Here is a 111,551-nt window from a genome sequence, read left to right as displayed (position 1 = left end):
GCGCGGCCAGTGTCGCCATCGCCGCGCGGGATTCCTGGCCTTCGCCCACGCATTCGAACGGCTTGTGGTCCTGGAATTCCAGCAGCGCGTCGAAACCCGCGGCCTGCCCCGCATCATCCAGCAGGTTGCGGCCGAAGATGCCGACCAGTCGCGGCTTGGGCATGAACGGCGCCAGCGCCAGGAACACGAAATGGCATTTGGGACAGACGCCGCACCAGCGATTCACCGGGCGCTCGCCCATGATGTGGAAGTTGCGGTTGCAACTGGAAAAATGCGCGTCGTAGCGGTCGGTCCTGGCGAACTGGCGGGCAACGGCCAATTCACTCAGCGAACGCAGCAGCGAGTAGTAATGCAGGTCGGCGGCAACCTGCTTGTGCACGTGCTCGCCGAATGCATGCTCGAACTGCCAGCCCTTCGACCATTGGTGGTTCACTTCGCCGGTCCCGGCAATCATGCTGCCGTAACTTGCAGAGCGTTCATTGGAGAACACCACCTGGTCGGCGTCCTGCAGCAATGCGGCAAGCACCAGGATCGCCGAATTGATCGCAGTCACCGGGATGTGCCCGTTCCAGGCGCCCTGCCGGTTCAACTCGAACAGGCCCGGCGCCAGCGCCCGCCCCAGGTTGAGGGTTGGCAATTCGGTGCGCGCGGCACAGGCGGCGATCAGCTGCGAATTGCCGATCCAGGTGACGGTCTGGTCCACGCCTGCCGACCGCAACGCCTCGATCGAAACCAGCGAATCCTTGCCGCCGCCGATGGCGACCAGTGCATGGTGGCGCAGGCCAAGCGAAGGTGCAGCGCTTGACGTGCCACCCGCCTCCGCAACCGGAAACCGGATACGACCGTGCAGGTCCAGCCCGTTGCGATAGGCGAATTCCCCGAGTCCGTTCACATAGATGCTTTCAAGCAGCGCGGCGGTATCGGCATTGATCGCATAACTTTCGATGCGGATCTCCGAAGGCACCGCCGCCTTGTAGTAACTGACGCCGGCGATCAGATGCAGCAAGCGCAACGCATTTTCAACAGCCAATGCGCGCGTACCTTCCAGCACAAACGGCGCACCGGGCACGCTGACGGTTTCAACCAGCTCGGGGCCTTCGTCGAAGGCGTAGACCAGCTCCGCCACGCCGGTTTGCGCATCCAGGCCGCAACGGACGAAGCGGAAAGCCCTTACCTCGTCGCGCTGGAATTTCCAGTCAGACATCCAGCACCTCTTCTTTCGGCAATGCCCGCAGGTTGTAGGCATTGGCCATGGTGAAACCGTAAGCGCCCGCATCGGCGACCAGCACGACGTCGGCTTCGGTCGTGGCGACGGTCAACCTGCGGCGCTTGCCGAAGACATCGCTGGACTCGCAGATCGGTCCGACGATGTCGAAAACGCCTTCCGCCGCCTCGTCAATCCGGCTGAGGTTGACGATGTCGTGCCAGGCGTCGTACAGCGCGGGCCGGATCAGCGCGTTCATTCCGCCATCCAGACCGACGCGATGCACGCCGTCCTTCTCCACCACCTGGGTCACCGACAGCAGCAGCGCGCCGGCCTCTGCCACCAGGTAGCGCCCGGGTTCGATGGCGATGCGGTAGCCAGGATAGGCGGCCTTGATCTCGGCCAGACCCGCACCCCAGGCGTCGAGATCAAAAGGCTCGTCGTCCGCGGTATAGGGAATGGGAAGACCGCCACCGATATCGATGATCTCCACGCTGCCGATACGGTTGGCAATGCCCCCGAGCTCATCGCAGATCTGCTTCCAGTGCTGCGGTGTTTCCACGCCGCTGCCCAGGTGCGCGTGCAAGCCGATGACGCGCGTGCCCAGCTGGCGGGCCCGGGCGACGAAGGCCTCGACCCTGGCCACGGGCAGGCCGAACTTGGATTCCTTGCCACCGGTACGCACTTTCTCGTGGTGGCCGTCGCCACGACCCAGGTCCACGCGCAGCCACAGGTCGCGGCCGCGGAAGACCTCAGGCCAGCGCTGCAGGGACTCGATGTTGTCCAGGGTCACCGTGACCCCCAGGCCGTAGGCGTGTTCGTACTCGGCACGCGGCGCGAAGCTGGGCGTGAACAGCACCCGCCGCGGCGAGAGTTCGGGAATGACTTCGAACACGCGCTGCAATTCACCCAGCGACACGCATTCCAGGCCGAAGTCTTCCTGCACTAGCAACTTCAGGATCGCCGGATGCGAATTGGCCTTGATGGCGTAGTAATGCTGGTCGATGGACGATAGCTGCTTCAGCGCCCGTGCCCGCGCGCGCACCGTGGGCAGGTGGTAGGCGTAGCGCGGCGTGCCCGCTGCAGCCATGGCCAGCAGGCGTTGGCGCTCGCCCTGCCACCACGGCGTGTCGCGCTTGCGGATGCCGTGCGCGATCTCGCGCCAGCGCGGCCCGAATACGCTGGTCTCTTCCACCGGCATCGCGCCGCTGTCGATCAGCGCGGCATGCAGGACCGGAAGCAGGCCGTCGGCGTCGGCTTCGTCGATGACGAAGGTCAGGTTGAGGTCGTTGGATGACTGCGAAATCATGTGCACGCGTTCGCGGCCGAACGTCGCCCACACGTCCGACAGCTTGTGCAGCAGCGAGCGCATGCCACGCCCGACCAGGGTGATGGCCGCGCAGGGCACGATCACCTTGACCCGGCAGATTTCCGACAGATCGGCCGACAGCGCCGCCAGCACGTCGGTGTTGACCAGGTTCTCGCTGGGGTCCAGCGACACCGTCACGTTGGTTTCGGCCGAACCGATCAGGTCCACCGACAGCCCGTGCTTCTTGAAGCGGGCGAACACATCGGCCAGGAAGCCCACCTGCTGCCACATGCCGATGCCTTCCATCGACACCAGCACGATGCCGTTGCGGCGGCTGATCGCCTTGACCCCGGGCACGGTCGCCGCGCCACCGTCGATGCTGGTGCCAGGCAGCTCGGGCCGCTCGGTATCCAGGATCGCCATAGGCACGCTGGCATCGCGGCAGGGCTTGATCGAGCGCGGATGCAGCACCTTGGCGCCCGTGGTGGCGATTTCTTGGGCTTCGTAATAATCCAGCCGGGTCAGCAGGCGCGCATCGGGTACTTCGCGCGGATTGGCGCTGAACATGCCCGGCACATCGGTCCAGATCTCCACCCGTCGCGCGCCCAGCAAAGCGCCGAAGTAGGCGGCCGAGGTGTCCGAGCCGCCGCGGCCCAGCACCGCGGTGCCACCGTCCTCATGGCGGGCGATGAACCCCTGGGTGAGCAGCATGCGCGCGGGCTGCTGGCGGAACGCGGCACTCCAACCCTCGCTCGGCGAGGTGCTGCAGGACACCGAGAGCCGCTGCGCCCAGGGACTCTGGTTGGGCAGCAGGCTGGCCTGCAGCCACTGGCGTGCATCCATCCAGCCGAAATCGAGCCCGGCCGCGCGCAGGTAGGCAGCCCCCAGCGAGGAAGAAAGCAACTCGCCCTGCGCCAGCAGTTCGGCCTGCCAGGCCAGGTCGCGGCCCCCGGCGCGGGGGTCGACACCCAGCGCGCGCAGCGCGGCGAGGCGTTCGCCCAGCACCTGCTCCGGATCCAGACCGAGTTCAACGGCGAATTCGCGATGTCGCTGCTCCAGTTGCAGCAGGCGCACGTCGCTGTCGGCCGCGCCGTCGGCTATCGCGGTCAGCTCGTTGGTCACACCGGACAGGGCCGACACCACGACCAGCACGCGCGCGTCGTTTTCCCCGGCGCGGCGTTGCGCCAGCCGCCCTATGGTGTCCCAGCGGTGGCGGCGCGACACCGAAGTGCCGCCGAACTTCAGGACTATCCAGCGATCGGACGCAGGCGGGGCAGGAGGCATGGACACGTTGGGGGACTGCCCGACCATTCGGGCGTGAACCCTGAATTCTAGACGATGGTCGCGCCACGTGGGCCGTGGGTCCAAAGGCCTGCGCGGGCGGCTGGCAACAGGCGCGGCGTGGGTTGCTAAGCTGCACGGCCCCCATCGCCTGCCCAGCCATGACCTCACGCCGTTACCTGCAACTCGATGTCTTCGCCGATCGCCCGGGCGCCGGCAATCCACTGGCGGTCGTGCTGGATGCCGAAGGCCTGGACGATACGGACATGCAGGCCATCGCCCGCTGGACGCGGCTGCCCGAAACGACATTCGTGTTTCCGGCAAGTTCGCCCGCTGCCAGTTACGGCCTCCGCATATTCAGCCCGAGGCGGGAAGTGCCTTTCGCGGGCCATCCCAGCGTCGGCACCGCGCATGCGGTGATCGAAGCGGGCCTCGCCGAGCCGCGCGACGGCTTGCTGGTGCAGGAGGGCATCGCGGGCCTGCTGCCGCTGCGCGTGACCGGCAGCGGCAGGACGCGCACCATCGCGGTGCGCACGCCACGGGCACGCGTCATGGAAGTGGCGTCAGCGGACGATGCGCGGCTGCAGCAGGTCCTGGATGGCTTGCCACTGGGCAGCTTGCCGCCGGCACTGATGGATGGCGGTCGACGCTGGTGGCTGGCCGAACTGCGCGACGAAGCCGCTTTGCGCACGGCCATGCCCCCATGGGACGCCATCGGCAAGCTGGCACGCGACACCGACAGCATGGGCATGTGCGTGTTTGCCCGCAGCGACGACCCGGTCTACTTCCTCGCCGTACGCGCCTGGGTTGGCGCGCCCGCCCAGTTCGAGGACGCGGCGTCGGGCGCGGCCAACGCCACACTCGCGGCCTGGCTGGCCTCGCGTAATGCACTGCCCGGCCCCGATGGACGCTACCGAATCAGCCAGGGCCGGGAAATCGGCTATGACGCGATCATTGAACTGTATGTCGACCCGGAAGGAGAGGTCTGGTCCGGCGGCAGGATCTGCAATGTGGTGACGGGGAAGATCGACTGGTAGGAAGCCAGCCGCCGGACTATCGATCGGCATGCCTCGCTGGTGAATGCCGGATCGAGTACTCAGGTTTGTGCGGAAACGCTGCGTCAGTTGATGGCCGGATCCGGGTATTTGCCGGAATGGTGGTGTGTGACTCACAAGCGCCAAAGAAAAAGAGCCTTGCGGCTCTTTTTCTCATTAGTTAGGCGGGAAGGCGAACCTTAGTCGGCCTGCACATCCACGCGGACCCTGATGCGGTCGCCAGGATGATAGTTGGTACGCGTGTGGTAGGTGCGGTTGGCGTATTCATAGGTCACGTCGTAACCCTGCACGGAGTCGTCATCGTAGGTGTTCTGGTTGTACGAACCGTTGCGGCTGGTCACCGGGACGGGGTCGCATACGCTGACCGTACCGCGGCGCTGGTATTGCCGGTTGCGCACCGAACTGTCGTAGATGGATCGCCCTGCCATGCCACCGACCATGGAACCCACCGCAGTGCCCACGTAGCGGCCGCTGCCCTCGCCGATCTTGCTGCCCAGCACCGCCCCGGCAATGCCGCCCAGGACGGTGGCCATGGTGCGAGTGCCTTCGTTGCCGCGTACAACCCCATCGTCGCGGCCGCTGTATGCGCCGTTGCCGTAATAGCCGTCATTGCGGCCGTAACGATCGTCATTGCCGTAGGAGCGCTCGTTGCCGACGTAGACGTCGTCGTCGGACTGGCTTTCGTAGCACCGGGTCCCGTCGCGATTGCTGCGTGCGTAACCGGATCCGATCACCGGATCGACGCGCACGACGCGTGCGTAGTCGTAGGTGGCCCCCTGCGACGCGTATTCATTGGTATTGCGATAGCCATCGTCCTGCGAAGGGTAATAAGCGGATGATTGCGCTGCGGCATTGCCGGCGAAGACGAGGCTCGCGGCGAGCAGGCTGGCGGTAAGGCGTTTCATCGAGGGGGCTCCCAGCGCCGGAGTAGCGCCGGGGCATCGTTGATTCGTCAGGGTTAAACGAGTCTGAATTCAGCCCTGCAGGCCAAGCCGGTTTAGCCATGCGACAGTTTCACCCGCGTCACGAGCGGCCTGCCGACCCAGCAAAGGCCCGACATGGCTGGTTGCAAGCGATTCCAGGGTGTCGGCGCCCCAGGCCTTGGCCCAGTCAAAAATAATGGCCGGTGGCACGTCTTCGTCCCGCTTGGAGATGACAAACAGCGCAGGACAGCCGGGCTTGGCTGAGGGGATGCCGGCCTGCGCTTCACGCATCACCTGGCCTGATTCATCGCGCCAGTGCCGGAACGCGAACAAGGCGCTGGCCTCGTCCGCATCGGCCATTGCGTCGCGCGTGGAAGCCAGCCGCGCATGGCGTTGCCAGGGGATGGTGTCAGCCCATTCCCGTTGCGACAAGGCTTGATTCCAGGGTGCAGGAGGCAGTGGATTGACCAGAACCAGCGCATCAGCCGCGTCGGCGTACAGCACCGACAACAGCCCGCCGAGGCTTGCCCCGATCAGCACGCGCGGATGTGGCAAGCGCTCCAGTTCCGTGCGCAGTTGCAGCGCGTAGTCCTGCAGGCAAGTGGACGCCAGGCCTGCATGCGCTGCTTGCAGTTCGATGGCATGCGCTGATACGCCGTGAGCCTGCAGTACCGCCGCCCATGCCTGCCACTCCCACGCGCCGCCGCCCGCGCCATGCACCAGCAGTGCGGAGAGCTTGCCCTCCGCAACACGGACAGCAGCAACCATCAGGACTCAGCCTGCCAGCTCAGCCTCCAGGCTGATCGGCACGGCGCTCAGGGCCTTGGACACCGGGCAGTTCTTCTCTGCGTCCGTGGCCAGTTCCTGGAATTTGGCTGCATCAATCCCTGGCACGACACCCTTGACCTTCAGGCGGATCTGGGAAAAAGCCGGGCCATTCTCCATCGACAGATCCACTTCGGCGCGGGTGTCGAGGGAAGTCGGCGGAAACCCGGCCTCGGTCAACTTCGCAGACAGCGCCATGGTGAAGCAGCCAGCGTGCGCAGCGGCGATCAACTCTTCGGGGTTGGTGCCCTTTTCGTCGCCGAAGCGGCTGTTGAAGCCGTAGCGGGTGTTGTCCAGCAATCCGCTTTGCGGCGTGCTCAGCTGGCCCTTGCCGGCCTTGAGGTCGCCTTCCCAGTGTGCGGTGGCGTGGCGCGAGATACCCATGCGTGTTCTCCTTCGGTTGGGGGAGCGCACAGCGTAGTCCGTCAGGCGTTACAGGTTTGTGCGCCGCAACGGGACGCCGCGTTTGCATGCGCGCTATGGTGACCGCCCGCCATGACCGCCCGCCGGTCAGCACGCTCGCCACCGGTCGCAATGCCCGGCCCGACAGCCATGACGGCCCTCTACTCCACTTAGCTGGGAGGAACGGCCTCATGCCTTATTCGACAGCACAGATCCGCAACGTGGCCCTGGCAGGCCACCCCGGCGCCGGCAAAACAACCTTGTTTGAAGCCCTGCTGCTTGCCGGCGGCGCCCTGCAGGCGGCAGGCAGCATAGAGCGCGGCACCACCGTCTCCGATCACGATCCGATGGAAAAGGACCGCGGCCATTCGATGGACAGCGCCATCGCCAGCACCGAACACGCCGCCGCCGATGGCCAGCTGGTGCACCTAAACCTGATCGACACCCCCGGCTACCCCGACTTCCGTGGTCCGGCCCTGTCCGCGCTTGCGGCGGTCGAAACCGTGGCGATCGTGGTGGATGCCGACACCGGCATCGGCTACGGCACGCGCCGGTTGATGGCACATGCCAAGGCCCGGAACCTGTGCCGGGTGCTGGTCGTCAACAAGATCGACCATCCGGGCGCCAAGCTGGGCGTACTTCTAGACACGCTGCGCGAAACCTTCGGGCCCGAAGTGCTGCCACTCAACCTGCCGTGCGAAGGCGGACGGCAGGTCGTCGACTGCTTCTGGAAGACGACCGGCGAAAGCAACCTGGGGCCTGTCGCTGGCTGGCACCAGAAGATCATCGACCAGGTCGTCGAGGTCAACGAAGCCGTGATGGACCACTACCTGGAGCAGGGCGAATCCGGCCTGCAGCGACAGGAGCTGCACGACGCCTTCGAGCAATGCCTGCGCGAAGGACACCTGGTGCCGGTCTGTTTCGTATCGGCGCGCAGCGGCGCCGGCGTGCGCGAGTTGCTGGACATCGCCGAGAAGCTTTTCCCGCATCCCGGCGAGGGCAACCCGCCCCAGTTCCTCAAGGGCAGCGGCGACGACGCCGTGCCGATCCAGGCCAGGCCGGACCCCGAAGCCCACGTCATTGCCGACGTCTTCCGGGTCGTCAACGACCCGTTCGTGGGCAAGCTTGGCATCTTCCGCGTCTACCAGGGCACCGTGCGCAAGGACACGCAGCTTTTCGTCGACGACGGCAAGAAGGCGTTCAAGGTGGCGCACCTTTTCAAGTTGAAAGGCAAGGACCACGTCGAGATCGCGCGGGCCGTGCCGGGCGACATTGCCGCCGTGGCCAAGATCGAGGACCTGCATTTCGATGCGGTGCTGCACGACAGCCACGATGAGGACGGCATCCGCCTGGCCCCGCTCGCCTTCCCGAAACCCATGTTCGGCCTGGCCATAGACGCCACCCGCAAGGGCCAGGAACAGAAGCTGGCCACTGCGTTGCAGCGGCTGTCGGAAGAGGACCCCTGTTTCCAGGTCGAACATGAGACCGAAACCAATGAAACCGTCATCCGCGGATTGTCCGACCTGCACCTGCGCGTCAACCTGGAACGGCTGAAGGATCGCTACGGCGTGGAAGTGAGTTCGCGGCCACCGCGTATCGCCTATCGGGAGACGATCGGGGCTGCGGCCGAGGGCCATCATCGCCACAAGAAGCAGACCGGTGGCGCCGGCCAGTTCGGCGAAGTGTTCCTGCGCATCGAACCGTTGCCGCGCGGCGGTGGCTTCGAGTTCATCGATGCGGTGAAGGGCGGCACCATTCCAGGGCAATTCCTCCCTGCAGTGGAGAAAGGCGTGCGCCAGGTGCTGCACGGCGGTGCGCTGGCCGGCTACCCGATCCAGGACGTGCGGGTCACTGTCTACGACGGCAAGCACCATGCGGTGGACAGCAAGGAAGTGGCCTTCGTCGCAGCAGGCAAGAAAGCCTTCCTCGATGCCATCGGCAAGGCCCGGCCACAGGTACTGGAACCGATTGTCGACCTGGAAGTCAGTGCGCCCGAGGCACAGGTCGGCGACATAACCGGAGGGCTTTCCTCCAAGCGTGCCCGCATCAATGGCACCGACTCGGCACGCGGCGAGATCCTGGTCAAGGCGCAGGTGCCACTGTCGGAACTCGAGGCGTACGCGGCCGAGTTGAAATCTGTGACTGCGGGCAAGGGCCGCTACCGCCTGGATTTCAGCCACTACGAACCGGTACCGGAGCACGTGCAGAAGAAGCTGGTGGAGGCTTACAAGCCGAGGCACGAGGACGACTGACGTAGCGGATCGCCTGTCGAGGCGAGCCGGAGTGCTTGCGCGATCCTTCCCGCGTCCGGGACCGTGTGCCCTCCTTATGCCGCCAAGATCGTGCCTGCTGCCCCGGCTTGAAGCCCTGGACAACGCGGGCCTTGCCACGCTGGCTCGGACCCCATCGCAAGCACAGCACATCACCGGCCGACCAGATCCCCGTGCGCGGGCCGTATGGGATACGGCCCGGCAACCCGCATGCTGCAAGTGCATAGTCGCCCCCGCTCACGCGAAACCTGCCGCCTGATCCGGGCGGTTATGAGCTGATCGCAAAAAAATACATGAAAAAGGGTGTTTTCGGTGTTTCCGGTATTGGCGTAGCGGATTAATTGCCCTACATTGCGCATGCCGACGTGGTCGGCCCGATTACCCACCATTGACTGTAAAACAGGACATTTATGGCAACGAGCAAGAAAAAAGTCGCGCCCAAGAAGGCCGCCCCGAAAAAAGCTGTCGCCGCCAAACCGGCTGCACCGAAGCCCATCAAGGAAGCACTGAGCAAGTCCGGCCTGGTCGCCCACATCGCCGAAGCTGCCGGCATCGCTGCAAAAGACGTCCGCGCCGTGCTGGCCTCGCTGGAAGCAGCGGTCCACGGTTCGGTCAGCAAGAAGGGCGCTGGTTCCTTCACCCTGCCCGGCCTGCTGAAGATCAGCGCCGTCAGCGTGCCGGCCAAGGCCAAGCGCAAGGGCATCAACCCGTTCACCAAGGAAGAGCAGTGGTTTGCCGCCAAGCCCGCCTCGGTGAAGGTCAAGGTTCGCCCGCTGAAGAAGCTGAAGGACGCCGCTGCCTGATCGCAGCGCGCCAGGTAACACCTGCTCGGGACGGCAATGCCGTCCCGAGTCGTTTCTGGCCTACCGGTTCGAACAGCTCCCGTCCGCATTTGCCTGCTTGCAGCAATGCCCGTGGCATTGGTCATGGTTGATGTCAGGCCCGGTCGGCCGCAGATAGTCATGCCACGCCATGCAGGAATACCGCACATGAAGATCCAGGGCTTTCTCGACCACTTGCTCAAATCTGCCCAAGGCGGCAGCAGCGCCGGCACGGACATCTCCACGCCCTCGCAGGGCGGACTCGGCGGCATGCTCAATGCCGATTTCGGCAAGGGCGCCCTCACCGGCGGCGCACTGGGCCTGCTGCTGGGCAAGAACAAGACCACGCGCAAGCTGGCGACCTACGGCGGGCTGGCCGCTATCGGGGTGATGGCCTACAAGGCTTATGGGGATTACAAGCAGCAGCAGGGTGGCGCAACGGCCGAACCACAGACCGTGGACCGCCTGCCACCACCACAGGCAGAACTGCACAGCCAGGCCATCCTCAAGGCACTGGTCGCCGCAGCCAAGGCCGATGGCCACATCGATGCGCGCGAACGGCAGGTGATCGAAGGCGAATTCACCCGCCTCAACCAGGATGCGGAACTGCAGCAGTGGTTGCATGCGGAACTGGAAAAACCACTGGATCCTGCCGAGGTGGCACGTGCTGCAAGCACGCCGGAGATCGCCTCTGAAATGTATCTGGCCAGCCTGATGGCTGCCGACCAGCAGAATTTCATGGAACGGGCCTACCTGGATGAGCTGGCGCGCCAGCTGAAGCTGGATGACAACCTGAAGCTCAGGCTGGAACAGCAACTCAGGCAGGGCTGACGTTCCCCGCATGGCCACCCCGCCGGTTCCACGGCGCCGCTATCTGCGAGCGGTGAAACCATGGCTGTGGTGGCCACTCATTCTGATGCTGATGTATTGGATTGCAGCCTGGTCGTGGGGCCAACCCTTCATGGCCATGCCGCGCACCACCTGGGAACTGGCCAGGCTGCCTCCCCCTGCCGCACTGCCCGTCCCTGTCGAAGGCGTGCGCGCGGCGCGCATCGCCGACACTTTCGGCGCGCCACGCGGTAAAGACCGCACGCATGCCGGCGTGGACATCTTCGCCAGGCGCGGCACGCCTGTGCTCAGCGCCACCCGTGGCATCGTGGTTTCGGTACGCGAAGGCGGACTGGGCGGACGCCAGGTCTGGGTGCTCGGCCCGGCACGCGAGCGGCATTACTACGCGCACCTCCAGGATTGGCAACCCGGACTGCAGGCCGGAGATGTGGTCGGCCCCGGCATGCAACTGGGAACGGTGGGCACTACTGGCAACGCCCGCGGCACCCCGCCGCACCTGCACTATGGAATCTATGGCGCCGACGGCGCCTACGACCCCCTGCCGCTGCTCCAGGCATACGCGTTGCAGGCCTCTCCGCGCTAACCGCATGCCGCCGGCATGGAACAGTCCATCGCGGTCCGCACCCTCGTTGCGGGCGCTTGGCGGACCTATCTTGTTTGCATCCCCCGCAAGCAGAAGTCCGCCCCATGGCAACCAACTCCCACCGATATCGCATTACCGTGACGCCCGTCGAGGACAACGGCCTGCAGTGCAACGGCCGCTGCACCATCGAGTTCGAGCACAGCTGCCATGACGACTGGATGCGGATACTGGAAGCCATGCAGGAGCAGCGTGGTCTGAGCGGGGACGAACGCGCGGCCCTCACCGTCGCTACCAAATTGCTCAGCGGGCTGATGCTGGACCATCGCAAGGATGCCGATGACCTGTTCTCGCCGCTGCGACCGCACATGGGCGAGTTCATCAAGAACCTCAAGCAGCGCAACAGCGCTGGAAACCGACCGGCCGTCGTGCATCCCCAGAGACGCCCGGAACAGGATTAGCCCAGAGCCTGAGAGTTTATGGCGAGTGAGGGCACTTCCTGCGGGCGGCTGCCTGGCTTCACTGCATTTATCCCACGCGGCAGCGGCAGTCCCCGTAAACTGGCGGGCATTGGTCATGGGGGAAATTCATGCGCGGATCCTGGATGCTGCCACTGATCCTGCTGGTGGGCGGGTGCTCATGCGAACGTCGACCTGACGCGGAGACGGTGCCTGCCGGCACCGACGTACAGGTGGTCGCCACCCCGGCTGTTGATAGCCAGGCCACTCCGGCCGCCGTTGCCGCACCAGCACCAGGACCGGCAAGCAGCGTATCGGACGCGGTTTCCACCGTGCATGCCTACCTTGCTGCGGTCGCGGCAAAGGACTGGCCCAAGGCCGACGCCTACTGGTCGGGAGGAAAGCCGCCGCCGCGGCCGGATGATTTCAGCGTCCGCGGGGTCGAGGACCTGCAGTCGATGCGCATCAACAATGAAAGCCCCACCCCGCTTGACCGTGACTCACCCCCGCAGAGTGTCGAAATTCCGGTGACCATCCGCGTCCGCAAGCAAACAGGTGTGTACGAGATCCGTGGCTGGTACCGACTGCGACGCAAGATAGCCGGTGATGGCTGGGAGATCACGTCGGCCTCGATGCAACCCTCGATGGGTTGAATCATTGGCGACGTGCCGCGTTGCATCGGTAGTGGCGGTGGCAGGCATCGTCACGAATGACATTGGTCTTTCGCTGATTTCAGGGAACGGGGGCGATCGAAGCCTTGCATTGAAGTCGCATTCACTTCGCCCGGCTAAGGTGGCGCTTGCTGCGTCCTGTTTACCCGGACGAATCACACCTGCAGAAAGCGTCCTTCCGCGCGCCCTTATCGAGACACTCAATGAAATTCCACCAGATGAACTTCCGCTCCGCCGCCCTGAAGTCGGCCTGCATGGCTCTTTTGCTCACCGGCCCACTCGTCGCCATGGCAGCCACGGCCGATCGCAACGAAATCGGCGTCGCCGCGCCACAGGTGCAGCAGTACCTGGATACGGCCTTTCCGCGGGAATACGAGGCGCTGGGAGGCTTGTTCACCCTGACTGCCCGCGATCTCAAGCTCAGCATCCCCAGCTCGGGCGAGCGTTTGAACATGGGTTTTTCCGCCAGTGCGTCTTCCGGAGGCGGCGCCGAGACACCTGTAGGCCGCATCGTGATGAGCAGCGGCCTGCGCTACGACGCCAACGACAACGCCTTGTACATGGACCAGCCTACGGTCGATGACGTGCAGCCGGCCTCTCCGGGGCAACGTGTCGACGAACAGACCCGCGTGCTGCTGAATCTCTGGCTCGCCGACTATGCCAGGAAGCAACCGCTGTTCAAGCTGGACCCCGCGTTGATGGCGAACCTGGGAGGCGTGAAGGTTGAATCCACCACCATTCGCAACGGGCAGATCGTGGTCCGCTTCAACCAACCCGTCGGCATGCCGGATCTGGACGATGCGCAGGAGTAATGCACTGCTGACCGTGGCGCTATGCGGCTGCCTCGCCGCATGCGCGGTGGAAGACAAGGCCGGCCCCAACGCGATTGCCGGCAAAGGCGAGGTCGCGACCGTGGAGGCGGCCGCAGCTCCCGCGCCGACGGCTGTTGCGGTGCCGGATGACACCACTCCTGGCAGGAACATCGCACCTTCGCCCGCCGAGGCTCGCCAGGTCGTGGTGGATTATTACGCGGCCATCAACGCGCGCGATTACAGGAAGGCCTACTCGCTGTGGAGTGGCGAAGGTGCAGCCAGCCGGCAGAGCTTCGAGAATTTCAGTGGTGGCTATGCCAACACCGAATCGGTTGAGGCGGATGTGGGCGAAGCCACCGGGCAGGAGGGAGCTGCGGGCTCACGCTACATCATGGTGCCGGTCGAACTGCAGGCCCGCCAGTACAACGGCGCACTGCACAGCTACAGGGGTCGCTTCGCACTGCGCGCCGCGGTTGCCGACGGCGCCAGCGAACAGCAGCGCCGATGGCACCTGGATTCGGCGGAAATGCAACGCTTGACTGACGATGCCCCGGCATCCGGCACCACCGAATAGCTGCCGGTCATTTTCCGCAGGCTGTCGCTTTCCGCCTTCTGATACAACTGAAACATCCCCATCCGTCCCGCCGATCCTGGCTTCAGAGCTCGAACCGGTAGGACAGCTTGACCAGCAATTGCTCGTCGTCCCGAAGATCGAAACTATCGGCCAGCAACTGACCGGTGTCCTGCGAGTAGCCTTCCTGCCTGTAGCCGCCCCGCCCGTACACGACGTACAGGTAGGAAAGCGGTGCCAGCTCATAGCGATAGCGAACCTGGAAGCCCAGGTTCCTCACGCTGAAATCGTCCACCTTCAACGGACTGACGAGGGCGTTGCCCGTGCCGTCCACCGAGTAGCTCTGGCTCGCGTTCGCATCCAGCGCGATGGCCTGCAGCTTGATGCGCAGCTCCTGCCTGTTGCCGATGTTCCAGTCCAGCCCCGCGTTGAGGTGCACCTCGCGCGCGTCGTAGCTGCCCAGCAGATTGCTGTCGCGATTCCATACCAGCCAGTCGGGCGTGTGGTCGGCATAGATCCCGGCCGTCAGGCTGAGCGCGTCGCTGATGAAATAGGTGGGCTCGTACTCCATGCTGTAGCCGAGCTTCGAGTTGCCCGCCAGGCCGCCGCTGTACAGCTGCATTTCCACCTCGTGGCCCCAGTTGCCCTTGCGAGGCCGCTGGTACTCGAAGTAGGAATTGAAACTGGCCGGCTTCTTCACCGGCCCGTGGCCGCGGGTGATCAGGTCGTCCACGCCCGCGCTGTTGATATTGATCTGCGCGTACTCGTAGCTTCCGTTGCGCAGTCGACCTTCGCGGCTGACCCGGAACTGGTCGTTGAGCTTGTCGCCATGGTCGTTGTGGTTGCTGCTCACGCGCCCACGCCATTCCTTGGAGGAATAGCGCGACTGCTCGGGCTGGACGGCGAAGCGCTTGCGCAATTCCCAGTGCAGGTAGTTGAGGCTGTTGCGCGCCAGGTATCCCGCGTCGTTTATCTGCAGGTCGTTGCCGAAATGCATGGCGATCCATTGCTGGCGCCAGCCGTCGTCCATTTCGTAGTCGGCCCAGAGCGTGCCACCCAGGTCGCCGGTGATCCTGCCCGACACTTCGACCTGGCTTCCAAAAACGCGGGTTTGCACGTTCCAGCGCTGGCTGGGCCGCCAGTTGTGATCCACGCCGAGCACGGTGGCGTCCCGATCGAGGTACGGCCGCTCCACGCGGGTCAGCATCACGCCCAGGTTCTGGTTGCCGAAGTCCCGCACCAGCCGCAAGGCCCCGAATGTGCGTCCCGCCTGGTCGGCCTCATCAGCGAGAAAAATGCCGTAGCTGGTGTTTCCCAAGCTGCCGTTGACCTTGACCGCGGCGGTGATGTCGCCCGAGCCATTGCCATCGTCGGCCGGTCCGCCGACACGCCGCGTGTACAGCAACTGGCTGAAGTCGGAAGGCGTCGTGTATTCGAACAGGCCCTGGTTCTCGGTGAAGAACGGGCGCTTGTCGCTGATGAAGGTTTCAGTGGCACCGAAGTTGACCACCAGGTCATCGCTTTCGACCTGGCCGAAATCAGGATTGAGGGTGGCTGCCATCTGCAGCTGGCCGTTAGGCTTCCAGAAGATATCGGCGCCCCCGTCGAAGTCGCCACCGCCACGCACGTTGTCGTACAAGCCTGAAACATAGGGGGTGACAGTCAGCAGGGACTGGCTGTACTGGGCCATTTCCACCGCGTTGAAATCGGACATGAATCGCGGACGCTCGAAACTGGCGGCAGGCCACGCCGAACGCTCGCCGGTGGACCCGATCACCCGGTCCAGGTAGATCTTCAGTATGCGCGTGCCGCCGCTGGCCTTGCGCATCGGCGTGATGTACCAGGGGATCAGCATTTCCACCGACCAGCCCTCCGCATCCTCGCTGACCGCATGCTGCCAGTTGCCGTCCCAGTCGTCGTTGAAGCTGTTCTGGTTGCTGATCACCGCATCGGAGATGCCATCGGTCGAAGACACCGTGAAGTTGTAGCCGGTGCGCCCATCGCCGTCGAAGTCCACCATCAGGTTGACCCGGTCCACCTGCTCTTCGAAGTCGCGTTGCACCCGCTGGCGCGTACGCGGGACGCTGGGCGGCTGGGTGTTGCGGAAGCCGACCGCCAGCCCCTCGGGGGTGGCCAGGATCCAGGCTTCGGTTGGCTGCGAGCCCGGCGCGCGGGTCAGCGGCTGGGTCATGCGGAAATCCTCGACATGACGCGCGCCAATCCACTCCTGCGGGTCGATCCTTCCGTCGATATCAACCGCAACGGCCGGCATTGCACCTGCCCACAGCCCCATGCCCACCACCACGCCCCAGACCTTGCCCATCGAATTCTCCTGCCGATGCGCCTAGGTTAGAGCGGCCGTCACGGCAAGGCCCGTCCCGTTAGTCATTGCAACCTTCGCGTGCTTGCCTGCATCAACGCCGGCAGGTCAGGCAGTGGCGTCGTGGGTAACGAAAGTGCTTTCGCCCTGTGGCAGTTCGAGCCATTCCGGATGGGCCAGCGCACGCCCGATGTCGGCCAGACCCGATTGCCAATGCTCGCGCATGGCCACGCGGCCAAACTGGTAGTCCTTGAAATGCCCGAACCGCGCGCGGTCGCGGTAGATCAGGTGGATCAGGCTGTAGCGGCGGTCGCAGGCCAGCCCCGCGGCGCGCTGGCACCATGGATTGTCCTTGCGCACGCTTTCCGGAATTTCCTCGAGCAGTTCGCGCAGCAGGCGCCGGTAGTGCTGGCCGAGTCGCTGCATGTCGGTGATGGTGCGGGTACGACTGGAGTACTGGATCTCCTTCTCGCGTTCGGCCACATCCAGCAGGTTCTGCGGAAGTTCGCCCTGCGCGCTCCACAGGTCCACCTGGAAAACCAGCGAGTCCTGGCGCGGCTCGGAATCGAATACCTGCGACAGCGGCGTATTGGACACCAGCCCGCCATCCCAGAAATAGCGCCCATCGATCTCGACGGCCGGGAACGCGGGCGGCAGCGCACCGGATGCCAGGATATGGCGCGCATCCAGGCGCATATGCGCATTGTCGAAATATTCCAGGTTGCCGCTGGCCACGTCCACCGCGCCGACCGACACGCGGATGCCGCCATCGTTGAGGCGATCGAAATCGACCATCCTTTCCAGCGTTTCGACCATCGGCTGGGTGACGTACCAGCTGGCACGCGTGGGGCCCGGAGCGGTAAAGGGATCCTCGCCGAACCAGCTGCGCGGCTGGTAGAAGCCACGCTGCCCTTCGACCATGGCGCGCCAGGCCTCCCACGCGTCCAGCCAGCCGCGCGCCTCTTCGGCGATGCCGGTCAGGCTTGCTTCCTGGCCCAGCGTGGTCGCGGGCAGAAGATAGGGCTGCGAGATGGTTTCCCAGAACTCACGCAGCGCATCGATCCGCCGCTCCGGGGCGTTGCCTGCGATCAGCGCCGTGTTGAAAGCCCCGATGGAGATTCCGGCGAGCCAGTTCGGCACGATGCCGGCTTCATGCAGTCCCTGGTAGACGCCGGCCTGGTAAGCGCCCAGCGCGCCACCACCCTGCAGGACCAGCGCGACATTCCTGGGCTCGCGACGGCGCGATGCGGTCCTGTGTTGTCCCAATGGCGTCACAGGCGACGCGGCAGCCTTTGCGGCGGAGGGGCTGGTGCGTCGAGTGGCCATGCCTGCGCTCCCGTGTTGCGGTTGAATTGATCCGCAGGCCTTGCGCCGCTACGGGCGGTCAGCCGACGGCCTTGCGGCCTACTGCATGTACCAGCCGTGGCTGACCACCACGCTTTGCCCGGTCAACGCATTGCTGGGGAATTCGCACAGGAACTTCACTGTCTGGGCCACGTCCTCGACCGTGGTGAAGATGCCGTCCACGGTCTGGCCCAGCATGACCTTCTTCACGACTTCCTCCTCGCTGATGCCCAGGGTCTTCGCCTGCTCCGGTATCTGTTTTTCCACCAGCGGCGTGCGCACGAAGCCCGGGCACACCACATTGGCGCGCACGCCATGCTTGCCGCCTTCCTTGGCCAGCACGCGGGCCAGGCCCAGCAAGCCGTGCTTGGCGGTGACGTAGGCGGACTTCAACGGCGAGGCCTCGTGCGAATGCACCGAGCCCATGTAGATGACCACGCCGCCGCGGCTTTGACCGGCATCATCGCTTTTGTACATATGCGGCAACACCGCCTTGGTGGTCAGGAAGGCGCCATCCAGGTGGATGGCCAGCATCTTCTTCCAGTCCGCGTAGGCGTAGTCCTCGATCGCGTTGATGATCTGGATGCCGGCATTGGACACCAGGATGTCCACGGGACCCAACTGCTCCACCACCCGCGCAATACCCGCGTTGACGGCTTCTTCATCGGTGACGTCCATGGCAACGCCCAGCGCCGTGCCGCCAGCCAGGGTGATTTCGTCAGCGACGGACTGGGCACCTTCCAGGTTGAGATCGGCGATTGCGACCCTGGCACCAGCCTTGGCCAGGGTGTGCGCGATTTCCTTGCCTATGCCACTGGCCGCGCCAGTGACCACCGCTACCTTGCCTGCGATCGGGGAACCCATGGGTTCGACTCCTGAGTGGGGAACAGGCCCAATAGTGTCGCAAACCGCGGGTTACCGCATCGTACTTGTGGCCGATGCGCTTACTTGGCTTTTGCCTTGGTCTTCGGCTGCAGCATGGTGCCGGTGCAGTTCTTCGAACCGCAGCGGCATTCCCAGATCTTCTTGAGCCGCGCGGTGTGCGGTTCGTCCAGGGTGATGCCGTAGTTGTAGGTCAGCTCTTCGCCCGCCTTGATGTTGCGGATGGCTTCGATCATCACCCGGTCCTTCTTGCGGTTCTTGCCATCGTGCTCGTCGATGGTGGCTTCGCAGTTCGGATCGCAGCTGTGGTTGATCCAGCGCGCCTTGTTGCCCTTGTGGTTGGCATCGATGACGTAATCATCGTTGAGGGTAAACAGGAACGTATGTCCGGAATCGACGTCGCCGGTGTCGTCTGCGTCCACTTCGGCATGCGTGCGGCGCTTGCCTTTGTATTCGACGACGTGCTCGCCCTTCTTGATGTCGGCGATGGCGAAAACGCCGTTGCCATGGATGTCGGACTGGCGGGCTTCGATCTTGCGGGGCATGGGAGGTTCCGGCGTGGGTTGCCTTCATTGTCGCCTGCGCAGGCATTCCTTGCCATCACTCGGGACCGGCGGATGTCCTGCCCGGGACGCGCATCGCGTTTGGTTGGCATTCCCCCCCAAAGCGAACCCTGTGCATGCGAACCGGACTCTTCCTGCTGATTTCCACCTTCCCGCTAACGGCCTGCCAGCCTTCCCCTGCCCCGCGTGCGCAGGACGAGCCGATCGCCACCCCTGACCTGATCGCCAAAGGTCAATACCTGGTAAAAATCGGCGGCTGCAACGACTGCCATACACCGGGCTACGCCCAAAGCGGGGGCAAGGTGCCCAAACAGCATTGGCTGACCGGGTCGGGCCAGGGTTTCATGGGCCCCTGGGGCACGACCTACCCCAGCAACCTGCGCTTGAACCTGTCGAAGATGAGCGAGGCCGAATGGCTGGTCTACAGCAGCACCTTCCATACGCGGCCGCCCATGCCTGATTTCACCGTGCGCGACATGTCCGACGACGACCGCCGTGCCCTGTATCGTTTCGTGACCTCGCTTGGCAGCGCCGGCACGGAGGCGCCCGCCTACCTGCCTCCTGATCAACAGCCCCCCGCACCTTATTTCCAGCTGGTACTGCCTGCGGCACCTGCCGATGCCCCCGGCCAGGAGCACGCAACGAAAGCGCCCGCGGCATCCTGAACAACGATGGCTTGGCCGGGCCGGGCGTAAAGCGTACAATTTCGGTACGCTTTTACGATCAACCGGCCCATGCTTCGCGTCACCAAGCTCACCGATTACGCCACCGTGGTCCTGACCGTGCTCGCCGCGCGTCCAGGTGACGTGCTGAGCGCCGCCGATCTGGCCGAGACTTCGGGTCTGGAGACGCCGACGGTCAGCAAGCTGCTCAAGCCGCTGGCCCAGGCCGGGCTGGTGGCCAGCCTGCGCGGCGTGCATGGCGGCTACCGCCTGAGCCGCGCGGCCTCGGCCATCACCCTGATCGAAATCGTCGAGGCCATGGAAGGACCCCTGGCCATGACCGAATGCAGCCAGCACGAGAGCCACTGCGGCATTGCCCACCAGTGTGGCGTCCGCAGCAACTGGCGCCTGATCAATGACGTGGTCGCCGATGCCCTGCGCGGAGTCACGCTGGCGCAGATGCTCAAACCCCCCACTTCCACCGACGATGCCAGGCGCCGACCCATCGCCCTGCACGTCGCATCCAGTTGAATGAGTAGGCAGCCCATGGCCACCGAAGCAGCAATCCCCCTCCAGTCAATCCCCGCGAAGAATGCCGGGATTGTCGAGCAGCTCGGCCGTCGCTATGACGCCGGCTTCATCACCGACATCGAATCGGACAGTTTCGAGCCGGGTCTCAACGAAGACGTGGTCCGCGCCCTTTCCGCGAAAAAGGAAGAGCCGCAGTGGATGACGGACTGGCGGCTGGCGGCCTACCGCCACTGGTTGACCATGCCGGTGCCGCACTGGGCCAAATTGAACATCGCCCCGATCGACCTGCAGTCGGTCAGCTACTACTCCGCACCCAAGGCCAAGTACGCCTCGCTGGATGAAGTGCCACAGGAGCTGCTGGACACCTACGACAAGCTGGGCGTGCCCCTGCACGAACGCGCCAAGCTCGCCGGCGTGGCCGTCGATGCGGTCTTCGATTCGGTCTCGGTCGGAACCACGTTCCGCAAGGAACTGGCCGAAAAAGGCATCATCTTCTGCTCGATGAGCGAGGCCGTGCGCGAACACCCGGACCTGGTCAGGCAATACCTGGGCAGCGTGGTGCCGACCGGCGACAACTACTTCGCCGCGCTAAACGCGGCGGTGTTCTCCGACGGCAGCTTCGTGTTCATCCCCAGGGGTGTGCGTTGCCCGATGGAGCTGAGCACCTATTTCCGCATCAATTCCGGCCATACCGGCCAGTTCGAACGCACCCTGATCATCGCCGAGGACAAGTCCTACGTGTCCTACCTGGAAGGCTGCACCGCGCCGATGCGCGACGAGAACCAGCTGCATGCCGCGGTGGTGGAGCTGGTGGCGCTGGAGGATGCCGAGATCAAGTATTCGACGGTGCAGAACTGGTACCCCGGCGACGAGAACGGCAAGGGCGGCATCTACAACTTCGTCACCAAGCGCGCCGAATGCCGCGGCGCGCGCAGCAAGGTCAGCTGGACCCAGGTGGAAACCGGATCGGCGATCACCTGGAAATACCCTAGCTGCGTGCTGCTGGGTGACAACTCCACCGGCGAGTTCTATTCGGTGGCGCTGACGCACCACCGCCAGCAGGCCGACACCGGCACCAAGATGATCCACATCGGCCGGAACACCAAGTCGAAGATCGTCAGCAAGGGAATCAGTGCGGGCCGCGGCCAGAACAGCTACCGCGGCCTGGTCAAGGTGGAAAAATCCGCCGCTGGCGCGCGCAATTACACCCAGTGCGACAGCCTGTTGATCGGCAAGCAGTGCGGCGCGCACACCTTCCCCTATATCGAGGTCAAGCATCCCGACGCCATCGTCGAGCACGAAGCGACCACCTCCAAGATTTCAGACGACCAGATGTTCTATTGCCGCGCGCGTGGCATCAGCCAGGAAGATGCCGTTTCGTTGATCGTCGATGGTTTCTGCAAGCAGGTGTTCCGCGAGCTGCCGATGGAGTTCGCGGTGGAAGCCAAGAAACTGCTTGAAGTGAGCCTCGAGGGTTCGGTCGGATAACCAGGACCTGTGACGCAGGATCGACGCCAACCGCGCCTCCGTCCCCACAACGCCATCGCGACCCAGGTCGCTCATACGCGTATATCGCAACTCCCTGAAACGGGAATCAAGAGATCCAGACAATGTTGAAAATCGAAAACCTGCACGCCAGCGTCGCCGGCAAGGAAATCCTCAAGGGACTCACGCTGGAGATCAAGGCCGGCGAAGTGCATGCGCTGATGGGCCCCAATGGTGCTGGCAAGTCCACCCTGGGTAACATCCTGTCGGGGCGCGACGGTTACGAAGTCACCGCAGGCTCGGTTACCTACCAGGGCAATAACCTGCTGGAGCTCGCCCCCGAACAGCGCGCCGCCGCGGGCGTATTCCTGGCCTTCCAGTACCCGGTGGAAATACCCGGCGTCAACAACACCTACTTCCTGCGCGCCGCGCTCAACGCCCAGCGCAAGGCGCGCGGCGAGGGCGAGCTGGATTCCATGCAGTTCCTCAAGCTGGTGCGTCAGAAACTCGCGGTGCTGCACCTGAAGGATGAACTCCTGCATCGCGGTGTCAATGAAGGTTTCAGCGGCGGCGAGAAGAAGCGCAACGAGATCTTCCAGCTGGCCGTGCTGGAACCCAAGCTGGCGATCCTGGACGAAACCGACAGCGGCCTGGACATCGATGCCCTGAAGAACGTCGCCGACGGCGTCAACGCACTGCGCTCGCCTGAACGCGCCTTCCTGGTCATCACCCACTACCAGCGCCTGCTCGACTACATCAAGCCGGACGTGGTGCATGTACTGTCGGACGGCCGCATCGTGGAAAGCGGCGGCCCCGAACTGGCACTGGAACTTGAAGCACACGGCTATGCCTGGCTGAAAGACCGGGTCACCCCGGAGAAGGCAGCCTGATGAGCGCCCTGCTCGACTCTCTTGCGGACGGCTTCCAGGGCGACGCCAGCCGGCGCACGGCACTTGACGACGTCCTGCGCGACGGCTTGCCTGGCCCACGCAGCGAAGCGTGGAAGTACACCTCGCTGCGTGCACTGGAACGTCGGCGCTTCGCCGCCGTCGAATCGGTCCCGGCCATCGACATGCAGGTGCTTGACGGCATACCGTCGCCGCGCATCGTCCTGGTCAACGGACGCTACTCGCCAGAGCTGTCCGCGCCGCACGACCTGCCGGCGGGCGTCAGCCTGAAGCTGCTGTCTGAAGTACTGGCAAGCGGCGACGACTCCGCACGTTTCCTCGCCCGCCGCTTCGAGCGCAATGACGAGATCTTCGCCAGGCTCAACGCCGCCCTTGCCAGCGAAGGCGTGCTGTTGCGAATGGAGGCAGGGGTGGCGTCGGCAGTGCCGGTGCACCTTGTGTTCATTGGCGCCGAAGACGGGACCGATCGGGCCTGGCATCTCCGCAACCTGGTCGAGCTGCGCGAGGGCGCGCGCCTGTCCCTGGTCGAGCACCACCTGTCCGCCGGCAGCCACGCCCATTTTTCCAACACGCTGACGCATGTGCACCTGGCCCGCGCCGCAACGTTGTCGCATGCCCGGGTGCAGCACGAGGGCGAGCGCGCCACCTCGTTCCTGCGCACCGACGCCGTGTTGGGCCGCGATGCCGACTACCAACGCATCGACCTGGAGCTGGGCGCCGCATTGTCGCGGCATGAACTCAATGTGCGCCTCGAGGGCGACAACGCGCGGTTGACGGCCAATGGCGTATTGCTGGCCAGCGGCAAGCGCCATGTCGATACGCGCCTGGGCATCGAGCATATCGCCCGCGACACGCGTTGCGAGCTTACCTGGCGCGGGCTGGGCACCGGACGCGGACGCGCGGTTTTCCATGGCGGCATCCTGATCCGCGCAGGCGCAGACGGCAGCGATGCGATGCTGTCGAACAAGAACCTGCTGCTGTCCGAGGGCGCCGAGATCGATACCCAGCCAGTCCTGGAAATCCATGCCGACGAAGTCAAGGCTGCGCATGGCGCCACGGTCGGCCAGCTGGATGCCAATGCCCTTTTCTACCTGCGCTCGCGCGGCCTGCCCGAAGACCAGGCCCAGCAATTGCTGACGGCGGCCTTCTGCCGCGAGCCACTGGCACTGCTGGAGGACCCGGCGATCTCGGCGGCGCTCGTTTCGCAACTGGACCGGGCATTGGCGACTGCCGGAGTGGCATGACCATGGTGGCCTCCTCCGCCATTGCAGACACGACCAACCCCGACTGGGCGCGCATCCGTGCCGACTTCCCATTGCTGACGCGGGAAGTACAGGGCAAGCCACTGATCTACCTGGACAGCGCCAACACCGGCCAGAAGCCGGCGTCGGTGATCGAGTCCGTGGACGATTTCTATCGACACCACAATGCCAATGTCAGCCGTGCCGTGCATACGCTGGGTACCGAAGCGACCGATGCCTACGAAGGCGCGAGAAACAAGCTGGCGGGCTTCCTGCGCGTGCGCGCCGACGAGCTGGTGTTGTGCAGCGGCACCACCTTCGCCCTCAACCTGGTGGCGTACTCCTGGGCCTTGCCGCGCCTGCAGCCTGGCGACAGCATCCTGGTTTCGCGCATGGAGCATCACGCCAACATCGTGCCCTGGCAGCTGGTCGCCGAGCGCACGGGCGGGCGCATCAAGGTCGCCGAGCTGATGCCTGATGGCAGCCTGGATCTGCCTGCCCTGTACGCGGCGATGACCTCTGAAGTAAAGCTGCTGGCCTTGGCCCACGTTTCCAATGTGCTGGGAACGGTCAACCCGGTCCGCGAGATCTGCCGCGAAGCCCGCAGGCGTGGCATCGTGACCGTGGTCGATGGCTCGCAAGCCGCGCCACACCGGTCGTTGGACGTGGCCTCCATCGGTTGCGATTTCTACGCCATCACCGGCCACAAGATGTGCGGACCGACCGGCACCGGTGCGCTGTGGGCACGCCGAGAGCACCTGCAGGCCATGCCGCCCTTCATTGGGGGCGGCGAGATGATCCGCGAGGTCAGTTTCGAAGGCACCGTATTCAACGATGCGCCGCACAAGTTCGAAGCCGGAACGCCGAATATCGCCGGCTTCATCGGCCTGGGCGCGGCGGTCGACTACCTGCAGGGGGTCGGCATGGACCATATCGAAGCGCGCGAGAGCGCACTGCTTGCCCACGCCACCGAGGAGCTGCAGAAGATCGAAGGCCTGCGCATCTTCGGCAATGCCCCGGAGAAGGCCGCGGTGATCTCGTTTCTCATCGAGGGCGCGCATTCGCACGACCTGGCCACGCTGCTTGATCTGGAAGGCGTGGCGATCCGCTCCGGTCAGCATTGCGCGCACCCTTTGCTGCAGTCGCTGGGCGTTGCGGCCACGTGCCGGGCCTCTCTGGCTTTCTACAACACCCATGACGAGATCGAGCGCTTCGTGGTGGCGTTGCGGAAGTCACGCAGTCTGCTGGCTTAGCGCTGCCTTTCCCAGGGTAAGGGGCGTCGAGAACGGAAAGAACCTAAAATTCCCGCATGACCACTCTCTCGTTCCGCCCCGCCACCGTTGCCGACATTCCCGCCCTGGTGACTCTGGTCACCTCCGCCTACCGTGGCGACGTCAGCCGCCAGGGCTGGACCACAGAAGCCGACCTGCTGGATGGCCAGCGCATCGATCCGGAAGTGCTACGGCAGGACATAGAACGTCCCCGCAGCCGCGTGATCCTCGCTGAATCGCAAGACCTCGACGGCCCGCTGCTGGCCGCATGCGTGCACGTGGCGGAAGAGGATGGCGCCGGCTACCTGGGCATGTTCTCGGTGCGGCCCGACAGCCAGGGCGGCGGCATCGGCAAGCAGGTGATGGCCGAAGCCGAACGTTACCTGCGCGAGGAGCTCCGGCTTCCCGCCATACGCATGACGGTGATCGATATCCGCGATGAACTAATCGCCTTCTATGAGCGCCGAGGCTATCGACGGACCGGCATCACCAAGCCTTTCCCTTATGGCGATGAGCGATTTGGCATTCCCAGGCGCGACGACCTGCGCTTCGAGATCCTGGAGAAGGTTTTCGAAGGAGACGCGGCATGAGCGAGAACTGGACCTTCGTCTGCGCGCTCAGCGAGCTGCTTCCGGGCGAAATGAAGACCGCCTGGGATGAAATGACTTCCGTGCCCATCGTGGTGTTCAACCATGACGGCCAGTACTTCGCGCTCGAGGATCGCTGCAGCCACGAGGATTTCGAGCTTTCGGCGGGCGGTTACGACCCGGGGTCCGGCTCCATCGAATGCGTATTGCACGGCGCCCGCTTCGACATCCGTGATGGCAGGGCGCTATGCGCACCTGCCTATACCGGGGTCGCCAAATTCCCGGTGAAGCTCGAACATGACGCCATCTGGACGCGAGACGACCGCGAATAGTCGGCCCCTTGCTAGCTTTGCAGCGACCTGAACGTTGCAAACACGAGTAATTCTCATTAACATGGAGCGCGTCGAAGGAGGGACACCCCGGCCACGCCAGCGCATCTCGGCATAGGCCAGGCCCCCATCGGACCTTTCACGCTCCCGCCAGCCTCTCGCCAATGGGATTTCCTTGTCACGTCACCATTGGAACCCGCGATGAGTCACATCAAGACGCGCAAATATGCTCCCCGCAGCGCCCGCCAGCCCGTCCTTGCCACAGCAACCCTGATCACAGGCTTTGCCTTTGCCCTGCCGGGCGCCGCGCAGGTGGCATCCGATGGCAACGACAGCTCCTCGAATGCAGCAACCACACTCGACAATGTCGAAGTGCATGGGGTGGCAGGATTCACGGCGGAAAAGGTCGCTTCGCCAAAGTTCACGCAATCCCTTCAGGACACCCCGCAGACCATCCAGGTGATTACCAGCGAACTGTTCAACCAGCAGGGCGCCACCAACCTGACCGAGGCGCTGCGCAACAGCCCGGGCGTGGGGACGTTCTATGCCGGGGAGAATGGCAACACCTCGACCGGCGACGCTATCTACATGCGTGGCTTCGACACTTCCAGCAGCATCTTCGTAGACGGGGTGCGCGACATCGGGTCTGTCGCCCGCGACCTCTTCAATATCGACCAGGTGGAAGTGACCAAAGGCCCGGCAGGCACCGACAACGGCCGCTCCGCTCCCACCGGCGCCATCAATCTGGTGACCAAGCAGGCTTCCCTGCGCAATGCCGTGTCCGGCACCGTGTCGGTGGGCACTGACGCCCAGCAGCGGGCGACCGCTGACTGGAACCAGACCTTTGCTGGCGCGCCAGGCAGCGCTTTCCGCCTCAACGCCATGTGGCAGGACAGCGACGTGGCCGGACGTGACCATGTCAACAACAAGCGCTGGGGCATCGCGCCGTCACTGGCGTTTGGCCTGGACAGCGCGACCCGCTATTACCTCAATCTGCTCTACGTCAAACAGGACAACGTGCCTGATGGTTTCGTGCCCACGATCGGCCTGCCGGGCTGGCAGCCGCAAGCGGGCCAAGCGGCCCTGGTGGGCCATCCGGTGGACCCCGAAAATTTCTACGGGACCACGTCGGACCACGACCACGTTGACGCGCAGATGGCCACCTTCCGTTTCGAACACGATTTTTCCGACACGCTGAAGCTGACCAACACCCTGCGCTGGGGCAAGACCGTCCAGGACTACCTGCTCACCGCCTTCATGTCCACGGGCGCCAACACGATCTTCACCGACGTCAATGACCTTTCCACGTACTCCATCCGACGTAGCAACCCGACTTTCAAGGATCAGGAAAACACGATCCTCACCGAACAGCTGAACCTGCGCGCCGACTTCAGCACCGGTTCTGTAGAACACAACCTCAGCACCGGACTCGAGTTCGCCCGCGAAAAGCAGGACGCTTTGACCCTGGCTGCTACCAATGGCAGCAACTGGCCGGCAGCCAACCTCTACAACCCCGAGTGGAACGTGAGCGGACTGACCTGGGCCTACAACGGCGCCAGCGCCGCCGGCGCCACCACCACTTCCTCGGCTTACCTGTTCGACACACTCAAGTTCGGCAGCCGCTTTCTGCTGACCGCCGGCCTGCGCATCGATCACTACCAGACCGAATACGAAACCGTGACCGCCGCCGGCGTCGCCACCCGGCTGGAAGATTCCGACACCCTTTTCAACTGGAAAGCCGGAGGGGTATACAAGGCGAGCGACGACGTCAGCCTGTACGCCAACTACGCTCTTTCCCAGCAGCCTCCAGGTGGCAGCAACTTCGCCCTGAGCACGGCCGCCAACAACGCCGGCAACCCCAACATGGATCCCCAGAAAGCCAGGACCCTCGAGGTGGGAACCAAATGGAACCTGATCGAGGAAGGCCTGGCCCTGAACCTTGCGCTGTTCCAGACCGAAGTCACCAATGAAATCACCGGCAGCGCGGCTGAAGGCTATTTCCAGGACGGCAGGAAGAGCGTGACTGGAATCGAGTTGTCGGCGGTCGGCAACCTCACCCCGAACTGGTCCATCTCAGCCGGCTACACCCATCAGCAGGCCCGGGTCGAGGAAGGAACTGCCGTTGCCGCGGACGGTACCAACAACCTCGCCTACACGCCGGAAGATGCATTCACCAGCTGGACCACGTACCGGTTTCCCTTCGGACTGACCGTGGGCGGCGGCGTGCGCTATTCCGGTGAGACCCACCGCGGCACCGACGGCGCAATTGGTACGCCTGCCTTCACCAAGTCCTATACGGTCTACGATGCCGTCGCTTCCTACGAAGTAAACGACCGTCTTGTGCTGCGCCTCAATGGCTACAACCTGTTCGACAAGCAATACGTGGCCGCCATCAACAAGAGCGGCTACCGTTACACCCCGGGCGCACCGCGCACTTTCCTGCTCAGTGCGGATTTCCGGTTCTGATCCGGCTTTTCGCCAGGAATGCCGACACTGCGGGGAGTAATCCTCCCCGCTGGATCCATTTGGGAACGACCCATGCTGCTGCACATACCTGAGGTCCTGACCAGCAACGAAGTCGCCACGATCCGGCAGTCACTGGACTCCACCAACTGGACGGACGGACGCGAGACGGTGGGCACGCAAGGCGCGCAGGTGAAACGGAATGAACAACTTCCCGATGCCTCGCCGCTGAAGCATCGGTTGGGGCTGACCGTGCTTGCCGCACTGGAGAGGAATCCTCTTTACTTCGCCTCCGCACTGCCTTTGCGCACCTTGCCGCCGCGGTTCAACCGCTACCAGGGCGGAGGCGAGTATGGATTCCATGTGGATGGATCGGTTATGCGCCTGGGCAGTGCAGAAGAACGGATCCATGTGCGTTCCGACGTTTCCTGCACGCTGTTCCTGTGCGAACCGGAAGACTACGACGGTGGCGAGCTGATCGTCAGCGACACCTACGGAGAGCATGAGGTCAAGCTACCGGCCGGGGACATGGTGATCTATCCGTCCAGCAGCCTGCACAAGGTCATGCCGGTTACGCGCGGGGCGCGCCTGGCGTCGTTCTTCTGGGTGCAAAGCATGGTTCGCGACGATGCCCAGAGACGCTTGCTGTTCGAGATGGATTCTTCAATAGAGCGGTTGCGCGCCAGCAATGCCGATGCGGCGGCGGTCCTGCAACTGACCGGCATTTACCACAACCTGCTGCGCAGGTGGGCCGAGGTATGAAAACCGACGTCTCCAGCAGCCAGCAGCAGCGCGGCTTCTGGCTGCGCACGCTGCATCAATGGCACTGGATCAGTTCGGCCGTGTGCCTGATCGGCATGCTGCTGTTCTCCATCACCGGCATCACCTTGAACCACGCGGCGAAGATCGAGGCCAGTCCCCACGTCGCCAATCGCAGCGTGCAACTGCCTGCGGCGCTACGCGGCAACCTGGGTGATCGCGTGGACGGCAATGCGCCATTGCCCGCGGCGACAGCCGACTGGTTGAGCGCCCGGTTGGGCGCGCCGATAGGTCGACGACCCGCGGAATGGTCGGAAGAAGAAATCTACCTGTCCATGCCCAGCCCTGGCGCCGATGCCTGGATGAGCATCGACCGGGCCAGCGGTGCCGTCGAGTTCGAACGTACCGATCGCGGCTGGATTTCCTACCTCAACGACCTGCACAAGGGCCGCAACGCCGGCGCCGCGTGGAGCTGGTTCCTGGACGTTTTCGCCATCGCCTGCCTGGTGTTCTGCATCACCGGGTTGTTCCTCCTGCAGCTGCATGCCAAGCAACGGCGTATGACCTGGCCCTACGTGGGGCTGGGCCTGATCGTGCCTTTGCTGCTGGCGCTGCTGTTCATCCACTGAATCCCTTCCCCACCGAGTAACCGCCATGTCCCGGATAACTGTCGTGACCACGCTGAGCATCGCACTGAGCGGCATGCTGGCCATGCCCGCCTACGCCGCCGAGCTGAATCTCAGCGTGGAATTGCCGCAATTGAACGTGGCCGAATACCACCGCCCCTATGTCGCCATCTGGCTGGAAGGGGCCGACCAGAAAGTCGCCGCCAACCTGTCGGTCTGGTACCAGAACAAGGACACCAAGGAAGGACACGGCACCAAGTGGCTGCCCGACCTGCGGCAGTGGTGGCGCAAATCCGGCCGCACGCTGAAGGTGCCGGTGGATGGCGTGACCGGCCCGACCCGCCCGGTGGGCAAACATGCATTGAAATTCTCCGACAGGCAGCCGGCGTTGGCGAACCTGGCGCCCGGCACCTACACCCTGGTGGTCGAGGCCGCGCGCGAAGTCGGCGGCCGCGAACTGGTCAAGATCCCATTCACCTGGCCGGCCAAGTCGACGCAGACGGCACAGGCAAAGGGCAGCAGCGAGATCGGCACCGTCAGTCTGTCGGTAAAGCCCTGACCTGCGCACCACCATTTTTCATCCACCCCACTTTTGCTGGAGCCCTCAATGAATCGCACCGCGCTTGCCCTCGTGCTTTCCCTGGCTGTCATTCCCTTCTCCGCTACCGCGCACAAGGCCTGGCTGCAGCCGTCGCAGACGGTCATTGCCGGCACTGATCCGTGGATCACGGTGGACGCAGCCGTGTCCAATGACCTGTTCTACTTCAACCACGTGCCGTTGCCGCTGGAGCGGGTGGCCATCACCGCCCCCGACGGCAGCAAGGTCGATGCGCAGAACGGCGCCACCGGCAAATATCGAAGCGTGTTCGACGTGCAGCTGAAGCAGCAGGGCACGTACCGCATCGCCATGGTCAACAGCGGGCTGTCCGCAAGCTGGGACGAGGCCGGCAAGCCCAAGCGCTGGCGCGGCACCGCGGCCACATTCGCGACTGAAGTTCCCAAGGACGCGAAGGACCTGAAGGTCTCGCAATCGGTGGGGCGCGTGGAAACCTTCGTCACCAACGGCACACCCAACGAAACGGCGCTGAAATCGACCGGCGAAGGCATTGAACTGGTTGCCGTGACGCATCCGAACGATCTGGTCGCGGGCGAGGAAGCCAGCTTCAAGCTGCACATCGATGGCAAGCCGGCCGCCGGCCTGGAAATCGAAATCGTCCGTGGCAATACCCGCTATCGAAATGCACAGGACGAGATCAAGGTGAAAACGGATGCCAACGGCCAGTTCAGCGTGACCTGGCCCGAAGCCGGGATGTATTGGCTGGAAACCGGCACCGAAGACGGCAAGACTTCGCTGCCGCAGGCCAAACAGCGCCGACTGAGCTACGTGGTAACGCTGGAGGTCCTGCCGCAGTAATGCCAGGACCCTGCGGGCCGCCTAGTTGCACGGCGCCGCAACCAGCGATGACGACCGTTTCCGCCACCACTATTACTGCCCGGGCCTTCCAGGAGCCGGGCGCGCTCCATACCCTGCATGGCGAGACCATGGGAACGTCCTGGTGCGTGAAGCTGGTGGCCCCGGCGCGCACGGACCTGCATGCGCTGCATGCCGCGATCCAGTCGCGACTGGATCGGGTCGTGGCCCAGATGAGCACGTGGGATACCACGTCGGACATCAGCCGCTTCAACCGTGCCGCCGCGGGCACGTGGCACGCACTGCCGGAAGACTTCTTCACGGTCCTGTCGTGCGCACTGGACATCGCTCGAGAGAGCGATGGCGCCTTCGACCCCACGATTGGTCCGCTAGTCGCTGCGTGGGGCTTCGGCGCTGCGCAAGGCGAGCAGGAAATTCCCGGCGACGCGGTGCGCGTCGATGCCTGCATGCGAGTGGGCTGGCGCAATGTGCTGCTGCAAGCGGATGGTCACGCCTGGCAGGCGGGCGGAATCCAGCTGGACCTTTCAGCAATTGCCAAGGGCTACGGCGTTGATCTGGTGGTCGACCACCTGCGGGAACTCGACATCGTCGCGGCCCTGGTGGAAGTGGGAGGGGAATTGCGCGGTTTCGGCAGCAAGCCGGATGGATCCGCCTGGCAGGTACTGGTGGAGGCTTCGCCGGATGCGGACGAGGATGGCGAGCCCTGCGTGATCGTCCTCGACGGCGGGGCGGTGGCGACTTCCGGCGATCATTGGCATGCCTTCGAGCAGGCGGGCGTTTCCTTCTCCCATACGCTGGACCCGCGCAGCGGCAAGCCGGTAGAGCGCGCGTGCTCGGCCGTGACCGTCATTGCGAGCGACGCGATGCGCGCCGATGCCTGGGCCACCGCATTCACGGTGATGGGCGCCGAAGCCGGCGTAACGCTGGCGAACGAGCGCAACCTCGCGGTCCGGTTCGTCACCCGTGGCGAACACGGGCCAATGGTGCACATGAGTGATCCGTTTCGCACACGGATGCCGGCGTGACCCGGCGGCCGACCGCATGGCGTTCGAAGGCGTTCTGGGGGAATGCACTGACCCTGGCAACGTTGATGCTCCTTGCCTGGGGCCTGTCCACACTGCAAGTCGACGACTGGTGGCCGGCAAGGCCGCTGGTCACCCGCTGGACAGGCGCGGGCGTGAGCCTGGCGGGCTATGCGTTCTTTTGCGGCGTACTGCTGTGGCGATCGAGGGCTGGCACGCGGCAGGACGAGGATTCCGGCGCAGCCAACGAGGAGGCCTCGGTACTGGTCGTCCACGCCAGCCAGACCGGTTTTGCCCGGCAACTGGCTGAAAGAAGCGCCGACAGCCTGCGCCAGTCCGGGATGCCGGTGAAGGTCCGCAACATCAGCGAGGTCGACCAGGCGATGCTGGCGTCCTGCCGGCGTGCGCTGTTCGTTGCCAGCACGACTGGCGAGGGTGACCCGCCCGACCAGGCGCTGTCCTTCGTGCGCGACGTGATGGCCCACCCCGCCTCGCTGCAACGATTGCGCTACGCCGTACTTGCGCTGGGCGATCGTGAGTACGAATCCTTTTGCAGCTTCGGCCACCAGCTGGACGACTGGTTGCGGCGCCATGGTGCACAAGCGCTGTTCGACCTCGTGGAAGTGGACAATGCCGACGAGAGTGCACTTCGTCACTGGCAACACCACCTGGGCCAGCTGGGCGGCGTGACCGACCTGCCGGACTGGACGCCGGCCATCTACCAACCCTGGACCTTGCTGGAGCGCCGCGAGCTCAATCCCGGCAGCGCAGGCGCTCGCGCCTTTCACCTGGCGATCTCGGCACCCGCAGGATCGGTCCCCCGCTGGGTAGCCGGCGATGTGGCCGAGATCGGCCCAAGGCATGCACCGGGCGCCATCGCCGGCTGGCTTGCCGAGGCCGGTATCGCCGATGCAACGGTCGCGGTCGATGGAAAATTGACGGCTCTTTCCCACCTGCTCGCTGGATCGCACTTGCCAGCCGTCGGTGAGACCCGCGGCATGGGAGCGCAGGCGCTGGCTGCGCAGCTGAAGCCCTTGCCGCACCGCGAATACTCGATTGCCTCCCTGCCCACTGACGGCAGCGTGCAACTGCTGCTGCGCAGGCAGTTGCGTGCCGACGGCAGCCCCGGCATCGGCAGTGGCTGGTTATGCGATTACGCCGAAGTGGGCGGCGAGATCGCCTTGCGCCTGCGCAGCAATCCCAACTTCCACGCACCCGACACCGCACGGCCGATGATCCTCATCGGCAACGGAACCGGCATGGCCGGCCTGCGCGCGCACCTGAAACAGCGCATCGCCAGCGGCGCGCGCCGCAACTGGCTGCTGTTTGGCGAACGCAATGCCGATCGTGATTTCTTCTACGGCAATGAAGTCCGGGACTGGCAGGCGCAGGGATGGCTGGAGCGCGTGGACCTGACGTTTTCGCGTGACCAGCCCCAGCGCATTTATGTGCAGGCAAGGCTGCAGGCAGCGTCCAGCGTGCTGAGGCAATGGGTGGACGACGGGGCCTCGATATACGTCTGCGGCAGCCTGGCCGGCATGGCTCCGGGCGTGGATGCGGTATTGAGGGAAGTGCTGGGCGATAGCCGGGTGGAAGACATGCTGGCAGACGGCCGCTATAGACGCGACGTTTATTGAGGCGCTGATTGCAGGCGCCGCAGCTTGATCGCCAGCAACTCGCCACCGCCTTCCAGCGCATGGCGTCCGCGCGCTTCCCCATCCATCAGCAGCGCGGTATCACCCGCCCACAGCGGCGGCAGCCTGCTTGCCTGGTCGAATACCGCCTGGCCGGCAAGCAGATGGATTGCCCAGCTCACCCCGGGTTCGGTGAAAAACACCATTGGCCCCACCAGCGGGCGATGCAGCAGCTCGGCCTCGATCGCATCGCGGCGCCACATCAGGTTGAAATCATGGGTCGGGCCGTCAATCAACTCGCCATGCACGATGCTCTCGCCCGCAAAGCGAATCCGGTCATGGGGTGGCAGCAACTCCCGCACCTCGTCCTGGTCGAACCGCAGGCGCAGGCCATTGCCGCGAATCAGCACCAGCTCGCGATCGATCCCGGGGTAGGAGGAGAACGGACCATCCTGCTCGATTTCGGCAATCGATAGTCGCCATTCCCAGTCCGCGCGATCCGGAATGCGGACGATCTCGCGGGTCCAGCCGGTGCCGTTCTTCCACCGTTCTCGCCGGTACTCGTTGGCCGCAATCACACGCGACTGTTCCGCCATGGCCGGCTCCCTGAAATCGTCCTTGCAAGTCTAACGCCAAAAAAAAATCCACCGCCCGGCACATGGAACCGGGCGATGGACACTTCCCTGTGGACTTCGGCCGATGAGCGCGGCGTCCGTCCCGCTGCAACTGGCGCCTCATCGCCACCCGTGCAGTCACATCCTTGTGCAAGCGCCTCCTTGCAGGCTGCCTTTGCGGTGTTACCCCTTGGCTTCCTGCCCCTTCCCCCGCAGTGCCTCCTGCTCAAGCGGGGGATGGGGATCTTTTTCTATCAGCGACGTGCGACCGGCTTGGCCTTGCTGGCGCCCGCAGCGGGAACCACCGGTTTCTGCGCTGGCGATGCACCGCCCAGCTCGATGCGGTCGCGGTTCTTTTCCACGGTCTTCAGGCCGATGCCCTTGACCATGGCCAGTTCTTCGGCGCTCTTGAAGGCGCCGTTGGCCTTGCGGTAATCGACGATGGCCTGGGCCTTGGACGGTCCGACATTGACCAGCACCGCATCAATGGTGGCCGCATCGGCAGTGTTGACGTTGACCTTGTCGGCGGCCTGGGCGCCGGTGGCCAGCAGCAGGGACAAGGCGATGGACTTGAGGATGATGGCGAACGATTTCATTGCAACTCTCCGTGTGGCGATGGTGGGGGTCCGCCGGCCGGACCGTGTGTCCGCCGGTGACTGAATTCTGTGCTGGCGGGCGAGGCGAAGAAATCGGCGAACCACCCTTTGAAGGCTGGAGAAAAGCCCGTTGTCAGGTAGGGAATTTCCTACCCAAGGGCGATTTACACCCACCGGCGTAGAATCTGCCCATCACCAGGCACCCGGAGAAGACATGGACACCGCCAAGATCGACCGCTTTGTTTCAGGCCTGTGGGACGACGAAATCGTTCCCCAGCTGGTCGAGTACATACGCATTCCCAACAAGTCGCCGATGTTCGACAAGGACTGGGTGGCCAATGGCTACATGGATGATGCGGTGAAGTTGATGGAATCCTGGGCGCGCAGGCAGTCCATTCCCGGCATGCAGCTGGAGGTAGTGCGACTGGAAGGACGCACGCCGCTGATCTTCATCGAAATCCCCGCGACCGGCCCCGACACTGGAGCCGACACCGTGCTGCTTTACGGGCACCTGGACAAGCAGCCGGAAATGACCGGCTGGGACGCCGGGCTGGGACCGTGGGTTCCGGTGATCAAGGACGACAAGCTGTTCGGCCGCGGCGGCGCCGATGACGGCTATGCGATCTTCGGTTCGCTGGCCGCCATCCAGGCGCTGCAGGATCAGGGCGTACCCCATGCACGCTGCGTGATCCTGATCGAAGCCTGCGAGGAATCCGGCAGCTACGACCTGCCCGCCTATGTCGACCACCTGGCTGCGCGCATCGGCAAGCCCTCGCTGGTCGTGTGCCTGGATTCGGGCTGCGGCAATTACGACCAGCTCTGGTGCACCACCTCGCTGCGCGGCATGGCCGGCGGCAATTTCTCGGTGAAGGTGTTGTCCGAAGGCGTGCACTCCGGTGATGCCTCGGGCATCGTGCCTTCGAGCTTCCGCATCCTGCGCGAACTCATTTCCAGGCTTGAGGACGAGAGCACTGGCAGGATCAAGGCCGAGGGCCTGTTCGTCGACATTCCGCAGGAGCGGCTGGAGCAGGCGGCCAAGGTGGCCGGGGTGCTGGGCACCGAAGTCTATGACAAGTTTCCGTTCCTGCCCGGCATGAAGCCGATGGCCGACGACCTGACCGAACTGGTGCTGAATCGCACCTGGCGCCCAGCCCTGTCGGTCACCGGGGCCGACGGCCTGCCGCCGCTGGACTCGGCTGGCAACGTGCTGCGTCCGCATACGGCAGTGAAACTGTCACTGCGCCTGCCTCCGACCCTGGACGGCAAGCGCGGCGGTGACGTCCTGAAGGAGTTGCTGCTGCGCGATCCGCCCTACGGCGCGCAGGTGGAGCTGGCGCTGGAGAAGGCTTCCAGCGGCTGGAACGCGCCGGCGCTGTCACCGTGGCTGTCCACCGCCATCGAGTCCGCCTCGCAGGCCGCGTTCGGACGTCCGGCGATGTACATGGGCGAAGGCGGCACGATCCCGTTCATGGGCATGCTGGGCGAGAAATTTCCCGGCGCGCAGTTCATGATCACCGGCGTGCTGGGTCCGCATTCCAACGCGCATGGACCGAACGAGTTCCTGCACATCCCCATGGGCAAGCGCGTCACTGCGTGCGTGGCCAAGGTCATCGCCGACCACCATGGCGCCAGCGTGCGCGGGGAAACCACCGGGGTGGCGGCAGTGGCGGGCGGCGACCAGCATGGCGAGCATGGCTGCTGCTGAGCCTGACAGCGCCAGGGCGGGCTGCTAATCTCCGCCAGACCCGCAGTCGCACCCACCTGAACAACCCAACCGAAACCAAGGGGAATAAGCAATGGAAGGTCTGCTCGGCACCGGTAGCTGGCTCTACATCATCTTCATCGGCTTCATCGTCGGTTTGCTTGCACGCTTCCTCAAGCCGGGCAACGACGGCATGGGGTTCATCCTGACCATCCTGCTGGGTATCGCGGGCGCGGTTCTGGCCAGCTTCATCGGCCAGAAGATGGGCTGGTATGCACCGGGCCAGGCCGCCGGCTTCATTGGCGCGCTGATCGGCGCGATCGTGATCCTGCTGGTCGTGAGCCTGGTGCGCGGCAAGAAGCGCACCGTACTCCCGCGCCGTTGAGAGTTGATCTCCATGTCGCGAACGCCCCGGAAACGGGGCGTTTTCTTGTGTGGCGCAGCCCCCGCATTCCAAACACCTCCAGGCCTGACTTCAATCCGTGAATTCCAACGTCGTGACCCTGCCTGATCCCGCAACCGAACTGCACGCATCCCAACGCCTGGCGTGGGCGCGAGGCGCGCTGGGGGATGCCACGGCCGAACTGCAGCGTGCGTCGGTCGATGCCGGCCATCGCAGCTACTGGCGCAGCTCCGGACAGGGCCCGGCGCGCATCGTGATGGATTCCCCACCCGCCCTTGAGGACGTGCGTCCGTGGCTGCATATGCGTGACCTGCTCGAAGGCGGTGGCGTCCGCGTGCCACTGGTTCTTGCGCGCAACGTGGAGGCGGGATTCCTGCTGCTGGAAGACCTCGGCGGACCGACCCTGGCACAGGTCGTGGACGGCGCGAGTGCGGATGCCTGGTTCGAGCTGGCCATCACCCAGTTGCTGCGCCTGCAGTCGATCACGCCTCCATCCGGAATGGCCGCATTCGGCGAGGCGCTGCTGCAGCGCGATGCAGGCCTGTTCGAGGAGTGGTTCCTGCAACGCCATCTCGGCCTGCAGCTGGACTGCGGCGAGGCCGAGCAAATGCAGCAGGTCCAGCGCCGCCTGATGGATAACGCACTGGCCCAACCGCAGGTGCTGACCCATCGCGACTTCATGCCGCGCAACCTGATGCCGACCCGGCCGGACCTGGCGGTGCTGGATTTCCAGGATTGCGTGCGCGGGCCGATCGCCTACGACCCGATCAGCCTGTTCAAGGATGCGTTCCTGAGCTGGCCGCTGCCGCGCGTGGACGGGTGGCTGCAGCAATACCACCAACGCGCGCAGGCCGCGGGTTTGCCGGTGCCACCGTGGGCCCGGTTCCATCGCGATGCCGACTGGCTGGGCGTGCAACGCCACCTCAAGATCCTGGGCATCTTCGCTCGCCTGCATTATCGCGATGGCAAGTCGAAGTACCTGGCGGACGTGCCGCGCTTCATCGATTACCTGGATGAGGTCTTGCCCCGCTACCCGGAACTCGGTGCGCTGGGCCAGTTGCTTGAAACCAGGATCAAGCCCGCATTGCGCTTGCGGGGCATGCCATGAAGGCGCTGATATTTGCCGCCGGCCTGGGCGAACGCATGCGCCCGCTGACCGACCACACGCCCAAGCCCCTGCTCGCCGTGGGTGGCAAGCCGCTGATCGCCTGGCATCTGGAAAAACTGGCGGCGCTGGGCGTGAGCGAGGTAGTGGTGAACACCAGTTGGCTGGCCGATCGCTTCCCCGAAGTGCTGGGGGACGGGTCGCAGTGGGGGCTGAAGCTGCATTACTCCTATGAGGGCGCTACTCCCCTGGAAACCGGCGGCGGCATGCACCATGCCCTGCCCCTGCTGGGCGATGCGCCCTTCATTGCGGTGAACGGGGATATCTGGACCGATTTCGATTTCGCAGGTCTTCCCGCCGAACCCGCAGGCAGCGCCCATCTTGTCCTCGTCAACAACCCTGTCCATAACCCGCATGGCGACTTCGCCCTTGCCGGGACCGGGCGTGTTGATTCGGACGGCAAGGCGAAATTCACCTTCAGTGGAATCGGCGTGTATCGCGCGCGGTTGCTGGACACTTGGCGCGAGGTCATTGGCGGCGTCGCCGGCACCGAGGCCGAGCCGCCGCGCTTCAAGCTCGCTCCGCTGTTGCGTGCGGCAATGGCGCTCGGAGAGGTGTCGGGCACGCTTCATGCCGGGCGCTGGACGGACGTGGGGACGCCGCAACGGCTCAAGGCACTGGATCAGGAACTGTCCCGGCTCCGGTGAACTGCTGCGACGCCGGACGGCTTCCATCCGTATCCTCGTGACATGCAAGCCGCCCCGGAAATAAATCCTGAAGAAGCCGCCCTGCTGCGCAAGGCCCGCTGGGGCGATCACGATGCATTCGCGCGGCTCTACCAGGCACATGCCAAGGCCATCCATGCGCTTGCCTATCGCCTGACCGGCAACGCCGCGGCTGCGGAAGACATCACCCAGGACACGTTCCTGAAAATGCTGGGGTTCCTGTCCGGGTTGCGCAGCGACGCCCCATTGCGGCCGTGGCTGAAACGGGTTGCAGCCAACGCGGCGATAGACCGGCTGCGCCGCGAGCAGCGTTTCGTATCCGCAGCGGACGACGACGCCTGGCCCGACACCTGGCCCGACCAGTCCCAGAACCTCGAAATGATGGGCATGCTGCAACGCTTGCCCCCGCTCGCCCGTACCCTGGTCTGGTTGCATGAGATGGAAGGCTGGTCCCATCCGGAACTGGCGCAACGTTTCGGACACAGTCCAAGCTGGTCGAAATCAATCGTCTCGCGGGCGCTGGCAAAGCTGCGCGACGAGATCGGTACAGGAGTTGGCCCATGAACGAACCCTCACGCATACACGAGCAACTGCGCGCGCTACCCGAACCCGAGCTGCCGGCGGCGATCTGGCAACGGGTCGACTCACGACGCAGGCAACGCGTCCGTCGCCGCAAGATGGGCGCGGGAATCGCGGCGCTTGCAATGGTGGCCGTGATGACCGTGACATTGCTTTCCCCGATCACCACCGCTCCAGAGCGGGATCCCAATCTGTCGCTGGCCGGGCAGCCGCGCGCTTCCAGCATGCGCGACGTGCATGAACAACTGGAAGCGCTCGACCGGGCTTTGCAGACAGCCTACGACCGTGGCGCCAGCGATGCGGAAATCGCGCCCATGTGGGTTGCACGCAACGCCCTGCTCTGCAACCTGCGGCCTCGCCAGCCCACCCAGAAAAATCGAACCTGACCGAGGACTTCCTGCATGTCTTTCCGATCCTTTCTAGTTGCCGCGATCGTCATCTTCGGCTGCGGGCTCGCCCCTGCCGCTCCTGCCAAGGCGGTGGAGTCGACTGGTCCCGGCAATTCATGTGGCCATGCAGGCACCGAAGCGGGCAATGTTCCCAACAGCCTGGGCATCTTCCACGCCCATATCGTCCAGATTGACGGGCGCTCGGCTGGCATGGAGAGGTACCAGCACAAACTGGCTGCGGGCAAGCACATCCTGGTGCTCGCGGAGGACATAAAATCCACGCGCCTCAATTCGGCCCGAACCATGCAGATAGCCAGGATGCAAGGCCACTCCGCAGCACCCCTGAAGGCGTTGGTCCTCGATGTACGGCCCGGAACCAGCTATCGCATCGGCGCCCGGCTGATCCGGGACCGGCTGGATAACCAGAGCATCCGCGACAATGCCTATTGGGAACCAGTGGTCTGGGACGAAGTCGCCGAGTCGTGCCCATGAAACTTCGCCGGCACGGACGACAGGCAATCGCACTGAAGGCCTGCTCACCCGCCGAGGGCCTGAACCAGTGAACTTGAATAGGAAGGTGCTTCCAATGCTCTCGAAAATCTCTGCCGCCTACCTGCTTGTCTTTGCCGGACTCGTGCAGTCCGCGCACGCAGCCGCCGCAACGATTGGCGGTCCGCTGGCCGCACTGCAATCTAGTGCATCGGCCGGGCAGACCCGCTATGAACTTGGCGCGGTGGTGGATGCACGGAATGCGCGATCGAGCGGGGTCAAGGTGCTGGCGGTGACGCCCGACGCGGCCGCGGACCGGATCGGGCTGCGGGCAAGCGATCAGTTGCTCGCGATCAATGGTCTTCGCCTGGACGACACGGCGAGCCCGTCTTCCACGCTTGAAAGGGGGCTACAGGAGGGCAATGGCGCCTTGCGCCTGGAAGTCATGCGCGACGGAAGGAAACTGCTGCTGTCCGGTCGCGCGGAGGCCATGGGGCCCGGCGGTACGCAGTCATGCGGTTATGTCACCGACCAGCAGGGCGTGGTTCCGAAGAGCCAGGACATCTTCAATGTCGAAATAACGCAGATCGAGGGCCGCAGCACGCCCTTGCAATCCTCGAACCGGCATCGCGTCGCCGCTGGCAAGCGTGTACTGGTGGTTCGTGAGCTTGTCCAGGAGAGCTACCTCAACTCCTCCCAGCTGCAGCAGATCAGGAAGATGAAGAAATTCGCCTTCGCCCGCGCCTACAAGTCCTTCGTACTGGATGTGGAAGCGGGCATGAGCTATCGCATCGGCGCGCGGCTCATCAGGCAAAAGCTGGATACGCAGAGCATCCGCGACAATGCCTACTGGGAGCCGGTGGTGTGGTCGAAGGTGCCGCAGAGCTGCCCCTGACACGGACCCGCGAACTTGGCGCAGACCGGACCCGGCGCGGTCAGGCATCGCCTGCGATGGATGACGATGACTCCACCACCTGGCGCAGGAACGGGACCGTGATCCGTCGCTGCGCGGCGAGTGACTCGCGGTCCAGCCGATCGAGCAGTGCGAGCAGACTGGCCAGGCCGCGGTCGGTCCGCGCCAGCATCCAGTCGATCGCCGTTTCCTCCAGCACCAGTCCGCGGCGGCGGGCACGGTCGCGCAGCAGCTCCGCGCGCGCGGCATCGTCCAGCTGGTTGAGCACGATGCGGGTGTTCTGCGACAGCCGCGAACGCAGGTCCGGCAGCGACAGTGCCAGTGAACCCGGCACGTCCTGTGCCGTGTACAACACGTTCAGGCCGGCACTGCGGGCGCGGTTGTGGAAGTCGAACAGGGCGACCTCGTCGTCGCGATGGCCGGCGATGGCCTCCAGGCCATCCAGCGCCACCACGTCGTTTCCTTCCAGCGCATCCAGCGCATCGCGCAAGCGCCCGCTGGCGGCAAGCAGCGGCAGGTAGGCCGGGCGCCGGCCCGCCTGCGCAGCCGCTGCGCACAGGGCCAGGGCCAGGTGGGTCTTGCCGGTCCCGGAAGCGCCGGCCAGGTAGAGCCAGTCCGCGCCCCGCGTCTGCGCCAGCGCCTGCAACTGCGCGATCGCACCGGCGGGTGCGGCGAAGAAACTTTCCAGGCGCTGGTCGGGCGGATAGCGCAACGCCAGCGGCAGTTGCGGGACGCTCACTTGGGTTCGGGGTCGGCCGGTGGAACAGCGACGATCACGTTCCGGTCGACGTAGCTGTCCAGCACGATGGTCGGGCCCTCGCCCGCGTATAGATGGCTGGCGGTGTAACGCTCATGCGCGTAGCGCAGCAGCACATTGGCCACGGCCGCCATGGGCAACGCCAGCAGCATGCCCAGGAACCCGAACAGCTGGCCGCCGGCCAGCACCGCGAAGATCACCGCCACCGGGTGCAGGCCGATGCGATCGCCCACCAGCTTCGGGGTCAGCCAGTAGCTTTCGATCACCTGGCCCACGCCAAACACGGCCAGCACGCCGGCGATGTGCTTCCAGTCGCCGTACTGCATCAATGCGGCCAGCACGCCCAGCACCACGCCACTGGTGGGGCCCAGGTACGGCACGAAGGTCAGCAGGCCGGCGATGATGCCGATCAGGATGCCCAGGTCCAGGCCCACGGCCCACAGGCCCAGGCCGTACATCACGCCCAGGATCACCATCACCAGGAACTGGCCGCGCAGGAAACCGCCCAGCACGTCGCTGGACTCCTGCGCCAGGCGGCTGACGGTGTCGATATGGTCGCGCGGCACCATCGAGGCCACGCGCCCGACGATCAGGTCCCAGTCGCGCAGGAAGAAGAAGGTGATGACCGGGATCAGCAACAGCGTGGTGACCATGCCGATCAGCGCGAAACCCGAGCGAGACACATAACCCAGCACGGTCGTGGCTACCCCACCGGCACGTTCCCAGTTGCTGCGCACCAGCTGGATCATGTGGTCCAGGTCCAGCCAGGTCGCCAGCTGCATGCCCGAGCGCCGCTCCACCCACGGCACCGCCACATCGGTGAACCAGGCCTGGTACCGCGGCAGCGATTCGATCAGGGTGGAAAGCTGGCCCTCGATCAAGGGCACCAGGATGATCAGCACCAGAGCCAGCAGCAGCGCCATCAGCGTGAATACCAGGATGACCGCGGTATTGCGCGATCGCCCCGACAGTTCCAGCCGGTCCACCAGCGGATCGCCCAGCCAGCCCAGCAGCGCAGCGACTGCAAAGGGCGTGAGGATGGGCGAGAGCAGCCACATCAGCCAGAAAGCACCGACTGCGATCGCGGTCCACTGCAGGCGGCGCAGGAATCGCGCGATCTCGAACTCGGGGCCTTGCGTCATAGGGTCATTCATTTGAGGTGGTACACGGGCGGCTCGCCTTCGCCACCTTGCAACGGGCTGTCCCCGCCCAGCGTGCGCTTGAAGCCCGACAGGCCGGTCAGCAGCTCCAGATCAACTTCCAGCGTGCTGCCACTGGCGCGCACAGGGGTGATCCTGCGCACCACGCTCATGCCCTGCAACGCGGCAGACAGGCGCAGGTAGTCGTCGCTGCTGTCGATGCCGGTGAAGACGACCCGGTAGGTTCCCGCAGGCCCGCTGCTGCCACGCTTGCCATAGCGCTTCATCAGGGCTTCGGCGGTACCGTCGGCGCCGGCAGCCATGGCGGCACGGGCATCGGCGTTCTTGCTGGTCCACTTCGACAGGACCTTGCCCTTGTCCACGAACACCCAGTCCGCCACCCACACGTCCTTGCCGCGGTAGAGCTTGCCCAGCAGCTGCATCGGCGGGCTGTATTTGGCCGACGCGCGCGCCACGGCAGCCGTGTCCTGGCGCCAGATGGCTCCCACCAGGGCCTGTTCGGCGGCGTTGCCGGTCGGCAGGCCCAGCTTGTAGCCACGCTCCACCGCACGGTTCAGCAGTGGCTTGGCCGCGTTGGTCTGGTTCAGGCCAACCAGTCGCGGACCACTACCGTCGTCAATGGCCATCCACACGACCGGCTTTGGCCGGGGTTGCGGCCAGATCGGCAAGCCCAGGGCATTGATCAGGGAATCGACTTCGGACGGGGTGAACCGCACCACCAGGGTGCTGCGGAACGTGGGCGCGCCGTTCGGCGACGTGCCTTGGTCCTGGCGATAGTCGTAACTGGCCACGTAGTTTTTGGCGTTGCGCAGCTCCGCGCCCACGCCGGGACGGCCCGCTGCGCTGCGATCGCCACTCAGCTTGGCAAGCACCGTGCCCAGGGCACGCGCGAAGGCGTTGTTACGCTCGGACTCGCCCTGGCCGTTGACCGTCACTTCGGCGTCGTAGACGCCTTGCGCACCGGCGCGGTCGCCTTCGGTGCGCGGGCTCTGGGCCCAGGCCGTGGAGACCAGCAGGAGGGCCAGAGCCGCAACCCACGCAAAACCATGTTTCCGGCGCATCTGCAGCATCCTTGTAGCCAGCGATTGCCTGGCGAACGGGTGAATTGTTGCCCGAATGGGCCTCGCACGCCAACGCGGGCCGTTCAGGACGGACGATTGGCGCGTGGATTCCCTTAAAATCGCGGGTTCCCGCTCCGACGCCGGCCCTTCCGTGACCCAGACCCCTCCTTCCGATTCCACCGCGCCTGCCCAGTCGGGCATGACCTATCGCGAAGCCGGGGTCGATATCGATGCCGGCAACGAGGTGGTCGAACGCATCAAGCCTGCCATCCGGCGCACCATGCGCGCGGAAGTGCTGGGCGGCGGCATCGGCGGTTTCGGCGGCCTCTTCGACCTCTCCGGCAAGTACAGGGAACCCGTGCTGGTCTCGGGCACCGACGGCGTGGGCACCAAGCTCCTGCTTGCCAAGCAGCTGGACCGCCACGACAGCATCGGCATCGACCTGGTCGCCATGTGCGTTAACGATGTGCTGGTGCAAGGAGCCGAACCGCTGTTCTTTCTCGATTATTTCGCCACCGGCAAGCTGGACGTGAACACCACGGTCGACGTGGTGGGCGGCATTGCCAGGGGCTGCGAGATCGCCGGCTGCGCCCTGATCGGCGGCGAAACCGCCGAGATGCCGGACATGTATCCGCCCGGCGAGTACGACCTGGCCGGGTTCACCGTAGGCGCGGTCGAGAAGGCGCGGCTGATCGATGGCAGCCAGGTGCGCGAGGGCGACGTGCTGGTCGGCCTGGCTTCGAGCGGCCCGCATTCCAACGGGTATTCACTGGTACGCCGGATCCTGGCGCGCGCCGGCAACCCCCTGGACCTCGACCTGGGCGGGGTAAGCCTTGCCGACGCACTGATGGAACCGACCCGCATCTACGTCAAGCCGGTGCTGGAACTGCTGGCCAGCCACGACATCCACGCCATGGCCCACGTCACCGGCGGCGCGCTGGTCGAAAAGATCATCCGCGTGGTACCTGCGCCACTGGGCCTCGAGATCGACCCCACTGCCTGGCCTTTGCCGCCGGTATTCGACTGGTTGCAGCGCGAAGGCGCCGTGGTCGACAGCGAGATGTGGCGCACGTTCAACTGCGGCATCGGTTTCGTGCTGTTCGCCGCGCAGGACCAGTTGGCGGCGCTGGAAGCGGACCTCGACCGGCTGGCCATGCCGCATTGGCGCATTGGCCAGGTGGTGAAGGCCGATGGCGCGGAACGACTGAAGATCGGCTGAGCCCGCATGCTGCCGGGAAAGAGGATCGCGCTGGCGTTGGCAATGGCCGTGTTCGCGGCCAGCTGGATCGCCCCGCCCTGGCCCCTGGAACAGGCACTGCACAGCACCCTGACCGTGGCCGGGCTGGCCTGGCTGTGGCGGCATGATCGACACTGGCCGATGCGATCCGGGGAATTCGCGCTGATCTGCGCTTTCATCTGCGTGCACTCCATCGCCGCGCGCTGGCTGTACTCCAATGTGCCCTACGACCAGTGGATGCAATCGTTGACCGGATGGTCGCCGCAGGACGCGTTCGGCTGGCAGCGCAACCACGCCGATCGCCTGATCCACCTGCTGTACGGAATATGCTGCGCACCTGCCGCGGCCACCTACCTGCGACAGCGCTGGCCACTTTCGCCACGCCAGGGGTTCGTGCTGGCGGTCATGGCGATCATGTGCACCAGCCTTCTCTACGGGTGGCTGGAATGGGCGATAGCGCTGGTCCTTTCGCCGGAGGCGGCCGAGTCCTACAACGGCCAGCAGGGTGATCCCTGGGATGCGCACGCCGACATGCTGCTGGCAACGGTAGGTGCTTTCAGTGCGTGGCCGTGGTCGCGCCAGGCCGACTCCGTGGCAGCCGCGTGAGCGCACCGCGCATCGCGGTACTGGTGTCCGGTCGCGGCAGCAACCTGCAGGCGATACTCGATGCAATCAGGCAGGGCGGCCTGCAGGCCCAGATCGTGGGCGTCTTCTCCGACAAGCCGCATGCAGCAGCACTGCAGCGCGTTGCAGGCACGCTGCGCTGGGCTGCCGATGCACGCAGCTTCCCCAGCCGATCGGACTTCGATGCCGCCCTTGCGGACGCTGTGGCCGCCAGCCAGCCCGACTGGGTGGTGTGCGCCGGTTACATGCGCATCCTGGGCGACGCCTTCGTGGAGCGGTTCCGCGGACGCCTGCTCAACATCCACCCTTCCCTTCTACCCAAATACCGCGGTCTTCACACCCACGAGCGCGCGCTGCAAGCCGGCGATCGCAAGCATGGAGCCAGCGTGCACTTCGTCGTACCTGAACTCGACGCCGGCGCGGTCGTGGCCCAATGCACCGTGCCCGTCGAGTCCGGCGATACGGCACAGAGCCTGTCGCAGCGCCTGTTGCCCCGGGAGCATGGTCTGCTGGTTGCAGTACTGGGACTGGCCACAGAAGGGCGCCTGGCTGAACAGGGTGGCTTCGCATTGCTGGATGGTCAGGCCTTATTTACTCCGCTGCCTCTAGATTCCGCAGGTCACCTGATCCTGCCGGACCCTCTGCTTTCGCCATGAAACCTTCCTGCCGACGCTCTTTACTGCTTTGCATGCTGGCCCTTGCCAGTGCGCCTGCGTTTGCGTTGGAACCCTTCGTCGCCACCTACCAGGCCTTCAACGAAGGCAAGCTGGCCGGAGCGGCGAAGATGCAGGTGCTGAAAACCGACGCCTCGCGCTGGCGCGTGGACTTGGGCATACGCGGCACCAGGGGGTTTGCCCGCCTGGCGGGATTGAATATCGAACAGAGCACCGTGTTCGATACCCCGGGTGAGCGTTTTCGCCCGCTAAGCCAGGGTACGGTCAAGCATGCCGTCTTCACCGGCAAGAAGATTTCGGGCGTTTACGACTGGCAGGCGCGCAGCGCGCGCTGGCAGGGCGACGTGAAGCAGAGCCGCACCGTGCCCGTGCCACTGCAGGATGGAGATATGAGTGCCCTGTTGATGAACCTTGCGGTGATACGTGACGCCCAGCCGGGCAAGGCGCTGAGCTATCGCGTGGTCGACAGCGGTCGCGCGCGCGACTACCAGTACCAGGTGGCGGCACAGACCGAGATCGTGGCCGTGGAGGAGCTGAGCTACGACGCCATGCGGGTGTCACGCACCAATGGCGGCAACGACGAAACGATTTTCTGGGTCGCCAATGGCGTGCCCACGCCCATTCGCATCCTCCAGCGTGAAAACGGCCACGACACCATCGACCTTAGACTGGTTGAATACCAGGGAGTGCAATAGACATGAGAAGTGCAATCGCCATCAGCGCCGTCGCCGCGAGTCTGCTGGCAATGGCCAGCACGCCGGCCGCGGCCATCGAAGCATTCACTGCCGACTACCAGGCCACCGCCATGGGCATGCAGGGCAATGGGCAGATGTCCATTTCCCCGCAAGGCAACAACCGCTGGCAGTACAGCCTGACCATCAGGAACTCGCTGGTGGACATGAGCCAGAAGACCGTATTCGATGAGAAGGACGGCGTGCTGCGTCCCCTGTCCAGCAGCGACCTGTCGCGCCTGCTGGTCAAGAAGAAGGCCGTAGACACGACCTTCGACTGGAACAAGAACCTGGCCGTGTGGACTGGCGACGTCAAGCCCGAGCGCGCTGGCCCGGTCGCCTTGAAACCTGGCGACATGGACGCGCTGCTGGTCAACCTGGCCATCGTGCGCGACGTGGCGGCTGGCAAGCCGCTGAATTACCGCATGGTCGAGAACGGCAACGCCAAGGCGATGAGCTACCGCGTCGCGGGCAAGGAAAAGATCACCGTAGGCGGCAAGGCGCGCGATGCGACCAAGGTCGTGCGCACGTCAGGCCGGAAGGAAATGATCGTATGGGTCGTTGCCGGGATGCCGGTGCCCGCGCGCATCCTGCAGCGCGAGGATGGCCAGGATTCGATCGACCTGCAGATCAAGGCCTGGCACTGATCCAGTCGCGTGACAGCAGCAACGAAAAGCCCGGCAATGCCGGGCTTTTTTTACTTCGACGCTTCCATCTCGGTCCGGCAGTCCAGGCGGATTGGCCGCCGGTCGGCGCGCCAGTAGTAGGAGCTGCATTGCCGCCGCCCGTCCCGGGTTTTGGTCACCGAGACCGAATGGAAGGACTGGAATATTTCCTGCTGGCTGACGCTGCCGTCAGCGTTCCAGTCCATGTCCTTGGTGGCCATGCCGCTGATACCCGCGGCACCCACGTATTGCAGCCAGGCCACCACCCCCAATGCAATCGCCACCAATCCCAGCAGTGCCTTGCGGCGCGTGGAAAAGCGCGGGCGCGAAGCTTCTTTGCGCGTTGTCATGCTCACGAAGTCCGGCAGATCCTGGCGCCCAGCGCACCGAGTTTTTCCTCGATGTTCTCGTAGCCGCGATCCAGGTGGTAGATGCGGTCGATGGTGGTGTCGCCCTCGGCCACCAGTCCGGCCAGGATCAGCGAAGCCGAGGCGCGCAGGTCGGTCGCCATCACCGGCGCGCCGCTGAGTTTTCCGGTGCCACGGACGATGGCCGTATGCCCTTCGACCTGGATGTCGGCGCCCAGGCGCACCAGTTCGTTGACGTGCATGAAGCGATTTTCAAAGATGGTCTCGTTGATCACGCCCACGCCCTCGGCGATGCAGTTCATGGCCATGAATTGCGCCTGCATGTCGGTGGGGAACGCCGGATACGGCGCGGTGGTCAGGCTGACCGCGCGCGGACGACGGCCCTGCATGTCGAGGGTTATGGAATCGGCCGTGGTCTGGATGGAGGCGCCGGCTTCGGTCAGCTTGTCCAGCACCGCATCCAGGGTGTCGGCGCGCGCGCGCCGCGCAATGATGCGGCCGCCGGTCATCGCCGCGGCGACCAGGAAGGTGCCGGTCTCGATACGGTCCGGCAGCACCGCGTGGCGGCCGCCGGAGAGGCGCTCGACACCACGGATCACGATGCGCGCGGTGCCCGCGCCTTCGATGTCCGCCCCCAGCGCGATCAGGCAGTCGGCCAGGTCGGTGACCTCTGGTTCCATGGCCGCGTTTTCCAGCACGGTGGTGCCCTCGGCCAGTACAGCCGCCATCAGCACGTTTTCGGTGCCGGTGACGCTGACCATGTCGAACACATAGCGCGCGCCCTTCAGGCGTTTGGCCGTGGCCTTGATGAAGCCATTTTCGACCGTGATATCGGCGCCCAGCGCCTGCAGGCCCTTGATGTGCAGGTCCACCGGGCGTGAACCGATCGCGCAGCCGCCCGGCAGCGACACCTCCGCCGCGCCATGCTTGGCCAGCAACGGGCCCAGCACCAGGATCGATGCGCGCATGGTCCTGACCAGCTCATACGGAGCCACGTGCTGGTTGACGCTGCGCGGATCCACGGTGATCGCGCTGCCCTTGGAAAGCGTGCCCTCGTCGATGCTGATGCCCGCACCCAGTTCACCCAGCAGCTTCACCGTGGTCACCACGTCATGCAGATGCGGGACGTTGGTGATTTCCACCGGGGCATCGGCCAGCAGGGTGGCGCACAGGATCGGCAGGACGGCGTTCTTGGCGCCTGAAATGGTGACTTCGCCGTTGAGCGTATTGCCGCCGGTGACTACGATTTTCTGCATGGGTGCTCGGACTCTGGTGTGGGGTGGAAGGCATTGGCCTTCCAGGAAAGGGGAACTCAGCGGGCTTGCGCGGCTTCTTCGGGGGTAATGGTCTTCAGCGCAAGCGCATGGATGGCGCCGCCCATCAGTTCACCCAGGGTTGCGTAAACCAGCCGGTGGCGGGCCAGCGGCAATTTGCCGCGAAACGCCGGGGATACCACGCTGGCCTCGAAATGCACGCCGTCGTCGCCCTGCACCTGTACTTCAGCACCCGGCAGGCCGGTTTCAATGAGTTTACGGATGGTTTCGGCGTCCAACGTGCCTTTCCTTATAAAATGAACGGCCATTCTAACCTTCCGCCCGGCGCCCGCATGCCCGAGTTGCACCCCCAGTCCTTCCCGCCCACCGACGCCAGCCTGGCCGCCAGTGGCCGCCGCGTGGTGGAAATCGAGGCGCAGGGGCTGCAGCATCTGGCGGCCCGGATCGACGGGGAGTTCTCTGCGGCCTGCAGGCTGATCCTGGCCTCGAATGGCCGCGTGGTGGCCACCGGCATGGGCAAGTCGGGGCATATTGCCCGCAAGATCGCCGCGACCCTTGCTTCGACCGGTACGCCCGCGTTCTACGTGCATCCGGGCGAAGCCGGCCATGGAGACCTGGGCATGATCACCGATGCCGACGTGGTGCTGGCACTGTCCTACTCGGGCGAATCCGACGAAATCCTGACCCTGCTGCCAGTGCTCAAGCGCCAGGGCAACGCCGTCATCGCCATGACCGGCCGGCCGCAATCGACGCTTGCGCGCGAATCGGACCTGCACCTGGATGTCAGCGTGCCTGCCGAGGCCTGCCCCCTGGACCTGGCACCGACGTCCAGCACCACCGCGACCCTGGCGATGGGCGATGCACTGGCCGTGGCGTTGCTGGAGGCACGCGGCTTCACCGCAGATGACTTCGCGCGCTCGCATCCAGCCGGCAGCCTGGGCCGCCGGCTGCTTTTGCACATCACCGACGTGATGCACGCGGGCGACGATGTACCCAGAGTCGGCGAAAACGCCACCCTGAGCGAGGCACTCCTGGAAATGAGCCGCAAGCGCCTGGGCATGACCTCGGTGGTGGATGGCGACGGCCGCCTGCTTGGCCTGTTCACCGACGGCGACCTGCGCCGCACCCTGGACAACGCAACGCTGGACGTGCGCACCGCGATGATCTCCAACCTGATGACGCGCGCGCCACGCACCATTGGCGCCGACCAGTTGGCGGTCGAGGCTGCACGCCTGATGGAGACCCACAAGATCAGTGGCCTCATCGTGGTCGACGCGGGCGGCCGCGTCGTTGGCGCACTCAATATTCACGACCTGTTGCGCGCGCGCGTGGTCTAACAAAACGATGCCTTCCCTCCCCAGCACCGAGATCACCGACGACATCCGCCAGCGTGCCAGCCGTATCCGGCTGGTGTGTTTCGACGTGGATGGCACCTTGACCGACGGTCGCCTGCACTACGACAGCGAAGGTCGTGAATCCAAGGACTTCCACGTTCTCGATGGCCAGGGCATGGTCCTGCTGCGCCGCTTCGGCATCGCGGTGGCGTTCATCACCGCGCGCAACAGTCCTTCGGCCGCGCATCGCGCCGCCGACCTGGGCGTGCAGGCCTTCATCGGGGCAAAGGACAAGCTGGCCCGGGTACGCCTGCTGTGCGGCGAGCAAGGCATCGGACTGGAAGAGGTCGCGTTCATGGGTGATGACCTCCCTGACCTCGAAGCGATGCTCGCCGTTGGCCTGGGCGTGGCTCCGGCCAATGCGCATCACTGGATAGCCGCGCGCGCGCGCTGGGTCACCGGCGCCAAGGGCGGCAAGGGCGCTGCGCGGGAATTGTGCGACCTGCTGCTTGATGTGCAGGGACACAGCGAGGCATTGCTTGCCGGTGCCACGCCATGAGCTGGCGAATGATGCTGGGCCTGGTCCTGCTGGTCGCTGCGGTGTTCAGCGGCTGGTCCGCGTGGAAGCAACGCAACGTGCCGGAGCCCGATACCTCGGTGGTCGAGCGCTCCGACTACCTGATGCGCGATTTCGAAATGATCAGCCTGGATGACGAGGGCAAGGAATCGATGACCCTGCGCGCGCCCGAGATGCAGCGCGACCCCAAGGACGAAACCTTCACCATCACCACTCCCCTGTTCCTGTTGCCGGACAGCGATGGCCAGCATTGGGAAATGCGCGCGAAAAGTGGCTGGGTCAGCGCCAAGGGCGACGAACTCAGGTTGACTGGCGACGTCAGGGGCACCAGCCCGCAGCAGGCCGCTGTACCGTCGACTTTCGATACGCAGCGCCTGAATGTATTCCCCCGCAAGAACCTGGCCTCAACCGACGCCTCGGTCACCATCACCCGTCCCGGTTCTATACTCAGCGGTGTAGGTTTTGAGACCAATACCAAGACCAAGCACTACACCTTCAAGTCCCAGGTCAAGACACGATATGAACCCAACTCTGCGCGCTAGCCTCTTCGCCGTCCTCGCCTTGTCGATGCCGGGCTTGACGTGGGCCAAATCCTCGGACCGCAACCAGCCCATCTACCTGGATTCCAACAACCAGGAAGGGGTGATGGACGGCAACAGCACCAATGTGTGGACCGGCAACGTGACCCTCAAGCAGGGCAGCCTGGACATCTCCGCCCAGCGCGCCGAGCTGACCCAGCGCAACGGCGACCCTTCCCTGGCCGTGTTCACCGGCAGCCCGGTGAGGCTGAGGCAGCAGCAGGACGACGGGACCTGGATGGATGCGACGGCCAGCCGCATCGAGTACAACATGTCCACTGAAACCATCACCCTCATCGGCAACTACACGGTGAAATCGCCGCGCGGGTCCAACAGCGGCCAGCGCATGGTCTACAACACCAAGACCGGCAGCATCAAGAGCGGCGGAGATGGCACCCGGGTCAAGACCGTGATCCAGCCCAAGTCGGCCGGCACGGCCAAGCCGCCCGAGGCAACCAAGTAATGCTGTCGGCCCAGGGGCTGCGCAAACGCTACAAGCAGCGCGAGGTGGTCGCCGACTTCGGCCTGACCCTGGATGCGGGCGAAGTGGTCGGCCTGCTGGGCCCCAACGGCGCGGGCAAGACCACCTGCTTCTACATGATCGTCGGTCTGGTGGCCGCCGATGCCGGCAGGATCGAGCTCGACGGCCGCGATGTCACCAGCGAGCCCATGTACAAGCGCGCCAAGCTGGGGGTGGGCTACCTGCCCCAGGAACCCTCCGTATTCCGCAAGCTGACCGTGGCCGACAACCTGCGCCTGGTGCTGGAGCTCCGCGAAGACCTGGATTCGGCCGGCGTGGACAAGGAGCTGGGCTCCCTGCTGGACGAACTGCAGATCAGCCACGTGGCCGAGCAGCTGGGCGCCAGCCTGTCCGGCGGCGAGCGCAGGCGTTGCGAAATAGCCCGCGCCCTGGCGGCCAAGCCGCGGCTGATGCTGCTGGACGAACCCTTTGCCGGCGTCGACCCGATTTCGGTCGGCGAGATCCAGCGCATCGTCAAGCATCTCAAGAACCGCGGCATCGGCGTGCTCATCACCGACCACAATGTGCGCGAGACCTTGGGAATCTGCGACCGGGCGTATATCCTCAACGAAGGCAGCGTGCTGGCGCAGGGTGCGCCGGACGCGCTGCTTGCCAATCCGGACGTGCGTCGCGTGTACCTTGGGGAAACTTTCCGCCTCTGATGTGCGCGTCGCGCGGCCCGGCCGTGCCTCAACGCGTTTTCGGATTGCGGAATGAAGCCACGCCTGCAGACATCGCTGGGTCAGCAACTGGTCATGACGCCGCAGTTGCGTCAGGCCATCCGCTTGCTGCAGATGTCCACGGCCGAGCTCGAGGTCGAGATCACCGAGGCGGTGGAAACCAATCCCCTGCTGGACTGGGACGACAGCGCTCCCAACACCGACGACATCGCCGCGGCCGACACGCCGCCCGACGACCCGCGCCAGGCTGACAACGGCAGCGAAGGCGAGGACTGGTCGCCTGATGAAGCCCCCTGGTCCATGGACGGGGTCAGCCATGGGAGCGGTGGCTCCTTCGATGATGACGACCAGGGTACCGCTGCCGAGCGCGTCGCCGCGGTCGACAGCCTGCAGGACCACCTGCTGTGGCAATTGCATCTTTCCCACCTTTCCACGCGCGACCGCCGCATCGGCGCGGCGCTGATTGATGCGCTGCAGGACGATGGCTACCTGCGCGAACCACTGAGCGGCATCGCCGAAACCCTGCTTCCCGAAGTGGTTGCCGACGAAGAGGAAGTCCTGACGGTGCTGCACCAGTTGCAGCGCTTCGATCCCGTCGGCGTGGCCGCACGCACCCTTGGCGAGTGCCTGCACCTGCAACTGGCGGTGTTGAGCGAGGACACGCCCGGCAGGGCCCTGGCCCTGCAGATCGTGGACAGCGATGCGCTGGAACGCCTGCCCAAGAGCGGCGTCGCCGGCCTGGCCGCCGAGCTGAAGCGTGCGGTTTCCGAAGTGGAGGAAGTCGTGCAGTTGCTGCGTTCCCTGGATCCCAAGCCTGGCGCGCAGATCGGCGAACTGAGCCACGACACCTATGTGGTGCCCGACTGCGTGGTCTGGCGCCAACGCGGCATCTGGCGCGCGGCGCTCGCCGGCAACAACCTGCCGCGGATCACCATCCACCACGGCTACGAACAGATGATCCGCCAGTGTGGCGAGAATGATGCCGGCTACCTGCGCGGCCACCTGCAGGAAGCGCGCTGGTTGCTGAAGAGCCTGGAAGCGCGGGGCGACACCCTGCTCAAGGTCACGCGCTGCCTGTTGCGCCAGCAGGCCGGTTTCCTCGAGTTCGGCGAACAGGCGTTGCGTCCGCTGACCCTGCGCGAGGTAGCGACCGAAGTGGGCCTGCACGAATCGACCGTTTCACGCGCCATCGCCCGCAAGTATGTCCGCACCCCGCGTGGCACCCTGCCCCTGCGCGCCTTCTTCGCCTCGGGTGTCAGCAGCGAAGGCGGCGGCGAAACCTCCAGCGTCGCCATCCAGTCGATGATCCGGCGGCTGGTGGAAAACGAAAATCCGCGCAAGCCGCTTTCCGATGCCAAGCTCGCCGACCTGCTCAAGGCCTCCGGCGTGCCGGTGGCGCGGCGCACGGTCGCCAAGTATCGTGAAGCCATGGAGATACTTTCGTCGCATGAGCGCGTTCGCATTGGCTGACTACGGCTTGCTGCTAACACTCCCGTAAGGATTGAAAGTCCATGATGGATCACAGGCTCACACGGTAAGGAGGCAGAACTTCCCCCACAGCACAGAGGTCACAGACAGCGAAGTGTCACCCGCGGATTACGCGGCCCATAGAACGTAAGGAGGCAAACGATGCGTATCGAGACCCATGGCCATGAAATCGAACTCACCCCCGCGTTGCGGGAGTACGTTGAAAGCAAGTTCAAGCGGCTTGAACGCCATTTCGAACAGCCACTGGAAGTCCGCGCCCAGCTGGGCATACGCAAGCCAGACTATCTCGCCGAGGCCACGCTCAACCTGGCCGGGCGCACCCTGCATGCCGACGCCGGCGCAGAGACCATGTACGCCGCCATCGACATACTGGCCGACAAGCTCGACCGCCTGCTGCTCAAGCACAAGCAGAAGAAGATCGACAAGGAACGCGCCCCTCGTGGCGAGAATGCCGACTGACCGCAGCGGCGTCCGAAGCGCGCCGCCGGTTTCGACCGCGGCGGCACGCTTCCAGCACACCCATTACTGATATGCCATTAGCCGACCAACTGGCCGAGGTGCGTGCGTCCGTGCTGAAGGCCGCCGACCGCGACGCGGTGCTGGAAGTGGCGGCCGGGCTGCTTGCATGCCGCCAGGCAGGCGCCGATGAACTGCGTGACAGCCTGCAGGCCCGCGAACGTCTTGGCAGCACCGCGATCGGCCACGGCATCGCCATTCCGCATGGCCGCTCGCCCAGCCTCGACGCACCCCGCGGGGTGTTGCTGCGGCTGGAGCCGCCCGTGGATTTCGATGCCGATGATGGCCAGCCGGTGGATCTGGTGTTTGCCATGGCAGTACCCGATCATTACACCCATCAGCACCTGATGCTCCTTTCGGAGCTGGCCGAGCGCTTTTCCAATGAACGTTTCCGCGCGGCGTTGCGTGCCGCACCGGATGCGCCGCGCATGCGCAAGCTGTTGCTCGACGAACCTCACTCACCCAAAGCCGCCGCATGACGACCCGCATCTCCGCCCGCGAATTGTTCGACCAGCAGAAGGACAAGCTGGCCCTGCGTTGGCTGGCAGGTGCCAAGGGCGACCAGCGGATGCTGGAGGCGGTGGATACGATCGCCCGCCGTCCGTCGCTGGCCGGCTACCTCAATGCCATCTATCCCAACAAGGTGCAGATCCTGGGCAGCGAGGAACTGGCTTGGCTGGACTCGCTGGACTCGCGCCAGCGCTGGGAAACCATCGAGAAGATCGTGCAGTACCGTCCGCTGGCGCTGGTGATCAGCAAGAACCAGTCCTGCCCCGAGGACCTGCGCGCCGCGGCCGAGGAATCGGAAACCCCCCTGTGGATTTCGCCCAAGCGCGGCCACGAGCTGCTCAATCACCTGTCCTACCACATGGCGCGCACCCTGGCGCCGCGGGTGACCCTGCACGGCGTGTTCATGGAGATCTATTCCATTGGCGTGCTGATCACCGGTGAGGCAGGATCCGGCAAGAGCGAGCTGGCGCTGGAGCTGCTGAGCCGCGGCCATCGGCTGGTCGCCGACGATGCGCCCGAGTTCACCCAGATCGCCCCGGACGTGCTCGATGGCACCTGCCCGGAGCTGCTGCAGGACCTGCTGGAAGTACGCGGCCTGGGGGTGCTGAACGTGCGCGACATGTTCGGCGACACCGCCGTCAAGAAGAACAAGTACCTGCGCCTGATCGTGCACCTGACCCGGCCGATGACCGAGCCGAACCCGCATGGCTACGAGCGCCTCACCGGCGACAGCGGCAGCCGCCACGTGCTGGACCTGGACGTGCCGCTGATCACCCTGCCGGTCATGCCTGGCCGCAACCTGGCGGTATTGACCGAAGCGGCCACGCGCCTGCACATCCTGCGCACCAAGGGCATCGACCCGGCCGCGATGTTCATCGCGCGGCACAGCAACCTGCTGGAACGCAGCTCGCCGTGAACACCGAGGCCGCCGAGGAAGGTGGAAGCCCGGGCCCGCGTGGTCCCTTGCCGACGGTGGTCATCGTCAGCGGCCTGTCCGGTTCCGGGAAGTCGGTGGCGCTGAAGACTTTCGAGGACCTGGATTACTACTGCGTCGACAACCTGCCGGTGGAGCTGCTGCCCTCGTTCGTGCGCAGCCTGATGCGCGACAACGCGCTGCCGCAGAAGATCGCCGTCGGCATCGATGTGCGCAACCGCCACAGCGACCTGTCCAAGCTCGCCCAGTGGCGCGCGGCGGTGACCGAGCTGGGGTTGCAGGCAACCCTGCTGTTCTTCGATGCCAGCGACGAGGCGCTGCTGCGCCGCTATTCCGATACGCGCCGCAAGCATCCGCTCGCGCACTTCGGCCTGTCGCTGCCCGAATCAATCTCGCGTGAGCGCCAGATCACCGCGCCGCTGCGCGGCGAAGCCGACGTGATCGTCGATACCACCGCGCTCAACGTGCACCAGTTGCGCCGCCGCATCATCGCCGAATTCGCCCTCAACAGCGGCGCTTCGCTGTCGCTGCTGTTCGAATCCTTCGCGTACAAGCGCGGGGTTCCGGCGGATGCGGATTTCGTGTTCGATGCGCGGGTGCTGCCCAACCCGCACTGGAACCCGCAACTGCGCCCGCTGTCCGGCCGCGACCTGGAAGTGCGCGGGTTCCTGGACACCCAGCCCGAAGTCAATGAATACGTGGGCCAGGTCAGCCAGTTCCTGGATACCTGGCTGCCGCGCCTTCGCGGCGAGACCCGCAGCTACGTCACCATCGCGTTCGGCTGCACCGGCGGCAAGCACCGCTCGGTGTACCTGGCCGAACGCCTGGCCCGGCATGCGCGCGACCAGGGCTGGGAAGAAGTGGCGACCTTCCACCGCGAACTGGACTAGTTGGCGCAAGAACGCCTTACTGCGGTCACCCCCGTCTGTTAACGTTCTCACATGGCCTGTGGCATTCTCCTTGTAACCCATCCCGGTATCGGCGCTTCGCTTCTGGCGGTCGCCACTGGACTCCTCAAGCAACTGCCGCTGAAGACCGAGGCGTTCGAAGTGCCTCTGGATGCCGACTTCGAAGCCCTGCTTCCCCACGCCTCCTCGGCGTTGCGACGGGTGGACAGCGGTGAAGGCGTGCTGGTGCTGACCGATCTTTACGGCGCCAGCCCCAGCAACCTGGCCGGGCAACTGGCCAGGCTGGGCACTCCGGTCAGGCGCGTTTCCGCGCTGAGCTTGCCTATGCTGCTGCGGGTGATGAATTATGCGGAACAGGGATTGGATCAACTGCCGGCCACCGCTGCCGCCGGCACCCGCAATGGAGCAATAGTCGACGATGCTTGAGCGAGAACTCACCGTTTCAAACCGCCTGGGCCTGCATGCCCGTGCCACCGCAAAGCTGGTGCAGGTGCTGTCGGGCTATCGTTGCAGCGCCACGCTGTCGGCCAAGGGTCGCGAGGTCAACGCCAAGAGCATCATGGGCGTCATGCTGCTGGCCGCCGGCCAGGGCACGCCAGTGATCGTGCGCGTCGATGGGGAAGGCGAAGCCGAGGCGCTGGAAGCAGTTGCCGCCCTCTTCGAGCGACGATTCGACGAGGAAACCTGACCGGTGCGCCTGCAGCTGTCCGGCCACGGCGCTTCGCGCGGCAGCGCGCTTGGCCGTGCCAGGGTACGGCTGCCGCATGCACTGGAAGTGGTCGAGAAAAGGATTCCCGCCAATCTGGTGGAGAAGGAGCTGCGGCGACTGCATGACGCGGTGGATTCGACCCGCGGCGAGATGCAGGTGCTGCGCGAGCGGCTGCACGGGGCGCTGGCCAAGGAAGTCGGCGAGTTCCTCGACCTGCACGCACTGCTGCTGGACGACCCCGAGCTGCTGCATGGCCTCGATGAACTGATCCGGGCCGGGCGTTACACCGCCGACTACGCCCTCAGGCTGCAACGCGATCGCCTGGCCGCCGTGTTCGACGGCATGGACGATGCCTACCTGAAGAGCCGCATGGACGACCTGGATCACGTGATCGGTCGTATCCACGCCCACCTGAACAAGCGCATCGGCGGCCCCAAGGGCGTGGCCGGCGACATCCTTGTCAGCGACAACGTGGCGCCGTCGGAACTGGCGCAATTGCAGGCCCAGGGCGTGGTTGCCATCGTCACTTCCGCCGGCAGCACCCTCTCGCACAGCGCCATCCTCGCGCGCAGCCTGCACATGCCGCTGGTGGTCGGCGCCGCCAGGGCTTTGCAGAAGATCAACGACGGCGACGTGCTGATCGTCGACGGCGCCAGCGGCTCGGTCGTCATCGAGCCAGGCCCCGAGGACCTGCTGGCCTACCGCCAGCGCCGGCGTGAACTGGCCAAGGAGCAACGCGAGCTGGGCCGCCTGCGCTCCAAGCCCACCCGCACCATGGACGGCGTGGACATCGTGCTGCTGGCCAACGCCGAATCGGGCGAGGACGTGGCCCAGGCACATTCGCTCGGCGCTTCCGGGCTGGGGCTGTACCGCACCGAATTCCTGTTCCTGCAGCGCAACGAACTGCCGGACGAGGAGGAACAGTTCCGCACCTACCGGGACGTCGTGCTGGGCATGAGCGGCCGGCCGGTCACCATCCGCACCCTGGACCTGGGCGCCGACAAGGCCGACCGTACCGGCCTGGTGCTGGGCAACGAGGACAACCCGGCGTTGGGCCTGCGCGGGGTACGCCTGTCGCTGGCCAATGGCGAACTGTTCGACACGCAATTGCGCGCCATCGTCCGCGCCTCGGGCTACGGGCCGGTGCGCGTGCTGGTACCGATGGTGAGCACGCGCGAGGAAATGCTGGCGGTGCGCAAGCGGCTCAAGCGCGTTGCCGAAAAGCTGCGCAGGCAGGGCGCCGCGGTGGCCGACCGGATCCCGCTGGGCGCCATGATCGAAGTACCCGCCGCGGCCCTGGCCCTGCACAGCTTCGTGGACATCGTGGACTTCCTGTCGGTCGGCACCAACGACCTGGTCCAGTACCTGCTGGCGGCCGACCGCAACAACGACGCACTGGGTGAACTCTATTCGCCACTGAATCCGGGCGTGCTGCGCCTGCTCAAGCACATCATCAACGTGGCCGGGGAATACGACATCCCGGTCGCCGTGTGTGGCGAGATTGCCGGCGATGCGGCGCTGGCGCCCTTGTTGCTGGCCCTGGGGCTGACCGAATTCAGCCTGCATCCGGCCACCCTGCTGGAAGTGCGCAAGGCGGTCCGTGGCAGCGACCTGTCCGCGCTCAAGGCACGCACCGGCAAGCTGCTGCAGGCCCGCGACCGCACGGGCATCGAGAACTGGCTGAAGTCGGCTTCGCCGCTGCATGGGTAAGGGCGACGTTTTGCTGGCGGCAACCGTGCCTTGCAGCGCGCGATGAATCCCGCAGCCAACCCTGACCTCGACGCGATCATCGCGCCGCACGTACTGGAGGATGCCGATCGCCTGCGGACCCTTTTCCTGCCGGCGGAGCCCTTCGCGCATTGCGTCATCGACAATTTCTTCGCTCCCGGCTTCGTGCAGGCGCTGGCCAGGGATTTCCCCTCCTTCGATCGCGGCAATTCGCTCAACGAGGACGGAAGCCCGGCCGGCAAGTCGGTGGTCGAACGCCTGCATTCGCTGGGCGAGACCTATGCGCTGCTCGATCGTTGCGTGCAATCACCTGCTTTCCTGGAGCTGGTGGGGAGCATCACCGGCATTGGAGGGTTGCTGTACGACCCTTCCTATTTCGGTGGCGGCACCCACGAAAACCGCAACGGGCAGAGCCTGGACAGCCACATCGACTTCAACTATCACCCGGAAACAGGATGGCACCGCCGCCTGAACATGATCGTGTACCTGAACCAGGAGTGGGACGCCGACTGGGGCGGCGCGCTGCAGCTGCACCGCGACCCCTACGACGCCGCGGCCGACAAGGTCGTCAGCCTGGCGCCGCTGTACAACCGTTGCGTCATCTTCGAAACGACGGAACACAGCTGGCACGGATTCCCGGCCATCACCCTGCCCGCGGATAAAGCCGGACTCAGCCGCAGGTCGATTGCACTCTATTTCTATACTCGCGAACGGCCGCCGGAGCAGACTGCATCCGCCCACTCGACTGTTTACGTGGATCGCCCCCTGCCCGCCCGTTTCGAGCCCGGCCATGTGCTGAGCGCAGCCGACTGCGACGAGTTGAATGAACTCATGCAGCGGCGCGGCGACCACAACCGCCGCCTCTACGACGAAATCAGGCGCCTGCAGTCCGTGCTGGATGAAACCGCGCTGAGCCGTGTCTTCAGCACCCTGCGCCGGCTGCTGGCACGCATTGCCAGGCACTGAGCGCGGGTCGGGCGCGATGCGGGGTGGGCATTGCCGCGCCACGGGGCGATAATGGCGCAATGAACACCTGACCTGCCGCCTCCCACACGGAAGCGGCTTCACCGCTACCGGGAGTCGCGCATGGCTGAAGTCGTCCGCCACGACAAGACCGCGCGCCAGTTGCGCCTGCTGTCCGATGCACTGGACAGCGGCCGGCTGGGCCCCGTGCGGCGCCTGATCAACACGCTGGCGCCGGCTGAAATCGGCAACCTGCTCGAATCCCTGCCGCCCGGCAAGCGCGTGATCGTGTGGGGACTGGTCGATGCCGAGGACGACGGCGAGGTGCTGGTCCACGTCGGCGACGAGGTGCGCGAAAGCCTGCTCGCCGAAATGGACCCCGACGAGATCATCGCCGCGGTCGAAGACCTGGACATCGACGACCTGGCCGACCTGGTCGAGGACCTGCCCGACACCGTCATCGACGAAGTGCTCAAGTCGATGGACCGCGAGAACCGCGAGCGTCTGGAGCAGGTGCTGTCCTTCCCGGAGGACACCGCCGGCCGCCTGATGAACCCGGACGTGGTCACCGTGCGCGCCGACGTCAACGTCGACGTGGTGCTGCGTTACCTGCGCCTGCGTGGCGAGCTGCCCGACCACACCGATCACCTGTTCGTGGTCAGCCGGCGCCACCAGTACCTGGGCCGGTTGTCGCTGGCCTCGCTGGTGACGCATGAAGACAGCACCCCGATCAATCGCCTGATCGACGACGAACAGCCGGCTATCGATGTCGAGGAGACCGCCGAGGAAGTCGCGCGCCAGTTTTCCGACCATGACTGGGTGTCGGCGCCGGTGGTGGATGAAAACAACATCCTGCTTGGCCGCATCACCATCGATGACGTGGTCGACATCATCCGCGAACAGGCCGAGCACCAGGCCCTGGGCGCCGCCGGCCTGGACGAGGACGAGGACCTGTTCTCGCCGATCAAGCGCGCCGTGCGTGGCCGCGTGGTCTGGCTGGGCATCAACCTGTGCACGGCGTTCCTGGCCGCAGCGGTGATCGGCCAGTTCGAGGCCACCTTGCAGCAAGTGGTCGCGCTGGCCGTGCTGATGCCCATCGTCGCCGGCATCGGCGGCAACGCGGCCGTGCAGGTGTTGACCCTGATGGTGCGCGGCCTGGCCCTGGGCCAGGTGGGCCCCAGCAACGCACGCATCCTGCTGTGGAAGGAATTGCGCGTGGCCCTTATAAATGGCGTGCTGATCGGCAGCACCGTCGGCATCGTCGCTTTCTTCTGGTTCCATGACTGGCTGCTGTCGCTGGTCATCGCCTCGGCGCTGATCATCAATTTCTGCGCGGCGGCCGCGGCAGGCGTGCTGCTGCCCCTGCTGCTGCGACGCATGCGTATCGATCCTGCCGTGGCCGGCACCGTCGTGGTCACCGCCGTCACCGACGTCATGGGCTTCTTCTGCTTCCTCGGCCTGGCCACCGTGATCCTGATTCGCTGAGACCGGCATGCATTGTCTGGGAAAGGTCCAGGACTGGAACGACGAACGCGGCTATGGCTTCATCGCGCCGCTGGATCCACCGGACCACGGTGGCAGGACCTTCTTCCATATCCGCGACTACCAGCAGCAGGGACGCCGCCCGGAGACGGGCGAACTGGTGAAGTACCTGGCCACCCGCCAGGACGATGGACGCTGGAAAGCGACGCGGGTGATGCGGGCTGCGCAGCCGTTGCGGAAAAACACGGGCACGGTGCGAAAACCGGTGAAGCCGGGGAGTCCCTATTCGACCGGGTCCGACTTGGCACGGGCAACGGTCATCGCAGCCTATGCCGGGCTGCTGGGCTGGGCGATACGCCAGCAGTGGCTGCCGCTCGAATTCGCCTTCGTGCCGGTCCTGGCCAGCATCGTCACCTTCATGGCTTACGCGGCCGACAAGCACGCCGCGCAGACAGGTCGATGGCGCATACCCGAAGCCAACCTGCATCTGCTGGAGTTGCTTTGCGGCTGGCCCGGCGCGCTGTTCTCGCAACGCGTGCTTCGCCATAAAAGCCGCAAGCCGGGTTACCTGGTCGCCTTCAGGATGATGGTCGTGCTGAACCTGGCGGCGACCGTGGCCTGGATATACTGGAAATCCTGATGCGGCTCCGCCTGCCGCGCCTGTCCGGCCCGAGGTCGACGTCCGATGAAACTCCCGGTATCCCGTGTTGCGTTCCTGCTCGCCCTGCTGGCGGTTTTCTCCCTGGCCGGCTGCAACACCATGCGTGCCGAGGAAGCCGGAAGGTTCGTGAAACGCACGATCCTGGTGGCGGGCGCGCCGCGCACCTACCAGGTGTTCGTGCCCGCCCATCGCGACCCGCACCAGGCCACACCGGTGGTGCTGTTCCTGCACGGTTCGGGCGAGCGCGGCAGCGATGGCGACAGCCAGACCCGGGCCGGGCTGGGCCCGTACGTGCGCGCGCATGCGCAGGACTTTCCGGCCATCGTCGTGTTCCCGCAGGTCGAGCGCGACGGCGAATGGATGGGCGCCAATGTCGACATGGCACTGGCCGCGACCGAGGCGGCAAGCCGTGAGTTCGGCGGTGATCCGCGACGCACCTATCTCACCGGCCTGTCGATGGGGGGTTACGGCACCTGGGAAACCGCCCTGAAGGCGCCCCATCGCTTTGCTGCGCTGGTGCCCATCTGCGGCGCCCTGCTGGCGCCCAACGACGAGCGTGCCTTGTACGTCACCGAGGTAGCCAAAAGTCCCGACCCCCACGCAGCCCTGGCGAGCCGGCTCAGGCACGTGCCGGTCTGGATCTTCCACGGCGCCCGGGATGACGTGGTTCCACCCGCCGATGACCGCAGGACCTTCGCCGCGCTAAAGGCTATCGGCGCCGACGTGCAGTACACCGAATTCCCCGATGCCGGCCACAACTCATGGGACGCGACATACCAGCACGCGCCTATGTGGGCATGGCTGTTCGCGCAGCAGAAGGATTGAGGCAGCACCTACCATGGCAGAAATCATCCGCAACTATTTCACCCCGCGCTGGCGCATCGACCGCATCGCATGCGCATGTGGCTGGGAAGGCAGTTCGGCGAACATGCAGATGGAATTGCACGAGGAAGTGACCGACTACGCCTGTCCGGCCTGTGAGAACACGCTGTTGATCGTCTCCCATCCCAGCCTGGAGCAGGTGCAGCAGGCGGCCGCCGACGGCAACGCCGAGGCGCAGCAGCAACTGGCGCTTGTGGAAGAGGCCCTGGCGTTGCATCGCAATGCCGATCACTGAACAGCTGACCACGGCAGGGTCGCCGTAGTGGCAACGTAGGTTGCAAGGGGTTTACGTGTGGCCGCCACGAGCTTCGCGACTTGCCCGCTCTGGCACCCGGGGCGGTCTAGGCCAGCAGGGATTCCAGCACCGCCATTCGGATGGCCACGCCATTGCTCACCTGCCGCAGCACCAGCGACTGCGGGCCGTCGGCCACCTCATCTGTGATTTCCACACCCCGGTTGATCGGGCCGGGATGCAGCACCACCGCATCGGGTGCCGCACGGCGCAGGCGCGCCGCGGTCAGTCCGTAGTCCGCGTGGTAGTCGTCCAGTGAAGCGACCAGCCCCTCTTCCATGCGCTCGCGCTGCAGGCGCAGCATCATCACCGCGTCCACGCCTTCGAGCATGGCATCCAAGTCCGCGCCGGTGGTGCAGCCGGCGAGCGTATCGTCGGCAGGCAGCAGCGACGCGGGGCCGCACACGCGGATCTCGCCGGTCCCCAATGTGCGCAGGGCATGCAGGTCCGAGCGCGCCACCCGGGAGTGCTTCACATCCCCGACGATGAGCACCTTCAGTTTCGAAAAATCCGCACCCTTGGCCTGGCGCAGGGTCAGGGCATCCAGCAGGCCCTGGGTGGGATGCGCACTGCGCCCGTCACCGGCGTTGATCAGGGTGGTGTCCTCGCCTGCCTGGCGCGCCAGCGCTTCGGCGGCGCCGTCCTCGGGGTGGCGGACGATGAATCCGCGCACGCCCATGGCCTCCAGGTTCTTCAGCGTATCCAGTGCGGTCTCGCCCTTGCGCGAGGACGAGGTCGACGCATCGAAGTTGATCACGTCCGCGCCCAGGCGCTGGGCGGCGATGTGGAACGAACTGCGGGTACGCGTGGACGGCTCGAAGAACAGCGTGCAGACGGTGGTGCCCAACAGCGAGTTGCGTTTCTGCGCCCGGCCCAACGCGGCATCACGGATCTGCCCCGCTCGATCAAGCAGGCGACACAGCGTTTCCTTCGGCAGGCCTTCCAGGGTCAGCAGGTGGCGCAGGCGGCCGTCGGAATCCAGTTGCAGGGTCATGCGCGATTTCCAGTGGTGATGAAAATTTGTTGCCTCCCCGGATCGGGAAGCGGCTGCCTGGTAGCCGGGTCGGCTGCCGGAGGCGGCTGCGGGCATGGGTTCAACTTCCCCGGCGGAGTCAGCTGCGCCCGATCAAGAGACAGAGATCAAACCACCCGCACGGCATCATGCGGAGCCGCCAACCAGCGCTCGATGATCACCGCGGCAGCGACCGCATCCAGCGCGACCGCATCGCGCCGGCGCTTGCGTCCTTCGGCCCGATCCAGCGCGAAACGCTGCGCAGCCTCGACCGAACTGGAGCGCTCGTCCACCAGCACCACCGGCAGGCTGTAGCGCGCATGCAGTTCGCGCGCGAACGCATGGGCACGCAGGCGGATCGGCTGGTCACCGCCTTCCAGGGTCATCGGGTCACCCACGACCAGGCCGTCGGGTCGCCATTCCGCACGCAGCTTGTCGATCGCCGCCCAGTCCGGTCCGTTGCCATGCACGTCGATCACCGCCAGGGCCCGGGCACCGCTGCCGAACGCGCTGCCGACCGCCACGCCTATGCGCTTGGCACCCACATCGAAGCCCAGCACGGTGCCGTCCAGTTTCATGTCCGGCCCTTCATGCGCGCCCGCTGTAGTCGGTGACGCGGGTGATGTCGATGCCGATGCGCCCGCCGGCTGCCTGCCAGCGCTGCTCGAGCGGCAGCTTGAACAACAGTTCCGGATCGGCGGGCGCCGTCAGCCAGCTGTTCTCGCCCAGCTCGTACTCCAGCTGGCCGGCACCCCAGCCGGCGCATCCCAGGGCCAGCACCGCCTGGGCAGGACCCTGCCCTTCGGACATCGCCTCCAGGATGTCACGCGAGGTGGTCAGCGAAAGCCCGCCACCGATGGCCAGGGTGGAATCCCAGGTGCGCTCGCCGTCATGCAGCACGAAACCCCGCTCCGGATGCACCGGCCCACCATTGAGCACGATGCAGTTGGCCAATGCGGGATCGTGCACGTCCAGGCTCATCTGCGACAGCACGTCGCCCAGGGTGTATTCCGAGGCCCGATTGACCACCACGCCCATTGCGCCATCGGCGTCGTGCTGGCAGATCAGCGCGACGCTGCGCGAGAAATTGGGGTCGTCCAGCGCCGGCAGCGCGATCAGCAGCTGGTTGGTGAAACTGGCGGTCAAACCTGGCATGGGGCCTATTCTAGCCCGGCTGCGCTAACCTATCGGCATGAGCGGATATTGCGATTCCGCCCCTGGGCATCCCGTCCACGGGCCCTACCACGACAGCGAATACGGATTCCCGCAGAGCGGCGAAGCCGAGCTGTTCGAGCGCCTGGTCCTGGAGATCAACCAGGCCGGCCTGAGCTGGGAAACCATCCTCAGGAAACGGGACGGATTTCGCCAGGCCTACAGCGGCTTCGACGTGGACAAGGTCGCCCGTTATGGGGAAAAGGAACGCGCGCGCCTGCTGGCCGACGCAGGCATCGTCCGCAACCGCCTTAAGGTGGAGGCCGCCATCCACAATGCCCAGGTCATCCGCGACCTCAGGCAGTCCCACGGCGGTTTCCTGGCCTGGCTGGAGGCCCACCACCCGCTGTCAAAGGCCGAATGGGTGAAGTTGTTCAAGAAAACTTTCCGCTTCACAGGCGGCGAGATCACCGGCGAATTCCTGATGAGCCTGGGCTACCTGCCTGGCGCACATCGCCAGGATTGCCCGGCGTTCAAGCGCGCCGCCAAGCAGAAGCCCGCCTGGATGCGGACATAGGGCGGGCCCCGGCCCGCCATCGCCAGCCATCACCTGTCACCAGCAATCGGCGACGCCCCCGCTTCTACCCGTTTCCAGCCCAATAGCAGGCTCTTTTCTTCATCCAGTTTGCAGATGCGATCACCAGCGCAGCAGGCAGCCGGCGGGCCAAGGTCCGCCCTACGGAACTCCGTACGTACAACCCCCGGGGCTGTCGATGTCATCCAGCGCCAGCGGCAGGATCGTGGTGCAGTCCGCCTCCAGCTTGAAGCTGGCCAGGTCATCGGCTCGCGTGCGGCCGTGGTTGAGGATGGCGATCGGCTGGCCCGCCTCGTACGCCGTGCGCGCAAAGCGGAAGCCGGAATAAACCATCAATGACGAGCCGACCACCAGCAACGCCTGCGCGCGGAGCAGTGCGGCCTGCGCGACCTCATAGCGGGCACGCGGGACGTTTTCCCCGAAGAACACCACGTCCGGCTTCAGCATGCCGTCACATGCCACGCAGCGCGGCGCGCGGAAAGCGCTGAAATCGCGACCTGCCAGGTCGGCGTCGCCGTCAGGCGCGGCGGCCGCGACCAGGCTGGCCCAGTCCGGGTTGTCGCGACCCAGCCACGACTGAATATGCGCGCGCGGATATCGGGCCGCGCAGTGCAGGCACACCACCTGGTCGATCCGCCCGTGCAGGTCGATGGTGGCGTGGCTGCCGGCGCGCTCGTGCAGCCCATCGACATTCTGGGTGAGCAATTGCGACAGCCTGCCGGACCGCTCCCACCGTGCCAGGGCCAGGTGGGCGCCGTTGGGCTGCGCGCCCGAGACCAGCGGCCAGCCGATGAAACTCCGCGCCCAATAGCGCGCGTGCACCAGGGGGTCATCGACGAATTCACGGAAATTGACCGGCGGCGCGCGTTTCCATTCGCCCAGCGTGTCGCGATAGTCCGGGATGCCGGAACCGGTGCTGCAGCCGGCACCGGTGAGGACGAATACGCGCTCGAAGTCCGACAGCCAGTCCCGCAGGCGTCGCGCTGGTTCATGAGGGTCCGGTGCGCACAATCCCATGCCGTGATTTTCCATGAAAAAAGGGGCAGTTGCCTGCCCCTTCGATCTGACGACCCTCGCGTGGATCAACGGACTTCCGCGATCTCCACGCCATCCAGTCCCTGTGCCAGGGTGCGCGCGTCGCCACCCTGTGCAAGCTTGATGCGCAGGCGGACTTCGTTCTGCGAGTCGGCGTAACGCAGGGCGTCCTCGTAGCTGATCTCGCCGGCCTGGTAGAGTTCGAAGAGGCTCTGGTCGAAGGTCTTCATGCCCAGGTTGGTGGATTCCTTCATCACTTCCTTGAGCTTGTGGATCTCGCCCTCGCGGATGTAATCCTGGATCAGCGGCGTGCCCAGCATGATCTCCATCGCCACCCGCCGTGCCTTGCCATCGGGCGTGGGGATCAGCTGCTGGGCGACCACGCCCTTCAGGTTGAGCGAAAGATCCATCAACAACTGGTTGCGGCGGTCTTCGGGGAAGAAGTTGATGACGCGGTCCATGGCCTGGTTGGCGTTGTTGGCGTGCAGGGTGCACAAGACCAGGTGGCCGGTTTCGGCGAAGGCGATGGCGTGGTCCATGCCTTCGCGTGTGCGCACCTCGCCGATCATGATCACGTCGGGGGCCTGGCGCAGGGTGTTCTTCAGTGCCGCATCCCAGCTGTCGGTATCGATGCCGACCTCACGCTGGGTGATGATGCAGCCCTCGTGCTTGTGCACGAATTCGATCGGGTCTTCGATGGTGATGATGTGGCCGGTGGAATTCTGGTTGCGGTAGCCGATCATCGCGGCCAGCGAGGTCGATTTGCCGGTGCCGGTGGCGCCGACGAAGATGATGATGCCGCGCTTGGTCATCGCCAGGGTCTTGATGATCGGCGGCAGGTTCAACTCTTCCACGGTCGGAATGCGCGCCTCGATGCGGCGCAGGACCATGCCCACCTGGTTGCGCTGGTAGAAGCAGCTGACGCGGAAGCGGCCCACGCCGGCCACGCCGATGGCGAAGTTGCACTCGTGGGTCTTTTCGAATTCCTCGCGCTGGGCGGGGGTCATCACGTTCAGGACCAGGTCGCGCGACTGCTGAGAAGTCAGCGGCGTCTGGGTGATCGGCGAGATCTTGCCGTGCACCTTGATCGACGGCGGCATGCCCGAGGTGATGAAGAGGTCGGACGCCTTCTGGTGCGCCATCAACTTGAGGAACGAGGTGAAATCGATGGTGCTCATGGCATTGCTCCGGGAATGGAAAACAGTAAACAGTGAACGGGAAAATCAAGAACCAGGATGTGCGTCCCCACTATTTGCCCCTCACCCTTCACTATTCACGGCTACTCGAACAGCCGCTTGTCGCGCGCGTATTCCTTGGCCTGGTGGCGCGTGATCAGCGAACGCTTCACCAGGTCCTGCAGATGCTGGTCGAGCGTCATCATGCCGTTCTGCTGGCCGGTCTGGATGGCCGAGTACATCTGCGCCACCTTGTCCTCTCGGATCAGGTTGCGGATGGCCGGGGTGCCGACCATGATTTCCCAGGCCGCCGTACGCCCGCCGCCGACCTTCTTCAGCAGCGCCTGCGAGATCACCGCGCGTAGCGATTCGGACAGCATCGAACGGACCATCGGCTTTTCGCCGGCCGGGAACACGTCGATGATGCGGTCGATGGTCTTGGCCGCCGAGCTGGTGTGAAGGGTGGCGAACACCAGGTGTCCGGTTTCCGCGGCGGTCAGCGCCAGGCGGATGGTTTCCAGGTCGCGCAATTCGCCGACCAGGATGATGTCCGGGTCTTCGCGCAGGGCCGAGCGCAGCGCCTCGTTGAAGCCATGCGTGTCGCGATGCACTTCGCGCTGGTTGATCAGGCACTTCTGCGAGGTGTGCACGAACTCGATCGGATCCTCGACGCTGAGGATGTGGCCGTATTCGTTCTTGTTGATGTGGTCGATCATCGCCGCCAGCGTGGTCGACTTGCCCGAGCCCGTCGGTCCGGTGACCAGGATCAGGCCCTGCGGTTGTTCGATCAGCTGCTTGAACAGCGGCGGGCAGCCCAGGTCCTCGAGCGTCAGCACTTCGGAGGGAATGGTGCGGAACACCGCGCCGGCGCCACGGTTCTGGTTGAACGCGTTGACGCGGAAACGCGCCAGGCTGGGAATTTCGAAGGAGAAATCGACCTCGAGGAATTCCTCGTAGTCGCGGCGCTGCTTGTCCGACATGATGTCGTAGACCAGGCCATGCACCTGCTTGTGGTCGAGCGCCGGGATGTTGATGCGACGGACGTCGCCATCGACCCGGATCATCGGCGGCAGGCCGGCCGACAGGTGCAGGTCGGACGCTTTGTTCTTGACCGAAAACGCCAGAAGTTCGGCGATATCCATACGCTGCTTTCCCCAAATTGCTGCGACTGGTGGAACGATACATCCCCGAGGGGCAGTATACCCACCTTGCCGCGATATCCAACGGTTGATGGATTATGCTCGCCCAGCGCCTAGACGCGACACTGCAAAGCCTCAAAAACGCGGCCCAAGCCGCCCATCGGCCAGTACCGCGGCTGCTGGCGGTTTCCAAGACGCAAAGTGCGACCGCGGTCGCGTCGCTGGCATCGGCGGGGCAGCATGCCTTCGGGGAAAATTACGTTCAGGAAGCGCAGGCCAAGACCCGTGCGCTGGAGTCGCTGGGACTGGAGTGGCACATGATCGGCCACCTGCAGTCGAACAAGGCCGATATTGCCGCCGGGATATTCGACTGGGTGCAGACCGTCGACCGCCTCAAGCTCGTCACGGCCCTCGCCCGTTCCCGGCCACCGCAGCGGCAGCCACTCAACATACTGATCCAGGTCAACATCGACGACCAGGCCAGCAAGCATGGTTGCCGCCCAGGCGAGGTCGAGGCACTGGCGCGGGCGATCGAGGGTGAGCCGCGCCTTGCACTGCGCGGGCTCATGGCAATCCCGACGCCGCATGCCGACATCGAGCTGCGTCGCATCGCGTTCCAGGAGATGGCGACGCTGTTCCAGCAACTTGCCGCGCGCCACCCGGCGGTGGATACCTTGTCGATGGGAATGAGCGATGATTTTCCGCTCGCCATTGCCGAAGGTGCGACCATGGTCCGCATCGGCACCGCCCTGTTCGGGCCGAGAGCGCCGTGACCGGGACTCCAAAAGAGTCTTCCAGTACTTTTTACACGGCCAGCTCGCGACCACAGGAATAGAGATGAGTACCGCTCCAACCCTTTCCCCCCTCACCACTACCCACTCCATCGCCTTCGTTGGCGGCGGCAACATGGCCCGCAGCCTGATCGGCGCGCTGATCGCGCGTGGCAGCAGCGCCACGCAAATCCGCGTGGCCGAGCCGGTCGAGGCCGTGCGTCAATCCCTGGCCCGTGATTTCGGCGTAGCCGTATTCGCCGATGCACGGGATGCCTGCGCGGATGCCGACCTGTGGCTGCTGGCGGTGAAACCACAGGTCATGCGCAATGTCTGCGAGGACCTGGCGGATCTGGCGCAGTCGCAGCGGGCCCTGGTGGTCTCCATCGCAGCGGGCATTACCGCCGTGCAGCTGCAGCGCTGGCTGGGCGGTGACGCCGCAGTGATCCGCGCCATGCCCAACACGCCTGCCCTGCTGGGCGCGGGGATGACCGGCCTGTTCGCCAGGGGAGAGGTGGACGCGGCTGGCCGCCAGCGCGCGCAGGACCTGCTTGCCAGTGCCGGCAAGACCATATGGATAGAGGACGAGGCCAGCATGGATGCGGTCACTGCGGTGTCCGGCAGCGGACCGGCCTACGTGTTCCTGCTGGCCGAGGCGATGGAAGCGGCGGCGCGGCAGCAAGGACTGGACGGGCAGGCGGCGCGCACCCTGGTACTGCAGACCGTGCTTGGCGCGGCGCGCATGCTGACCGAATCCGACGAATCCCCCGGCACGCTGCGCCAGCGGGTCACCTCACCCAATGGCACTACCCAGGCGGCGATCGAAGCGCTGCAGGCCGGCCAATTCGGAGAGCTGGTGGCCACGGCCATAAAGGCCGCCACTGAACGTGGGCGGGCGCTGTCCGCTGCGAACGACTGAACCAGAACACGGGACACGGCAAATGAGCAGGACAATCGGCAAACCCTTCCTTTTGGCTGTCGCACTGCTGCTGGCCTCATGCACGGCCGGAGAAAAGCCACGTGCCGCCGATGCCATCGCGCCTGCGCCGGCCTACCAGGATTTTGGCGACCTGCGCGTGCATTTCAACGCCATGCCCACGCTTGCATTGAGCGAAGCGATGGCGCGCGAAGTCCCGATCGAACGCAGTGCCGGCACGGCCATGGTCACCGTTGCCCTGCGCAAGCTTGCCAATGGCGAGGAAACAGCTGCGGAGGGTGCGGTGCAAGCGGTGGCGGTGGACCTGCAGGGCATGCGCCAGCCAATTTCCTTCACTTCCGTGCGCACCGGCGACTACACCGACTATGTCGGCACGTTTCGTATTGCCGAACGTGACAGCTACCGCGTTGAAATCGAAGTTAAATCCGGCGACCGACGCGGGAAGGTCACTTTCCAGCGCAATTTCTGAGCAAGCGCGCCGCGCTCCTTGGTAGAGCCGGACTTGCACGGCTGACCATCGCCTGAGAATCAAAGCAGCCGGGCAAGCCCGGCGCTGGAAATGAACCGGTAGACCAGCCGATGGAAGCGAAACACGTCCTATCGGTCGCCCTGCTTCGCCGACCAGGCCTGGATGATGCGGGCCATCTCGCGCACGCCATCGGTCAAGGCTGCCGGTCCCGGCTGCAGGATCAGCGGTGACTTGATCTCGTGCAGCTCGCCGTCGCGCACGGCCGGTATTACTTCCCAGCCAGGACGTGCTGCAACCTTGTCAGGCCGGAATTTCTTGCCGCACCACGAGCCCAGGATGATGTCCGGCGCACGCCTTACGACTTCATTGGCGTCGGCCAGGATGCGGTGTTTTGCCAGGGATTCGGCAGCCAGCTCAGGGAACACATCATCGCCACCGGCAATGCGCACCAGCTCGGCGACCCAGCGGATGCCGCTGATGGGTGGCTCGTCCCATTCCTCGAAATACACGCGCGGGCGTCGTGGCAATTGTGCCGAGGCCTGCCCGATCTCACGCAGGCCCCGCTGCAACCCGTCCGCATAGACGTTGGCCTTTTCGCCTGCGCCGACCAGCGCGCCAAGCCGGCGGATGTAATCCAGGATTCCATCGACGCTGCGATGGTTGGAGATCCAAACTTCCACGCCCTGCCGGATCAGCTCGGCGGCGATGTCGGCCTGGATATCGGAAAAGCCAACCACGAAGTCCGGCTGCAGCTTCAGGATCTCGCCGATCTTGGCACTGGTGAACGCACTGACCTTGGGCTTCTCCCTGCGCGCGATCGACGGGCGCACGGTGAATCCGCTGATGCCGACGATGCGGTGCTGTTCGCCCAGCGCGTACAGGACCTCGGTCGGTTCCTCGGTCAGGCAGACAATCCGTTGCGGGCCGCTCACGCCGCCGTGCCCCATTGGGCTGCATTCACGGATAGAGCATCCGCTTCGCCCACGCGCCGCCGGCATCGCGCTCGTAGCGCCAGCGTTCGTGCAGGCGGAACTCCGCGCCGTACCAGAACTCGATGGCTTCGGGTACGACCCGGTAACCGCTCCAGCCTTGCGGACGCGGGATGTCGCGACCTTCGAACTCGGCTTCCACGCTGGCGATGCGCGCCTCGAACTGCTCGCGCGACTGCAGTGTCTCCGATTGCGCGGAGGCCCACGCACCCACCTGGCTCAGGCGAGGACGCGATGCGAAGTAGGCGTCGGCGTCGGCATCTGCAACGACGTCCACCTTGCCCTCGATCCGCACCTGGATGCCGGCAACGCGCAGGCTCCGCCACAGGAACAGCAGCGCCGCGCGGGGGTTTGCTTCCAGCTCATTGCCTTTGCGGCTGTGCAGGTGCGTGTAGAACACGAACCCGTCCGCATCGAACGACTTCAGCAGGACGATGCGCGCCGACGGCACGCCTTCCGCCGTCGCGGTGGCCACGGTCATCGCATTGGGCTCCAGTTCGCCGCTGCTGGCCCTGGCTTCTTCGAACAGACTGGCGAACGTGGCAATGGCTTCGGCGTACAAAGGGGTCATCGGGCATGTTCTCGGGTAAGCGGGGGCGGTCGGGACTCACTGCGACGCGTCGTCCGCGCGGACGCAACGACAGCTGTGCCGGCATCACCGCTGCCAGGCAGCCGGGCTCGCGCTATTGTCGCCCCATGACCGAGCCCGCGCACGCTCTGCCGCAAGGATTCGATGGGACGCTGGTTGCCGGCGCCCTTGACGCGGCCCTGGCAGCAGGCGAACGCACACCCGTCATGGGCATCGCCGGACTGCAGGGCAGCGGCAAGTCGACCCTCGCCGCGCAGGTCGCTGCGTTGGGCCTTTGCCGGGGCCTGCGGGTCGCCGTGGTATCGCTGGATGACTTCTATCTCGGTCGCGACCGCCGCCTACAACTGGCGCGCGAGGTGCACCCGCTGCTGGCCACGCGTGGCCCGCCGGGCACCCATGACCTGCCCTTGGCATTGGCGACCATGGCGCGCCTGCGCGACGGCGCGGACGTGGTGCTGCCGCGGTTCGAAAAACTTGCCGACGACCTGGCGCCGCGCGCGCAATGGCCGCTGATCGAAGGGCGATGCGACCTGGTGATCCTGGAAGGCTGGTTCCTGCAGACGCCGCCCGAGGACGCAGAGGCATTGCGCGACCCCCTCAATGACCTTGAGCGGCTGGACGACGCCGACGGCCGCTGGCGCCAGTACTGCAACACAGCGCTGGCGCGGGACTACCCGCCCTTGTGGGAATCCATCGATGCGCTCTGGTTCCTGCAGGGCCCCGGCTTTGAAGTCATACCGGAATGGCGATGGCAGCAGGAACAGGCGCTGCAGGCCGCCGATCCCATGCGCAAGGGCATGTCGCGGAGCGAAGTAGAGCGCTTCGTGCAATTCTTCGAACGGGTCAGCCGGCAGGCCTTGCGGACCCTGCCGGCAATTGCCGACCGCACCGTGCCGCTGGACCGGCAGCGCAATTCCGCACGTTAGGCTTACTGGACCACGAAGGTGATGCGCAGGTTGACGCGCCACTCGGTGACGTTGCCATTGTCGTCGGTCACCACCTTGATTTCGTTGACCCAGGCGCCCTTGATGCCCTTGACGGTCTCCGAAGTCTTCTTCAGGCCATTCTTGACTGCATCTTCCATGCTGGTGCTGGACGAGGCATTGACTTCAATGATCTTGGCGATGGACATGGCAGTCTCCTTGCGATGGCGCGGCGCGCCGGATCCCTGACCATAGCCCTGCCGGCGTTAATTGATCGCTAGGAGGCCGGCATCCTTGCCGATGGCCGCATAGCCGGTGATAGCATCGCTGCATCATGAATCCCGCTCCCAACCTCATCCTCGTCGGCCCCATGGGAGCCGGCAAGACCAGCATCGGCAGGCGCCTGGCGGAACGCTTCGGTCTTGAGTTCACCGACGTGGACCAGGTGGTGGTGGAACGCTGCGGCGCCACCATCAACACCATCTTCGAGCATGTCGGCGAGGCCGGCTTCCGCGAGCGTGAAAAAGCGGCCCTGGGCCAGGTGCTGGCTGAAACCGGCAAGCTCGTTTCCACGGGTGGCGGCGCGGTGCTGGATCGCGACAACCGGCTGGCGATGCAGCGGCGAGGATTCGTGGTCTACCTGCGGGTGGGAGTGGACGCGCAACTCAAGCGACTGGGGCGCGACCGCAGCCGGCCTCTGCTGCAGCGTGGCGACCGGGAACAGGTGCTGCACGACCTGGCCGCGACGCGCGAACCTTTCTACCTGGAAGTGGCGGACCTGATGCTGGATACCGACGCGATGTCACCTGGCGCAGCGACGACCGCCCTGGCCCAACTGCTTGCAGCGCAGTGGCAACGCAGCGAGCAGGCAGCATGACGGCAGCACCGCGCATCGTCGAAGTGGGCGGCGGCGTTCCCTACCGCATCGCCATCGGCCCGGGTCTGCTGGCCGACGGTGCAGCGCTGGCCGGCCACGTGCGCGGGCGCCACGTGTTGCTGGTCAGCGATTCCACCGTCGCGCCGCTGTACGTGGCGACCGTGCGCGAAGCCCTGCATGCCGCGCGGCCCGACCTGCTGGTCGGCACCTTCGTGCTGCCGGCGGGCGAGTCGTCCAAGACCCTGGCGAATTTCGGCGCCGCGATCGAGGCAATGGCGACGCTGGGCGCAACCCGCGATGCCTGCATATTCGCACTGGGTGGCGGCGTGGTCGGCGACCTGGCCGGCTTCGCGGCGGCCTGCTGGATGCGCGGGGTGGATTGCGTGCAGCTGCCGACCACCCTGCTGTCGATGGTGGACTCTTCGGTCGGCGGCAAGACCGCGGTGGACATCGCGCAGGGCAAGAACCTGGTCGGCGCCTTCCATCCGCCGCGCGCGGTGTTCGCCGATACCTCCACCCTGCGCACGCTGCCCGCGCGCGAATTGCGCGCGGGCCTGGCCGAGGTGATCAAGTACGGGGCCCTTGGCGACCCGGGGCTGTTCCACTGGCTGGAGGCGGAACGCGAGCGCCTGCTGGCGGGCGACGAGGCTGCGCTGGCGCAGGCAATCGCCAGCAGCTGCGAACACAAGGCCGCCATCGTCGAACGCGACCCGCTGGAACGTGGCGAACGCGCCCTGCTCAACCTGGGCCACACCTTCGGCCATGCCATCGAGACCGAACAGGGTTATGGCAGCCCGCACAACGCCAATCTCAACCATGGCGAGGCGGTGGCGGTCGGCATGGTGCTGGCGGCGCGGCTGTCGGCAGGGCTTGGCATAGCCGAAGCGGCCGACGCGGACCGCCTTGCAAGCCTGCTAGGGGCTTATGGCTTGCCCACCACCCTCCCTTCCGGTCTGACGCCGGCGGCCCTGCTGGCACGCATGCGCCTGGACAAGAAAAACCTCGCCGGACGCCTGCGACTGGTGCTGTGGCGGGGCATCGGCCGGGCCGAAGTGGTGCCGGACGTGGATGAAAGTGCCGTGCTTGCGGTGCTGTCCGGCTAAAATGGCGGCATGCGCCTTTTCCTCCAGCAACGCCCGGCCGCGGGCGAATCGCCCCGCTACGTGCAGCTGACCCTGCAGCCTGACCTGTTCGGTGGCTGGGAGCTGCTGCGCGAAAGCGGCCAGATCGGCGGCCGCGCGCAACTCAAGCGCGAGCAGTACCTGTTGCAGGACGAAGCCACCGCCGCCTTCGAAAAGGCACGCGACGGCCACGTCAAGCGCGGCTACCTGGTCACCTTCGCACGCGGCGCCGAGGCGCCCAGGCCGTGAGTCGGTAGATTGGCGTGCCGCGCACGCTGCAACAGGTGAAGTCGGCGGCGTGGCAACTGCCCGTCAGGGCGGAACCGGCCCCGACCCGTATTTCACCCTTGACCCTCCACCCTTGACCCTTCACAGGCGGCGCAGCCGCTGACTTGACCATCCAGAGGAACGCCCTTGTCCACTCCCCTTCGCAACGACCGCCTGCTGCGCGCACTCAAGCGCCAACCCGTGGATTGCACACCGGTGTGGCTGATGCGCCAGGCCGGACGTTACCTGCCGGAATATCGCGCGACCCGCGCCCGGGCCGGCAGCTTCCTGGCCATGGCCAAGAACCCGGACCTGGCCTGCGAAGTCACCCTGCAGCCGCTGGCGCGTTTCGACCTGGACGCGGCGATCCTGTTTTCCGACATCCTCACCATCCCCGACGCGATGGGCCTGGAGCTGTATTTCGTCGATGGCGAAGGCCCCAAGTTCCGCAACACCGTGCGCAGTGCAGCCGACCTGGACAAGCTGGGCGTGCCGGACATGGAAACCGACCTGCGCTACGTCATGGATGCGGTCCGCGTGATCCGCCGCGAACTGGATGGCAAGGTGCCGCTGATCGGTTTCTCCGGCAGCCCGTGGACCCTGGCCTGTTACATGGTCGAAGGTGGAGGCAGCAAGGATTTCGCGCGCATCAAGGCGATGGCGTTGAACGATCCGGCCACCCTGCACCGCCTGCTCTCGCTCAATACCGACGCGGTGATCGCCTACCTGGCAGCGCAACGCGCGGCGGGTGCGCAGGCGCTGCAGGTGTTCGACACCTGGGGCGGCGTGCTCAGCCCGGCGATGTACCGCGAATTCTCCCTGCCCTACCTGGTCCGCATCGCGCGTGAACTGGATCGCGGCAAGAACGAGGAGTTCACCCCGCTGATCCTGTTCGGCAAGGGCAACGCCGCGCACCTTGAGGCGCTGGCCGACAGCGGTACCGACGCGCTGGGCGTGGACTGGCTGGTGGAACTGTCCGAAGCGCGTCGCCTGACCGGTGGCAAGGTTGCCCTGCAGGGCAACCTGGACCCTGCCGTGTTGTATGGCTCGCCGGAAGCGATCCGCACCCAGGTCGCCAACGTGTTGGAAAGTTACGGTCGTGGCTCGGGCCATGTGTTCAACCTGGGCCACGGCATGTCGCCCGACATGGATCCGGAACACGTCGGCGTGCTGGTCGACGCGGTCCACGAGCTGTCCGCGCGCAACTGAGTGGGCGCAAGGGAAGCACGCATGCACCGCCTCGTTCACCGCCGACTTGCCGCTTGTTGCCTGGCAGTGTCCACCTGCCTGGCGGCCACTGCATTGGCAGCCCAGCCCGCGCCCCCGGTGTTGCAGTTGTCCGGGAATGATTTCCCCGAGCTGGTGGTGATCTCGCGGGAAACGGACGCCAACGGCGAGTCGGGCATGCTGTCCTGCGACCGCATCCGCAGCAAGCGCATCGATGAACTTGATCCGCTGTGGAAACAGGCCGTCGAGCGCATCCACCTGGACTGCGAGGACCTGGGTGAGCACGAAGACGGCGCCAACATGGCTGCCACCGTGGTCACCGGCTTCCTCAAGCCGGGGCAGGTGCAGTTCGCCGGGGTACCGGTGGCAGAAGTACGACTGATGGATTCGGAACTGTGGGGGGACCATCAGTACCTGCTTGACCGGCCTTTCACCGAAATCCGCGATGCGATCAAGACGTTCGTCGAATCACGTTGCCGCGCGCAGTCCGAAAGCAGCGGCGCGCTGGTCACAAGCGACTGCAACCTGCTGGAAACTCCCGAGGGCGTGTACCTGCAGACCAGCGAAGTGGGAGGCATCTGGATGCATCCGTCGCAGGATGAGCCGCAGCGCACCGTCTACGCCGAAGCCTGGGCTGACTGACGCGGTTCGCAGCGCGCGCTTGCCGGGCCGTCCTGGCCAGACGAACTATCAGGGTCCCCGCGCTGGCAGCCGAAGCGACTAGGCAGGCACGGTTCTTTGCGACCGTGCGCCGGCTTGCGCGGACAAATTTCCACCTGCCTCCAGGCAAGCAGCCGGGCTAGCTCGGCTCCACGGCACCGGAACACACCGCCACGATGGCTTCGACCAGCATGTCCCCGGTCACCGGCTTGCGCAGGAAGCCATCGAAGCCCGCCGCGTAGGCCAGGATTTCGGCTTCCGCATCGGCGCGCGCCGTCACCGCGATGAGCGGCGCGGTGAAAGCCTGGGTGCGCAATTGGCGCGCGAGGGCCAGGCCATCCAGCCCGGGCAGGTCCAGGTCCAGCAGGGCCACGTCGAACCGGCGCCTTGCCGTTTCGGTCAATGCCACCAGGCCGTGCGCCGCATGCGTGACCTGGTGCCCGCGCGCATGCAGCAAGCCCGTTATCACCTCGGCGACGGTGGCATCGTCCTCCACCAGCAGGATGCACAGCGGACTTTCGGGCTGCGTCGAGGTGCGTGGCGCGAGACCGGTGGCAAGCGTGGCTGCGGGCAGCGGCAGCTCGACGATGAAGCGCGTACCCACTCCAGGCGTGCTGTGGACGCGGATGCGTCCGCCCATGGCCAGCGCCAACTCCTGGCAGATCGCCAGGCCCAGGCCGCTGCCGCCATAGCGCGCGGCAGTGCGCGCGCCTTCGGCCTGCTCGAACCGCTGGAAAAGACGCGCCTGCTGTTCCTCGTTGAGACCCGGCCCGGTGTCGGCGATTTCCAGGCGCACGCCCTGGGGCTCAGCCGCCGACACATGCAGGGTCACTCCGCCGGCGTCGGTGAACTTGATCGCATTGCCCAGCAGGTTGAGCAGGATCTGGCGCACCCGCACCGGGTCGCCCTGCAGCGCGGCTGGTGTTCCTGCGGCGATCTCGTCGGCGAAAGCGAGGCCGCGGCGCTCGGCCATGGGCGCGGTCATGCCGACCACTTCGTCGACCAGTGCCCGCAGGTCGAAATCCTCCTGTTGCAGTTCCAGCTTGCCCGCCTCGATGCGCGCGATGTCCAGCGCATCGTTGACCAGCCGCAGCAGGTGCGAGCCCGCATTCTGGATGGCGTGGGTGTAGCCCTTCTGGCGCTCGTCCAGCGGCGTGCCCAGCAGCAGCTCGCTCATCCCCAGCACGCCGGTCATGGGCGTGCGCACTTCGTGGCCCAGGGTGGCCAGGAAACGAGTCTTGGCCAGCGACGCCTGTTCGGCCAGCGCCTGCTTGTGCTCGCGAAGTTGCCACGCGCTGCGCAGCCGCAAGCGCCGCCGGTACAGGGCGCCCAGCATGCCGAGCAGCAGCAGGCCCAGCACGGCGAACAGGACGATGCCCCACGCGCTGCTCCACCACGGCGGCAATACGCGGAAACGCAGTTCGCGCTGGGCCGAGGTGTTGCCGGCCGCGTCGAAAGCCTGCAACTGCAATGTGTAGCGCCCCGCAGGTAACGCGGAGAACACCCGTTCGCCGCTGGCGCCCTGGCTAACCCAGTCCTTGTCGAACCCCTGCAGGCGCGAGCGGTAGCGATTGGCCAGCGGATCCTCGAACGACAGCAGTCGCGCACTGACCTGCAGTTCGTGGTCGTCAGGCTGCAACACGAAATCACCTGTCACGGGAAGCAGGACGACCTGGTCGCCGCGCCCTACCTGGATGCTGTCCAGGACCAGGTTGGGAGTGACCGGCGCCGGGTCGGGCAACGAGGTGTCGAGCAGCATGAGCGTGCCGTCTGCTGCGGTTCCGGCCAGCACGCCGCCGGCAGTGATAAGCAGTGCGCGGTCCGAGAACTCCTGGCTCAACAGCCCGTCGCGCACGCCGAAACCGCGCACACTTTCCGATTCCGGGTCGACCCGCAGCAGGCCGCGCCGTGTCGCCAGCCAGGGACGCCCCAGTCCGTCCAGCGCCAACCCGGTTGATTCCACCGCCGGCACGCCCTGCGCCACCGCCAGCCGCTTCTCCCTTCGCCAACCGGCGCCCTGGCGATGCCACAACTCCAGGCCGGAGAGGCGGTGCAGCCAGAGGCGGTTGTCGTCCTGGAAGGCGAACGAGAACACTCGCTCGCCACCGATGCCCGCGGCGGCCACGAACCGACGCAGTGGCGGGTTCCAGCGCAGCAGTCCTTGCGCCCCAGCCAGCCACAGCGCGCCATCGGGACCGAAGCGGATGACTTCGGTATCCAGCGCGGTAAGGCCCGATGATTCGGCCAGGTCATCCAACACCTTGCCGCTTTCGCCATCCCGGCGTTGCAGCCCCGCGCCCAGCACGGACAGCCACACATCGCCATTGGGTGCCTCCAGCAGCCAGTCGACCGGGCCGCTGCGCGGCAACGGGTCCACCGCGGACTCATCCGACCATTGCCTCAAGGCATGGCTGGCCAGGTCGATACGCGTCAGTTTTTCGCCTGATCCGACCCACAGGCGTCCATGCCGGTCCTCCAGCACGGAGGTCATGCGTTCGTTCTTCAACGCTTCGGCGTGCCAGGGCAAGCGCCTGACCGCACCGCTGGCCATGTCCACGTACTCGATCACGCCCTTGTTGCTGGTCAGCCAGACCCCTCCGTCCCGCGCTTCCGCCAGGCCCCGATGCAGCCCGGCACTCAGGCCTTCCGCCGGCGACAGCGTGGCGATGCGACGCCAGTCCGATCGCAGATAACCGAGGCCGCGCGAGGGCACCGGCGCCCACAGGCCGCCATCCGGCTGGCGCAGCAGCGCCTGCAGGATGCGCATTGCGCCGCCGTGGCTTTGCATATCGAACGGCACCGGCGCGGGCGCGCCTTTCGCGGTGGTCCGCCAGAGTCCACCCTGGCCCCCCAGCCAGTACTTCCCGTCCCCGCTTCCGACCAGCGCCATCACCGCGTTGGGTCGCGCGAACATCGCCGACCAGCCCGGCGCGAGCCACTTGCCCCCAGCGTCGCGGCGGAAAACGCCTACCGAGGCGCCGACCCAGAGCTGGTCGCCGTCGGAAGTGATCGAATAGATCATCGGCGCCGGGACTTCACCCGGAAGTGGAACCCGGTGCATGGCAACGCCGTCGAAGCGCGCCAGGCCTGCCATGGTGCCGACCCACAGATCTCCCTTGGCATCCACGGCCAGCGACAGCACGTCATCGGAAGGGAGGCTGGCCGCGTCCCCAGCCCGGGCGCCGAAGTGGGCAATGCGGCCGTCCGGCGACATGGCGCACAGGCCGCCACCGAAGCTGCCGAACCACAGGGTGTCACCGCGGCTGGCAATGGCGAACACGTCATCGCTGGCCATGCCCCGGCTTTCGGCCTTGCGATAGTGGCGGAAGCCCTTGCGGCCCACTCCCATCACGCTCAGGCCGCCATTCTCGGTGGCTACCCAGATGCGATCCTGCGCATCGATGTGCAGCGCCTGCACGATGTTGCCAGGCAACGAGGAGGGGTCGTCGGGTTCGTGCCGCCATATGCGGAAACCCACCCCGTCGTAGCGCGCAAGGCCGTCATGCGTGGCAATCCAGAGATAGCCGGCACGGTCGCGCACCAGTGCGGCGATGGTCGTGGAGGGAAGCCCATCCGCCGCGCCCAGCACGCGGAACCGCGGAGTTTCAGGTACCGCCGATTGCACCCCGGCCGGCCACAGCAGGCATGCCCACAACAGGCACGCCCATGGCCGCCACGCACCCTGTTCCCTGACCTGCTCCATGCCCTGGCCCCCCATCCTTGGTCCGGCATCGTCGCAACGGACCGTTGCATGTGCAAGCGGCGTATCTTCAGCGGCACCGACCTAGAATCCCTGGCCCATGACCCTGCACCTCCCCCTCGCCAGCCTGCTCCTGCTTGCCACCAGCGCACTGCCTGCGCAGGCCGCCAGCGCCTCCTACGAACTGGACCCGGTGCATACCCGGGTCATGGTGGCCGTGGAGCACGCCGGTTTCTCCAAGGCGCTGGGCACGGTGTCCGGCAGCACCGGTCACCTGCAATTCGACCCCGATGACTGGACCACCGCGCACCTGGAGGTCAGTGTTCCCCTGCAGCGCATCGACTTCGGCGACGGCAAGTGGAACCAGGCGGTACTGGCGGCCAACCTGCTGGATGCAGCCACCCATCCGTTCGCGAAATTCGTCTCCACGCGCATAGAGCCCATCGACCCGCAGCATGCCACCGTGCATGGCACGCTGACGCTGCATGGCGTCAGCAGGGAGGTACAGCTGCAGGTCACGCTGAATGCACTCAAGCGCCACCCGATGCCGCCGTTCCGGCGCACGGCCGGCTTTTCGGCGATCGCGGAGCTGAGCCGCGCCGACTTCGGCATCGATGCATGGAAGTCGGTGATCGGCGACCGCGTCGAATTGCGCATGGAAGTGGAGGCCACACGCTCGCGCGCTGGCAATGCCGATGCAGAGGCTGATGCCGGGGAAGACAGAATCGACGACGATGCAACCCAGCCAGTCCCGACCACGGAGCCCGCCACGCCATGACCCTGAAGAACACCGCCGATCGCTGGGGCCCGGTTAGCCAGGCCTTCCACTGGCTCATCGTATTGCTGATCCTGGGCCTGGCCATCGTCGGCCTGACCATGGGCGAGTTGCCGAAGACGCCGAAATATTTCTGGGTCTACACCGCGCACAAGTCCACCGGCATCACGGTACTGGTGCTGGTGATCGCACGCCTGGCCTGGCGCCTGTATGCGGGCCGGCCTGAACCGGTGCCCGGCACGCCGACCTGGCAGGAACGCATCGCCGGCGTTACCCACTGGCTGCTGTATGCGCTGATCCTGCTCATGCCGATTTCCGGGTGGTTGTACGACTCGGCCAGCGGCTTGCGCCCATTCCGCTGGTTCGGACTGTTCAACATGCCCAAGCTGAGCCCGCCGGATGAAGTGGTCCGTGATGCCGCACTCACGATGCATGAATGGGGTTTCTGGGTGCTGGTGGTGCTGGTCTGCGCACACGCCGGCGCCGCGTTTTACCACCACTTCTTCCAGCGCGACGCCACCCTGCTCCGCATGTTGCCGCGACGTTCACCCCGCATCGCCGATAACGGCCCAGGCCCCTCCGTTGGCACGAATACCAAGGAACCTCCTCATGTCCCGTAATTTCAATTCTCCCCTCCTCACCGCCGCCGCGCTGGTCGCGATGATGTCCGCCGCGCCCGTCTTCGCGGCCGATTATGTGCAGGCGCCAGGTTCAACCCTGGTGTTCGCGAGCAAGTACGACGGTGAAGTATTCACCGGCAAGTTCGCCAGCTTCACCACCACGCTGAGTTTCGACCCGGCCAAGCTTGCGGCATCCAAACTGGACGTACTGATCCCGCTGGCCGGCGCCAGCACCGGCAATGGCGATCGCGATTCCACCCTGGCCGGCAGCGACTTCTTCAACGTGGCGAAATTCGCGCAGGCGCGCTACACCGCGACGAAATTCCGCTCGCTGGGCGGCAACCAGTACGCGGCCGACGGCATCCTCAGCCTGCACGGCATCAGCAAGCCGGTCACCCTGACGTTCACCTGGACCCCGGGCGCCCAGCCCGTGCTGGCCGGCAAGGCCACGGTGAAGCGGCTTGATTTCGGCGTCGGCGGTGGCGACTGGGCAGATACCAGCAGCATCCCCAACGAGGTCGCGGTGAGCACCAAGGTCGTTTTCAAACCCGGGAAGTAGCAGGTTGTTTCAACCGCGTTGAGCGCGCTTGCTCGGCAGGTCCCGGCACGAATTCGCTCCGCCGCGCAAGCCCGGCCCTACACAACCAAGCAGGCCCGGTCCAAAACGCTTTTGAGTTGCCGGACGGATGCAAGCTTGGAGCGCACGAGCTTTCAGCCTGGCTGCAACCACGATTGCAGCCGTGTCACGTCGAACGGCCAGTCCAGCTCCGCGCCGGTGGCCTCATTGCGCAGCACCGGAACACGCAGGCCATAGCGCGCCTCCAGCGCCGCGTCGTCGTCGATGAACACGCTGTCGAACTCGGGCGCGCGCACGGCCGCCAGCACCGCCAGGGCCAGGTCGCAGAGGTGGCAGTCGTCGCGCTGGTAGAGGATCAGTGACAGGGGGTGCTCCGGCATTGTTGCGACACAACTGTCTTGGGGACAGGCGGCATAGAATAGCGCCCATGGCAGTGAGCACTTTCGACCTCTTCAAGATCGGCATCGGACCGAGTTCTTCCCACACCGTGGGCCCGATGCGGGCCGCGGCGCGGTTCGTGGCGCGCTGGCTCGACGAACCGGGCCGGTTGCAGGACGTGGCGCGCATCCGCGCCGAGGTGTTCGGCTCCCTGGCACTGACCGGGCGCGGGCACGGCACCGACAAGGCGGTGCTGATGGGACTCGAGGGCCATATGCCCAACCTCATCGACCCCGACGTGATCCCGGCCGCGCTGGTGCGCATCCGCGGCGAGAAGAAGCTGCTGCTGGCCGGTCGGCATGCAGTGGGCTTCGACGAGAAGCGCGACCTGGTGATGAACAAGCGCCAGAAACTGCCCTACCACACCAACGGCATGCGCTTTACCGCCTTCGACGCCCATGACGAGGTGATCGCCACGCGCGACTATTACTCGGTGGGTGGCGGCTTCGTGGTCAACCAGGACGACGCGGCCTCGGATCGCATCGTCGCCGACAGCACAGCATTGCCGTATTCATTCCGCAGCGGCGACGAACTGCTGGCGAAATCGGCAAGCAGCGGCCTGAGCATCGCGCGGATGATGTTCGAGAACGAAAAGGTCTGGCGCAGCGAGCAGGAGATCAAGGACGGGCTGCGCGAGATCTGGAATGCGATGCAGAGCTGCGTGGCCCGCGGCATCCGCCAGGAGGGCACCCTGCCCGGTGGCCTGCATGTCACCCGCCGCGCACCTGCGCTGTTCAATGAACTGTCCAGCAAGCCGGAAGCGGCAATGCGCGACCCGTTGACCACGCTGGACTGGGTGAACCTGTACGCGCTTGCCGTGAATGAGGAGAACGCCGCCGGCGGCCGCGTGGTCACCGCGCCCACCAATGGCGCGGCTGGCATCATTCCCTCGGTGCTGCATTACTACGACCGTTTCTGCCCCGGCGCCACCGAGCAGGGCATTTTCGATTTCCTGCTCACCGCTGCGGCGATCGGCATCCTGTACAAGGAAAACGCCTCGATCAGCGGCGCCGAAGTCGGTTGCCAGGGCGAAGTCGGCGTGGCCTGCTCGATGGCTGCGGGCGGATTGGTCGCCGCGCTGGGCGGCAGCTCCAGCCAGATCGAGAATGCGGCCGAGATCGGCATGGAACACAACCTCGGGCTGACCTGCGACCCGATCGGCGGCCTGGTGCAGATCCCCTGCATCGAGCGCAACGCGATGGGCGCGGTCAAGGCGATCAACGCTTCGCGCATGGCCGCGCGCGGCGACGGCAAGCACAAGGTTTCACTGGACAAGGTGATCAAGACCATGCGCGACACCGGCCGCGACATGCAGGACAAGTACAAGGAAACCAGCAGAGGCGGGCTGGCGGTGAATGTCATCGAGTGCTGAGATGCCGCGCACTTGATCGGACAGTTCCGTACTCCAGGGAAGTACATGCCGGCCATTTTTACGGCGTTCGCCCCGGCCCTGAAGTGTGTCCAGGAGCCGCCGCCGGGAAGCCAGGTCTTCAATGACTATCGTCCGATCAACCAGGCCAGTGAGCTGTTGCTCTGGTGCAGGGGCAAGGCCGAATCCACTTACGGGGCGCGCGATATGACCCCTTGCCAGTGGACGGTTTCGTACCACGACTACGCGAACATCTTCTACGCGGCCGGCAACTGAGGATCCGACGATGTTGCGGTTCGCTGCCGTATTTCCAGCGGCGAGCGCGAGCAGTCCGCGTTGATCGAGATCGACCATCCCTGAAGGCGGGCCGCTGAGGCGCAACTTCTGCCATCGGCGCAAAAAAAAACCGGCGTCAACTTCGCCGGCATTTTTTACATTCGCATGGTCGAGGATGGCCGCATGGCGACGCGCCTTCGCTTCAGACGACGGCCAGCGCGTCCGCAAGCATGATCTCGATCGTCTCAAGGTCGGGCAGCAAGGCTGCTTCATCGCCCAGCAGCACGCGCATCTGCACGCCTGGCGGCAATTCCTCCTCGGTGGCGTCAGCCAGCAAGCCGTCACGCGGTACTGAAATCAGGCGTGGGAAGGACTGGGTCAACAGGGCGAAATACGGCATGGCGTCGCTGCCGCCCAAGGCCTTGAGCACCACGATCTTGCTGCTGGCGACCACGCTTTCGCTACCCTGGCCGCTGAGTTGCGGAAAGGAAACCAGCGGCACCTGCCAGCCATGCCAGCGGATCTGGCCAGGCAGCCAGGCCGGCGCGTCGGCGATGGATTCCACTGGCACCCGGGCCAGCACTTCGGCCACGGTCGCGTTGGGCAACAGCAGGCGCTCTTCGCCTGCCTGCACCAGCACGCCGCGGATTTCGTCGTTGGAACTCGCCATCAGCTTTCCTTGGATTTCTTTGTTGCGTCAAATGGGTCGGGACAGCTCAATCAGGCCAGCGCGAGGCCAGGTGCGTGGCCAGCTCACCGGGAGAGGCCACCAGGCCGCCCTGCGCGGCCAATGCCTTGGATGCGGCGGGGTCGTAGCAGCCCTGCGGCGACTGGCCTGCGAGCAGCGCCCCTTTTGCGGCCAGTGCCACGGCTGCGTCCACCAATGCCGGGTCGCTTCCGCTCAGCAGCAGCACTGCGCTGTCGGCAGGGGGAAGCGAAGCGATCAGGTTTTCCGGTTGCAACGCGCCTTCACCGAAGGACACCACGCCATCTTCCACGTTCACTGCGACGTCGTTGGGCAGGACGTAGACATGGGCAGCTGCCGCGCTCTCACCCGCCTTGGCCAGCAGCACCGGCAACGCGGAAACGCGCCCCATCTGCTTGACCAGGTTGTCGTAGCGTCCCCCATCCAAGCGCAGTTGCAGCAGCACCGGCCGCGACAGGTCCGGCGGCAGGTCGGCCAGCAGCTTGCGCACCGCATCGGGACCGCCGATGCCGGCGAACAGCAGGACTGCGCCCCGCACGACGGGACCGGCTGCGCTGGAATGCATGGATTCCAGTTCCAGCGACAATCCGCTTGATTTGATTGCGGCGTTGCCTGCGTCCACGGGCAGCGGCGGCGGTCCGGAAGGCACCGGTACTTCGGCAGAGAAATCTTCGCCGAAGCCGTCGTTCAAGGCCCGATCGTGCTGGGGCACGGCAGCAGGCTTCCAGCTTTCCGGATCGAACGACTGGTCCGAACCCGTTTCCTCCTGCACCAGCTCCAGGCCGCCGCGCGGCAGCTCGAACGCCAGGCTTTGCGCTTCCTCGAGGTGTGGCTCGATGGCCGCATCCGCATGGATCTGGGCGGGCGTGGTCGGCAAGCCCGGCTCCGGACGCGTGTGGTCGGTCTCGCCGCCGGGCGGCAACACATCGGCGTGGCCGTTCAATTTCGCGGCCAGGTGGCGCGCCCAGCGCTTGGCTTCCCAACCTTCGCGACGTGCGGCCAGTTCGGCTTCGTCGAAGATCACCGCCACCGCCGGGTCATGCAACACGCTGTCGAAACGCGCCAGGCTGTCCTCGATGGCGGCTTCCAGCGCCACCAGCACCACCTGAGGGGCGGCTTCGCCCAGCGCAAGTTCGGCCAGGGTGTTGGGATCGTCCTCGAGCACGACGTAGGCACCCGCCTCGTCGAGCGCCATGCGCAGGTGTTCACGCGCGGCGCCGGGACGGGCCAGCAGCGCGACGCGCTTGCCCGGGTTCACCGCTTGCACGCCGGGATCATTCGCGGACACGGGCAATCCCCAGCAGGTCGTACACGTTGCGCATCAAATCCAGTTCCTGGTACGGCTTGCCCATGTAGCGCTGCACGCCAAGCTCCATCGCGCGCTGGCGATGCTTGTCGCCGGTACGCGAGGTGATCATCACGATCGGCACGTCCTTGAAGCGCGGATCGGCCTTCATCGCCGTGGCCAGCTCGTAGCCGTCCATGCGTGGCATTTCGATGTCGAGCAGCATCAGGTCGGGCACGCGTTCTTCCAGCCGCTCCAGGGCCTCGACGCCGTCGCGGGCGACGGTCACTTCCAGGTTGTGGCGTTCCAGCACGCGGCCGGTGACCTTGCGCATGGTCAGCGAATCGTCGACCACCATCACCAATGGCACACGGCGTTCTTCCGGCGCAGGCGTGTCGGTGACGAACAGGTTGGGCTGCAGGATGTGGCGACGCACCAGCGGCGCGACGTCCAGGATCACCACGATGCGGCCGTCGCCGGTGATCGTGGCGCCGTAGATGCCAGGTACCGAGGCGATCTGCGGACCGACCGGCTTGACCACGATCTCGCGGTTGCCCAACACCTGGTCCACCGCCACCGCGGCGCGCAGATCGCCGGCGCGGATCAGCAGCAGGGGCACCTGCGGCTGGCCCTCGGCACGTGCCGGCGGCTGGCCGATGAGAGTGCCCAGGTCATGCAGCACGTATTCCTCGCCACCGTAGACATAGACCGCACCGGCGGTTTCGAAACGGTCGCGCGCGATGCGGCCGACGCCGCCCACGGCCGCGACCGGCACCGCGAACTGGGTCTCGCCGATCTGCACGAACACCGCCTGGGTGACCGCCAGCGTCTGCGGCAGGCGCAGGGTGAAGACGGTGCCCTTGCCGGACTCGGAAGCAATCTCCAGCGAGCCGCCGAGCTGGCGCACTTCGCTGTAGACCACGTCCATGCCGACGCCGCGGCCAGCCAGCTGGCTGATGCTGTCGGAGGTGCTGAAACCGGACTCCAGGATCAGGCGCTCCAGGTCCGTGTCGGACATCTGCACGCCAGCCGGCAGCATGCCGCGCTGTTCGGCGCGACGGCGGATGGCGGCATGGTCGATGCCGGCGCCGTCGTCGGACACCTGGAACACCATTTCCGCACCTTCGCGGCGCAGTGCGATCTGCACCGTGCCTTCCTCGGGCTTGTGCTTCTTGCGGCGCTGCTTGGGCGACTCCAGGCCGTGCGCGACGGCGTTGCGGAGCAGGTGCTCCAGCGGCGCGGTCATGCGCTCCAGCACGTTGCGGTCCAGCTCGCCATGCGCACCATCCAGCTGCAGCTTGACCTGCTTGCCGGTGTCCGTGGCGGCCTGGCGCAATACGCGGCGCAGGCGCGGCACCAGTCCGTCGAACGGCACCATGCGCGCGCGCATCAGGCCGTCCTGCAGTTCCGAGCTGACCCGTGACTGCTGTTGCAGCAGGCTGTCGTACTGGCGTGCGAGCTCTTCCAGCACGCCTTGCAGGCCGGTGATGTCGGCGGCCGATTCGCCCAGGCCGCGGCTGAGCTGCTGCAGGGTGGAGAAGCGATCGAGCTCGAGCGGGTCGAAGGTGGGATCGCGCTTGTCCTGCTCACGCTGGTAACGCGCGACGATCTGGGCTTCGGTCTCCAGGTCCAGGCGGCGCAGCTGGTCATGCAGGCGGATGTTGGTGCGGTCCAGCTCGGACATGGCGCCGCGGAACGCGCCCAGCTGCTGCTCAAGGCGCGAACGGTAGATCGCCACTTCGCCGGCATGATTGACCAGGCGGTCGAGCAGGTCGGCGCGCACGCGCACCTGTTCCTGGGCGGCGTTTGGCACGCTCTCTTCGTCGCCAAGGAACGCCGTATCCAGCGGCGCGGACAGCGGCGCCAGCACGATGGCGGGCGCGCTGCTTGCCGCGCTGCCCTCGACGTTTGCGGAAGCGGCCTGCGGATGTGCACGGTTCTCGAATTCGGCGATCAGCTCGACCGGCATCGGCGCCTTGCGATGGGCGCCAACCCTGGCGACCAGGCCGTGCAGGCCGTCGAAGCCGCGTTCGAGCAGGCGCACGCTGTCCTGGTCCAGGTCCATGCGCTGCGCGGCCACCTGCTCAAGCAACGATTCGATTGCGTGGCCCAGGTCGCCGATGGCGTTGATCCCCGCCATGCGCGCGCCACCCTTGATGGTGTGCAGGTCGCGCTGCAACCCGGTGACCAGCGAGCGGTCTTCGGGGGTTTCGCGCAGCTTTGCCAGCAGCCCGTCGGAATGGTCGAGCAGGTCGTTGCCTTCCTCGACGAAGATGTCGACCAGGTCCTTGTCCAGTTCGGTGAAGTCCAGCGCGTCGTCTGCAAGCGCGGGTGTCTCGGCATGGACGATGGCCATCGTTTCTACTTCCCCGGCATCTTCCAGTTCCGTTGCATCGCCGCCGGACTCGACCGTTTCGTCGGATCCCGCAGCCTCGATATCGCGTGTCTCTTCCACCCCTGCCTCCACTGCCGGTACTTCCGGTGCGACGTCGCTCGGGGGTTCGACGGTTTCCATTGCTGCTACTGCGGCCAGGGATTCGACCCCGTCCGCTACTTCCACTGCGGCGTCTTCGACCGGCGGTGGCACTTCGAATGCTTCGCCAGCGACCACAGGCTCTTCGATGCCGGCCTCGTCAGTGACTTCCTCGGCCGTGACTTCCTCGGCCGTCACTTCCTCGGCCGTGGCTTCCTCGGCCGTGGCTTCCTCGGCCGTGGCTTCCTCGGCCGTGGCTTCCTCGGCCGTGGCTTCCTCGGCCGTGGCTTCCTCGGCCGTGGCTTCTTCGGCCGTGACTTCTTCGGCCGTGGCTTCTTCGGCCGTGGCTTCTTCGGCCGTGGCTTCTTCGGCCGTGGCTTCTTCGGCCGTGGCTTCTTCGGCCGTGACTTCCTCGGCCGTGGCTTCTTCGGCCGTGACTTCCTCGGCCGTGACCTCTTCGGCCGTCATGTCCATCTCTGCAACCTGACCGGTTGCGGACTCGTCGAGGTCGCCATCGGCGCCACTCGTCTCGGCAAACGAGCTCTCTTCCTGGACGCTCGCTTCAGGCAGCCAGTCGGCCAGCGCTTCTTCGCTGGTTGCTTCGCCCATCTCTTCGGCGACCGCATCGGAATCGACGGCTGCCAGGCCGGTTGCATCGAGCTCTGCCGATGCCTCGGCGGGCTCGGCGTGTTCCGCAGCTGCCTGCTCGACCGGCGGACCCACGTAGATGAGTTCCATGTCGTAGAATGTGACCGCGGCACCCGAGGCAGCGTCCCCGGCGTCCAGGGTGATTTCCTCCGCTTCGAAGACAGGCTCGTCGCCAGCCGTTTCGGCTGTCTCAAGCGCCTGCGTCTCGCCGTCGGCAGCAACGCCTTCCGCTATGGATGGCGCTTCATGGCCGAAGTAAGCCGACAGGTCGTGCACGGACAGCTCGACCTCACCGGGCGATACCGGCGGCTCGATGCCGGGCATCGTTTCGGGGTAGGAGGTCTGCGCCGCATCGTTGACCGTGATCGGCGTGGCGCGACCTTCGGGCAGGCTGTCACGCAACGCGTTCAACAGGGCCGCGAGGGCAGTGAAGGCTGGAATGCGCGGCGACGCGGACTGCAACGCGGCCACCGTGCGGCGGATCGCATGCGCACTGTCGGCGATGGCGGCGACGCCTTCGCTGGACGGTGCTTCGTTGGTGGCCCAGACGCGCTTGATGTACTGCTCGGCAGCGCCGGTAACGTCGGTGATTTCGGGCACGTCCGCCATCGCGAACGCACCATTCATGGTGTGGAACGCACGCAGCAGGCCTTCGTCAGCCTGGCGTGGCGTCGATTGCGACTGGGCCAGCCAGGCATCGACTGTTTCCAGGTGCGCGCCGACTTCGGTTTCCAGGATTTCGCGCAGCACGCCATCGACCGTTGCCACGGTGCCTTCGGTTTCCGGCGCGAACGCAATGGCGGTGGTTTCGAACCCGGATGCAGACTCGGACTCGTCAACCTCGTCAACCTCGTCGACCACGCTGGTCTGCGAAGGCGCGACATAGAATGCTTCTTCGCCCGCACCCACGCGTTCGGCCAGATCCTGCAGGCCGGCCAGGTCGGCAGTCACCGTGCCCTGGCTGCGCAGCGCGGCATTCAACTGCGGCAGCACCTGGGTGGAGTGTTCCAGCAGCGCGATCACCGCATCGGACGGCGGACGCGAACCGTCAAGCACGCGGTTCAACGCATTTTCGATCTTCCAGCTGAACTCTCCGAGCAGCGTGGCGCCGACCAGGCGGCCGCTGCCCTTCAGCGTATGGAAGACGCGGCGGATGGAACGCAGGCGTTCCAGGTTGTCGGTCGCGGCCTTCCATTGGGGCAGCATCTGGTTGAGATTGACGATCTCCTCGTCGAACTCTTCCAGGAACACTTCGCGGATGTCGTCGTCGATGTCGTTGCCGCCCAGGTCGAAACCCCCCTGTTCCGCAGCGTAGACAGAGGCTGGAGCAGCAGCAGCAGCGGGTGCTTCGATTACTTCGGGTGCCGTCATTTCAATTGGCGCAATTTCAGGCGACGCGTCCTCCGGCGTTTCGGCAAGCGCGGCGGCATCGGCATCAAGTGCCAGAAGCGCCTCTTCCACTTCCTGCGCTTCCAGCGCGTCGGTGTCCGTCAGTTCCTGCGGACTGGACCCGGCCTCGGCAGCCGGAAGATCGTATTCGGGGGCGATTGCGTCGACCGGCTCGTGCACGGGTGCGGCGTCGGTGGTGTCGGCTTCATCCGACAGCTCCATTGGAGCCACCTCGGCTTCCTCGCTTGCCACCGCAGGAATTTCAATTTCCGAAAGGGCGGCGACAGCAGCGACCGGTGGCGCGCTGGCAGCCGATTCGTCCGCAGGCAACGGCCAATAGCGCAGCTTCTCGAGGCTGGAACGGGTGATGTCGAGGATTTCGTCGCGGTTCGGGCGACGCTCGCGCAAGGCTTCCAGGTAATACTCGAGGCTGGCCATTGCATCGGCCAGCGTATCGAGCTGCTGGCCACCCGGGATGCGGCGCTTGCCGATCAGCTCGACCGCCACGTACTGGCGCACGCCCATCAGGTAGGCGGCGGGCTGCGGCAGTTCCAGCATGCTGAGGGCGCCGGCGACTTCGGACAGCAGGCGCGGTACCTGCGCCAGTTCCGCATGGTCCCAGTTGGTCTCGATGAAGGCGACGAAGCCCTCGCGGGCCGCCGCGAAATTATGGATCGCTTCCTGCGCCAGCACTTCCACCGTGCGCTGCGATTCGGAGCTTGAGGCCTCGTTGCCGCCGGCGGTTTCGCCGAGGCGGGCCACCTGGTCGTCCAGCGAGGCATCCACGTACAGCAGCGCGCCAGCGATATCCAGCAACGCGCCTTCGTCTGCCAGGCGCTGGCCCTGGATCATTTCGCGCAGCGCGTCGCGCTGCTGCACGACCACGCCGCGGGCCACGCCCAGGCCCATCATGCCGAGGGTATCGGCGACGTTGCCCAACTCATCGGCCTGGGTCTGCAGGGCGCCGACTTCCGCGCCCGTGCGCAGGTGCAGGTCCAGCGCATCCTTGATACGGAGCAGTTCTTCCTTGACCGCGGTGCCGACGGTGTCCAGCAATGCGCGATTGCGGCCGGTGACACTGCCTCGCGCGTGGTCGATCTCGGCCTCGCTGGGCGATTCGGCATCCAGCGAGAAGGCCTCGCGCAGCTGGTCCAACGCCGCATGCCGCACCGGCGACTGCGCCACCAGGTACAGCAACTGGCGCGTCGGTTCCTGGCTGGGGGCGGCGGCGCCGGCGGTTCCTTCCTGCTGGGTGGCGCGCACCGCGCGGCTGACCCCGGCATAGGCCTGGCGCAACGCGGCCGAAGGCTGCAATACGCCTTCCCGCAGGGCCTCGCTGACAGACGAGGCGACCCACAGCATGCGCCGCGTGGCGATGTGTTCGACACTTTCCAGCAGACGGTTGACCGCCCGACCCAGCGCATTGGCATCAGCCGGCGAGCCCTCTTCGGGCCAGCCCGCCAGGGCCTGGTCCAGCTGGTCCTGTGCTTCGCCCACGCGCGACTGGCGTGCCTGCCAGGACAGCACTTCGGGCAAGGGCACTTCCTGGGGCAGCGGTTGCTCCAGGTCGGGCGCGAACAGCACGCTTTCATTCAGGCCCGGCGCTCCGCGCGCGGCGCGGATGTCGTTGAGCAGCGGCAACAGCACGATGGGAATGTCGCGGTGGCCGCTCTGCAACCGTTCCAGGTAATCGGGCAACAGCACCGTGCCGCGCATCAGCGTGCCACAGGCTTCGTCCTGGTCGACCGTGGTCTTCCCCTGCAGCGCGCGCGCCAGCAGTTCCAGTTCCTCGGCGACCATGGCCGGCGCATACAGCTCGACCATGCGCAGGGTGCCTTGCACCTGGTGGAGGTAATTCGCGCAGAAATCCATGCGCGAGGTATCCGACGGGTCCTCGGCGAAGATCTCCACTTCGGCGCGCGCCAGGCGCAGGGTCTCGTCCAGCTCGGGTTTCACCCAGCCCAGCACGGCATGGCTCATCGCCTCACGCAGCGCACTCATGGGCCAAGACCCACGATGGCGGCGCGCTGCGGGCGCGACGATATTGCTTGGAAGTTACTGACTGCCATTCGTGTGTTTCCTGCCCTCAACCCGGCAACTTGAAGTCGGCGACCGAGCGACGCAGCTCGGCCGTCAGCTCGGTCAGGTGGCCGATGGATTCGGCCGTCTGTCCCGCGCCCAGCGAGGTCTGCGAAGTGATCTGCCGGATCACACCCATGGTCTGGGTGATGTCGGTCGCCGCGGTGGACTGCTTCTGTGCGGCCGTGGAGATGTTCTTGATGAGGTCGTTGAGTGCATTGGAGACGCGCTCGATCTCGCCCAGCGCAGTACCCGCGTCCTCGGCCAGGCGGGCGCCGGAGACCACTTCGGAGGTCGTCTGTTCCATCGAACTGACCGCCTCGTTGGTATCGGCCTGGATGGTCTGCACCAGCGATTCGATGCGCCGGGTCGCACCGGAGGTGCGTTCGGCCAGTCGCTGCACTTCGTCGGCCACCACTGCGAAACCGCGGCCCGCTTCACCGGCCGAGGCCGCCTGCACGGCCGCGTTGAGCGCCAGGATGTTGGTCTGTTCGGAAATGTCGTTGATCAGCTCGACCACCGAACCGATCTCCTGCGAGGACTCGCCCAGGCGCTTGATGCGCTTGGAGGTTTCCTGGATCTGGTCGCGGATCTGGTCCATGCCGCGGATGGTCTCGCGGACCACGCCGGCTCCTTCGGTGGCGATCTGCACCGAGCGCTGCGCCACTTCGGCCGACTCGGTGGAGTTGCGCGAGACCTGGTCGATGCTGACCGCGATTTCGTCGATGCGCTCGGAGGCACTGTTGATCTGGTCGGACTGGTGGCCGGCGGCTTCGGCCAGCTGCAACGCGGTGGCCTGGGTTTCCTGGGTCGACGCGGCCACCTGCACGGTGGTGTCGTTGATGGTGGTGACCAGGTGGCGCAGTTCGTCGACGGCGTAGTTGATGGCGTCTGCGATGGCGCCGGTCATGTCCTCGGTCACCGTGGCCTTCACCGTCAGGTCGCCTTCACCCAGCGAGCTGATTTCGTCCAGCAACCGCATGATGGCCTGCTGGTTGCGGCTGTTGTATTCCACCTGCGTCTGGTAGCGCGATTCCTGCTCGCGCTGGCGGTTGCGGTACAGGGACCACAGCAGGCCGACGATGGACACCAGCGCGGCCAGGCCGGAGATGATGCCGAGCCAGAAATTGGGGAACAGGCGGGTGTCGCGCACCGAGCCGAAGGCCGAGAACGCGTCGAACAGCTTCTTGCTGTCTTCCAGCATCTTGCCCGAGCCATTGGTGATGGCAGCCGCGGCGGCCTGCGCGGCGAACAGGTTCTTGGAGCTGCCGGTGATGGCGTCCAAGTCCTTCTTCATCGCAAGCCACAGGGTCTGTGACTGCTGCAACGCCGACAACGCTCCGGCGTTGCGCAGGGGCGCGATGCCCAGGCTCTCGTTGCCGTTGCGCAGGCCGTCCAGCACCTGGCCGAACACCACCGCATCGCGTGCCAGCGCGTCGCCGGCCATGCTCGCGCCGCTGCCGCCGGCGCGCATTTCCGTCACGCGGCGGGCCATGGTGCCCGCGACCACGACCTGCTGCAGGGCGTTGTAGATCTGCGAGGACTGCGCCCCGCTGGCGGACATGGCACGCACCACTTCGTTCAACTGTGCCTGCAGCTGCGGCACCTGGGCGCTGAAGCGATCGGCGTTGCCGGCCAGCGCCAGTACCGCAGGCTCACTGCTGGCGAGCTGGTCGGCGCTCTTGCCGAGCGGCGCCCAGGTGGCCTCGAGGCGACCCAGCGCGCCAACCACGGCGCCCTCGCTGCCGAAGCGGCTGCGGAGCGTACCGACCGTCGATTCGATCTGCGACTTGGTGGCCTTGAAGGCCTTGAACGCCTCGGCGTCGCCCTCGACCGCTTCACGACCCTGGTTGGCCAGCTGCTGCGACAACACCTGCAGGTCGGCCGCGCCGGTGCCGGCGCCCGACAGGCGACTGCCTTCGTAGGTGGCCACGCCGGTGTTGGCGCCGAACAGGATCACCGACAGTGCCAGCAGGACCAGCCAGAAGCTGCTGCCCAAGCTGCCGAGTTTGCTGGCTTTGGGAGAATCCGGTGCAGTGCTCATCTTTCAAACCCCTGGAATTTGGACAAAGTGCAGCAATGATTCAAATCTGACTGGCCCGCACTCCCCGTGCGCCGCCAGAACCCCGACCCGGACTTCCAGGCCCTCCCTCGCCATCCCGCATCTACGCGCCGGATCGCGATCGCCACGTCCCTGGTGGCTTGCAAGGGCCGCGTGCCGCGACCCGGTATTACGTCCGCCCGCCGCTTTACAGCGCGGCCTGCCGGAATTCAGGCGTGCGTGCCAGCAACGAAAGCGCAAAGACTCCCCAGTCATGCTCCTCGCCCCGGAACGCCCGCTCCACGAAATGCGCATAACGCCCTTCCGCCAGCGAACCCGGCTCCACGCCCTGGTCCTCGGTGAAGCTGCGCTGCCCATACAACTCGTCGATGGTCAGGGCGACGTCGCCGCCTACCTGGCGCACCACCAGCACGCGCTGGCCTTCATGCAACACGGTGCGTTCGCCCTCGAGGAAGTACTTGAGGTCGATCACCGGGAACAGGTTGCCGCGCAGGTTGCCGATGCCCAGCAGCCAGGGCTGAGCACCCGGCACCGGGGTGGTCGGCGGGATCGGCACGATTTCCACCACGTCCTCGAAGCCGGAGACCAGGCGCCGCTGGCCGACCCGGTAACCGACTCCGCGCCATTGCTCGGCCACGGCTTCACGGGCGGGCAACTGCACGGCGTGGGCCAGGCTGCGGCGCTCGTACTCGGCCAGGATGTCGAAAGGAGTGCGGCTCATGGCGTCATCCCCCCCGGTCAGCCGACATGAGTACGGATCGCGTCGAGCAACTCTTCGCGGGTGAAGGGCTTGGTCAGGTACTGCTCGGAGCCGACGATGCGGCCGCGGGCCTTGTCGAACAGGCCATCCTTGGAGGACAGCATGATCACCGGGGTGCTCTTGAAGACCTGGTTGTTCTTGATCAACGCGCAGGTCTGATAGCCATCCAGGCGCGGCATCATGATGTCCACGAAGATGATCTGCGGCTGCTGGTCGGCGATCTTGGCGAGCGCCTCGAAGCCATCGGTGGCCGTAACCACTTCGCAGCCTTCCCGCTTGAGCAGGGTTTCAGCAGTGCGACGAATGGTTTTGGAGTCGTCAATCACCATCACCCGGAGGCCGCTGAACCCCCCGGCCGGGTTTGCCTGTTCTGTCATTTGCCGTAATTCCCCAAGCGCGGCGCTTCTTAATCGGCTCCGCTGCGAAGCATCTTATATCCCAGCACCGGCCCGTACTGTCAAGCTGCCCTTTCGACGGAGCCCAAGCTGAACACCGCGATGCGAGCTTCGTCGCATTTTTGCGCCTGCTAACATCAGGCCCGGAAAACCTACCGGATTGCCGCCTGCATGCCGCTCGATGTCGTCGTGGTGATGGACCCCATCGGGTCCATCAAGATCGCCAAGGACACCACTTTCGCCATGCTGCTGGAAGCCCAGCGGCGCGGCCACCAACTCCACTACGTGCTGCCCGAGGGCCTGTTCCTGCGCGACGGCAAGGCCCTGGCGCGGGCGGCCCCGCTTGCGGTGAAGGACGACCCCGCCGGCTGGTTCACCCTGGGCGAAAGCGCCGAGCTGGCCTTCGGGCCCGGCCAGGTGGTGCTGATGCGCAAGGATCCTCCGTTCGACGACCAGTTCCTCTACGACACCCACCTGCTCAGCATCGCCCAGGGCGCCGGCGCGCTGGTGGTGAATGACCCCCAAGGCCTGCGCGACTTCAACGAGAAGCTGGCGGCGCTGCTGTTCCCGCAATGCTGCCCGCCCACCCTGGTCAGCCGCGACCGGGCTGCACTGAAGGCGTTCGTGGCTGAACACGGCGAAGTGGTGTTGAAGGTGCTCGATGGCATGGGCGGCCGCTCGATCTTCCTGGCGCGCGCCGGCGACTCCAACCTCAACGTGATCCTGGAAACCCTGATCGGCAAAGGCAACCTGACCCTGGCACAGCGCTTCATCCCCGGCATCAAGGACGGCGACAAGCGCGTGCTGCTGGTCGACGGCGTGCCGGTCGACTACGTGCTGGCGCGCATTCCCCAGGGCGACGAATTCCGCGGCAACCTGGCTGCCGGAGGCCGCGGCGAAGGCCGCCCGATCAGTGAGCGCGACCGCTGGATCGCTGCCCAGGTGGCCCCGGAAATGAAGCGCCGCGGCATGCTGTTCGTGGGCCTGGACGTGATCGGCGACTACCTGACCGAGGTCAACGTCACCAGTCCCACCTGCGTGCGCGAACTGGATGCGCAGTTCGGGTTGAATATTGCAGGGATGCTGTTCGATGCGATCGAGAGCAAGCTCGCGAATGGGTAGTTGGAAGCGGGAGTTCCGCGCTGTTCCCTTCTCCCCTCGGGAGAAGGTGGCCGAAGGGCGGATGAGGGTACGGCGAAACCATGGCGTTTCACCTTCCATTATTTCGCCGTACCCTCACCCCAACCCCTCTCCCGACGGGAGAGGGGCTCTGAACTTCCGTTGAAATGTCCGCAGTCGTCGCCCCACCCAAAATTGGTTCCAGCGAACGCCTGACCGCCACCCTGGCGCTGTCGCTGATCGTGCACGGCATGCTGGTGCTGGGACTGGGCTTCAGCTTGGATGACGCGGCGCCGGTGGTGCCGACGCTGGACGTGATCCTCAGCCAGACCCAGACCCCGCTCACGCCCAAACAGGCCGATTTCCTGGCCGCGGCCAACCAGCAGGGCGGCGGCGACAGCGACAAATCCAAACGTCCCCGCGACAGCCAGGCCGGCTGGGTACCGCAGGCGCAGACTGGCGTGGCGCCGCAGCCGCTGCGCGCGCAGTCGCCAGACGTGACGCCGCCGCCGGAAGCACGAGTGATCACCTCTCGCGACACCGACACCACCGTGCCTCCACCGCAGACCCGTCCCGAGCCCGACCGCCCCGAGCTGCCGCGCGGTGACCTGAAGATTTCGCGCGATGCCGAGATGGCGCGCCTGGCCGCCGAGATCCACCTGCGCTCCGAGCTCTATGCCAAGCGCCCCAAGCGCAAGTTCGTATCGGCCAGCACCAGGGAATACGTGTATGCCAATTACCTGCGCGCCTGGGTGGACCGCGCCGAGCGCGTCGGCAACCTCAACTACCCGGATGAAGCGCGGCGCAAGCGCCTGAAGGGCCAGGTGGTGATCAGCGTGGCGGTGCGCCGCGACGGCTCGGTGGAAAACAGCCGCATCATCCAGACCAGCGGCATTCCCCTGCTCGACTCCACCGCCCTGCGCATCGTGCAACTGTCGGTGCCGTTCCCGCCGCTGCCGAAGACCGAAGAAAACATCGACATCCTGCACGTCACCCGCACCTGGCAGTTCCTGCCGGGTGGTGAAGTCCGCGACGAATGACGCCACCGCCGCACGCTGGTTTCACGGCGCGCGCACCCGGAACACCACGCTGATGCGCGGACCCTGCGCCCGCCGGGTCTTGGGAATCCCGTGCTCGTGGGTGGACTGGCAGGCGTGGCTCATGCACAGCAGGCTGCCGGGTTCCAGGTCCACGGCCACGGCACGGCGATCGCCTTCTTTCGCGCGGATCAGCATGCGCCGGGTATCGCCCAGCGAGACCAGCGCGATCGGCTGGCCGTCGGCCAGCGTAGGCAGTTTGTCGTTGTGCATGGCCACGCTGTCGTTGCCGTCGCGGTAAAGATTCAGGCCGGCGCTGTTGTAAGGCGCGGGCACCTGCCGGCCCACCCTGTCCAGCATCTCCTGCAGCGGCAATTGCGGCGGGAAAGCGCCCGCCCGGTACGACGCCAGCAGGCGTGGCACGTCGACCACGCGGTCATACATCGGCCGGCGCAGGTGGGTCCAGGCCGCGTGTGCATGCAGCGTCGCGAACCAGGCCTGCGCCAGCGGTGCTTCGATGAAGCCCGGCCAGTAGCGGATGCCGCCTTGGTCATCCTCGACCAGCTGCAACATGGGGCTTGGGAACAAATCGTTCTGGAACAAATCGTTTTGGAGCAGGCCGTTGGGGATCAGGCCGTTTGGGATCAGGCCGTTTGGGAGCAGGTCGCCTGGGAGCAGATCGCTGGTCGGCGCTGGTGCCGGGGCGTTGGCGTGCATCACTGGAAATCCCGCGATGAGGTGCGCAGGCTGCCCAGCAGTTCGCTGAGGTCCTGCATGTCCTGGGCGATCAGGTGGGCCACCCCATCGACCTGCTCCCAGCGCCCGCGCACGGCCAGCAGACTGGCGCCCAGCAGGGCCTTGCGCCGGCGCAGGGCGACGTGCTCCCACACCACCACGTTGACCATGCCGTGTTCGTCTTCGAGGGTGAGGAACATGGTGCCGTGCGCGGAAGCAGGACGCTGGCGGTTGGTGACCAGGCCCACCGCATGCACGTGGCTGCCGTGGCGCCGGTCCTGCAGCTCGCGTGAACCCAGCAGGCGGCGCGCGCGCATGCGTTCGCGCAGCAGGGACATCGGATGCGCGCCCAAGGTGAGCCCGAGCGCGCGGTAGTCCGACAGCACGTCCTCGCCGGTGGTCGGCGCAGCGAGTTCGATCACCTGTTCGTCCGGACTGCCCGGGAACAGCGGGCGCTGGCGCTCGACGCCGGCCACGATCCAACGCGCATTGTTGCGGTTGCCGACCAGCGCCTGCAGTGCGCCCGCCTCGGCCAGTGCATTGCGCGTTTTCTCGTCCAGGCCCGCGCGCAGGCACAGGTCGGACACATCGCGGAAAGGAATTTTCGCGCGCGCGGCGCTGATCGCATCGGCGACCTGTTCCGACAGACCAATGACCTGGCGCAGGCCCAGGCGGATGGCCGCCTGCGTGCCAGGGTCTTTTTCGCCCCGCCATGGCTGCCCGCCCACCAGCTGGTTGTCCCAGTCGCTGTGCATGACATCCACCGGCAGGAACTCCACACCGACCCGGCCACCCCGCGTGCGCCGTGCGTCCTGCATGATCTGGTTGGGTGTGTAGAAACCCATCGGCTGCGCATTGAGCAGGCCGCAGACGAAGGCCGCCGGTTCGTGCCGTTTCAGCCAGCAGCTGATCAGCACCAGCTTGGCGAACGAAGCGGCGTGGCTTTGCGGGAAGCCATAGGAACCGAAACCCTTGATCTGCTCGAAGATCTGCTCGATGAACTCGGGCGCGTAGCCCTTCTCCGTCATCCTCTCGCGCACGCGCAGGCGATGCGGTTCCATGTCGCCGCCCGACTTCCACGCCGCCATCGAACGCCGCAGCTGGTCGGCTTCGCCATCGCTGTAATCGGCCGCATGCATCACCAGTTCCATCACCTGTTCCTGGAACAGCGGCACGCCCAGGGTCGGACCCAGGATGTCCTTCATCTCCGGGGAGGGATAGGTGACGGTCTCGCGGCCCATGCGCCGTTGCAGGTAGGGATGGACCATGCCGCCCTGGATCGGGCCGGGACGCACGATGGCCACTTCCACCACCAGGTCGTAGAAACAGTTCGGCTTCAGCCGCGGCAGCATGCTCATCTGCGCGCGCGATTCGATCTGGAACACACCCACCGTGTCGGCGGCCTGGATCATGTCGTAGGTGGGTTGGTCGTTGTTGGGAATCCTGGCGATGTCGATGCTGTAGCCGCGATGTTTTTCCACCAGCGCCACCGCCTTGCGGATGCAGGTCAGCATGCCCAGCGCCAGGCAGTCGACCTTGAGCAGCTTCATGGTTTCCAGGTCGTCCTTGTCCCACTGGATGATGGTGCGGTCGTCCATGGCCGCGTTCTCCACCGGTACCACCGTCGACAACGGCGCGTCGGAAATCACGAAGCCACCGACGTGCTGGGAGAGATGGCGCGGATGGCCGTTCAATTGCGTGGTCACCGCCAGCACGCGCGCGATCAGCGGATTGGCGCAGTCGAAGCCGGCTTCGGCCAGGCGCTGGGGCATCGGCGTGTCGCCATTGCCCCAGCCGAAACAGCCCGACAGCAGTGCGATCTGGTCATCGGGCAGGCCGAAGGCCTTGGCCACGTCGCGCACCGCGCTCTTGCCGCGATAGCAGATGACCGTGGCCGCCAGCGCAGCGCGCGAGCGTCCGTACTTGGCGTACACGTACTGCAGCACCTCCTCGCGCCGCTCGTGTTCGAAGTCGACGTCGATGTCGGGCGGCTCGTCGCGCTCCACCGAAATGAAGCGCGCCATCAGCAGGCGGCTTTCGGTCGGGTTGACCGCGGTGATGCCCAGGGCGAAGCACACCGCCGAATTGGCCGCCGAGCCGCGGCCCTGGCACAGGATTTTCCTGCTGCACGCGAAACGCACGATGTCTTCGACGGTCAGGAAGAAGGCTTCGTACTGCTTCACCGCGATCAGCGCCAGCTCCTTGTCGATCTGCGTGACGATGTGCACCGGTACGCCATCGGGCCAGCGCTGGCGCATACCGGCTTCGGTCAGGGCGCGCAGGTGGGTGGCCGGCGTATGCCCCTTCGGCACCAGTTCGGCCGGGTAGCGGTACTGGATCTGGCTCATGTGGAAGGTGCAGCGCCGCGCCAGCGCCACCGACGCTTCCAGCAGGCGGTGCGGATGGATGTTGCCGAGCGCGCGGCGCGTGCGCAGGTGTCGTTCGCCGTTGCGGAACAGGTGCGCGCCGCACTCGGCCAGCGGCAGGCCATGGCGGATGGCCGTCATGGTGTCCTGCAGCACGCGCTGGCGACGCACGTCCATGTGCACGTCGCCACAGGCCAGCGCCTGCAGTTGCAGGTCACGCGCCAATGCCAGCAGCGAGGACAGGCGCGCTGCATCGTCTTCCTCGCGATGCAGTTCCACCGCCAGGAAGGCACGCGTATCGAACACCGTGCGCAGCCAGGCGCCCTGCTCTCTCTTTTCTTCGCACGCCGAAAGCCACAGCGCAAACACCCCCGGCGGGGTGTTGTGGAATTGCGCCTGCACATCGGCGCGGGTGAGCCGGTAACTGCCCTTGCCTGCCGCGCGCCGGGCCAGGGTGATCAGTTCGCACAGCTGGGTGTAGCCGGCCAGGGTTTCCACCAGCAGCACCAGGCGCAGGCCGTCTTCCAGCGTGAATTCGCTGCCCACCACCAGCTTCAGGCCGCTGGCGCGCGAGGCTTCGTAGGCGCGCACGATGCCGGCCAGCGAACATTCGTCGGTGATCGCCAGTGCCTCGTAGCCGCAAAGCACGGCGCGGGTGAACAGTTCCTCGGCACTGGCCGCGCCGCGCAGGAAGGAAAAATCGGACAGGCAGTGCAATTCGGCGTAGGCGGGAAACCCGTCTTCTACGGCCGCTTCAACCGTGTCGTCATTGGCAGCCACGCGCATGCGTCCGGCCACTTCCACTGCACGCGGCGGACGCCCGCCCGGCGTATCGCGATCGACGCCATCGATGCCATCGCCATTCATGCGAACCACCCGTGCAGCATCCAGTTTTCGCGTTCTCCCACCGCAGCGAAGGCCCAGGCACGCTGGCCCTGCGCGGTTTCCAGAACGTAGTAATCGCGGCGCGCGTCCTCGCCATCCCACCAGCCGCTTTCCAGGCGCTCGGGACCGGACACGATGCGCAGGTTATGGCCGCGCAGGGGAACGGGCTTCTGCAACAGCCACGCCGGCCGCGGCGGCAGCACCGGCGCCAGCAGCGGCCGTCCGTCATCGCGGCGCCACGCCCGTTCCGGGCGCGGGTCGCCGGCGGGCACGACCCGATACACCGCTCCGTCGCCCAGGCGTGCGCGCAGGCGTTCGCGCAACTGCGGCCATGGCAGCGCCTGCTGGGCGCGCGTATCGAACAGGTCGCGTGCTGCGGGAACGAACGGCGGCAGTTCGCGCGCCAGCAGGCGCATGGCGACCACGGGTTTTGGAATGGCCACGCGTTCCAGGCGGTTGCGGGTCAGTTCGAACAGCATCGCCGGTTCGCGTTCGGCCGCCAGCAGGCCGACCTCCACGTCGGTGTGCATGCCCTCCTCGTGCTCCAGCCGCAGCACGAAGCGCTGCACGCCGCCGTCGCGGATCGACAGGTACATGCACAGGTCGTTGATCAGGCGGCGCAGCGGGAACAACAGCGGCGGATGGTGTTCGACTTCGTAGCCCAGCTCGATGCGGCTGTCGAAATGATCGGGTGGCGCGTACAACTCCAGCGGATCGTCCTGCTCGCCGTGCAGGCGATCCAGGTGCTGCAGCAGTTCGACCCCGAAGCGCCGGCGCAGGCTGTCGCGCGGCAGGGCGCGCAAGGCACGCAGGTCGCGGATGCCCATGCGGTGCAGGCGTTCGCCGTGGCCTTCGGGCAAGGCGGCGCGACGCACCGGCACTTTCGCCAGCAGTTCGTGCATGGCCGGCGCCGAAGTCACCGCCAGTCCGTCGCGCAAGCCCGCCAGTACGCGCGCCGCGCGCGGGGTCGGCGCCAGGGCGATGCGATGGCTGAACCCCAGCGCGGTCAGTTCCTCGCGCAGGCGCGCCTCGAAGCGCGGCCATGGCCCCAGCAGTCTGAAACTGGCGCGAGCCTCCAGCACCACGCAACCGGGCCACTGCATGCTGACCAGCGAGCTGTGCCGGTAGGCCCACGCGGCCAGGAAGCGATGCCAGCGCGCTTCGGCCAGCGGGTCGTGGATGACGGTGGCCACGTCGGCGAGCAGCGCATGCGCGGCGGACAGGCGCATGCCCGGTTTCAGGCCGGCTTGTGCCGCACCGGGATTGACTGCATGCAGGTGGCGCAGGTGCAGCGGGCCGCTGACCAGGGCCAGCGGTTTTTCAGGGTCGGGCAAACGCCGCAGGACCGAATCCAGCGCCAGCTGTGGCAGCAACAGGCAGGCCCATAACATGCGCGTGGCTCAATGCATCGCCAGCGCAAACGTGCGCGCGGGCAGTTGCCCGCCACGACACTTGCGTACATGCCATTGCCCGACCGTGCCGGGGGCGGCAACACATTCCATGCGCAGCGCCGCGGGCGAGGCATTGGCCAGGTGGCGGCGATCGCGGAAGGCGAAGCCCAGGCAATCGCCGCTGTCGGCCGCGACCTGCAGGCGCCGCAGTGATTGCGTATCGGCATGGCGCGGCCAGCCCAGCACGGCGGCGCAGGCGCCACTGCGCAGGCACTGCTCGAACGCCCAAAGCGCATCGCGCGGTGTGGCTTCGACGATTTCCAGTTGCGACAGGTCCACGCCCGCCGCCTGCCAGGCCGGCGCATAGGGAATGTAGGGAGGCGCGATCAACACCACCGGCTGGCCGGCGCGGGTCATGCGCGCCAGCGTGGGCAGCAGCAGCTCCAGTTCGCCGACGCCATCGGCCGGCAACAGCAGCTCGGTCAGCGCCCGGCGCGGCCAGCCGTTCTGCGGCAGCAGTGCATCCAGGGCGGCATGGCCGGTGGGCTCGCCGTCGGCGCTGATCTTCGCGCTGCGCCCGGCATGCCACAGCGTCTGCGCGGCGAACAGGGTTTCCAGGGCCACCACCGCGCCCATCAGCCCTGCCTGACCAGTCCGCAGTACACGCCTTCGATGGCGAAGTCCTGGTGCGCTTCCACCACGATGGGCGCATGGGCGGGATTGCGCGGCAGCAGGCGGATGCTTTCGTGCCCACGCTCGAAGCGCTTGATGGTGATCTCGCCGTCCACCCGCGCCACCACCACCTGGCCGTTGCGCGCATCGGCCGTGCGATGGACGCCGACCAGGTCACCGTCGAGGATGCCGTCGTCGATCATCGAATCGCCCTGCACTTTCAGCAGGTAGTCCGGCGCCAGCGAGAACAGGCTGCGGTCCAGCCACAGTTGCTGGTCCAGGCCGATGTCGGCGCCGATCGGCACGCCGGCCGCCACCCGCCCCAGCACCGGCAGCGACAGCATCTGCCCCGGCCCGCGCCCGCCGACCAGGCGGATGCCGCGCTTCTGCCCTGGCGCCAGTTCGACCAGGCCGTCGGCGACCAGCGCCTGCACGTGCTTGTGGGCGGCATTGCGGGAAGAGAAGCCGAATTCGGCGGCGATTTCGGCCAGGCTGGGGCTCAGCCCCTGCCCTTCGATGCGGTCACGGAGGAAGGCCAGCACGGCGGCGCGTTGGGGAGGCAAGGTGTCCATAGGTGTACATTTGTACACCTTCGGGTCGCATCGGGCGAGACCTTTCCCACCGCGCCAGCCGTGGCCACCGGCCAGGGCGCGCCCGCCCGTCCCGGGACCCGGAATATGCGCGGGAGCAGGCCGGCAAGGACCGCCCGATGCCACTCCGGGCTTGCTGCGAGCCTGGGCTTGCTGCGAGCCGGGCGGTGGGCCGCTAACGACGCTGCGGGACCAAACATGACCCGTGCGCGGCCGCCGCGGCGGCATGGCTTGCCGCAGCGGGGCGCAAACACGGGAGGGGGTGCGGTTTCACGCCCGGGCTGGGCCTTGGCATGCACCATGCGTCAACGAGCCTCTATCAGAAGTTCGGCGCCGCGACTTGGCCGATGCCCGTGGTCTTGGTCCAACGCAGGGAATCCAGGTAATCGAAGTGAACTCCGTTCGCCCATCGCAGCCCATGTTGGCCGGCCTTTCGCCCGCCGATGACATGCCGCGACGGCTGGGTATCCCGCCTGCGGTCTGGGCGATGGTCGTGCTTGTCCTGGGCCTGCTGTTCACCGGCTGGGTGGCACGCCGCGAGTGGCTGGACGAGCGCGCCAGTGCGCGAGCCAGCTATTCGGTCGCGGCCGATGCCAGCCTGGTGCGACTGCGTGCGCCGCTGGAGAACGCCGCCCAGGTGCTGCGCGCGATGCAGACCGTGTTCCTTTCCAACGACCACATGGACCAGCCGCAGTTCGAGCAATACAGCCAGAACCTGCGCATCCCCGAAGCCCAGCCCGGTTACGTGGCCACCGTGTTCGCCCGCCGCCAGCCCGACCCGGGCGACCCGCAACGGGTGGCCTATCCCTACGAACTGGCCGCCCCGTTGCAAGGCAACCAGTCGCTGATCGGTTTCGACATCGCTGCCCAGCAACCCAACCTGCTGGCCCTGCAGCGTGCCCGCGACGCCGATGCGCCGATCATTTCGGCGCCGTTCGCGCTGCGCCAGTTCAAGGAATATGCGGGCCCGGCCGCGCTGGGCGTGACAGTGCGCCTGCCGGTGTATTCACGCGGCGCCATCCCCGCCGACGTGGCCGAACGCCGGAGCCGCGAAATCGGCGCGCTGGCGATCAGCCTGCGCCTGCAGCCGCTGGTCTACGAAGCGCTGGGCAGCGAGGCGATGGAACGCTTCCAGGTGCGCATCCGCGATGCCGATGCGCCGGCGGCCGGCTCCTTCTTCGACTCCGATCCGTCCTTCGTCAACGACGCCACGGTGCAGACGCGCATGCTGGAATTCGGCGGCCGTCGCTGGCAGCTGCAGCTGCGGCCGCGGGTGGCAGTGGCGGGAACCACCCGGGTGCGCAACCTGGCCATCGCCGGGGTGACCATCAGCCTGCTGCTGGCCGCGCTGCTGTGGTCGCTGTCCACCACGCGCCGGCGCGCGGTCAAGCTCGGCCAGCACATGAGCGAACGCTTCCGCGAGAGCGAAACGCGCTTCCGCACCCTCAACGAACTGCTGCCGGCGCTGGTGCTGCTGGCCGACGCGGGCGACGGCCGCATCGTCTACGCCAACCAGGCCGCGCGCCTGCGCCTGGGCGAGGCCACCGGCATGCTGCTGGCCGACGTGCTCGCCGACCCGGCCCTGCGCCAGCGCGCCGACGCGGCCAGCGGTCGCGAGAACTGGCCCAGCCAGGATGCCGCCCTGCTCGACCGCGACGGCAAGCCGTTCTGGGTCAACGCTTCCATCGCCCAGGTCGACATGGACGGGGTGCCGCACCGGCTGATGGTGGCCACCGACATTTCCGAACAACGCGAGCTCACCGAGCGCCTGATCCACCAGGCCAGCCACGACGCCCTGACCGAACTGTGCAACCGCCGTGAGTTCGAGCACCGCCTGGAACTGGCCCTGGCCGATCGCAAGCTGCATCCCGATTCGCGTCCGTGCGCGCTGCTGTACATCGACCTGGACCAGTTCAAGCTGATCAATGATGTCTCCGGGCACATGGCCGGCGACCAGTTGCTGACCCAGCTCGCCCTGGCCATGCGCCAGCAGCAGCGCGCCGGCGACGTGCTGGCGCGGCTGGGCGGCGACGAGTTCGGCCTGCTGGCCTTCGGCGTCGATGCCGAAGGCGCGCGCCGCCTGGCCGAACGCCTGCGCGAATGCATCGAGGCGCTGATGTTCTCGTGGGAATCGCACACCTACACCATCAGCGCCAGCATTGGCGTGGTGGTGGTCGACCATGGCGAACCCACCCTGAAGGACCTGCTGGCCTGGGCCGACACCGCCTGTTACCTGGCCAAGGAAAACGGCCGCAACCGCGTGCACGTGTACCGCGAGGACAACGAGACCACGCGGCGCCAGAGCGAGATGGAATGGGCCAACCGGGTGCGCTGGGCGGTCGAACAGGACCGCCTGCTGCTGGACTACCAGGAGATCGTGCCGCTGGGCGCCAGGGAAGAGGACGCGCCGACCATCGAGCTGCTGCTGCGCATGCGCGACGACCAGGACGGCATCGTGCTGCCCGGCACGTTCCTGCAGGCGGCCGAGCGCTACGGCCTGATGCCGGCCATCGACCGCTGGGTGATCCGCAACGCGCTGGCGCATTTTTCCGAACTGCACCCCTCCGGCGCACGCCTGGGCACCTGCGCCATCAACCTGTCCGGGGCTAGCATCGAGGACGAAGGCCTGGCCGATTTCATCCTCGGCCTGATCGCGCAATACGAAATACCGGCGCAGAAGATCTGCTTCGAGATCACCGAGACCGTGGCGGTGCGCAACCTGCTCAAGGTGGTGCAGATGATCGAGCGCCTGCGCGAGGCCGGCTGCCTGATCGCGCTGGACGATTTCGGCGCCGGCATGTCCTCCTTCGGCTACCTGAAGAACCTGCCGGTGGACATGATCAAGATCGACGGCAGCTTCGTGCGCGACCTGGACACCGACCCGATGAGCCACACCATCATCAGCGCCATCACCCAGATCGGCCACCAGCGCGGACTGAAGGTCGTGGCCGAATGGGTCAGCGCCAGCCACATGTCGGCGGCCCTGCATGCGCTGGGCGTGGACTACGGTCAGGGCTTCGCCCTGCACCGCCCCGAACGCGTGCTGTACCAGCGCCCGGAGTCGGAATCGCACCGCGCTGCCGGTCGATGATCGTTCGCCACGGCTGCCTCCACGCCTGATTGCAACCGGTTCGTGACGATGCGCCCGGTGCGCGGCCCGGCATCAAGCGTCCACGCAAATCACCCTCCATGCGCGATGCACGCACCGGGAAGGTGCAGGACCTCCTTGGGTGGCTGGTGACCCGAGGCGTCCCTGCACTGCGTTCCGTACAGGGGTTGGCCGGCACCCCGGCTCCACCCGGCCCGCCGCCAACCCGCTCCAGCTGCCGAGCGCTATGCTGCTTCCGCC

General features: G+C 65.9%; 112 protein-coding genes (1 of these 112 running past the window's edge). 73 read left to right on the top strand and 39 right to left on the bottom strand.

Annotated elements, in window-relative coordinates; translation table 11 throughout:
• Positions 1-1,204, bottom strand: partial view of a UDP-N-acetyl-alpha-D-muramoyl-L-alanyl-L-glutamate epimerase gene (murL, locus tag DT603_RS16080; RefSeq protein ID WP_162349795.1) — the 5' portion only. It extends 164 nt beyond the left edge of the window; only the first 1,204 of its 1,368 coding nucleotides appear in the window; its start codon is at positions 1,202-1,204; the stop codon falls past the left edge of the window.
• Entirely contained in the window at positions 1,197-3,797 is a 2,601-nt protein-coding gene (locus DT603_RS10280; RefSeq protein ID WP_162349794.1) for a bifunctional aspartate kinase/diaminopimelate decarboxylase, read from the bottom strand. Before DT603_RS10280 ends, murL begins: the two co-directional genes overlap by 8 nt.
• Before the next feature lie 158 nt (positions 3,798-3,955).
• Here DT603_RS10280 and DT603_RS10275 point away from each other — a divergent pair, with 158 nt between their 5' ends.
• A complete protein-coding gene (locus DT603_RS10275; RefSeq protein ID WP_162349793.1) occupies positions 3,956-4,831 on the top strand; it encodes a PhzF family phenazine biosynthesis protein in 876 nt (291 codons plus the stop codon).
• A gap of 197 nt (positions 4,832-5,028) precedes the next feature.
• Here DT603_RS10275 and DT603_RS10270 read toward each other — a convergent pair whose 3' ends face one another.
• From DT603_RS10270 to DT603_RS10260, 3 genes are all read right to left on the bottom strand, one after another.
• Positions 5,029-5,754: a glycine zipper 2TM domain-containing protein gene (locus tag DT603_RS10270; protein WP_162349792.1), complete on the bottom strand. Its 726-nt coding sequence runs from the start codon at positions 5,752-5,754 to the stop codon at positions 5,029-5,031.
• 69 nt (positions 5,755-5,823) lie between these two features.
• Positions 5,824-6,540 (bottom strand): alpha/beta hydrolase, encoded by a 717-nt coding sequence (locus tag DT603_RS10265; RefSeq protein WP_162349791.1) that lies wholly within the window; start codon positions 6,538-6,540, stop codon positions 5,824-5,826.
• Positions 6,541-6,546: 6 nt separating this feature from the next.
• Complete coding sequence (locus tag DT603_RS10260; protein ID WP_162349790.1) at positions 6,547-6,981, bottom strand: OsmC family protein; 435 nt, start codon at positions 6,979-6,981, stop codon at positions 6,547-6,549.
• Positions 6,982-7,190: 209 nt separating this feature from the next.
• Here DT603_RS10260 and fusA point away from each other — a divergent pair, with 209 nt between their 5' ends.
• The 8 genes from fusA (at position 7,191) to DT603_RS10220 (ending at position 14,034) form a co-directional block, all read left to right on the top strand.
• Positions 7,191-9,251, top strand: coding sequence for an elongation factor G (fusA, locus tag DT603_RS10255; RefSeq protein ID WP_162349789.1), 2,061 nt, complete (start codon positions 7,191-7,193; stop codon positions 9,249-9,251).
• Between the two features lie 428 nt (positions 9,252-9,679).
• Positions 9,680-10,072: an HU family DNA-binding protein gene (locus tag DT603_RS10250; protein WP_162349788.1), complete on the top strand. Its 393-nt coding sequence runs from the start codon at positions 9,680-9,682 to the stop codon at positions 10,070-10,072.
• Between the two features lie 186 nt (positions 10,073-10,258).
• The gene (locus DT603_RS10245; RefSeq protein WP_162349787.1) at positions 10,259-10,921 is read left to right on the top strand and encodes a tellurite resistance TerB family protein; all 663 of its coding nucleotides are present in this window, start codon (positions 10,259-10,261) and stop codon (positions 10,919-10,921) included.
• Between the two features lie 10 nt (positions 10,922-10,931).
• The gene (locus tag DT603_RS10240; RefSeq protein ID WP_162349786.1) at positions 10,932-11,522 is read left to right on the top strand and encodes a M23 family metallopeptidase; all 591 of its coding nucleotides are present in this window, start codon (positions 10,932-10,934) and stop codon (positions 11,520-11,522) included.
• 104 nt (positions 11,523-11,626) lie between these two features.
• On the top strand, positions 11,627-11,980 hold the full coding sequence (locus DT603_RS10235; RefSeq protein WP_162349785.1) for a DUF3861 domain-containing protein: 354 nt from the start codon (positions 11,627-11,629) through the stop codon (positions 11,978-11,980).
• 128 nt (positions 11,981-12,108) lie between these two features.
• Positions 12,109-12,630, top strand: coding sequence for a hypothetical protein (locus tag DT603_RS10230; protein WP_162349784.1), 522 nt, complete (start codon positions 12,109-12,111; stop codon positions 12,628-12,630).
• Between the two features lie 221 nt (positions 12,631-12,851).
• On the top strand, positions 12,852-13,460 hold the full coding sequence (locus tag DT603_RS10225) for a YceB family lipoprotein (RefSeq protein WP_162349783.1): 609 nt from the start codon (positions 12,852-12,854) through the stop codon (positions 13,458-13,460).
• Positions 13,447-14,034, top strand: a complete 588-nt coding sequence (locus DT603_RS10220) for a hypothetical protein (protein WP_162349782.1) — start codon at positions 13,447-13,449, stop codon at positions 14,032-14,034. Before DT603_RS10225 ends, DT603_RS10220 begins: the two co-directional genes overlap by 14 nt.
• Before the next feature lie 82 nt (positions 14,035-14,116).
• On the opposite strand, the gene DT603_RS10215 is transcribed toward DT603_RS10220, so the two are convergent.
• The 4 genes from DT603_RS10215 to DT603_RS10200 all read right to left on the bottom strand — a co-directional run bounded on the left by DT603_RS10215 (position 14,117) and on the right by DT603_RS10200 (position 19,122).
• Positions 14,117-16,354 carry a DUF5916 domain-containing protein gene (locus tag DT603_RS10215; RefSeq protein ID WP_162349781.1) on the bottom strand — a complete coding sequence of 746 codons (2,238 nt, stop codon included), beginning with the start codon at positions 16,352-16,354 and terminating at the stop codon, positions 14,117-14,119.
• Positions 16,355-16,459: 105 nt separating this feature from the next.
• Positions 16,460-17,677 (bottom strand): DUF3734 domain-containing protein, encoded by a 1,218-nt coding sequence (locus DT603_RS10210; RefSeq protein ID WP_162349780.1) that lies wholly within the window; start codon positions 17,675-17,677, stop codon positions 16,460-16,462.
• Between the two features lie 78 nt (positions 17,678-17,755).
• Positions 17,756-18,559 carry a 3-hydroxybutyrate dehydrogenase gene (locus tag DT603_RS10205; protein ID WP_162349779.1) on the bottom strand — a complete coding sequence of 268 codons (804 nt, stop codon included), beginning with the start codon at positions 18,557-18,559 and terminating at the stop codon, positions 17,756-17,758.
• A gap of 80 nt (positions 18,560-18,639) precedes the next feature.
• Positions 18,640-19,122, bottom strand: a complete 483-nt coding sequence (locus DT603_RS10200; RefSeq protein WP_162349778.1) for an SET domain-containing protein — start codon at positions 19,120-19,122, stop codon at positions 18,640-18,642.
• Between the two features lie 134 nt (positions 19,123-19,256).
• Here DT603_RS10200 and DT603_RS10195 point away from each other — a divergent pair, with 134 nt between their 5' ends.
• The 15 genes from DT603_RS10195 to DT603_RS10125 all read left to right on the top strand — a co-directional run bounded on the left by DT603_RS10195 (position 19,257) and on the right by DT603_RS10125 (position 34,093).
• The gene (locus tag DT603_RS10195) at positions 19,257-19,805 is read left to right on the top strand and encodes a cytochrome C (protein ID WP_211368381.1); all 549 of its coding nucleotides are present in this window, start codon (positions 19,257-19,259) and stop codon (positions 19,803-19,805) included.
• 69 nt (positions 19,806-19,874) lie between these two features.
• Positions 19,875-20,333 carry an SUF system Fe-S cluster assembly regulator gene (locus DT603_RS10190; protein ID WP_162349777.1) on the top strand — a complete coding sequence of 153 codons (459 nt, stop codon included), beginning with the start codon at positions 19,875-19,877 and terminating at the stop codon, positions 20,331-20,333.
• 15 nt (positions 20,334-20,348) lie between these two features.
• On the top strand, positions 20,349-21,821 hold the full coding sequence (gene sufB / locus DT603_RS10185) for a Fe-S cluster assembly protein SufB (protein WP_162349922.1): 1,473 nt from the start codon (positions 20,349-20,351) through the stop codon (positions 21,819-21,821).
• 122 nt (positions 21,822-21,943) lie between these two features.
• The gene (gene sufC / locus DT603_RS10180; RefSeq protein ID WP_162349776.1) at positions 21,944-22,708 is read left to right on the top strand and encodes a Fe-S cluster assembly ATPase SufC; all 765 of its coding nucleotides are present in this window, start codon (positions 21,944-21,946) and stop codon (positions 22,706-22,708) included.
• Positions 22,708-23,970 carry a Fe-S cluster assembly protein SufD gene (sufD, locus tag DT603_RS10175; RefSeq protein ID WP_162349775.1) on the top strand — a complete coding sequence of 421 codons (1,263 nt, stop codon included), beginning with the start codon at positions 22,708-22,710 and terminating at the stop codon, positions 23,968-23,970. The genes sufC and sufD overlap by 1 nt, the downstream gene beginning before the upstream one ends.
• Positions 23,967-25,220 (top strand): cysteine desulfurase, encoded by a 1,254-nt coding sequence (locus DT603_RS10170; RefSeq protein WP_162349774.1) that lies wholly within the window; start codon positions 23,967-23,969, stop codon positions 25,218-25,220. The genes sufD and DT603_RS10170 overlap by 4 nt, the downstream gene beginning before the upstream one ends.
• A 56-nt stretch (positions 25,221-25,276) precedes the next feature.
• Entirely contained in the window at positions 25,277-25,828 is a 552-nt protein-coding gene (locus tag DT603_RS10165) for a GNAT family N-acetyltransferase (protein ID WP_162349773.1), read from the top strand.
• Positions 25,825-26,157 (top strand): non-heme iron oxygenase ferredoxin subunit, encoded by a 333-nt coding sequence (locus DT603_RS10160; protein WP_162349772.1) that lies wholly within the window; start codon positions 25,825-25,827, stop codon positions 26,155-26,157. Before DT603_RS10165 ends, DT603_RS10160 begins: the two co-directional genes overlap by 4 nt.
• Positions 26,158-26,355: 198 nt before the next feature.
• A complete protein-coding gene (locus DT603_RS10155) occupies positions 26,356-28,620 on the top strand; it encodes a catecholate siderophore receptor Fiu (protein ID WP_162349771.1) in 2,265 nt (754 codons plus the stop codon).
• A 72-nt stretch (positions 28,621-28,692) separates the two neighbouring features.
• Positions 28,693-29,379: a Fe2+-dependent dioxygenase gene (locus DT603_RS10150; protein ID WP_162349770.1), complete on the top strand. Its 687-nt coding sequence runs from the start codon at positions 28,693-28,695 to the stop codon at positions 29,377-29,379.
• Entirely contained in the window at positions 29,376-30,005 is a 630-nt protein-coding gene (locus DT603_RS10145; RefSeq protein WP_162349769.1) for a PepSY-associated TM helix domain-containing protein, read from the top strand. The genes DT603_RS10150 and DT603_RS10145 overlap by 4 nt, the downstream gene beginning before the upstream one ends.
• A gap of 73 nt (positions 30,006-30,078) precedes the next feature.
• Positions 30,079-30,561 carry a DUF2271 domain-containing protein gene (locus tag DT603_RS10140; RefSeq protein WP_425500957.1) on the top strand — a complete coding sequence of 161 codons (483 nt, stop codon included), beginning with the start codon at positions 30,079-30,081 and terminating at the stop codon, positions 30,559-30,561.
• A gap of 48 nt (positions 30,562-30,609) precedes the next feature.
• On the top strand, positions 30,610-31,416 hold the full coding sequence (locus DT603_RS10135) for a DUF4198 domain-containing protein (protein ID WP_162349767.1): 807 nt from the start codon (positions 30,610-30,612) through the stop codon (positions 31,414-31,416).
• Positions 31,417-31,463: 47 nt separating this feature from the next.
• The gene (locus DT603_RS10130) at positions 31,464-32,459 is read left to right on the top strand and encodes an FAD:protein FMN transferase (RefSeq protein WP_246191747.1); all 996 of its coding nucleotides are present in this window, start codon (positions 31,464-31,466) and stop codon (positions 32,457-32,459) included.
• Entirely contained in the window at positions 32,456-34,093 is a 1,638-nt protein-coding gene (locus DT603_RS10125) for a sulfite reductase subunit alpha (RefSeq protein ID WP_343037747.1), read from the top strand. Before DT603_RS10130 ends, DT603_RS10125 begins: the two co-directional genes overlap by 4 nt.
• Here the strand turns inward: DT603_RS10125 and DT603_RS10120 are convergent.
• Together DT603_RS10120 and DT603_RS10115 are read right to left on the bottom strand one after the other, a co-directional pair.
• Positions 34,087-34,686 carry a HutD/Ves family protein gene (locus DT603_RS10120; protein ID WP_162349766.1) on the bottom strand — a complete coding sequence of 200 codons (600 nt, stop codon included), beginning with the start codon at positions 34,684-34,686 and terminating at the stop codon, positions 34,087-34,089. The genes DT603_RS10125 and DT603_RS10120 overlap by 7 nt on opposite strands.
• A 272-nt stretch (positions 34,687-34,958) precedes the next feature.
• Positions 34,959-35,300, bottom strand: a complete 342-nt coding sequence (locus DT603_RS10115; protein WP_162349765.1) for a ComEA family DNA-binding protein — start codon at positions 35,298-35,300, stop codon at positions 34,959-34,961.
• A gap of 214 nt (positions 35,301-35,514) precedes the next feature.
• On the opposite strand from DT603_RS10115, the gene DT603_RS10110 reads away from it, so the two are divergent.
• The 8 genes from DT603_RS10110 to DT603_RS10075 all read left to right on the top strand — a co-directional run bounded on the left by DT603_RS10110 (position 35,515) and on the right by DT603_RS10075 (position 41,587).
• On the top strand, positions 35,515-37,005 hold the full coding sequence (locus DT603_RS10110; RefSeq protein WP_162349764.1) for a M20 family metallopeptidase: 1,491 nt from the start codon (positions 35,515-35,517) through the stop codon (positions 37,003-37,005).
• Positions 37,006-37,096: 91 nt separating this feature from the next.
• The gene (locus DT603_RS10105) at positions 37,097-37,387 is read left to right on the top strand and encodes a GlsB/YeaQ/YmgE family stress response membrane protein (protein ID WP_162349763.1); all 291 of its coding nucleotides are present in this window, start codon (positions 37,097-37,099) and stop codon (positions 37,385-37,387) included.
• 118 nt (positions 37,388-37,505) lie between these two features.
• Positions 37,506-38,513, top strand: coding sequence for an aminoglycoside phosphotransferase family protein (locus DT603_RS10100; RefSeq protein ID WP_162349919.1), 1,008 nt, complete (start codon positions 37,506-37,508; stop codon positions 38,511-38,513).
• On the top strand, positions 38,510-39,217 hold the full coding sequence (gene murU, locus DT603_RS10095) for an N-acetylmuramate alpha-1-phosphate uridylyltransferase MurU (RefSeq protein WP_162349762.1): 708 nt from the start codon (positions 38,510-38,512) through the stop codon (positions 39,215-39,217). The genes DT603_RS10100 and murU overlap by 4 nt, the downstream gene beginning before the upstream one ends.
• 42 nt (positions 39,218-39,259) lie before the next feature.
• Entirely contained in the window at positions 39,260-39,799 is a 540-nt protein-coding gene (locus tag DT603_RS10090; RefSeq protein WP_162349761.1) for an RNA polymerase sigma factor, read from the top strand.
• Positions 39,796-40,200, top strand: a complete 405-nt coding sequence (locus DT603_RS10085; protein WP_162349760.1) for a hypothetical protein — start codon at positions 39,796-39,798, stop codon at positions 40,198-40,200. Before DT603_RS10090 ends, DT603_RS10085 begins: the two co-directional genes overlap by 4 nt.
• Positions 40,201-40,215: 15 nt before the next feature.
• Complete coding sequence (locus DT603_RS10080; protein ID WP_162349759.1) at positions 40,216-40,695, top strand: hypothetical protein; 480 nt, start codon at positions 40,216-40,218, stop codon at positions 40,693-40,695.
• Positions 40,696-40,789: 94 nt separating this feature from the next.
• Entirely contained in the window at positions 40,790-41,587 is a 798-nt protein-coding gene (locus DT603_RS10075; RefSeq protein ID WP_162349758.1) for a PDZ domain-containing protein, read from the top strand.
• Positions 41,588-41,627: 40 nt separating this feature from the next.
• On the opposite strand, the gene hda is transcribed toward DT603_RS10075, so the two are convergent.
• From hda to DT603_RS10060, 3 genes are read right to left on the bottom strand one after another with little or no spacing between them, the layout of a single operon-like run.
• Positions 41,628-42,344 carry a DnaA regulatory inactivator Hda gene (hda, locus tag DT603_RS10070; RefSeq protein ID WP_162349757.1) on the bottom strand — a complete coding sequence of 239 codons (717 nt, stop codon included), beginning with the start codon at positions 42,342-42,344 and terminating at the stop codon, positions 41,628-41,630.
• The gene (locus tag DT603_RS10065; RefSeq protein WP_162349756.1) at positions 42,341-43,504 is read right to left on the bottom strand and encodes an AI-2E family transporter; all 1,164 of its coding nucleotides are present in this window, start codon (positions 43,502-43,504) and stop codon (positions 42,341-42,343) included. The genes hda and DT603_RS10065 overlap by 4 nt, the downstream gene beginning before the upstream one ends.
• An 8-nt stretch (positions 43,505-43,512) precedes the next feature.
• A complete protein-coding gene (locus DT603_RS10060; RefSeq protein WP_162349755.1) occupies positions 43,513-44,583 on the bottom strand; it encodes a DUF2066 domain-containing protein in 1,071 nt (356 codons plus the stop codon).
• A gap of 199 nt (positions 44,584-44,782) precedes the next feature.
• Here DT603_RS10060 and purM point away from each other — a divergent pair, with 199 nt between their 5' ends.
• From purM to DT603_RS10035, 5 genes are read left to right on the top strand one after another with little or no spacing between them, the layout of a single operon-like run.
• On the top strand, positions 44,783-45,802 hold the full coding sequence (gene purM, locus DT603_RS10055) for a phosphoribosylformylglycinamidine cyclo-ligase (protein WP_162349918.1): 1,020 nt from the start codon (positions 44,783-44,785) through the stop codon (positions 45,800-45,802).
• Positions 45,803-45,808: 6 nt separating this feature from the next.
• Positions 45,809-46,426: a DUF2238 domain-containing protein gene (locus tag DT603_RS10050; protein WP_162349754.1), complete on the top strand. Its 618-nt coding sequence runs from the start codon at positions 45,809-45,811 to the stop codon at positions 46,424-46,426.
• Entirely contained in the window at positions 46,423-47,100 is a 678-nt protein-coding gene (purN, locus tag DT603_RS10045; protein ID WP_162349753.1) for a phosphoribosylglycinamide formyltransferase, read from the top strand. The genes DT603_RS10050 and purN overlap by 4 nt, the downstream gene beginning before the upstream one ends.
• A 32-nt stretch (positions 47,101-47,132) precedes the next feature.
• Positions 47,133-47,813 (top strand): DUF3108 domain-containing protein, encoded by a 681-nt coding sequence (locus DT603_RS10040; protein ID WP_246191745.1) that lies wholly within the window; start codon positions 47,133-47,135, stop codon positions 47,811-47,813.
• Between the two features lie 2 nt (positions 47,814-47,815).
• On the top strand, positions 47,816-48,496 hold the full coding sequence (locus DT603_RS10035; RefSeq protein ID WP_162349751.1) for a DUF3108 domain-containing protein: 681 nt from the start codon (positions 47,816-47,818) through the stop codon (positions 48,494-48,496).
• A 50-nt stretch (positions 48,497-48,546) separates the two neighbouring features.
• Here DT603_RS10035 and DT603_RS10030 read toward each other — a convergent pair whose 3' ends face one another.
• Genes DT603_RS10030 through DT603_RS10020 form a run of 3 tightly spaced genes read right to left on the bottom strand, consistent with a single transcriptional unit; the run spans position 48,547 to position 50,434 of the window.
• Positions 48,547-48,864 (bottom strand): EF-hand domain-containing protein, encoded by a 318-nt coding sequence (locus tag DT603_RS10030; RefSeq protein ID WP_162349750.1) that lies wholly within the window; start codon positions 48,862-48,864, stop codon positions 48,547-48,549.
• Between the two features lie 2 nt (positions 48,865-48,866).
• Complete coding sequence (gene murA / locus DT603_RS10025; RefSeq protein ID WP_162349749.1) at positions 48,867-50,138, bottom strand: UDP-N-acetylglucosamine 1-carboxyvinyltransferase; 1,272 nt, start codon at positions 50,136-50,138, stop codon at positions 48,867-48,869.
• A 56-nt stretch (positions 50,139-50,194) separates the two neighbouring features.
• Complete coding sequence (locus DT603_RS10020; protein ID WP_162349748.1) at positions 50,195-50,434, bottom strand: BolA family protein; 240 nt, start codon at positions 50,432-50,434, stop codon at positions 50,195-50,197.
• A 54-nt stretch (positions 50,435-50,488) separates the two neighbouring features.
• Here DT603_RS10020 and DT603_RS10015 point away from each other — a divergent pair, with 54 nt between their 5' ends.
• The 18 genes from DT603_RS10015 (at position 50,489) to DT603_RS09930 (ending at position 64,861) form a co-directional block, all read left to right on the top strand.
• Positions 50,489-51,493 (top strand): KpsF/GutQ family sugar-phosphate isomerase, encoded by a 1,005-nt coding sequence (locus DT603_RS10015; RefSeq protein ID WP_162349747.1) that lies wholly within the window; start codon positions 50,489-50,491, stop codon positions 51,491-51,493.
• A gap of 7 nt (positions 51,494-51,500) precedes the next feature.
• Positions 51,501-52,049 (top strand): KdsC family phosphatase, encoded by a 549-nt coding sequence (locus DT603_RS10010; protein WP_162349746.1) that lies wholly within the window; start codon positions 51,501-51,503, stop codon positions 52,047-52,049.
• Positions 52,046-52,609: an LPS export ABC transporter periplasmic protein LptC gene (lptC, locus tag DT603_RS10005; protein ID WP_162349745.1), complete on the top strand. Its 564-nt coding sequence runs from the start codon at positions 52,046-52,048 to the stop codon at positions 52,607-52,609. The genes DT603_RS10010 and lptC overlap by 4 nt, the downstream gene beginning before the upstream one ends.
• Positions 52,610-52,634: 25 nt before the next feature.
• Positions 52,635-53,108, top strand: coding sequence for a lipopolysaccharide transport periplasmic protein LptA (gene lptA / locus DT603_RS10000; RefSeq protein ID WP_246191743.1), 474 nt, complete (start codon positions 52,635-52,637; stop codon positions 53,106-53,108).
• A complete protein-coding gene (gene lptB, locus DT603_RS09995; protein ID WP_162349743.1) occupies positions 53,108-53,827 on the top strand; it encodes an LPS export ABC transporter ATP-binding protein in 720 nt (239 codons plus the stop codon). Before lptA ends, lptB begins: the two co-directional genes overlap by 1 nt.
• 51 nt (positions 53,828-53,878) lie before the next feature.
• Positions 53,879-55,315 (top strand): RNA polymerase factor sigma-54, encoded by a 1,437-nt coding sequence (locus tag DT603_RS09990; RefSeq protein ID WP_162349742.1) that lies wholly within the window; start codon positions 53,879-53,881, stop codon positions 55,313-55,315.
• A gap of 159 nt (positions 55,316-55,474) precedes the next feature.
• Positions 55,475-55,792, top strand: a complete 318-nt coding sequence (hpf, locus tag DT603_RS09985) for a ribosome hibernation-promoting factor, HPF/YfiA family (protein ID WP_162349741.1) — start codon at positions 55,475-55,477, stop codon at positions 55,790-55,792.
• 71 nt (positions 55,793-55,863) lie between these two features.
• Positions 55,864-56,328, top strand: a complete 465-nt coding sequence (locus tag DT603_RS09980) for a PTS sugar transporter subunit IIA (protein ID WP_162349740.1) — start codon at positions 55,864-55,866, stop codon at positions 56,326-56,328.
• A complete protein-coding gene (gene hprK / locus DT603_RS09975; RefSeq protein WP_162349739.1) occupies positions 56,325-57,275 on the top strand; it encodes an HPr(Ser) kinase/phosphatase in 951 nt (316 codons plus the stop codon). Before DT603_RS09980 ends, hprK begins: the two co-directional genes overlap by 4 nt.
• A gap of 47 nt (positions 57,276-57,322) precedes the next feature.
• On the top strand, positions 57,323-58,183 hold the full coding sequence (rapZ, locus tag DT603_RS09970; protein WP_162349917.1) for an RNase adapter RapZ: 861 nt from the start codon (positions 57,323-57,325) through the stop codon (positions 58,181-58,183).
• 51 nt (positions 58,184-58,234) lie between these two features.
• On the top strand, positions 58,235-58,627 hold the full coding sequence (locus tag DT603_RS09965) for a PTS sugar transporter subunit IIA (RefSeq protein WP_162349738.1): 393 nt from the start codon (positions 58,235-58,237) through the stop codon (positions 58,625-58,627).
• Positions 58,620-58,889 carry an HPr family phosphocarrier protein gene (locus DT603_RS09960; RefSeq protein ID WP_162349737.1) on the top strand — a complete coding sequence of 90 codons (270 nt, stop codon included), beginning with the start codon at positions 58,620-58,622 and terminating at the stop codon, positions 58,887-58,889. The genes DT603_RS09965 and DT603_RS09960 overlap by 8 nt, the downstream gene beginning before the upstream one ends.
• A gap of 3 nt (positions 58,890-58,892) precedes the next feature.
• The gene (gene ptsP / locus DT603_RS09955; protein ID WP_162349736.1) at positions 58,893-60,620 is read left to right on the top strand and encodes a phosphoenolpyruvate--protein phosphotransferase; all 1,728 of its coding nucleotides are present in this window, start codon (positions 58,893-58,895) and stop codon (positions 60,618-60,620) included.
• A gap of 42 nt (positions 60,621-60,662) precedes the next feature.
• Positions 60,663-61,604, top strand: coding sequence for a 2OG-Fe(II) oxygenase (locus DT603_RS09950; RefSeq protein WP_162349735.1), 942 nt, complete (start codon positions 60,663-60,665; stop codon positions 61,602-61,604).
• A gap of 120 nt (positions 61,605-61,724) precedes the next feature.
• Positions 61,725-63,086: a magnesium transporter gene (gene mgtE, locus DT603_RS09945; RefSeq protein WP_162349734.1), complete on the top strand. Its 1,362-nt coding sequence runs from the start codon at positions 61,725-61,727 to the stop codon at positions 63,084-63,086.
• 7 nt (positions 63,087-63,093) lie between these two features.
• On the top strand, positions 63,094-63,723 hold the full coding sequence (locus tag DT603_RS09940) for a DUF1294 domain-containing protein (protein WP_162349733.1): 630 nt from the start codon (positions 63,094-63,096) through the stop codon (positions 63,721-63,723).
• Positions 63,724-63,768: 45 nt separating this feature from the next.
• The gene (locus tag DT603_RS09935; RefSeq protein ID WP_162349732.1) at positions 63,769-64,569 is read left to right on the top strand and encodes a carboxylesterase family protein; all 801 of its coding nucleotides are present in this window, start codon (positions 63,769-63,771) and stop codon (positions 64,567-64,569) included.
• Positions 64,570-64,582: 13 nt separating this feature from the next.
• Positions 64,583-64,861 (top strand): hypothetical protein, encoded by a 279-nt coding sequence (locus tag DT603_RS09930; protein WP_162349731.1) that lies wholly within the window; start codon positions 64,583-64,585, stop codon positions 64,859-64,861.
• 106 nt (positions 64,862-64,967) lie between these two features.
• Here the strand turns inward: DT603_RS09930 and DT603_RS09925 are convergent, their stop codons facing one another.
• The 3 genes from DT603_RS09925 to DT603_RS09915 all read right to left on the bottom strand — a co-directional run bounded on the left by DT603_RS09925 (position 64,968) and on the right by DT603_RS09915 (position 67,085).
• Positions 64,968-65,912 carry an aspartate carbamoyltransferase catalytic subunit gene (locus DT603_RS09925; protein ID WP_162349730.1) on the bottom strand — a complete coding sequence of 315 codons (945 nt, stop codon included), beginning with the start codon at positions 65,910-65,912 and terminating at the stop codon, positions 64,968-64,970.
• A gap of 146 nt (positions 65,913-66,058) precedes the next feature.
• Positions 66,059-66,508 carry a Holliday junction resolvase RuvX gene (gene ruvX, locus DT603_RS09920; protein ID WP_162349729.1) on the bottom strand — a complete coding sequence of 150 codons (450 nt, stop codon included), beginning with the start codon at positions 66,506-66,508 and terminating at the stop codon, positions 66,059-66,061.
• A 10-nt stretch (positions 66,509-66,518) separates the two neighbouring features.
• Entirely contained in the window at positions 66,519-67,085 is a 567-nt protein-coding gene (locus DT603_RS09915) for a YqgE/AlgH family protein (protein WP_162349728.1), read from the bottom strand.
• 37 nt (positions 67,086-67,122) lie between these two features.
• On the opposite strand from DT603_RS09915, the gene DT603_RS09910 reads away from it, so the two are divergent.
• Positions 67,123-67,659, top strand: coding sequence for a DNA-3-methyladenine glycosylase I (locus tag DT603_RS09910; RefSeq protein WP_162349727.1), 537 nt, complete (start codon positions 67,123-67,125; stop codon positions 67,657-67,659).
• 159 nt (positions 67,660-67,818) lie between these two features.
• Here DT603_RS09910 and DT603_RS09905 read toward each other — a convergent pair whose 3' ends face one another.
• The 3 genes from DT603_RS09905 to DT603_RS09895 form a co-directional block, all read right to left on the bottom strand.
• A complete protein-coding gene (locus DT603_RS09905; RefSeq protein WP_162349726.1) occupies positions 67,819-68,694 on the bottom strand; it encodes an NAD-dependent protein deacetylase in 876 nt (291 codons plus the stop codon).
• 65 nt (positions 68,695-68,759) lie between these two features.
• Positions 68,760-69,890 carry a PilT/PilU family type 4a pilus ATPase gene (locus DT603_RS09900; protein ID WP_162349725.1) on the bottom strand — a complete coding sequence of 377 codons (1,131 nt, stop codon included), beginning with the start codon at positions 69,888-69,890 and terminating at the stop codon, positions 68,760-68,762.
• A 101-nt stretch (positions 69,891-69,991) separates the two neighbouring features.
• The gene (locus DT603_RS09895; protein WP_162349724.1) at positions 69,992-71,029 is read right to left on the bottom strand and encodes a type IV pilus twitching motility protein PilT; all 1,038 of its coding nucleotides are present in this window, start codon (positions 71,027-71,029) and stop codon (positions 69,992-69,994) included.
• A 95-nt stretch (positions 71,030-71,124) separates the two neighbouring features.
• On the opposite strand from DT603_RS09895, the gene DT603_RS09890 reads away from it, so the two are divergent.
• From DT603_RS09890 to DT603_RS09880, 3 genes are all read left to right on the top strand, one after another.
• Positions 71,125-71,799, top strand: coding sequence for a YggS family pyridoxal phosphate-dependent enzyme (locus DT603_RS09890; protein ID WP_162349723.1), 675 nt, complete (start codon positions 71,125-71,127; stop codon positions 71,797-71,799).
• Positions 71,800-71,863: 64 nt separating this feature from the next.
• Entirely contained in the window at positions 71,864-72,715 is an 852-nt protein-coding gene (proC, locus tag DT603_RS09885; protein ID WP_162349722.1) for a pyrroline-5-carboxylate reductase, read from the top strand.
• Between the two features lie 22 nt (positions 72,716-72,737).
• Positions 72,738-73,202, top strand: a complete 465-nt coding sequence (locus tag DT603_RS09880) for a DUF4426 domain-containing protein (RefSeq protein WP_162349721.1) — start codon at positions 72,738-72,740, stop codon at positions 73,200-73,202.
• Between the two features lie 128 nt (positions 73,203-73,330).
• Here DT603_RS09880 and DT603_RS09875 read toward each other — a convergent pair whose 3' ends face one another.
• Positions 73,331-74,134, bottom strand: a complete 804-nt coding sequence (locus tag DT603_RS09875; RefSeq protein WP_343037745.1) for a cobalamin-binding protein — start codon at positions 74,132-74,134, stop codon at positions 73,331-73,333.
• Between the two features lie 25 nt (positions 74,135-74,159).
• A complete protein-coding gene (pdxH, locus tag DT603_RS09870) occupies positions 74,160-74,762 on the bottom strand; it encodes a pyridoxamine 5'-phosphate oxidase (protein WP_162349719.1) in 603 nt (200 codons plus the stop codon).
• 125 nt (positions 74,763-74,887) lie between these two features.
• Here pdxH and DT603_RS09865 point away from each other — a divergent pair, with 125 nt between their 5' ends.
• Positions 74,888-75,706: a kinase gene (locus tag DT603_RS09865; RefSeq protein WP_162349718.1), complete on the top strand. Its 819-nt coding sequence runs from the start codon at positions 74,888-74,890 to the stop codon at positions 75,704-75,706.
• Positions 75,707-75,708: 2 nt separating this feature from the next.
• Here DT603_RS09865 and DT603_RS09860 read toward each other — a convergent pair whose 3' ends face one another.
• Positions 75,709-75,912 carry a dodecin family protein gene (locus DT603_RS09860; RefSeq protein WP_162349717.1) on the bottom strand — a complete coding sequence of 68 codons (204 nt, stop codon included), beginning with the start codon at positions 75,910-75,912 and terminating at the stop codon, positions 75,709-75,711.
• Between the two features lie 125 nt (positions 75,913-76,037).
• Here DT603_RS09860 and DT603_RS09855 point away from each other — a divergent pair, with 125 nt between their 5' ends.
• The 5 genes from DT603_RS09855 to DT603_RS09835 all read left to right on the top strand — a co-directional run bounded on the left by DT603_RS09855 (position 76,038) and on the right by DT603_RS09835 (position 79,837).
• Positions 76,038-76,580 carry a shikimate kinase gene (locus DT603_RS09855; RefSeq protein WP_162349716.1) on the top strand — a complete coding sequence of 181 codons (543 nt, stop codon included), beginning with the start codon at positions 76,038-76,040 and terminating at the stop codon, positions 76,578-76,580.
• The gene (gene aroB, locus DT603_RS09850) at positions 76,577-77,683 is read left to right on the top strand and encodes a 3-dehydroquinate synthase (protein WP_162349715.1); all 1,107 of its coding nucleotides are present in this window, start codon (positions 76,577-76,579) and stop codon (positions 77,681-77,683) included. The genes DT603_RS09855 and aroB overlap by 4 nt, the downstream gene beginning before the upstream one ends.
• A 9-nt stretch (positions 77,684-77,692) precedes the next feature.
• On the top strand, positions 77,693-77,950 hold the full coding sequence (locus DT603_RS09845; RefSeq protein WP_162349714.1) for a WGR domain-containing protein: 258 nt from the start codon (positions 77,693-77,695) through the stop codon (positions 77,948-77,950).
• A 165-nt stretch (positions 77,951-78,115) separates the two neighbouring features.
• Complete coding sequence (hemE, locus tag DT603_RS09840) at positions 78,116-79,177, top strand: uroporphyrinogen decarboxylase (protein ID WP_162349713.1); 1,062 nt, start codon at positions 78,116-78,118, stop codon at positions 79,175-79,177.
• A 66-nt stretch (positions 79,178-79,243) separates the two neighbouring features.
• Positions 79,244-79,837: a hypothetical protein gene (locus DT603_RS09835; protein WP_162349712.1), complete on the top strand. Its 594-nt coding sequence runs from the start codon at positions 79,244-79,246 to the stop codon at positions 79,835-79,837.
• 157 nt (positions 79,838-79,994) lie between these two features.
• On the opposite strand, the gene DT603_RS09830 is transcribed toward DT603_RS09835, so the two are convergent.
• On the bottom strand, positions 79,995-83,558 hold the full coding sequence (locus tag DT603_RS09830; protein ID WP_162349711.1) for a hybrid sensor histidine kinase/response regulator: 3,564 nt from the start codon (positions 83,556-83,558) through the stop codon (positions 79,995-79,997).
• Positions 83,559-83,655: 97 nt separating this feature from the next.
• On the opposite strand from DT603_RS09830, the gene DT603_RS09825 reads away from it, so the two are divergent.
• From DT603_RS09825 to DT603_RS09815, 3 genes are read left to right on the top strand one after another with little or no spacing between them, the layout of a single operon-like run.
• A complete protein-coding gene (locus DT603_RS09825; protein ID WP_162349710.1) occupies positions 83,656-84,333 on the top strand; it encodes a YceI family protein in 678 nt (225 codons plus the stop codon).
• A complete protein-coding gene (locus DT603_RS09820; protein ID WP_162349709.1) occupies positions 84,330-84,950 on the top strand; it encodes a cytochrome b in 621 nt (206 codons plus the stop codon). Before DT603_RS09825 ends, DT603_RS09820 begins: the two co-directional genes overlap by 4 nt.
• Positions 84,940-85,509 (top strand): YceI family protein, encoded by a 570-nt coding sequence (locus DT603_RS09815; RefSeq protein WP_162349708.1) that lies wholly within the window; start codon positions 84,940-84,942, stop codon positions 85,507-85,509. The genes DT603_RS09820 and DT603_RS09815 overlap by 11 nt, the downstream gene beginning before the upstream one ends.
• 152 nt (positions 85,510-85,661) lie before the next feature.
• Here DT603_RS09815 and DT603_RS09810 read toward each other — a convergent pair whose 3' ends face one another.
• On the bottom strand, positions 85,662-85,907 hold the full coding sequence (locus DT603_RS09810) for a glutaredoxin family protein (RefSeq protein WP_211368380.1): 246 nt from the start codon (positions 85,905-85,907) through the stop codon (positions 85,662-85,664).
• A 47-nt stretch (positions 85,908-85,954) separates the two neighbouring features.
• Here DT603_RS09810 and DT603_RS09805 point away from each other — a divergent pair, with 47 nt between their 5' ends.
• Together DT603_RS09805 and DT603_RS09800 are read left to right on the top strand one after the other, a co-directional pair.
• Entirely contained in the window at positions 85,955-87,337 is a 1,383-nt protein-coding gene (locus DT603_RS09805) for an L-serine ammonia-lyase (protein WP_162349707.1), read from the top strand.
• Between the two features lie 45 nt (positions 87,338-87,382).
• The gene (locus DT603_RS09800; protein WP_162349706.1) at positions 87,383-87,610 is read left to right on the top strand and encodes a hypothetical protein; all 228 of its coding nucleotides are present in this window, start codon (positions 87,383-87,385) and stop codon (positions 87,608-87,610) included.
• A 202-nt stretch (positions 87,611-87,812) separates the two neighbouring features.
• Here the strand turns inward: DT603_RS09800 and DT603_RS09795 are convergent, their stop codons facing one another.
• The 6 genes from DT603_RS09795 to DT603_RS09770 form a co-directional block, all read right to left on the bottom strand.
• Positions 87,813-88,283: a chemotaxis protein CheW gene (locus tag DT603_RS09795; protein ID WP_170295410.1), complete on the bottom strand. Its 471-nt coding sequence runs from the start codon at positions 88,281-88,283 to the stop codon at positions 87,813-87,815.
• 43 nt (positions 88,284-88,326) lie between these two features.
• On the bottom strand, positions 88,327-89,511 hold the full coding sequence (locus DT603_RS09790) for a chemotaxis protein CheB (protein WP_162349915.1): 1,185 nt from the start codon (positions 89,509-89,511) through the stop codon (positions 88,327-88,329).
• Positions 89,512-89,590: 79 nt separating this feature from the next.
• Positions 89,591-96,112, bottom strand: coding sequence for an Hpt domain-containing protein (locus DT603_RS09785; RefSeq protein WP_162349704.1), 6,522 nt, complete (start codon positions 96,110-96,112; stop codon positions 89,591-89,593).
• Between the two features lie 85 nt (positions 96,113-96,197).
• On the bottom strand, positions 96,198-98,234 hold the full coding sequence (locus tag DT603_RS09780; protein WP_162349703.1) for a methyl-accepting chemotaxis protein: 2,037 nt from the start codon (positions 98,232-98,234) through the stop codon (positions 96,198-96,200).
• A gap of 205 nt (positions 98,235-98,439) precedes the next feature.
• Positions 98,440-98,973, bottom strand: coding sequence for a chemotaxis protein CheW (locus DT603_RS09775; RefSeq protein WP_162349702.1), 534 nt, complete (start codon positions 98,971-98,973; stop codon positions 98,440-98,442).
• Between the two features lie 17 nt (positions 98,974-98,990).
• Positions 98,991-99,389 (bottom strand): response regulator, encoded by a 399-nt coding sequence (locus DT603_RS09770; RefSeq protein WP_162349701.1) that lies wholly within the window; start codon positions 99,387-99,389, stop codon positions 98,991-98,993.
• Between the two features lie 189 nt (positions 99,390-99,578).
• Here DT603_RS09770 and gshB point away from each other — a divergent pair, with 189 nt between their 5' ends.
• Positions 99,579-100,529: a glutathione synthase gene (gene gshB / locus DT603_RS09765; protein WP_162349700.1), complete on the top strand. Its 951-nt coding sequence runs from the start codon at positions 99,579-99,581 to the stop codon at positions 100,527-100,529.
• A gap of 164 nt (positions 100,530-100,693) precedes the next feature.
• A complete protein-coding gene (locus DT603_RS09760) occupies positions 100,694-101,566 on the top strand; it encodes an energy transducer TonB (protein ID WP_162349699.1) in 873 nt (290 codons plus the stop codon).
• A gap of 21 nt (positions 101,567-101,587) precedes the next feature.
• Here DT603_RS09760 and DT603_RS09755 read toward each other — a convergent pair whose 3' ends face one another.
• The 5 genes from DT603_RS09755 to lexA all read right to left on the bottom strand — a co-directional run bounded on the left by DT603_RS09755 (position 101,588) and on the right by lexA (position 108,184).
• Complete coding sequence (locus DT603_RS09755; RefSeq protein ID WP_162349698.1) at positions 101,588-102,136, bottom strand: alpha-ketoglutarate-dependent dioxygenase AlkB family protein; 549 nt, start codon at positions 102,134-102,136, stop codon at positions 101,588-101,590.
• 143 nt (positions 102,137-102,279) lie between these two features.
• On the bottom strand, positions 102,280-105,531 hold the full coding sequence (locus tag DT603_RS09750) for an error-prone DNA polymerase (protein ID WP_162349697.1): 3,252 nt from the start codon (positions 105,529-105,531) through the stop codon (positions 102,280-102,282).
• Positions 105,528-106,940 carry a Y-family DNA polymerase gene (locus DT603_RS09745; protein ID WP_162349696.1) on the bottom strand — a complete coding sequence of 471 codons (1,413 nt, stop codon included), beginning with the start codon at positions 106,938-106,940 and terminating at the stop codon, positions 105,528-105,530. Before DT603_RS09745 ends, DT603_RS09750 begins: the two co-directional genes overlap by 4 nt.
• Before the next feature lie 9 nt (positions 106,941-106,949).
• Positions 106,950-107,576 (bottom strand): translesion DNA synthesis-associated protein ImuA, encoded by a 627-nt coding sequence (gene imuA, locus DT603_RS09740; RefSeq protein WP_162349695.1) that lies wholly within the window; start codon positions 107,574-107,576, stop codon positions 106,950-106,952.
• Entirely contained in the window at positions 107,576-108,184 is a 609-nt protein-coding gene (lexA, locus tag DT603_RS09735) for a transcriptional repressor LexA (protein ID WP_162349694.1), read from the bottom strand. Before lexA ends, imuA begins: the two co-directional genes overlap by 1 nt.
• Before the next feature lie 436 nt (positions 108,185-108,620).
• On the opposite strand from lexA, the gene DT603_RS09730 reads away from it, so the two are divergent.
• Entirely contained in the window at positions 108,621-111,293 is a 2,673-nt protein-coding gene (locus DT603_RS09730) for a bifunctional diguanylate cyclase/phosphodiesterase (protein WP_246191741.1), read from the top strand.
• The last annotated feature ends 258 nt before the right edge of the window (positions 111,294-111,551 follow it).

It is taken from the genome of Pseudoxanthomonas gei (assembly GCF_010119615.1).
GTDB lineage: Bacteria > Pseudomonadota > Gammaproteobacteria > Xanthomonadales > Xanthomonadaceae > Pseudoxanthomonas_A > Pseudoxanthomonas_A gei.
This window is presented reverse-complemented; position numbering and strand designations above follow the sequence as displayed.

Bases quoted from the DNA above. Each gene is read 5' to 3' on its own strand.
- DT603_RS09930 (WP_162349731.1), top strand. From the start codon at position 64,583: ATGGCAGAAATCATCCGCAACTATTTCACCCCGCGCTGGCGCATCGAC.
- DT603_RS09760 (WP_162349699.1), top strand. From the start codon at position 100,694: ATGTCCGCAGTCGTCGCCCCACCCAAAATTGGTTCCAGCGAACGCCTG.
- DT603_RS09785 (WP_162349704.1), bottom strand. From the start codon at position 96,112: ATGAGTGCGCTGCGTGAGGCGATGAGCCATGCCGTGCTGGGCTGGGTG.
- proC (WP_162349722.1), top strand. From the start codon at position 71,864: ATGAGTACCGCTCCAACCCTTTCCCCCCTCACCACTACCCACTCCATC.
- DT603_RS10195 (WP_211368381.1), top strand. From the start codon at position 19,257: ATGCGAACCGGACTCTTCCTGCTGATTTCCACCTTCCCGCTAACGGCC.
- DT603_RS10260 (WP_162349790.1), bottom strand. From the start codon at position 6,981: ATGGGTATCTCGCGCCACGCCACCGCACACTGGGAAGGCGACCTCAAG.
- DT603_RS09890 (WP_162349723.1), top strand. From the start codon at position 71,125: ATGCTCGCCCAGCGCCTAGACGCGACACTGCAAAGCCTCAAAAACGCG.
- DT603_RS10235 (WP_162349785.1), top strand. From the start codon at position 11,627: ATGGCAACCAACTCCCACCGATATCGCATTACCGTGACGCCCGTCGAG.
- DT603_RS09770 (WP_162349701.1), bottom strand. From the start codon at position 99,389: ATGACAGAACAGGCAAACCCGGCCGGGGGGTTCAGCGGCCTCCGGGTG.
- lptA (WP_246191743.1), top strand. From the start codon at position 52,635: ATGCCGGGCTTGACGTGGGCCAAATCCTCGGACCGCAACCAGCCCATC.
- DT603_RS10225 (WP_162349783.1), top strand. From the start codon at position 12,852: ATGAAATTCCACCAGATGAACTTCCGCTCCGCCGCCCTGAAGTCGGCC.
- lptC (WP_162349745.1), top strand. From the start codon at position 52,046: ATGAGCTGGCGAATGATGCTGGGCCTGGTCCTGCTGGTCGCTGCGGTG.
- DT603_RS10275 (WP_162349793.1), top strand. From the start codon at position 3,956: ATGACCTCACGCCGTTACCTGCAACTCGATGTCTTCGCCGATCGCCCG.
- DT603_RS10250 (WP_162349788.1), top strand. From the start codon at position 9,680: ATGGCAACGAGCAAGAAAAAAGTCGCGCCCAAGAAGGCCGCCCCGAAA.
- DT603_RS09745 (WP_162349696.1), bottom strand. From the start codon at position 106,940: ATGTTATGGGCCTGCCTGTTGCTGCCACAGCTGGCGCTGGATTCGGTC.
- DT603_RS10085 (WP_162349760.1), top strand. From the start codon at position 39,796: ATGAACGAACCCTCACGCATACACGAGCAACTGCGCGCGCTACCCGAA.
- DT603_RS10205 (WP_162349779.1), bottom strand. From the start codon at position 18,559: ATGGGTTCCCCGATCGCAGGCAAGGTAGCGGTGGTCACTGGCGCGGCC.
- DT603_RS10170 (WP_162349774.1), top strand. From the start codon at position 23,967: ATGACCATGGTGGCCTCCTCCGCCATTGCAGACACGACCAACCCCGAC.
- DT603_RS09775 (WP_162349702.1), bottom strand. From the start codon at position 98,973: ATGAGCCGCACTCCTTTCGACATCCTGGCCGAGTACGAGCGCCGCAGC.
- DT603_RS09865 (WP_162349718.1), top strand. From the start codon at position 74,888: ATGACCGAGCCCGCGCACGCTCTGCCGCAAGGATTCGATGGGACGCTG.
- DT603_RS10120 (WP_162349766.1), bottom strand. From the start codon at position 34,686: ATGGCGGAACAGTCGCGTGTGATTGCGGCCAACGAGTACCGGCGAGAA.
- DT603_RS09950 (WP_162349735.1), top strand. From the start codon at position 60,663: ATGAATCCCGCAGCCAACCCTGACCTCGACGCGATCATCGCGCCGCAC.
- aroB (WP_162349715.1), top strand. From the start codon at position 76,577: ATGACGGCAGCACCGCGCATCGTCGAAGTGGGCGGCGGCGTTCCCTAC.
- imuA (WP_162349695.1), bottom strand. From the start codon at position 107,576: ATGGGCGCGGTGGTGGCCCTGGAAACCCTGTTCGCCGCGCAGACGCTG.
- DT603_RS09815 (WP_162349708.1), top strand. From the start codon at position 84,940: ATGTCCCGTAATTTCAATTCTCCCCTCCTCACCGCCGCCGCGCTGGTC.
- DT603_RS10135 (WP_162349767.1), top strand. From the start codon at position 30,610: ATGAATCGCACCGCGCTTGCCCTCGTGCTTTCCCTGGCTGTCATTCCC.
- DT603_RS10060 (WP_162349755.1), bottom strand. From the start codon at position 44,583: ATGCGCCGGAAACATGGTTTTGCGTGGGTTGCGGCTCTGGCCCTCCTG.
- DT603_RS10245 (WP_162349787.1), top strand. From the start codon at position 10,259: ATGAAGATCCAGGGCTTTCTCGACCACTTGCTCAAATCTGCCCAAGGC.
- DT603_RS09800 (WP_162349706.1), top strand. From the start codon at position 87,383: ATGCCGGCCATTTTTACGGCGTTCGCCCCGGCCCTGAAGTGTGTCCAG.
- DT603_RS09860 (WP_162349717.1), bottom strand. From the start codon at position 75,912: ATGTCCATCGCCAAGATCATTGAAGTCAATGCCTCGTCCAGCACCAGC.
- DT603_RS09845 (WP_162349714.1), top strand. From the start codon at position 77,693: ATGCGCCTTTTCCTCCAGCAACGCCCGGCCGCGGGCGAATCGCCCCGC.
- DT603_RS09900 (WP_162349725.1), bottom strand. From the start codon at position 69,890: ATGAGCACCATCGATTTCACCTCGTTCCTCAAGTTGATGGCGCACCAG.
- DT603_RS10040 (WP_246191745.1), top strand. From the start codon at position 47,133: ATGCTGGCCCTTGCCAGTGCGCCTGCGTTTGCGTTGGAACCCTTCGTC.
- hprK (WP_162349739.1), top strand. From the start codon at position 56,325: ATGACGACCCGCATCTCCGCCCGCGAATTGTTCGACCAGCAGAAGGAC.
- DT603_RS10105 (WP_162349763.1), top strand. From the start codon at position 37,097: ATGGAAGGTCTGCTCGGCACCGGTAGCTGGCTCTACATCATCTTCATC.
- DT603_RS10115 (WP_162349765.1), bottom strand. From the start codon at position 35,300: ATGAAATCGTTCGCCATCATCCTCAAGTCCATCGCCTTGTCCCTGCTG.
- DT603_RS10130 (WP_246191747.1), top strand. From the start codon at position 31,464: ATGACGACCGTTTCCGCCACCACTATTACTGCCCGGGCCTTCCAGGAG.
- DT603_RS10280 (WP_162349794.1), bottom strand. From the start codon at position 3,797: ATGCCTCCTGCCCCGCCTGCGTCCGATCGCTGGATAGTCCTGAAGTTC.
- DT603_RS09820 (WP_162349709.1), top strand. From the start codon at position 84,330: ATGACCCTGAAGAACACCGCCGATCGCTGGGGCCCGGTTAGCCAGGCC.
- DT603_RS10265 (WP_162349791.1), bottom strand. From the start codon at position 6,540: ATGGTTGCTGCTGTCCGTGTTGCGGAGGGCAAGCTCTCCGCACTGCTG.
- DT603_RS10150 (WP_162349770.1), top strand. From the start codon at position 28,693: ATGCTGCTGCACATACCTGAGGTCCTGACCAGCAACGAAGTCGCCACG.
- lptB (WP_162349743.1), top strand. From the start codon at position 53,108: ATGCTGTCGGCCCAGGGGCTGCGCAAACGCTACAAGCAGCGCGAGGTG.
- murU (WP_162349762.1), top strand. From the start codon at position 38,510: ATGAAGGCGCTGATATTTGCCGCCGGCCTGGGCGAACGCATGCGCCCG.
- sufB (WP_162349922.1), top strand. From the start codon at position 20,349: ATGGCCACCGAAGCAGCAATCCCCCTCCAGTCAATCCCCGCGAAGAAT.
- DT603_RS10035 (WP_162349751.1), top strand. From the start codon at position 47,816: ATGAGAAGTGCAATCGCCATCAGCGCCGTCGCCGCGAGTCTGCTGGCA.
- DT603_RS09880 (WP_162349721.1), top strand. From the start codon at position 72,738: ATGAGCAGGACAATCGGCAAACCCTTCCTTTTGGCTGTCGCACTGCTG.
- DT603_RS10015 (WP_162349747.1), top strand. From the start codon at position 50,489: ATGCCCGAGTTGCACCCCCAGTCCTTCCCGCCCACCGACGCCAGCCTG.
- DT603_RS10090 (WP_162349761.1), top strand. From the start codon at position 39,260: ATGCAAGCCGCCCCGGAAATAAATCCTGAAGAAGCCGCCCTGCTGCGC.
- DT603_RS10065 (WP_162349756.1), bottom strand. From the start codon at position 43,504: ATGACGCAAGGCCCCGAGTTCGAGATCGCGCGATTCCTGCGCCGCCTG.
- DT603_RS10220 (WP_162349782.1), top strand. From the start codon at position 13,447: ATGCGCAGGAGTAATGCACTGCTGACCGTGGCGCTATGCGGCTGCCTC.
- DT603_RS09905 (WP_162349726.1), bottom strand. From the start codon at position 68,694: ATGGGATTGTGCGCACCGGACCCTCATGAACCAGCGCGACGCCTGCGG.
- DT603_RS09750 (WP_162349697.1), bottom strand. From the start codon at position 105,531: ATGAATGGCGATGGCATCGATGGCGTCGATCGCGATACGCCGGGCGGG.
- DT603_RS09965 (WP_162349738.1), top strand. From the start codon at position 58,235: ATGGCCTGTGGCATTCTCCTTGTAACCCATCCCGGTATCGGCGCTTCG.
- sufD (WP_162349775.1), top strand. From the start codon at position 22,708: ATGAGCGCCCTGCTCGACTCTCTTGCGGACGGCTTCCAGGGCGACGCC.
- hpf (WP_162349741.1), top strand. From the start codon at position 55,475: ATGCGTATCGAGACCCATGGCCATGAAATCGAACTCACCCCCGCGTTG.
- DT603_RS09790 (WP_162349915.1), bottom strand. From the start codon at position 89,511: ATGGCGCTCGACGAGGCGGGTGCCTACGTCGTGCTCGAGGACGATCCC.
- DT603_RS10215 (WP_162349781.1), bottom strand. From the start codon at position 16,354: ATGGGCAAGGTCTGGGGCGTGGTGGTGGGCATGGGGCTGTGGGCAGGT.
- DT603_RS10145 (WP_162349769.1), top strand. From the start codon at position 29,376: ATGAAAACCGACGTCTCCAGCAGCCAGCAGCAGCGCGGCTTCTGGCTG.
- DT603_RS10140 (WP_425500957.1), top strand. From the start codon at position 30,079: ATGCTGGCCATGCCCGCCTACGCCGCCGAGCTGAATCTCAGCGTGGAA.
- DT603_RS09935 (WP_162349732.1), top strand. From the start codon at position 63,769: ATGAAACTCCCGGTATCCCGTGTTGCGTTCCTGCTCGCCCTGCTGGCG.
- DT603_RS09980 (WP_162349740.1), top strand. From the start codon at position 55,864: ATGCCATTAGCCGACCAACTGGCCGAGGTGCGTGCGTCCGTGCTGAAG.
- DT603_RS10270 (WP_162349792.1), bottom strand. From the start codon at position 5,754: ATGAAACGCCTTACCGCCAGCCTGCTCGCCGCGAGCCTCGTCTTCGCC.
- DT603_RS10075 (WP_162349758.1), top strand. From the start codon at position 40,790: ATGCTCTCGAAAATCTCTGCCGCCTACCTGCTTGTCTTTGCCGGACTC.
- DT603_RS09855 (WP_162349716.1), top strand. From the start codon at position 76,038: ATGAATCCCGCTCCCAACCTCATCCTCGTCGGCCCCATGGGAGCCGGC.
- DT603_RS09910 (WP_162349727.1), top strand. From the start codon at position 67,123: ATGAGCGGATATTGCGATTCCGCCCCTGGGCATCCCGTCCACGGGCCC.
- DT603_RS10165 (WP_162349773.1), top strand. From the start codon at position 25,277: ATGACCACTCTCTCGTTCCGCCCCGCCACCGTTGCCGACATTCCCGCC.
- DT603_RS10030 (WP_162349750.1), bottom strand. From the start codon at position 48,864: ATGACAACGCGCAAAGAAGCTTCGCGCCCGCGCTTTTCCACGCGCCGC.
- ruvX (WP_162349729.1), bottom strand. From the start codon at position 66,508: ATGAAACTGGACGGCACCGTGCTGGGCTTCGATGTGGGTGCCAAGCGC.
- DT603_RS10080 (WP_162349759.1), top strand. From the start codon at position 40,216: ATGTCTTTCCGATCCTTTCTAGTTGCCGCGATCGTCATCTTCGGCTGC.
- DT603_RS09780 (WP_162349703.1), bottom strand. From the start codon at position 98,234: ATGAGCACTGCACCGGATTCTCCCAAAGCCAGCAAACTCGGCAGCTTG.
- DT603_RS09915 (WP_162349728.1), bottom strand. From the start codon at position 67,085: ATGCCAGGTTTGACCGCCAGTTTCACCAACCAGCTGCTGATCGCGCTG.
- DT603_RS10210 (WP_162349780.1), bottom strand. From the start codon at position 17,677: ATGGCCACTCGACGCACCAGCCCCTCCGCCGCAAAGGCTGCCGCGTCG.
- murA (WP_162349749.1), bottom strand. From the start codon at position 50,138: ATGCAGAAAATCGTAGTCACCGGCGGCAATACGCTCAACGGCGAAGTC.
- DT603_RS10155 (WP_162349771.1), top strand. From the start codon at position 26,356: ATGAGTCACATCAAGACGCGCAAATATGCTCCCCGCAGCGCCCGCCAG.
- DT603_RS09810 (WP_211368380.1), bottom strand. From the start codon at position 85,907: ATGCCGGAGCACCCCCTGTCACTGATCCTCTACCAGCGCGACGACTGC.
- DT603_RS09805 (WP_162349707.1), top strand. From the start codon at position 85,955: ATGGCAGTGAGCACTTTCGACCTCTTCAAGATCGGCATCGGACCGAGT.
- purM (WP_162349918.1), top strand. From the start codon at position 44,783: ATGACCTATCGCGAAGCCGGGGTCGATATCGATGCCGGCAACGAGGTG.
- DT603_RS09730 (WP_246191741.1), top strand. From the start codon at position 108,621: ATGTTGGCCGGCCTTTCGCCCGCCGATGACATGCCGCGACGGCTGGGT.
- DT603_RS10240 (WP_162349786.1), top strand. From the start codon at position 10,932: ATGGCCACCCCGCCGGTTCCACGGCGCCGCTATCTGCGAGCGGTGAAA.
- DT603_RS10230 (WP_162349784.1), top strand. From the start codon at position 12,109: ATGCGCGGATCCTGGATGCTGCCACTGATCCTGCTGGTGGGCGGGTGC.
- DT603_RS10010 (WP_162349746.1), top strand. From the start codon at position 51,501: ATGCCTTCCCTCCCCAGCACCGAGATCACCGACGACATCCGCCAGCGT.
- DT603_RS10050 (WP_162349754.1), top strand. From the start codon at position 45,809: ATGCTGCCGGGAAAGAGGATCGCGCTGGCGTTGGCAATGGCCGTGTTC.
- pdxH (WP_162349719.1), bottom strand. From the start codon at position 74,762: ATGACCCCTTTGTACGCCGAAGCCATTGCCACGTTCGCCAGTCTGTTC.
- gshB (WP_162349700.1), top strand. From the start codon at position 99,579: ATGCCGCTCGATGTCGTCGTGGTGATGGACCCCATCGGGTCCATCAAG.
- DT603_RS09940 (WP_162349733.1), top strand. From the start codon at position 63,094: ATGCATTGTCTGGGAAAGGTCCAGGACTGGAACGACGAACGCGGCTAT.
- DT603_RS09895 (WP_162349724.1), bottom strand. From the start codon at position 71,029: ATGGATATCGCCGAACTTCTGGCGTTTTCGGTCAAGAACAAAGCGTCC.
- DT603_RS10190 (WP_162349777.1), top strand. From the start codon at position 19,875: ATGCTTCGCGTCACCAAGCTCACCGATTACGCCACCGTGGTCCTGACC.
- DT603_RS09990 (WP_162349742.1), top strand. From the start codon at position 53,879: ATGAAGCCACGCCTGCAGACATCGCTGGGTCAGCAACTGGTCATGACG.
- mgtE (WP_162349734.1), top strand. From the start codon at position 61,725: ATGGCTGAAGTCGTCCGCCACGACAAGACCGCGCGCCAGTTGCGCCTG.
- fusA (WP_162349789.1), top strand. From the start codon at position 7,191: ATGCCTTATTCGACAGCACAGATCCGCAACGTGGCCCTGGCAGGCCAC.
- sufC (WP_162349776.1), top strand. From the start codon at position 21,944: ATGTTGAAAATCGAAAACCTGCACGCCAGCGTCGCCGGCAAGGAAATC.
- DT603_RS09960 (WP_162349737.1), top strand. From the start codon at position 58,620: ATGCTTGAGCGAGAACTCACCGTTTCAAACCGCCTGGGCCTGCATGCC.
- DT603_RS10200 (WP_162349778.1), bottom strand. From the start codon at position 19,122: ATGCCCCGCAAGATCGAAGCCCGCCAGTCCGACATCCATGGCAACGGC.
- DT603_RS09825 (WP_162349710.1), top strand. From the start codon at position 83,656: ATGACCCTGCACCTCCCCCTCGCCAGCCTGCTCCTGCTTGCCACCAGC.
- DT603_RS09755 (WP_162349698.1), bottom strand. From the start codon at position 102,136: ATGTTGCAGCTGGTCGAGGATGACCAAGGCGGCATCCGCTACTGGCCG.
- DT603_RS09925 (WP_162349730.1), bottom strand. From the start codon at position 65,912: ATGACCCTGCAACTGGATTCCGACGGCCGCCTGCGCCACCTGCTGACC.
- DT603_RS09830 (WP_162349711.1), bottom strand. From the start codon at position 83,558: ATGGAGCAGGTCAGGGAACAGGGTGCGTGGCGGCCATGGGCGTGCCTG.
- DT603_RS10160 (WP_162349772.1), top strand. From the start codon at position 25,825: ATGAGCGAGAACTGGACCTTCGTCTGCGCGCTCAGCGAGCTGCTTCCG.
- DT603_RS10110 (WP_162349764.1), top strand. From the start codon at position 35,515: ATGGACACCGCCAAGATCGACCGCTTTGTTTCAGGCCTGTGGGACGAC.
- lexA (WP_162349694.1), bottom strand. From the start codon at position 108,184: ATGGACACCTTGCCTCCCCAACGCGCCGCCGTGCTGGCCTTCCTCCGT.